The sequence below is a fragment of the Psychroserpens sp. Hel_I_66 genome (genome assembly GCF_000799465.1).
Taxonomy (GTDB): Bacteria; Bacteroidota; Bacteroidia; order Flavobacteriales; family Flavobacteriaceae; genus Psychroserpens.
In genome coordinates this window covers 2,829,214-2,944,556 of sequence record NZ_JUGU01000001.1, presented here as the reverse complement: position 1 = coordinate 2,944,556, position 115,343 = coordinate 2,829,214, and the positions used below count along the sequence as shown (strand labels likewise).

The 115,343-nt window shown below is 33.3% G+C and carries 102 protein-coding genes and 2 tRNA genes (1 of these 104 running past the window's edge); 62 read left to right on the top strand and 42 right to left on the bottom strand.

Annotated elements, in window-relative coordinates; translation table 11 throughout:
- Nucleotides 1–1,118: the 5' portion of a glutamine--tRNA ligase/YqeY domain fusion protein gene (locus GQ40_RS13060; protein ID WP_047549204.1), read on the bottom strand. Its footprint begins 883 nt before the window's first position; only the first 1,118 of its 2,001 coding nucleotides appear in the window; its start codon is at nucleotides 1,116–1,118; its stop codon lies off the left edge, out of view.
- Nucleotides 1,119–1,185: 67 nt separating this feature from the next.
- On the opposite strand from GQ40_RS13060, the gene folB reads away from it, so the two are divergent.
- Both folB and GQ40_RS13050 read left to right on the top strand, forming a co-directional pair.
- On the top strand, nucleotides 1,186–1,548 hold the full coding sequence (folB, locus tag GQ40_RS13055) for a dihydroneopterin aldolase (protein WP_047549200.1): 363 nt from the start codon (nucleotides 1,186–1,188) through the stop codon (nucleotides 1,546–1,548).
- 80 nt (nucleotides 1,549–1,628) lie between these two features.
- Nucleotides 1,629–1,699 (top strand) — tRNA-Cys (locus GQ40_RS13050).
- A 232-nt stretch (nucleotides 1,700–1,931) separates the two neighbouring features.
- Here GQ40_RS13050 and GQ40_RS13045 read toward each other — a convergent pair.
- From GQ40_RS13045 to GQ40_RS13025, 5 genes are all read right to left on the bottom strand, one after another.
- On the bottom strand, nucleotides 1,932–2,282 hold the full coding sequence (locus GQ40_RS13045; RefSeq protein ID WP_047549197.1) for a hypothetical protein: 351 nt from the start codon (nucleotides 2,280–2,282) through the stop codon (nucleotides 1,932–1,934).
- Between the two features lie 10 nt (nucleotides 2,283–2,292).
- Complete coding sequence (locus GQ40_RS13040; protein WP_047549194.1) at nucleotides 2,293–2,967, bottom strand: LysE family translocator; 675 nt, start codon at nucleotides 2,965–2,967, stop codon at nucleotides 2,293–2,295.
- Nucleotides 2,968–3,040: 73 nt separating this feature from the next.
- Nucleotides 3,041–3,712 (bottom strand): head GIN domain-containing protein, encoded by a 672-nt coding sequence (locus GQ40_RS13035; protein WP_047549192.1) that lies wholly within the window; start codon nucleotides 3,710–3,712, stop codon nucleotides 3,041–3,043.
- Between the two features lie 125 nt (nucleotides 3,713–3,837).
- Nucleotides 3,838–4,131 carry a YbjQ family protein gene (locus GQ40_RS13030; RefSeq protein ID WP_047549190.1) on the bottom strand — a complete coding sequence of 98 codons (294 nt, stop codon included), beginning with the start codon at nucleotides 4,129–4,131 and terminating at the stop codon, nucleotides 3,838–3,840.
- 142 nt (nucleotides 4,132–4,273) lie between these two features.
- Nucleotides 4,274–6,514, bottom strand: a complete 2,241-nt coding sequence (locus tag GQ40_RS13025) for a ribonuclease R family protein (protein ID WP_047549187.1) — start codon at nucleotides 6,512–6,514, stop codon at nucleotides 4,274–4,276.
- A gap of 799 nt (nucleotides 6,515–7,313) precedes the next feature.
- On the opposite strand from GQ40_RS13025, the gene rpiB reads away from it, so the two are divergent.
- From rpiB to GQ40_RS13005, 4 genes are all read left to right on the top strand, one after another.
- Nucleotides 7,314–7,748 (top strand): ribose 5-phosphate isomerase B, encoded by a 435-nt coding sequence (gene rpiB / locus GQ40_RS13020; RefSeq protein WP_047549184.1) that lies wholly within the window; start codon nucleotides 7,314–7,316, stop codon nucleotides 7,746–7,748.
- A gap of 23 nt (nucleotides 7,749–7,771) precedes the next feature.
- Nucleotides 7,772–8,689, top strand: coding sequence for a cation diffusion facilitator family transporter (locus tag GQ40_RS13015; protein ID WP_047549181.1), 918 nt, complete (start codon nucleotides 7,772–7,774; stop codon nucleotides 8,687–8,689).
- Nucleotides 8,690–8,796: 107 nt separating this feature from the next.
- On the top strand, nucleotides 8,797–9,561 hold the full coding sequence (locus tag GQ40_RS13010; RefSeq protein WP_047549178.1) for an SDR family NAD(P)-dependent oxidoreductase: 765 nt from the start codon (nucleotides 8,797–8,799) through the stop codon (nucleotides 9,559–9,561).
- A gap of 72 nt (nucleotides 9,562–9,633) precedes the next feature.
- Nucleotides 9,634–10,074 carry a GNAT family N-acetyltransferase gene (locus GQ40_RS13005; RefSeq protein ID WP_047549175.1) on the top strand — a complete coding sequence of 147 codons (441 nt, stop codon included), beginning with the start codon at nucleotides 9,634–9,636 and terminating at the stop codon, nucleotides 10,072–10,074.
- On the opposite strand, the gene GQ40_RS13000 is transcribed toward GQ40_RS13005, so the two are convergent.
- From GQ40_RS13000 to GQ40_RS12970, 7 genes are all read right to left on the bottom strand, one after another.
- A complete protein-coding gene (locus GQ40_RS13000) occupies nucleotides 10,071–10,934 on the bottom strand; it encodes an OmpA family protein (protein ID WP_047549172.1) in 864 nt (287 codons plus the stop codon). The genes GQ40_RS13005 and GQ40_RS13000 overlap by 4 nt on opposite strands.
- Before the next feature lie 68 nt (nucleotides 10,935–11,002).
- Entirely contained in the window at nucleotides 11,003–12,640 is a 1,638-nt protein-coding gene (locus tag GQ40_RS12995) for a S41 family peptidase (protein WP_047549169.1), read from the bottom strand.
- Between the two features lie 13 nt (nucleotides 12,641–12,653).
- Nucleotides 12,654–13,031 (bottom strand): ribonuclease P protein component, encoded by a 378-nt coding sequence (gene rnpA, locus GQ40_RS12990; protein ID WP_047549166.1) that lies wholly within the window; start codon nucleotides 13,029–13,031, stop codon nucleotides 12,654–12,656.
- Nucleotides 13,032–13,841, bottom strand: coding sequence for a S24 family peptidase (locus GQ40_RS12985; protein WP_047549162.1), 810 nt, complete (start codon nucleotides 13,839–13,841; stop codon nucleotides 13,032–13,034).
- 215 nt (nucleotides 13,842–14,056) lie between these two features.
- Nucleotides 14,057–15,931, bottom strand: a complete 1,875-nt coding sequence (locus GQ40_RS12980) for a M1 family metallopeptidase (protein ID WP_047549158.1) — start codon at nucleotides 15,929–15,931, stop codon at nucleotides 14,057–14,059.
- A 19-nt stretch (nucleotides 15,932–15,950) separates the two neighbouring features.
- Nucleotides 15,951–17,564, bottom strand: coding sequence for a S8 family peptidase (locus GQ40_RS12975; RefSeq protein ID WP_047549156.1), 1,614 nt, complete (start codon nucleotides 17,562–17,564; stop codon nucleotides 15,951–15,953).
- A gap of 7 nt (nucleotides 17,565–17,571) precedes the next feature.
- On the bottom strand, nucleotides 17,572–18,432 hold the full coding sequence (locus tag GQ40_RS12970) for an MBL fold metallo-hydrolase (protein ID WP_047549153.1): 861 nt from the start codon (nucleotides 18,430–18,432) through the stop codon (nucleotides 17,572–17,574).
- A 139-nt stretch (nucleotides 18,433–18,571) separates the two neighbouring features.
- Between GQ40_RS12970 and GQ40_RS12965 the strand changes: the two genes are divergently transcribed.
- From GQ40_RS12965 to GQ40_RS12955, 3 genes are all read left to right on the top strand, one after another.
- Complete coding sequence (locus GQ40_RS12965) at nucleotides 18,572–18,925, top strand: DUF202 domain-containing protein (protein ID WP_231565576.1); 354 nt, start codon at nucleotides 18,572–18,574, stop codon at nucleotides 18,923–18,925.
- Nucleotides 18,926–19,210: 285 nt separating this feature from the next.
- The gene (locus tag GQ40_RS12960; protein ID WP_047549151.1) at nucleotides 19,211–21,142 is read left to right on the top strand and encodes a cation:proton antiporter; all 1,932 of its coding nucleotides are present in this window, start codon (nucleotides 19,211–19,213) and stop codon (nucleotides 21,140–21,142) included.
- 193 nt (nucleotides 21,143–21,335) lie between these two features.
- On the top strand, nucleotides 21,336–22,529 hold the full coding sequence (locus GQ40_RS12955; protein WP_052184257.1) for a cation:proton antiporter: 1,194 nt from the start codon (nucleotides 21,336–21,338) through the stop codon (nucleotides 22,527–22,529).
- 119 nt (nucleotides 22,530–22,648) lie between these two features.
- Here GQ40_RS12955 and lepA read toward each other — a convergent pair whose 3' ends face one another.
- The gene (gene lepA / locus GQ40_RS12950; RefSeq protein ID WP_047549140.1) at nucleotides 22,649–24,445 is read right to left on the bottom strand and encodes a translation elongation factor 4; all 1,797 of its coding nucleotides are present in this window, start codon (nucleotides 24,443–24,445) and stop codon (nucleotides 22,649–22,651) included.
- Between the two features lie 155 nt (nucleotides 24,446–24,600).
- On the opposite strand from lepA, the gene GQ40_RS12945 reads away from it, so the two are divergent.
- Nucleotides 24,601–27,018 carry a TonB-dependent receptor domain-containing protein gene (locus tag GQ40_RS12945; RefSeq protein WP_047549137.1) on the top strand — a complete coding sequence of 806 codons (2,418 nt, stop codon included), beginning with the start codon at nucleotides 24,601–24,603 and terminating at the stop codon, nucleotides 27,016–27,018.
- 77 nt (nucleotides 27,019–27,095) lie between these two features.
- Here the strand turns inward: GQ40_RS12945 and GQ40_RS12940 are convergent, their stop codons facing one another.
- A complete protein-coding gene (locus GQ40_RS12940; protein ID WP_047549134.1) occupies nucleotides 27,096–28,211 on the bottom strand; it encodes a TolB family protein in 1,116 nt (371 codons plus the stop codon).
- Between the two features lie 39 nt (nucleotides 28,212–28,250).
- Here GQ40_RS12940 and GQ40_RS12935 point away from each other — a divergent pair, with 39 nt between their 5' ends.
- Nucleotides 28,251–29,513: a M28 family peptidase gene (locus GQ40_RS12935; RefSeq protein ID WP_047549130.1), complete on the top strand. Its 1,263-nt coding sequence runs from the start codon at nucleotides 28,251–28,253 to the stop codon at nucleotides 29,511–29,513.
- Entirely contained in the window at nucleotides 29,500–29,892 is a 393-nt protein-coding gene (locus GQ40_RS12930) for a DUF4345 domain-containing protein (RefSeq protein ID WP_047549128.1), read from the top strand. The genes GQ40_RS12935 and GQ40_RS12930 overlap by 14 nt, the downstream gene beginning before the upstream one ends.
- Here GQ40_RS12930 and GQ40_RS12925 read toward each other — a convergent pair.
- From GQ40_RS12925 to GQ40_RS12905, 4 genes are all read right to left on the bottom strand, one after another.
- Entirely contained in the window at nucleotides 29,876–30,082 is a 207-nt protein-coding gene (locus tag GQ40_RS12925; protein ID WP_047549125.1) for a hypothetical protein, read from the bottom strand. The two genes, GQ40_RS12930 and GQ40_RS12925, sit on opposite strands and share 17 nt — an antisense overlap.
- A gap of 193 nt (nucleotides 30,083–30,275) precedes the next feature.
- Nucleotides 30,276–31,673 (bottom strand): radical SAM protein, encoded by a 1,398-nt coding sequence (locus tag GQ40_RS12915; RefSeq protein ID WP_047549119.1) that lies wholly within the window; start codon nucleotides 31,671–31,673, stop codon nucleotides 30,276–30,278.
- Nucleotides 31,663–32,406 carry a prolipoprotein diacylglyceryl transferase gene (locus GQ40_RS12910; protein WP_047551945.1) on the bottom strand — a complete coding sequence of 248 codons (744 nt, stop codon included), beginning with the start codon at nucleotides 32,404–32,406 and terminating at the stop codon, nucleotides 31,663–31,665. The genes GQ40_RS12915 and GQ40_RS12910 overlap by 11 nt, the downstream gene beginning before the upstream one ends.
- A gap of 154 nt (nucleotides 32,407–32,560) precedes the next feature.
- Nucleotides 32,561–32,929 (bottom strand): hypothetical protein, encoded by a 369-nt coding sequence (locus tag GQ40_RS12905; protein WP_047549118.1) that lies wholly within the window; start codon nucleotides 32,927–32,929, stop codon nucleotides 32,561–32,563.
- 95 nt (nucleotides 32,930–33,024) lie between these two features.
- On the opposite strand from GQ40_RS12905, the gene GQ40_RS12900 reads away from it, so the two are divergent.
- Together GQ40_RS12900 and dusB are read left to right on the top strand one after the other, a co-directional pair.
- Nucleotides 33,025–33,711, top strand: coding sequence for a hypothetical protein (locus GQ40_RS12900; RefSeq protein ID WP_047549115.1), 687 nt, complete (start codon nucleotides 33,025–33,027; stop codon nucleotides 33,709–33,711).
- A 113-nt stretch (nucleotides 33,712–33,824) separates the two neighbouring features.
- Entirely contained in the window at nucleotides 33,825–34,817 is a 993-nt protein-coding gene (gene dusB / locus GQ40_RS12895; protein ID WP_047549112.1) for a tRNA dihydrouridine synthase DusB, read from the top strand.
- A gap of 60 nt (nucleotides 34,818–34,877) precedes the next feature.
- On the opposite strand, the gene GQ40_RS12890 is transcribed toward dusB, so the two are convergent.
- Nucleotides 34,878–36,080 carry an ABC transporter permease gene (locus GQ40_RS12890; RefSeq protein WP_047549109.1) on the bottom strand — a complete coding sequence of 401 codons (1,203 nt, stop codon included), beginning with the start codon at nucleotides 36,078–36,080 and terminating at the stop codon, nucleotides 34,878–34,880.
- Nucleotides 36,081–36,479 (bottom strand): 30S ribosome-binding factor RbfA, encoded by a 399-nt coding sequence (gene rbfA / locus GQ40_RS12885; RefSeq protein ID WP_047549106.1) that lies wholly within the window; start codon nucleotides 36,477–36,479, stop codon nucleotides 36,081–36,083.
- A 182-nt stretch (nucleotides 36,480–36,661) separates the two neighbouring features.
- Between rbfA and mce the strand changes: the two genes are divergently transcribed.
- The 20 genes from mce (at nucleotide 36,662) to GQ40_RS12785 (ending at nucleotide 60,821) form a co-directional block, all read left to right on the top strand.
- Complete coding sequence (gene mce, locus GQ40_RS12880; protein WP_047549103.1) at nucleotides 36,662–37,066, top strand: methylmalonyl-CoA epimerase; 405 nt, start codon at nucleotides 36,662–36,664, stop codon at nucleotides 37,064–37,066.
- Nucleotides 37,067–37,152: 86 nt separating this feature from the next.
- Nucleotides 37,153–37,226, top strand: a tRNA-Ile gene (locus tag GQ40_RS12875).
- Between the two features lie 165 nt (nucleotides 37,227–37,391).
- Nucleotides 37,392–38,240: a Swt1 family HEPN domain-containing protein gene (locus GQ40_RS17240; protein ID WP_052184256.1), complete on the top strand. Its 849-nt coding sequence runs from the start codon at nucleotides 37,392–37,394 to the stop codon at nucleotides 38,238–38,240.
- Nucleotides 38,241–38,258: 18 nt separating this feature from the next.
- Nucleotides 38,259–39,251, top strand: coding sequence for a helix-turn-helix transcriptional regulator (locus GQ40_RS12865; protein ID WP_047549100.1), 993 nt, complete (start codon nucleotides 38,259–38,261; stop codon nucleotides 39,249–39,251).
- Between the two features lie 60 nt (nucleotides 39,252–39,311).
- The gene (locus GQ40_RS12860; RefSeq protein WP_047549097.1) at nucleotides 39,312–41,804 is read left to right on the top strand and encodes an N-6 DNA methylase; all 2,493 of its coding nucleotides are present in this window, start codon (nucleotides 39,312–39,314) and stop codon (nucleotides 41,802–41,804) included.
- The gene (locus tag GQ40_RS12855) at nucleotides 41,805–42,986 is read left to right on the top strand and encodes a hypothetical protein (protein WP_047549094.1); all 1,182 of its coding nucleotides are present in this window, start codon (nucleotides 41,805–41,807) and stop codon (nucleotides 42,984–42,986) included. It begins immediately after the preceding gene.
- A gap of 66 nt (nucleotides 42,987–43,052) precedes the next feature.
- Nucleotides 43,053–44,330 (top strand): DUF2130 domain-containing protein, encoded by a 1,278-nt coding sequence (locus GQ40_RS12850; RefSeq protein ID WP_047549090.1) that lies wholly within the window; start codon nucleotides 43,053–43,055, stop codon nucleotides 44,328–44,330.
- A 39-nt stretch (nucleotides 44,331–44,369) separates the two neighbouring features.
- A complete protein-coding gene (locus GQ40_RS12845) occupies nucleotides 44,370–45,956 on the top strand; it encodes a class I SAM-dependent DNA methyltransferase (RefSeq protein WP_047549086.1) in 1,587 nt (528 codons plus the stop codon).
- Nucleotides 45,956–47,119, top strand: coding sequence for a restriction endonuclease subunit S (locus GQ40_RS17475; RefSeq protein ID WP_081990216.1), 1,164 nt, complete (start codon nucleotides 45,956–45,958; stop codon nucleotides 47,117–47,119). The genes GQ40_RS12845 and GQ40_RS17475 overlap by 1 nt, the downstream gene beginning before the upstream one ends.
- Before the next feature lie 8 nt (nucleotides 47,120–47,127).
- On the top strand, nucleotides 47,128–47,460 hold the full coding sequence (locus GQ40_RS12835) for a hypothetical protein (protein WP_047549083.1): 333 nt from the start codon (nucleotides 47,128–47,130) through the stop codon (nucleotides 47,458–47,460).
- 20 nt (nucleotides 47,461–47,480) lie between these two features.
- Complete coding sequence (locus GQ40_RS12830; protein WP_047549081.1) at nucleotides 47,481–50,261, top strand: hypothetical protein; 2,781 nt, start codon at nucleotides 47,481–47,483, stop codon at nucleotides 50,259–50,261.
- Nucleotides 50,262–50,347: 86 nt separating this feature from the next.
- A complete protein-coding gene (locus GQ40_RS12825; protein ID WP_052184255.1) occupies nucleotides 50,348–51,073 on the top strand; it encodes an EcsC family protein in 726 nt (241 codons plus the stop codon).
- Complete coding sequence (locus GQ40_RS12820) at nucleotides 51,070–51,771, top strand: hypothetical protein (protein WP_052184254.1); 702 nt, start codon at nucleotides 51,070–51,072, stop codon at nucleotides 51,769–51,771. The genes GQ40_RS12825 and GQ40_RS12820 overlap by 4 nt, the downstream gene beginning before the upstream one ends.
- A complete protein-coding gene (locus tag GQ40_RS12815) occupies nucleotides 51,761–52,366 on the top strand; it encodes a hypothetical protein (protein WP_047549078.1) in 606 nt (201 codons plus the stop codon). The genes GQ40_RS12820 and GQ40_RS12815 overlap by 11 nt, the downstream gene beginning before the upstream one ends.
- Complete coding sequence (locus GQ40_RS12810; protein WP_047549076.1) at nucleotides 52,363–52,893, top strand: hypothetical protein; 531 nt, start codon at nucleotides 52,363–52,365, stop codon at nucleotides 52,891–52,893. Before GQ40_RS12815 ends, GQ40_RS12810 begins: the two co-directional genes overlap by 4 nt.
- Nucleotides 52,894–52,933: 40 nt before the next feature.
- Nucleotides 52,934–56,389: a DEAD/DEAH box helicase family protein gene (locus tag GQ40_RS12805; RefSeq protein ID WP_231565575.1), complete on the top strand. Its 3,456-nt coding sequence runs from the start codon at nucleotides 52,934–52,936 to the stop codon at nucleotides 56,387–56,389.
- A 96-nt stretch (nucleotides 56,390–56,485) separates the two neighbouring features.
- Nucleotides 56,486–58,249, top strand: coding sequence for a hypothetical protein (locus tag GQ40_RS12800; protein ID WP_047549071.1), 1,764 nt, complete (start codon nucleotides 56,486–56,488; stop codon nucleotides 58,247–58,249).
- A gap of 345 nt (nucleotides 58,250–58,594) precedes the next feature.
- Nucleotides 58,595–58,825, top strand: a complete 231-nt coding sequence (locus GQ40_RS12795; RefSeq protein WP_047549069.1) for a DUF2188 domain-containing protein — start codon at nucleotides 58,595–58,597, stop codon at nucleotides 58,823–58,825.
- Nucleotides 58,826–58,828: 3 nt separating this feature from the next.
- Nucleotides 58,829–59,902 carry a hypothetical protein gene (locus GQ40_RS12790; protein ID WP_047549066.1) on the top strand — a complete coding sequence of 358 codons (1,074 nt, stop codon included), beginning with the start codon at nucleotides 58,829–58,831 and terminating at the stop codon, nucleotides 59,900–59,902.
- A complete protein-coding gene (locus GQ40_RS12785; protein ID WP_231565574.1) occupies nucleotides 59,880–60,821 on the top strand; it encodes an STING domain-containing protein in 942 nt (313 codons plus the stop codon). Before GQ40_RS12790 ends, GQ40_RS12785 begins: the two co-directional genes overlap by 23 nt.
- A gap of 25 nt (nucleotides 60,822–60,846) precedes the next feature.
- Here the strand turns inward: GQ40_RS12785 and GQ40_RS12780 are convergent, their stop codons facing one another.
- The 6 genes from GQ40_RS12780 to GQ40_RS12755 all read right to left on the bottom strand — a co-directional run bounded on the left by GQ40_RS12780 (nucleotide 60,847) and on the right by GQ40_RS12755 (nucleotide 65,235).
- A complete protein-coding gene (locus GQ40_RS12780) occupies nucleotides 60,847–61,278 on the bottom strand; it encodes a hypothetical protein (protein ID WP_047549060.1) in 432 nt (143 codons plus the stop codon).
- Nucleotides 61,279–61,337: 59 nt separating this feature from the next.
- A complete protein-coding gene (locus GQ40_RS12775) occupies nucleotides 61,338–62,072 on the bottom strand; it encodes a hypothetical protein (RefSeq protein ID WP_156115586.1) in 735 nt (244 codons plus the stop codon).
- A gap of 10 nt (nucleotides 62,073–62,082) precedes the next feature.
- On the bottom strand, nucleotides 62,083–62,754 hold the full coding sequence (locus tag GQ40_RS17235; RefSeq protein ID WP_052184253.1) for a hypothetical protein: 672 nt from the start codon (nucleotides 62,752–62,754) through the stop codon (nucleotides 62,083–62,085).
- A 1-nt stretch (nucleotide 62,755) separates the two neighbouring features.
- Nucleotides 62,756–63,040 (bottom strand): helix-turn-helix domain-containing protein, encoded by a 285-nt coding sequence (locus tag GQ40_RS12765; protein ID WP_047549052.1) that lies wholly within the window; start codon nucleotides 63,038–63,040, stop codon nucleotides 62,756–62,758.
- Nucleotides 63,041–63,136: 96 nt separating this feature from the next.
- Nucleotides 63,137–63,919 (bottom strand): hypothetical protein, encoded by a 783-nt coding sequence (locus GQ40_RS12760; RefSeq protein ID WP_047549050.1) that lies wholly within the window; start codon nucleotides 63,917–63,919, stop codon nucleotides 63,137–63,139.
- 20 nt (nucleotides 63,920–63,939) lie between these two features.
- Nucleotides 63,940–65,235 (bottom strand): tyrosine-type recombinase/integrase, encoded by a 1,296-nt coding sequence (locus GQ40_RS12755; protein ID WP_047549047.1) that lies wholly within the window; start codon nucleotides 65,233–65,235, stop codon nucleotides 63,940–63,942.
- 353 nt (nucleotides 65,236–65,588) lie between these two features.
- On the opposite strand from GQ40_RS12755, the gene GQ40_RS12750 reads away from it, so the two are divergent.
- The 5 genes from GQ40_RS12750 (at nucleotide 65,589) to GQ40_RS12730 (ending at nucleotide 71,767) form a co-directional block, all read left to right on the top strand.
- Nucleotides 65,589–66,443: an EcsC family protein gene (locus GQ40_RS12750; protein WP_052184252.1), complete on the top strand. Its 855-nt coding sequence runs from the start codon at nucleotides 65,589–65,591 to the stop codon at nucleotides 66,441–66,443.
- Nucleotides 66,444–66,633: 190 nt separating this feature from the next.
- The gene (locus GQ40_RS12745; RefSeq protein WP_047549041.1) at nucleotides 66,634–67,377 is read left to right on the top strand and encodes an SH3 domain-containing protein; all 744 of its coding nucleotides are present in this window, start codon (nucleotides 66,634–66,636) and stop codon (nucleotides 67,375–67,377) included.
- 145 nt (nucleotides 67,378–67,522) lie between these two features.
- On the top strand, nucleotides 67,523–70,555 hold the full coding sequence (locus tag GQ40_RS12740) for a two-component regulator propeller domain-containing protein (RefSeq protein WP_047549037.1): 3,033 nt from the start codon (nucleotides 67,523–67,525) through the stop codon (nucleotides 70,553–70,555).
- Between the two features lie 2 nt (nucleotides 70,556–70,557).
- Entirely contained in the window at nucleotides 70,558–71,307 is a 750-nt protein-coding gene (locus GQ40_RS12735; protein ID WP_047549034.1) for a LytR/AlgR family response regulator transcription factor, read from the top strand.
- 259 nt (nucleotides 71,308–71,566) lie between these two features.
- Nucleotides 71,567–71,767, top strand: a complete 201-nt coding sequence (locus GQ40_RS12730) for a hypothetical protein (RefSeq protein WP_047551933.1) — start codon at nucleotides 71,567–71,569, stop codon at nucleotides 71,765–71,767.
- Nucleotides 71,768–71,775: 8 nt separating this feature from the next.
- On the opposite strand, the gene GQ40_RS12725 is transcribed toward GQ40_RS12730, so the two are convergent.
- Nucleotides 71,776–72,366 carry a riboflavin synthase gene (locus GQ40_RS12725; RefSeq protein WP_047549030.1) on the bottom strand — a complete coding sequence of 197 codons (591 nt, stop codon included), beginning with the start codon at nucleotides 72,364–72,366 and terminating at the stop codon, nucleotides 71,776–71,778.
- Nucleotides 72,367–72,426: 60 nt separating this feature from the next.
- On the opposite strand from GQ40_RS12725, the gene pdxA reads away from it, so the two are divergent.
- From pdxA to accC, 6 genes are all read left to right on the top strand, one after another.
- Nucleotides 72,427–73,488 carry a 4-hydroxythreonine-4-phosphate dehydrogenase PdxA gene (pdxA, locus tag GQ40_RS12720; protein WP_047549027.1) on the top strand — a complete coding sequence of 354 codons (1,062 nt, stop codon included), beginning with the start codon at nucleotides 72,427–72,429 and terminating at the stop codon, nucleotides 73,486–73,488.
- Nucleotides 73,489–73,579: 91 nt separating this feature from the next.
- The gene (locus tag GQ40_RS12715; RefSeq protein WP_047549024.1) at nucleotides 73,580–74,122 is read left to right on the top strand and encodes a YceD family protein; all 543 of its coding nucleotides are present in this window, start codon (nucleotides 73,580–73,582) and stop codon (nucleotides 74,120–74,122) included.
- A gap of 8 nt (nucleotides 74,123–74,130) precedes the next feature.
- Nucleotides 74,131–74,334: a 50S ribosomal protein L32 gene (gene rpmF, locus GQ40_RS12710; protein ID WP_047549022.1), complete on the top strand. Its 204-nt coding sequence runs from the start codon at nucleotides 74,131–74,133 to the stop codon at nucleotides 74,332–74,334.
- Nucleotides 74,335–74,511: 177 nt separating this feature from the next.
- A complete protein-coding gene (locus tag GQ40_RS12705) occupies nucleotides 74,512–75,507 on the top strand; it encodes a beta-ketoacyl-ACP synthase III (protein WP_047549020.1) in 996 nt (331 codons plus the stop codon).
- 37 nt (nucleotides 75,508–75,544) lie between these two features.
- A complete protein-coding gene (accB, locus tag GQ40_RS12700) occupies nucleotides 75,545–76,030 on the top strand; it encodes an acetyl-CoA carboxylase biotin carboxyl carrier protein (RefSeq protein ID WP_047549017.1) in 486 nt (161 codons plus the stop codon).
- A 91-nt stretch (nucleotides 76,031–76,121) separates the two neighbouring features.
- Nucleotides 76,122–77,471, top strand: coding sequence for an acetyl-CoA carboxylase biotin carboxylase subunit (gene accC, locus GQ40_RS12695; RefSeq protein ID WP_047549014.1), 1,350 nt, complete (start codon nucleotides 76,122–76,124; stop codon nucleotides 77,469–77,471).
- Nucleotides 77,472–77,502: 31 nt separating this feature from the next.
- Here accC and GQ40_RS12690 read toward each other — a convergent pair whose 3' ends face one another.
- A complete protein-coding gene (locus tag GQ40_RS12690; RefSeq protein WP_047549011.1) occupies nucleotides 77,503–77,997 on the bottom strand; it encodes a hypothetical protein in 495 nt (164 codons plus the stop codon).
- Nucleotides 77,998–78,114: 117 nt separating this feature from the next.
- Between GQ40_RS12690 and GQ40_RS12685 the strand changes: the two genes are divergently transcribed.
- The 13 genes from GQ40_RS12685 (at nucleotide 78,115) to GQ40_RS12620 (ending at nucleotide 92,055) form a co-directional block, all read left to right on the top strand.
- A complete protein-coding gene (locus GQ40_RS12685; RefSeq protein ID WP_047549009.1) occupies nucleotides 78,115–80,829 on the top strand; it encodes a reprolysin-like metallopeptidase in 2,715 nt (904 codons plus the stop codon).
- Between the two features lie 833 nt (nucleotides 80,830–81,662).
- Nucleotides 81,663–82,775 (top strand): NAD(P)/FAD-dependent oxidoreductase, encoded by a 1,113-nt coding sequence (locus tag GQ40_RS12675; RefSeq protein WP_047549003.1) that lies wholly within the window; start codon nucleotides 81,663–81,665, stop codon nucleotides 82,773–82,775.
- 118 nt (nucleotides 82,776–82,893) lie between these two features.
- Nucleotides 82,894–83,601 (top strand): monofunctional biosynthetic peptidoglycan transglycosylase, encoded by a 708-nt coding sequence (mtgA, locus tag GQ40_RS12670; RefSeq protein ID WP_047549001.1) that lies wholly within the window; start codon nucleotides 82,894–82,896, stop codon nucleotides 83,599–83,601.
- Nucleotides 83,585–84,046, top strand: coding sequence for a 3-oxoacyl-ACP synthase (locus tag GQ40_RS12665; RefSeq protein WP_047548997.1), 462 nt, complete (start codon nucleotides 83,585–83,587; stop codon nucleotides 84,044–84,046). The genes mtgA and GQ40_RS12665 overlap by 17 nt, the downstream gene beginning before the upstream one ends.
- Before the next feature lie 55 nt (nucleotides 84,047–84,101).
- Entirely contained in the window at nucleotides 84,102–85,241 is a 1,140-nt protein-coding gene (locus GQ40_RS12660; RefSeq protein WP_047548994.1) for an NAD(P)/FAD-dependent oxidoreductase, read from the top strand.
- On the top strand, nucleotides 85,238–85,951 hold the full coding sequence (locus GQ40_RS12655; RefSeq protein ID WP_047548991.1) for a methyltransferase domain-containing protein: 714 nt from the start codon (nucleotides 85,238–85,240) through the stop codon (nucleotides 85,949–85,951). Before GQ40_RS12660 ends, GQ40_RS12655 begins: the two co-directional genes overlap by 4 nt.
- A 1-nt stretch (nucleotide 85,952) precedes the next feature.
- A complete protein-coding gene (locus GQ40_RS12650) occupies nucleotides 85,953–87,005 on the top strand; it encodes a type III polyketide synthase (RefSeq protein ID WP_047548987.1) in 1,053 nt (350 codons plus the stop codon).
- Nucleotides 87,006–87,059: 54 nt separating this feature from the next.
- The gene (locus tag GQ40_RS12645; protein WP_047548984.1) at nucleotides 87,060–87,857 is read left to right on the top strand and encodes an SDR family oxidoreductase; all 798 of its coding nucleotides are present in this window, start codon (nucleotides 87,060–87,062) and stop codon (nucleotides 87,855–87,857) included.
- A gap of 114 nt (nucleotides 87,858–87,971) precedes the next feature.
- On the top strand, nucleotides 87,972–88,409 hold the full coding sequence (locus tag GQ40_RS12640; RefSeq protein ID WP_047548981.1) for a 3-hydroxyacyl-ACP dehydratase FabZ family protein: 438 nt from the start codon (nucleotides 87,972–87,974) through the stop codon (nucleotides 88,407–88,409).
- Nucleotides 88,406–89,680 carry a beta-ketoacyl-[acyl-carrier-protein] synthase family protein gene (locus tag GQ40_RS12635; protein ID WP_081990214.1) on the top strand — a complete coding sequence of 425 codons (1,275 nt, stop codon included), beginning with the start codon at nucleotides 88,406–88,408 and terminating at the stop codon, nucleotides 89,678–89,680. The genes GQ40_RS12640 and GQ40_RS12635 overlap by 4 nt, the downstream gene beginning before the upstream one ends.
- 77 nt (nucleotides 89,681–89,757) lie before the next feature.
- Nucleotides 89,758–90,012, top strand: coding sequence for an acyl carrier protein (locus GQ40_RS12630; RefSeq protein ID WP_047548975.1), 255 nt, complete (start codon nucleotides 89,758–89,760; stop codon nucleotides 90,010–90,012).
- Complete coding sequence (locus GQ40_RS17230; RefSeq protein WP_052184251.1) at nucleotides 90,009–90,575, top strand: 4'-phosphopantetheinyl transferase superfamily protein; 567 nt, start codon at nucleotides 90,009–90,011, stop codon at nucleotides 90,573–90,575. The genes GQ40_RS12630 and GQ40_RS17230 overlap by 4 nt, the downstream gene beginning before the upstream one ends.
- Nucleotides 90,576–90,612: 37 nt before the next feature.
- Entirely contained in the window at nucleotides 90,613–92,055 is a 1,443-nt protein-coding gene (locus GQ40_RS12620) for a TlpA family protein disulfide reductase (RefSeq protein WP_156115584.1), read from the top strand.
- Nucleotides 92,056–92,114: 59 nt separating this feature from the next.
- On the opposite strand, the gene GQ40_RS12615 is transcribed toward GQ40_RS12620, so the two are convergent.
- The 12 genes from GQ40_RS12615 to GQ40_RS12555 form a co-directional block, all read right to left on the bottom strand.
- Nucleotides 92,115–93,515, bottom strand: coding sequence for an RtcB family protein (locus GQ40_RS12615; protein WP_047548969.1), 1,401 nt, complete (start codon nucleotides 93,513–93,515; stop codon nucleotides 92,115–92,117).
- 155 nt (nucleotides 93,516–93,670) lie between these two features.
- Nucleotides 93,671–94,225 carry a tetratricopeptide repeat protein gene (locus GQ40_RS12610; protein WP_052184250.1) on the bottom strand — a complete coding sequence of 185 codons (555 nt, stop codon included), beginning with the start codon at nucleotides 94,223–94,225 and terminating at the stop codon, nucleotides 93,671–93,673.
- A 12-nt stretch (nucleotides 94,226–94,237) separates the two neighbouring features.
- Nucleotides 94,238–94,912, bottom strand: coding sequence for a hypothetical protein (locus tag GQ40_RS12605; RefSeq protein WP_047548966.1), 675 nt, complete (start codon nucleotides 94,910–94,912; stop codon nucleotides 94,238–94,240).
- Between the two features lie 578 nt (nucleotides 94,913–95,490).
- Nucleotides 95,491–96,402: an ABC transporter ATP-binding protein gene (locus GQ40_RS12595; protein WP_047548959.1), complete on the bottom strand. Its 912-nt coding sequence runs from the start codon at nucleotides 96,400–96,402 to the stop codon at nucleotides 95,491–95,493.
- A gap of 69 nt (nucleotides 96,403–96,471) precedes the next feature.
- Nucleotides 96,472–98,640 (bottom strand): prolyl oligopeptidase family serine peptidase, encoded by a 2,169-nt coding sequence (locus tag GQ40_RS12590; RefSeq protein ID WP_047548956.1) that lies wholly within the window; start codon nucleotides 98,638–98,640, stop codon nucleotides 96,472–96,474.
- 92 nt (nucleotides 98,641–98,732) lie between these two features.
- A complete protein-coding gene (locus tag GQ40_RS12585; RefSeq protein ID WP_047548953.1) occupies nucleotides 98,733–101,144 on the bottom strand; it encodes an FG-GAP-like repeat-containing protein in 2,412 nt (803 codons plus the stop codon).
- 88 nt (nucleotides 101,145–101,232) lie between these two features.
- Complete coding sequence (locus GQ40_RS12580) at nucleotides 101,233–103,254, bottom strand: FG-GAP-like repeat-containing protein (protein ID WP_052184249.1); 2,022 nt, start codon at nucleotides 103,252–103,254, stop codon at nucleotides 101,233–101,235.
- A gap of 18 nt (nucleotides 103,255–103,272) precedes the next feature.
- On the bottom strand, nucleotides 103,273–104,640 hold the full coding sequence (locus GQ40_RS12575) for an Ig-like domain-containing protein (protein ID WP_047548950.1): 1,368 nt from the start codon (nucleotides 104,638–104,640) through the stop codon (nucleotides 103,273–103,275).
- 213 nt (nucleotides 104,641–104,853) lie between these two features.
- Nucleotides 104,854–105,843: an aspartate-semialdehyde dehydrogenase gene (locus tag GQ40_RS12570; protein ID WP_047548947.1), complete on the bottom strand. Its 990-nt coding sequence runs from the start codon at nucleotides 105,841–105,843 to the stop codon at nucleotides 104,854–104,856.
- Between the two features lie 201 nt (nucleotides 105,844–106,044).
- Nucleotides 106,045–106,449, bottom strand: a complete 405-nt coding sequence (mscL, locus tag GQ40_RS12565; protein ID WP_047548944.1) for a large conductance mechanosensitive channel protein MscL — start codon at nucleotides 106,447–106,449, stop codon at nucleotides 106,045–106,047.
- 82 nt (nucleotides 106,450–106,531) lie between these two features.
- Nucleotides 106,532–107,638 (bottom strand): alanine racemase, encoded by a 1,107-nt coding sequence (alr, locus tag GQ40_RS12560; protein WP_047548941.1) that lies wholly within the window; start codon nucleotides 107,636–107,638, stop codon nucleotides 106,532–106,534.
- Nucleotides 107,631–108,278, bottom strand: coding sequence for a thymidine kinase (locus GQ40_RS12555; protein WP_047548938.1), 648 nt, complete (start codon nucleotides 108,276–108,278; stop codon nucleotides 107,631–107,633). The genes alr and GQ40_RS12555 overlap by 8 nt, the downstream gene beginning before the upstream one ends.
- Before the next feature lie 103 nt (nucleotides 108,279–108,381).
- On the opposite strand from GQ40_RS12555, the gene GQ40_RS12550 reads away from it, so the two are divergent.
- Nucleotides 108,382–109,116, top strand: a complete 735-nt coding sequence (locus GQ40_RS12550; protein WP_047548935.1) for a hypothetical protein — start codon at nucleotides 108,382–108,384, stop codon at nucleotides 109,114–109,116.
- 35 nt (nucleotides 109,117–109,151) lie between these two features.
- On the opposite strand, the gene GQ40_RS12545 is transcribed toward GQ40_RS12550, so the two are convergent.
- Entirely contained in the window at nucleotides 109,152–112,547 is a 3,396-nt protein-coding gene (locus GQ40_RS12545) for a T9SS C-terminal target domain-containing protein (protein WP_047548933.1), read from the bottom strand.
- A gap of 93 nt (nucleotides 112,548–112,640) precedes the next feature.
- Here GQ40_RS12545 and rsmI point away from each other — a divergent pair, with 93 nt between their 5' ends.
- From rsmI to GQ40_RS12530, 3 genes are all read left to right on the top strand, one after another.
- Entirely contained in the window at nucleotides 112,641–113,312 is a 672-nt protein-coding gene (gene rsmI / locus GQ40_RS12540) for a 16S rRNA (cytidine(1402)-2'-O)-methyltransferase (protein WP_047548930.1), read from the top strand.
- An 81-nt stretch (nucleotides 113,313–113,393) separates the two neighbouring features.
- The gene (locus GQ40_RS12535) at nucleotides 113,394–114,755 is read left to right on the top strand and encodes a dihydrolipoyl dehydrogenase family protein (protein WP_047548928.1); all 1,362 of its coding nucleotides are present in this window, start codon (nucleotides 113,394–113,396) and stop codon (nucleotides 114,753–114,755) included.
- Nucleotide 114,756: 1 nt separating this feature from the next.
- The gene (locus tag GQ40_RS12530) at nucleotides 114,757–115,326 is read left to right on the top strand and encodes a uracil-DNA glycosylase family protein (RefSeq protein WP_047548925.1); all 570 of its coding nucleotides are present in this window, start codon (nucleotides 114,757–114,759) and stop codon (nucleotides 115,324–115,326) included.
- Nucleotides 115,327–115,343 lie beyond the last annotated feature (17 nt).

Here is a 115,343-nt window from a genome sequence, read left to right as displayed (position 1 = left end):
TCTGCCTCTAACCACTCTACCTTGTCGTCTGGGTAATTGGTGATTACTACTTTTACCGGGTTTAAAACAGCCATTACCCTTGGTGCAGCATAATTTAAATCCTCACGAATACAAAATTCTAAAAGTGCCACATCTATTACGTTTTCACGTTTGGCTACTCCCACTTTTTCTATAAAAGTTCTAATGGAATTTGGTGTATAACCACGACGTCTCAACCCAGAAATTGTTGGCATTCTGGGATCATCCCAACCGGAAACAACGCCATCTTCTACCAATTTGAGCAATTTACGTTTGCTCATAATCGTATAGCTCAAGTTTAAACGTGCAAATTCACGCTGTTTTGGAAGCATTGGGAGTTCTTCTTTTGCATAGCCATATACATGCTCCTTAAACCAATCGTAAAGCTCTCTGTGAGGCTTAAATTCAAGTGAACATAGACTGTGAGAGATTTGTTCTATATAGTCACTTTCACCATGCGTCCAATCGTACATTGGGTAGATACACCAATCATCACCTGTTCTGTGATGGTGCTTTTTTAAAACCCTATACATGATTGGATCACGCATCAACATATTTGGGTGCTGCATATCAATTTTTGCTCGTAGAATATGTGAACCTTCTTCAAATTCTCCATTTTTCATTCTTCGGAAAAGGTCTAAATTCTCTTCTACGCTCCTATTACGATAAGGACCATCAACTCCTGGTTGGGTTGGTGTACCTTTTTGCTCTGCCATAGCTACACTGGATTGTGAATCCACGTATGCATAACCGTCTTTGATCAATTGTTCTGCCCAATCGTAAAGCGTTTGAAAATAATCTGAAGAATACAACTCATTTGCCCATTCATAACCCAGCCATTCAATATCACGCTTAATAGCATCTACATATTCTTGCTCTTCTTTTGCTGGATTGGTATCATCAAAACGTAGATTTACAGGAGCATTGTATTTTTCTCCCAGACTAAAACTAATACCAATTGCCTTTGTGTGACCAATGTGTAAATAACCATTAGGCTCAGGTGGAAAACGGAAGCGTAGGTCATCTTTTGACAACCCGTTTTTTAAATCTTCTTCTATGATATACTCTATAAAGTTGAGCGATTTTGTTTCTTCAGACATATTTTTAAAAATATGAGGCAAAGTTATTAAATATTTGCGTCATATATTTGTTTTAAAATAGAACGTTTTGGGAATAATTAAAGTAGAAAATATACGTGTTTTTGCGCATCATGGTTGCTTAAAAGAGGAAACCAAAATAGGAAGTGATTATCGTGTGGACATAGAGGTAAAGGCAGATTTAAAAATTTCAGCTCAAACAGATGAACTCAACGATACTGTGGATTATGTGTTGCTAAATAAAATTGCAAAAGAGGAAATGAAAAAACCCTCAAAACTTCTGGAAACCGTTGCAAAACGTATGTTGACACGAATCTTTTCCGAAGAAAAATTGGTAACAAAAGCTACGGTTAGCGTTAGTAAATTAAATCCACCAATAGGTGGAGATGTAGAAAGTGTAACGATAAAAATGACCGAAAGACGAAAAAAGTAAGGGTTTGTCTTGTTAAACGGTAATTTTTTATAAATTTGCGTTCTCGCTAGAAATACCGAGAACCTTTTAAAATTATAAAGGGTGTCGTGGCCGAGTGGCTAGGCTTTGGTCTGCAACACCAACTACAGCGGTTCGAATCCGCTCGACACCTCTTCAAAGAGTTACTTTTTTAAGTAGCTCTTTTTTTTTATCAAATTTTAAGAAAATTTGTATTAAGAATGATAGCGGTTTAAAAACTATAATCAATAACTCAGAGGAATCTTTAACGCTTGTTAAAGGTTTTTTATTTTTAAATGTTGTTTAAATTTTACAGAGATTACGAATCAAGTGCGGTATGGCAGACGTGCAATTTTTTTACAAGATTCCTGTTTTGACAGTAATTCTTAATTAAACCATACTGCATAACGTTGTCTCCTCAACTCTAAAGCAAGAGTCTCTTCCATTTTTAGAGCTTCTGCTCTAGTTGCGATTGGATTGATGTGGTTATACAAACTTGGTCTTAAATAATTACCATATTTTTCAACAATATTTGCTGAAATCTTATAGCCTTTTTTATTGCGATGCCCAGTTTTATGTTGTAGAAAGCGCTCTTTTGGTGTTTTACTGGTCATGCCAACATAGAGACATTCTAAAATACCATTAAATTGAGGGTTTGCGTCTCTAAATTTTCTGTTTTCAGTATAAACTCGTTTTGATAATTCTACGACGTAAATGCGGTATTCGGTTTTTGCCATCGAGATATTTTTATAAACGATGTTCTATTTCATCTTGAAGTCTTTCAGCTCCTTTTGGAAAAATACCTCTTATCAATAGCAATACTCCAAAACCTAATATAACCAGTGAAACGATTTTTTTGGTTTTAAAAATAAGTCGTGGTGTGAGTTTACTTCTTAAACGTTTTGCAGCAGCTATTTTAAGTAAATCAATTAAAAAATATACAACGAGTATGGTAATTACAAAAGTATACAATCCTTGTTTGGTTTCAGTAATAGTGTTGCCTGCAGCAATAAATATAAGCCAACCAATGAGAACTCCAATGTTCACAAAGTTTAGAAAAAATCCTTTAAAAAAAAGCTTACCATATTCATTTTTTTTAATTTGAACTTTATGGTATTCTTTAACAATAGACCGAAAAGATTTAGAGGTCTTTATAAATGAAATAACACCATAAACCACTAATATGACACCTCCAAAAATGAGAAAATTAGGGTCATCCTCAATTTTATCTATAAGGTTATTGGTACTATAAAGTGCTAGAACAATAAAAATTATATCAGCAAAAATAACTCCTAAATCAAATATTAAAGCACTTTTAAATCCTTTGGTAGCACCAGTCTCAAGCAACACGAAAAATACTGGACCTATCGTGAATGCGAGAAATATTCCAAAAGGAATTGCTGCTAATATATCATCAAACATAGTTTAGGAAATAGCTTTCCTACAAAGCTAATAAAAAAAAGACGCTAACTCAACTACAATTAGCATTGCATTTCTACATACGTTTAATTGTACCTCCTAAAGTGGTTTTTTCTTTTACGTGTTCTGGATTTCCGTAGATTTTAATATCACCTCCAGCGGTAATTCTAGCATCGACCGTTTTTGACGCATTAACATCTGCCTCTCCAGCTGCTTTGATATTGACCGCTGTATTCTTGGTCTCAAATGCTTTGCCCTCATAAATACCTCCAGTATTAAGTGTAATCTTTTGAGAAATTGCTTTACCTCTAGTTTCTACGATACCTCCTGTGACTGCTCTAATATCTACTTGATCTACATCTAAACCTATTTTTAAATGTGCACCTTCTTGAGCCTTAAGTTGTATTTGGTTTTGCTCAATAAGTTCGTTGGATGTGATAAAAGCACCTTCGTTACCATCAATAATATCAAGCTGTTTGTAATAAACCGAAACAAATGTGCGGTCACCGTTAAATATTTTATCAAATTTCATACGGATTTTTAGCTTCCCGTCTTTATTTACAACCTCAACATCTTGTATGTCATCTCCCGTAATTTCAACCTTTGCCTCGTTTGACTTAATGAGATTGACTGCTATTAAATCGTAGACCTTAATTTCATTAAAATCGGCAACATCCTTTTCTTTAGGGTTTTGTGCTGTTAAAATTGAAGTTACAAAAAGTAGTGCGAGTGTATAAAAAGTTTTCATCTTATTCCGTTTTAATGTATTTACGTTTGATTCCTGTAGTAAAGATGAAAAGAAAGGTAAATTGTTACAGTTTTAAGTAAGTAAATTGTACTTATATAAAATTACTTGAGCAAGAAACATAGTTTTTAAGCAACACTAACAGCGGTTCCTGTTACCGAAACAAAAAAATAAGATCCAGCCTCGGTTTCAATATCTACAGTAATACCTACCACTGCATTTGCTTTAAGTTGGCTTGCATGCGCTTGCATTTTTTGAAAAGCCTTTTCTTTTGCCTGGCTCATTAAATCATCCATCATGCTTAAGTTCTTTTCTGTCTTGAACGAGAATTTTGTTTTCAATTCTGCAGATGTTCCTGATACAATCCCTTTGTATTCAACTATCTTAAATCCTTCGATGGAATTTGTGGTGGTTAAAATCATGTCTAATTTTTTTTATATGAGTACTCTTTTCTTCGGAAATGTTACAACTAAAAAAGAAGTGCTACTAAATTAAATATTCTCTTTTGAATATCTAATATAATAGCACAATTGTTCAATTTATCATATTTCTGAAGTAAAAAAATTACTCCTCAATATGTTTACCTATCAATGTGAAATCTAAATGTTTTTTCACTAAATCGGTGTCTTTTACCTTAACAACGACTTCATCACCAAGTTGGTACATGGTTTTTGAATTTTTGCCAATTAATGCATAATGATCTTCGTCAAACTGGTAATGGTCATCTTTCATATCGCGAACGCTTACCATACCTTCACATTTATTCTCGATGATCTCTACGTAAATTCCCCAATCTGTCACACCAGAAATCACACCAACAAAATTCTCGTTTTTATGATCTTCCATAAAACGAATTTGCATGTATTTGATGGAATCTCTTTCGGCTTTAGTAGCTAGATTTTCCATGTTACTGGAATGGTTACATTTTTCTTCGTAGACTTCTTCACTTAAAGATTTTCCTCCATCAAGATAATGCTGCAACAAGCGATGCGCCATTACATCTGGATAACGACGAATTGGTGAGGTAAAATGACTGTAATAGTCAAATGCCAAACCGTAATGACCAATATTATCTGTAGAATATTCTGCCTTACTCATTGTGCGAATGGTTAAGGTATCTACGAGGTTTTGCTCTTTCTTACCGTTAACATCCTTTAAAAGATTATTTAATGAATTGGAGACACTTTTTCTATCTTTAAAATTGAGTTTATAACCAAAACGCCCAACTACGTTTTGCAATGCAGCAAGTTTTTCGTCACTTGGTTCATCGTGTACACGATATACAAAAGTTTTCTTTTGTTTACCAACAAACTCTCCTACTTTTTTGTTTGCTAAAAGCATAAATTCCTCTATTAACTTATTAGCATCTTTACTGGTTTTAAAGTAGACTCCTACTGGATTTGCTTCTTGGTCTAAATTAAATTTTACCTCAACTTTATCAAAAGAAATCGCTCCTTGGTTCATGCGTTTTCGACGCATGATCTTAGCCAACTCATCAAGTTTCAAAGTGGCTTGGGCAACTGCTTGTGTGGTTTTATATTCTTTTTCTGTAAGAGAAACTTCCGAAGGAATAGTTAAATCTATTTTATCTGGGTTGTTTAAAATATCTGCTCTGTTTAGTCCCAGATTATTTTCAATAATGGCTTGTGCTTCTTCGTAAGCAAAACGAGCATCAGAATAGGTTACCGTTCTACCAAACCATTGGTCTTTTATCTCTGCTTTTTCATTCATTTTAAATACTGCAGAAAACGTATATTTTTCTTCATTTGGACGTAATGAACATGCTCCATTTGAGAGAATCTCTGGCAACATTGGTACGACTCTATCTACTAAATATACAGATGTTGCACGCTCGTAAGCTTCATCATCTAAAATAGTTCCTTCCTGTAAATAGTGCGAAACGTCTGCAATATGAATCCCTATTTCAAACAAACCATCGTCCAAAACCTTAAAGGATAAGGCGTCATCAAAATCTTTGGCATCTTTTGGATCTATGGTAAAGGTTAAATCTTTACGCATATCACGACGTTTTGCTATTTCTTCGGGTTTAATTTCTAAATCTATTTTATTAGCAAAATCCTCAACCTCTTGAGGGAATTCTAATGGTAACCCATATTCTGCTAAAATAGCATGGATTTCGGTGTTGTGTTCTCCTGGTTTTCCAAGAACTTTTAAAACTTTACCAGAAGGAGAGTCGGCTTTTTCTGGCCATTCTTCTAGAGATACTAATACTTTGTCACCATCTTCTGCTTTATTGATTTTATTGATTGGCACAAAAATATCTGTGTACATTTTATTACCATCAACTACTACAAAGGCGAAATTCTTTTTCTGGTGGATCTGGATCACACCAACGTATTCACTTTTTGCGCGTTTAATAATGTTGGTGACTTCACCTTCTAGTTTACCTTTTTTTCTACGTTTGTACGCATAAAACTCAACTTCATCACCATGAAGGGCTTTGTTCATGTTATTTGAGGCGATATAAACATCGTCTTCAAAATCATCGCTAATAATATATCCAGCACCTCTAGATGCCATATCTACGCGACCTAAGTGATATTCGGTATTAACTATGGCTTTAAATTTACCACGTTCTATTTCTTCAATCTCTTGCTTAGCTTTGAGCTCTTGAAGTTTTTTTATAATTTGATTTCTACTACTGGCATCATTAACACCAATTTTAGCAGCTATTTGTTTATAATTAAAGGTTGAATTTCTATCTTTTTTTAAAATACTTAGAATTGTATTTGTTAAGTTGGAAATCTTGTTGTTTGAAGGTTTCCTGTGTTTCTTTTTACTCATTTAATTTGTAATCATTTCATTTCCCAAAAGTGTTGGGAATTCTTTATTGTTCAACTTAATATAGGAGGAGAGAAGCTATTAAGTTTATGCAAATCTACGGTTTAATTTTTTAATGGTGTTTCTATAGGGTTAAATTATTGAAAAAGAGCTGTTAAATTGTTATTTACAATAATTCTCATTTTAAACAAAAATAATAATTTCCACACTTATCAACATATATATACATATCATCATTTTTCTTTTAAAATTTAAAAAATAAAATGGTGGTTATTATAGTCTGTTAATAGTGGCTATAACTTTTTAAAGGTTTGCTTTGATAAGTGACTTATGAGAAGTACTTAATATTTAGTTAACATTAACTTTACGTTTAAAACATTGATTTATAATCAAATTTATAACGCTATTAACAGCTGTTCATAACCTATGTTGACAACTCAAACTTAATAAGTATTTTAGATTTTTGTGTTAGTATGTTATCAAATCAATGCTAATAACTTCATCGCAAAAAAGGGCTAACTTTTTTGGATATGACCATCTTCATTTTGATTGGAAAATTTACTGGATATTCCTAATTTTAGTTTTAAAGACTTGTGAACAGTTATTAACAAGTAATGAATAGAAAAGGCAAGGGATGTTAACACAGCTTATTTCCGAAGAAAAGAACGTTAATACCAAACCTATTAATTTTGAATAACTATGTGGTTTATCCCTCGGTTTTGTTATGAGCAATTATTAACTTTGAGGTTATAAACAACTGTTGATTTCCATTTTCACGGAAACTAATTTAAAATTCAAATTGATGACAATTTCAATAGGTAACGATCACGCAGGAACCGAGTATAAACAAGCTATTCTAGCGCATTTAAAAGCTAAAGGTTATACTGTTAATAACTACGGAACAAATACAGATGACAGTGTTGACTACCCAGATTTTGTGCATCCGGTAGCGACAGATGTGTCTAATAAAAAGGTTGATTTCGGAATTTTAATCTGCGGAAGTGCCAACGGTGTCGCAATCACTGCCAACAAACATCAACACGTTAGAGCTGGTATTTGCTGGATCAAGGAAATTACAGAACTCACAAGACAACATAATAATGCAAACATTTGTTGTATTCCTGCAAGATTCACAGCATTACAACAAGCCATCCAAATAGTTGATACATTTTTAAATACTGAATTTGAAGGTGGTCGTCACCAAAAACGTGTGGATAAAATTCCTATTTCACACTAGATTTTAGTTTAAATTAGATTTTAATGGGTCATTCACATTCGCATAGCCATTCGCATTCTCATGGCGATCTAAGAGGTAGAAATCTTATCATCTCTATTCTTTTAAACATTGTAATCACAGTAGCTCAAGTTATTGGCGGATTACTTTCTGGCAGTTTATCTCTGTTAAGTGATGCACTCCATAATTTTAGTGATGTGATATCACTTATTGTAAGTTATATTGCAAATAGACTTTCTAAACAAGAGGCTTCTCTTAAAAAAACATTTGGCTATAAACGTGCAGAAATTTTAGCTGCATTTATTAATGCAGCTACGCTTATTATTGTTGCCATTTTATTGATTGTAGAAGCGGTAGAGCGTTTTCAGAATCCTCAAGAAATTGAATCTGACCTTGTGATTTGGCTATCGTTCATAGCTATTTTAGGTAATGGTTTTAGTGTGCTATTACTCAAAAAAGACAGTAAGTCCAACATGAACATGAAAAGCGCATATCTGCATTTATTAACAGATATGATGGCTAGTGTAGCAGTCTTGATAGGAGGTTTAGTGATGAAATATTATCAATTATTTTGGGTAGATAGTGCTCTTACATTAGCGATTGCTCTATATCTTATTTTTATGGGTTACGATTTATTGAAAAATTCATTTAAGGTATTGATGTTATTTACGCCAGATGAAATTCCAATTAAGGATATCGTTATGGAGATCCAGCAAATAGAAGCCATAAAAAATGTGCATCACGTACATATTTGGCAATTAAATGAAGAAGAAATTCATTTTGAGGCGCATATAGATTTTGAAGTGGATATTAACTTATCACAATTTGATGTTATTCTACATGAAATAGAAGAACTGGTGTTTCATAACTTCGGAATAAATCACGTGAACATCCAACCAGAATTTGGTAAATGCGATGTTAAGGATGTCATTGTTCAAGACTAAATACAATTACTGTAATCCTTAATTAGAAATCTATTTTTATTAAAATTTTGATTTTTTGCGTCAATACTGACTTGTGTATTAAGTTATATTGACTAAAAAATTTTAAAATGGAAAGATTCAAAAATAAAGTTGCCATTATTACAGGTGGTTCAGGGAGTATTGGTTTTAATACAGCTAAGCAGTTGGCAAAAGAAGGTGCAAAAATTCTTTTGGTAGATATAGATGAGGATGCTCTAAAAGAAAAAGTAGAGACAGCAAAAAGTAATGATTTAGAAATGTCGTATGCTGTTGCAGATGTTACAAAAAGTAAAGATGTAGAACAGTATGTAGAAACTTGCATAGAACGCTATAAAAAAATTGACATATTTTTCAATAATGCTGGTATAGAAGGAGTTGTTAAGCCAATCCAGGAATATCCAGAAGAGGAGTTTGATAAAGTAATCGCGGTAAATGTTAAAGGCGTTTATCTTGGTATGAAATATGTTATTCCAAAAATTGAAGATGGCGGTAGTATTGTAATTAGTTCTTCGGTAGCAGGATTACAGGGTACTGCGGGAATGATTGGATATATAACCAGTAAGCATGCCACCATAGGGATTATGAGAACTGCAGCATTAGAATTAGGTAAGCGTAAGGTTAGAGTAAATACTATTAATCCTGGTGTTGTAGATAATCGTATGATGCGCTCATTAGAAGACGGTCTTAATCCTGGTCACGGTGATGATGTTAAAGAAAACTTTGAAAAACAAATTCCGTTAGGCAGATATGCAAAACCGGAAGATATAACTCAAATGGCCTGCTTTCTATTTAGTGATGATGCCAGTTATTGTCATGGTAGCGTATTTGTAGTTGATGGTGGTATGCAAGCGTAATCAATAAAGACGTTTTTTACATAATTTTAGATATTTAATTTTTTTACTTTTACAACACTATTAAAACTAATAATGACGATAGAAGTAAAAACATTTGATGAGTTAAATACTAAGGAACTCTATGATCTTCTTCAATTAAGAAGTGAAGTCTTTGTTGTTGAACAAGATTGTGTTTATCAAGATATTGATGGCAAAGATCAAAAAGCATTGCACGTTATCGGTTTTAAAAATGAAAATGTAGTTGCTTATACAAGAATTTTTAAACCTGGTGATTATTTTGAATATGCGAGTATTGGTAGAGTAGTGGTGAGCCAAAAAGAACGTAAACACAAATATGGTTATGATATTATGAAAGCTTCCGTAGAAGCTATAAAAACCAATTATAATGTAACAGTCATCAAAATTTCTGCACAAACGTATTTAAAACGGTTTTATAATAATCTAGAATTTTTTGAAGTAGGAGAGGAGTACCTTGAAGATGGTATCCCACACATTGGGATGGTTAGAGATTAATTGTTATCTCTAATTGTAGTTTCACCCACGTAAGTGATTAAAATTTCCACACGACGATCCAATTTTGGTTCGCCACCTAACGGAAATTTTCTACGCATACCAACATATTTCATCCGCCTTTTATTAACACCTTTTTTAGCTAAATAATCGTATATAAATTTTGCCCTGGCAACAGAAAGATTACGTTTTTTAGTTTGACGATCAATAGCATCTCTACTATTTTGTGTACAGCAAACATGACCTTGTATTGTGAAATATAGATCTTTACGCTCTACAAGTATATCTGCAATTTCTTTAAGCGTTGCTTTAGATTCTGGTAATAGTTTGCTGTAACCTGTTTTGAACAAAATATTATTAAGTTCAAATTTATCACCTGCTTTGAGTTCTCCTTTTAGAATTTCTTTGGCTTCTCGCTGTTTTGCTTCCGCAACTTCTGGAGTATCCTTTGGTTTTGGTGGAAAAACAGAAGATACTATAATTTCGACTTTTCGGTTTAATCCTCTTATTTTGCTTACGTCATCTTCTTTTATCAATTTTAGTAAGATTTTACCTTTCCCGTCTACATTTGTAATAACGGACTCGTCAAACTCGTTATTAGAAAAAATAGTTTTTATAGAATTAGCTCTTTCCTGAGATAGATTTAAGTTATAAGTATCACTCCCACGGTCATCAGTAAAACCGTAAATAGATATTTTTGCAATGTCCATACCTTCAATCTCAGAAAGAAAAATCAACAACCTATTATGCTCTGTAGGAGGTACTTCAAATTTATCGGTCTCAAAATAGACTTCATGAGTCATCTCCTTTTGAGCAATCAAAAGTTGGGTGAATAGTAGTGTTATTAGTAGTAGATTTTTCATATTAGGTGTTGACAACAAAAAATTAAATATAGATTTTTTTGATGTTTTCGTCAAATTTAATATCAATATCAATCTAAATATCCTAAATAATTAGATGGATTTGTAAGTATTTCTACTCCTTTCTGAATTTCGAAATTGTTTGCTACGTAATATTTATAAAGACCTTCTCTATAGAAATAGCGTTTTACAATTTCATCAGATAGTAAAGATAGTAATTGCGTTTTGTTATCATCTATAGCTTTGCTTTTATAAGTATTTAGTGACGAAATCAGGTTAGAATAATCATCATTAATTTCAGTATTTAATTCTTCTTCTTTAGCAACGATAAGTGCATTTGCAAATGCTTTTTCGGTTTTGGTTTCGAAGCTAAAATTATTTGCCTTTAAGAAATTCTTAAAGCTGTTAAATTCTGCATCTCTAAGCTCAAATTTCATAATATCATCTGGAGCAGGATGGTTATAGTAATATTCCGTAGCATATTTAAAAATTAGGTTATCCTCTAAAATTGCTTTGGTTATTGGGCTTAACACAGTTGCATCTAATTCTAGGTCTGGTTGTACACCTCCACCATCATAAACGGTTCTTCCTTTTTTTGTTTTAAAGGCATTGTAATTTTCTTGTTTGGTACGGGTTGCTTTTCCGTTTTCATCACGATTCCAGTAATCAAGCGCTTGTATACAACGACCAGAAGGGGTGTAGTATCTAGAAATAGTAATTTTCATTTGGGTACCGTAGGTTAATTTTTTTGGACGCTGTACGAGACCTTTTCCAAAACTACGAGCCCCAATAACCACTGCTCTATCCAAATCCTGCAATGCACCAGATACAATCTCACTGGCAGATGCACTTGATCCATCAATTAATACAACTAAAGGAATTTCGGTATCAATCGGTTCTTTAGAGGTGTAATAGGTTTTATTGTATTTTTCTACTTTAGATTTTGTTGTAACGACCAATTGATTTTTTGGCACAAAAATATTGGTCACATTTACCGCTTCTCTTAACAATCCGCCAGGATTTCCACGTAGATCGAGAATCAGTTTTTTTGCTCCTTGGTTTTTAAGATCACGAAGCGCTGTTATGGTTTCTGATGATGTTTTCTCGTTAAATTTCCGAAGAACAATATATCCAATGTTTTCATTAATCATCGAGTAGTGTGGTACTGCGTGAATATCTACTGCTTCACGTTGTATCGTTGCATTTTGCGTTTTTCCCTGTCTAACATACGTGACCTCAACACTGGTTCCTGCACCACCTTGAAGTAGATTTCCTGCATCATCCTTAAAATCTGCAACTGTTACGTTATCTACTTTTATAATCTCGTCACCAGCTTTTAATCCCGCTTTATCTGCAGCATAATCTTTGTATGGCTCTATAATGACCAAACGATCTTTAAGAGTCAAGACATTAGCACCAATACCAGTATAATCTCCAGCATTATTGATTCTTGCAGATTCTACATCCTGTTCATTATAATAATTTGTGTAAGGGTCAAGATCCTCTAACATACTTTTTATTGCAGTATCCATCAAATCTCCAGGATTGGTCTCATCAACATAATTCATGTTGAGTTCTTTAAAAAGCGTTGTGAAAATCTCTATTTGTTTAGCAATTTCAAAAAAATCGCTTTTAAAAGCAGATCCGCTAATAAAAATGGTCAATGCGAAAACCGGAATTAAAACACGTTTTTGTAGTAATCTTTTCATTTGAAAATATCGTTTATATAGCAGACACTTTTTTGGAAAATGCCTCTAACAGTTGTTTCATTTTTTTTTCTACGGAAGCAAAATCCGTTCCATCTTTACCAATGTACAAAATCATTAACGCATAACAAGGCGAAATGTTGTTAAAATACTCAGCTTTATTTAGACGATAAGCTTCTCTTAATAAGCGTTTGATACGATTTCTATCAACAGCTTTTTTGAAATTACGCTTACTTACAGAAACGCCCGTTTTAAATTGTGTACCATCCTCAAAATTAGATTCTAAATATACCATGCGTAATGGATAGGCACTAACCGATTTCCCTTCGGAAAACAGCTGTTCTATCAACTTCTGGCTTTTGAGTTTTTCTTTTTTGGAGTAAGAAAACGACATCTAATTATTAGAGTTTTTGGATACAAATTGCTTAAGATTAACAATTTGACTTTCTAGCTCGTGAAGCCTATCGTAAACATCGTCAGGTTCTGGCATTTGTTTAGAGGCGAACATCTTAACGTACCAGATTTCCATAATATCTTCTGCGTTTATGGTAAAGGTTGGATAGTTTCCGTCTTTATTATCGCTCTTTAAGATGAGCTTGCCTTGCTCTTCAATACGGTTAATGACTCGTTTTAAAACGACACCATCATTCTTACTAATGATGATATAAACGCGACCATTTTTAATATCCTTAAAATCTTCTACATAACGACCAAAAACCATATCACCATCAAAAAATGTACGCACCATAGAGTTGCCTTGTACTTCAAAACATCTAAAAGTGCCATTGGTTAATTGAGGCATATGAAATGCAGGTAGGGTTTCAATAAACTCTGCATCACCATAACCATTTAAATATCCAGCTCTTGCTTTTGCGGGTACGTAAACCACATTTTCTTCACCTTCTGATGTTGTGGAAATCACCTTGGGCATTCCAGAATATGTTTGAATTGATGAGGTATCGCTTTTTAGCATTGCAGGACTTTTTCCGAAGAGATAATCAGGGTTAATCTCAAATTCATTTATAATCGCAGAAAGCACATCGTAGCCAGGTTTTGTTTTTTTGCGAGAACCATCTTGCTGTGGTCTTCCGTTAACGATACTGTCTATGGTAGTTCCCGTAACACCTATTCGTTTTGAAAACGCATAATTATTAAGATTAAAATGGTTAATAATGGCGGTGATTTTCTCGTCAATTGATTCCATAATATTAAAAGATAATAACAAACTTTTTTAGTAAAAAGCAATGTTATTTATTTACTCGCTAAGATACTTAAATTAGTGAAAAATCAAACATTTGTGAGGTTTTATAAGTTATAATTGGCGTTTCGAAAACTCAATTATGATCTTTGAAGATGTCCTTAAATAAAAAAAGCTACAGGTTTTAAACTGTAGCTTTTTTTATTTAACGTGATATGATATTAGTTTGCCATTTTAGGATACATATTATCATCCTGCTTCACATCTGCCATCATTCCTGTTGGATCAATCTGAACAGATTGTACAGCTTTAGACGTTTCTAGACTATAGGTTGGATATGCCCAAGCCCAATCATCTTTTACAGTCGCTGAAGTTGCCTTTGCACCGCGCATCATACGTAATGGAATATAAAAATCTTCGGTAGAACCATCTGTATAAGTCACAGTTAAATCTATTGGCATAGGCATTGCACCTAAACGCTTTAAAGTTATGGTATTACCCTCAACAGATTTTACAGCATAATCAATAGTATTTGTGGTTTGTCCAAAATCCATCAAGTACCAATCCAGTTCCATACCAGAAATACGCTCTGCAGTTCTCACAAAATCCATTGGTTTAGGATGTTTAAATGACCATTCTTCAAAATATTTTTTTATTGTTTTTTTCAAATTATCCTCACCAATAATATAACCTAATTGAGAGATGAAAACAGAACCTTTGCTATATGCAGAAATCCCGTACGCCTGATTAATATTATAGCGATCTGCATGCGTGGTCAACGGTTGCTCAACACCAGAATTTGCCAAATAAGAATACCCACGATAAGAACCGCTTAATGGGTTATCTTTTTTATTATCCATGATCTCATTCATTGCCAAATCAGAAATATAACTTGTAAAGCCTTCGTCCATCCACTCGTGCTTAGCTTCATTGGTTGCCAATAAAAATTGGAACCAAGTATGTGCCATTTCGTGAGCAGTCACTCCAACCAAACTCCCATAACTACGTTTCCCTGTTATGAGTGTTGACATTGCATATTCCATTCCGCCATCACCACCTTGAATCACAGAGTATTGGTCATAAGGATATTTACCAATGTGCTCACTAAAATACTGCATCAACTCCACAGTTTTAGGTTGCATTTTTTTCCAGTTTTCTAAATTCTCTTTAGGTAAATCTTTTTTATACAAGAAGTGAAGCATCGGTCCTTTTGGAACTTGCATCGTGTCATGAATATAATCTTTATCTGCAGCCCAGGTAAAATCGTGCACGTTTGGCGCCACAAAATGCCAAGTATTGGTTTTACCTTTATTACGTTTTACTTTGTCTTCGGAAATGTAACCGTAACCAATTTCATCTGCATTTTGCAAATTACCGGTACCTCCAAGAATATAATCTTTGTCAATAGTGATTTTTACATCAAAATTTCCCCAAACACCGTAAAACTCGCGTGCTATGTAAGGATCTGCGTGCCAACCTTCGTCATCATACTCTGCTAATTTTGGGTACCATTGTGTCATAGAAAGTGCAACACCTTCCGCATTGTTACGTCCAGAACGACGAATTTGTACTGGCACTTGGCCAGTAAACTCCATATCAAACTCAACGGTGTCGCCAGCTTCAATTGGTGAATCCAAATCAACAATCATCACAGTACCTTCAATCTCATAATTTAAAGTTTTACCCTCAAGTTTTAGAGATTTTACTTTGATAAAACCGATCTCGTCATCTTTTAATTTTGAGATACGACTTTCGTAAATAGGCTTTTCTTTAGTGCCCAGATTATTGGTCATTCTACCATCTGGATCTTGGATACTTTGTAAACGTGCATCCATTTCACTATTGGGCTGAAAGGCATTAAAATACAAATGATAATACACACGATTTAGGTCATCGGGAGAGTTATTGGTGTATTCAATATTTTGTTTCCCCGTAAATTGATAGGTCTTGACGTCCATATCAATCTCCATGGTATAATCAGCTTGTTGTTGCCAATAATGGTCTGTTTTATATTCTATTTTAGCGTCTTGTGCATTTATTTCCGAAGAAAAAAATGTGATACACAACACTACTATTATACTTAATCTAAGTTTCATAAATATCTGTTCTTCGGAATTATTTTGCCATTTGGGATGCCATAATTAAGGCGTTGTATGCGTTCACTATTCTTCCAGATTTTGAAATCTCGGTAAGTGATTTTGCTTGTTTATCTGCACCAACGGTAACTTTAGCTTTGATAGGCAAACCAGAATCCATTATAATTTTCTTAACCTGTGAAGCAGTCAAACTAGGGTATTGCGAACGAATGAGCGCTGCAACTCCTGCAACATTTGGTGCTGCCATTGAGGTACCACTATTGAGCTCGTAAGTGTTATTTGGCATGGTAGAATAGATGTCACTACCTGGAGCAAAAACGTCAACATTTACTTTTCCGAAGTTAGAAAAAGAAGACACCATATTTGAGCCATAGCTCTCGGTTAGTGCACCAACGGTAATCACATTGTCTGAAACTTCTGGTCCCGTGCCAACTGCATCATTTGGGAAGTTTGGTTTAACGTCGATATCTTCACTGTCATTTCCTGCAGCATGTACAAAAAGCACATCTTTTTCCGCAGCATATTTTAATGCATCTCTTACCCACTCACTATGTGGTGAGAAGGATTTACCAAAACTTGCGTTAATTACTTTTGCGCCATTATCAGCAGCATAACGAATTGCCAATGCAACGTCTTTATCGTACTCATCACCATTTGGAGTTGAGCGAATTGCCATAATTTGAACATTGTTGGCAACACCGTTCATGCCTTTGTTATTGTTACGTTCTGCAGCGATAATTCCAGAAACGTGCGTCCCGTGACTCTCGGTTAATTTTGAAGGTCTTGGATTATTGTTACCGTAACCTGGAGAATCGTTTAAATCATTTGGATCATCTCCCGTAGTACGACCTTTCAAGTCTTTATTTAGGTTCACATTGAGACGTTCTGTAATACTATCCAATCCATCTTTTAATTCTTTTTTCGCTTTTGACATGGACTCTAGATCATTGCCATACACAAATTGAGCTACTTGCACTGCTTGGGCTAATTTCTCATCCTCACTTTTTATGGCAAGAACCTCACTTTTTGTATAATCTGATTTACCAAAATGAGCGGTTAAAATCTCATCTGCAGTATTGATTTGTTGAAGGATTTGCTCATACTGTGTTTTGTAGCCTGTATATTTTTGGTATTCACTATTGTATAGTGCTTCAGCCTCTGCGTATCTTGGATTACTTGTATCACCAGAAACAAGGAGTCTAACGTACTCTAGTTGCTCGTCGTAACCGTCTCCAACGAAGTTCCAACCGTGGATATCATCAACATAACCGTTATTATCGTCGTCTTTTCCGTTATTTGGGATTTCATCACTGTTGGTCCAGATCACACCATCTAAATCCTCGTGGTCGATATCTGTACCACTATCAATTACAGCAACGATTACTGTCTTTCCTTTTTTGTTTTTTACGATTTCATCATAAGCCTTATTAACACTCATACCGGGAATAGTGTCTTTTGCTAAATCTAAATGAGACCACATGTTCTTTTGAGTCTCAGTAAGTGGCGCCTCTTTAATTGGAGATGTATCAATATTCTCAATTGGTGTAGACAGCACACCTGTTGTTGATCCACAACCAAATAATAGGGTTGATAAGAATAATGTGTATAAAAATGGTTTAAAAATGTACTTCATAATCTTTTTAGTTAAAAATATCTTTTGTTGTAAATGTTTCTTTTAGTCGCACACCTTTTTCGGTATGTTTTACGGTTATAATTTCATTGTGAGCATCATGTTCTAAAAACAGATAGTAATCGTTGTCTGCTGCCATATTTAAAAATCGCTCTTTTTCATCCAGAGTCAATAAAGGTCTTGTGTCATAACCCATCACAAATGGTAATGGTAAATGACCAACGGTTGGTAATAAATCTGCCATGAAACATATTGTTTTACCTTTGTAGTTGATCATTGGGATCATTTGCTTATCGGTATGGCCATTGGCAAAAAAGATGTCAAATCCCAATTGAGAATCTTTTAAAATATCTTTCTGCGGAAGGTTGGTAAATTTTAACTGACCACTCTCTTGCATTGGCAAGATATTCTCTTTTAAAAATGATGCTTTTTCTCTATTATTTGGTTTGGTTGCCCATTCCCAGTGATTTTGATTACTCCAAAAATGAGCATTTTTAAAAGCGGTTTCGTAACCTGTTTTGTCTTTGTTCCATTGTACGCTTCCACCACAATGGTCAAAATGGAGATGGGTCATGAACACATCTGTAATGTCATCACGATGAAAACCGTGAACTTTTAATGAGTTGTCAATGGTATCATTTCCCCAAAGATGATAGTACCCAAAAAACTTATCACTTTGCTTGTTTCCCATTCCTGTATCAATTAAAATAAGCTTTTCACCATCTTGGATGAGTAAACAGCGTGCAGCAATATCAATCATATTATAGGCATCTGCAGGGTTAGTGCGTGTCCACAAAGATTTTGGAACGACGCCAAACATAGCACCACCATCCAATTTAAAATTACCAGCGTTTATAGGGTATAATTGCATCTAAGAAAATAATTGACATGCAAATTACTAAAAGCAATAAACATTACTTGAGTTTACCTATAATTATTGAGGGATTTTTAACATTTTTTGGATGTCATTGATGGATTTATTCTATTTTTATAAGTGAAAACTGATAATAATGAAAAGTACGCCTAAAATTAAAAAAATGAAATTGCTGCGGTTTGGAAGAGATTTCCAGCCAGATGAGCAGGTCATATTAAGGGATTATCTGGCCATTGAGAGAACACGTTTGGCAAATGAGAGAACATTATTATCATATATAAGGTCTTCGCTTTATCTTTTATTGGCGGGCATTGCTTTTTTTCAGCTTAAAGAGTTTTCAAACTTTAAGTATCTGGCTTTTTTATCATTGATTTTTAGTGGGATTTTCTTCTTTATAGGTATTTATAGATTTACGCTTTTAAAAAAGAGCCTAAAGAGAGTGTATTATAGTTCCGAAGAAAAAATCAAAAAACCATCAAAAAAAGATTAAGGGAATTTCTGCAATTATAGATTTCACTTGTTTTATATGTTTTTTGATATTGGCAGATTTAGGAAGCGATTTATCAACATCAATGCTCACATAAACATTTTGTTCTTTGATTTCTTCGACGAAAGTCTTTTTTGATTTTAGGTTTGGAGAAAACGCAACACAATTACCTATGGTTTGATAAAACTTATCTGTTAAAAGCTATAAAAATCAATTTTGACCGTAAGTTAGTTTTTTTTAGTCTTTATAATAGTTTCTATTATCTTTATCTTTTTCAAAATTAAATATATGTTAGAATTAGCAGGAATAATTATATTGGGAATACTGGCACAATGGGTTGCATGGAAATTTAAAATTCCAGCAATTTTACCTCTCATACTTATAGGGCTCTTTGTAGGTCCCATTTCTACTTTAATTTCTGAAGATGGAAAACAATGGATACAACCAATTTGGAATCAGGATAAGGGATTTTTTCCTGGAGAAAGTCTTTTTTACTTTGTATCTCTCGCTATTGGGATTATTTTATTTGAAGGAGGCTTAACCTTAAAATTGGGAGAAATAAAAAAGGTAGGCGGAGTGATAGGTAAACTTATTAGTTTAGGATCGATTGTCACGTTCTTTGGCTGTGGTGTTTCAGCTTATTATATTTTTGGATTAAGCTGGGAAATTTCATTCCTGTTCGCTGCCTTGATTATAGTTACAGGACCTACGGTAATTACACCAATCTTACGAAACATACCACTTAAAAAAGATGTTTCGGCGGTACTAAAATGGGAAGGTATACTTATTGATCCAATTGGAGCGCTCGTTGCTGTATTGGTTTTTGGTTTCATTACTGTTAATGGTCCAACTGGACTAGAAAATGTTGCTTTAGAAGAAGGAGCCGGACATGGCGCTAGTGGTGGATATACAAAACATGCGCTACTTGAATTTGGAAAAATCGCTGTGATAGGATTTGCATTTGGTCTTGCAGGAGGTTTTGCATTGTATCAAGCTGTAAAACGAAAAGTTATTCCGCACTATTTATTAAATGTAGGATCATTATCGCTCGTGCTCTTAATATTTGTATTAAGTGATTTATTTGCGCATGAATCTGGACTTCTTGCTGTTGTTGTTATGGGAATGTACTTGGGAAATAGTGATTTACCAAACTTAAAAGAACTACTGTATTTTAAAGAGTCTCTAAGTGTTCTTTTAATTTCAATACTCTTTATTTTATTAGCTGCCAATATTAGCTTAGACGATTTATTATTGGTCGCAAATTATAAAACCGCCATTTTATTTGCCTTAATTATTTTTGTGATAAGGCCAATTGGTGTATTTCTTAGTACAATAGGGTCTAGTTTAAAAACAAATGAAAAAATCTTCATAAGCTGGGTTGGTCCACGCGGTATTGTTGCTGCAGGTATTGCTTCCCTTTTTGGGACAAAACTGGTAGAAATGGGTGTTGAAGATGCAGAGTTTATAACGCCATTGGTATTTAGTGTTGTACTTGTAACCGTATTGCTAAATGCAACTACAGCGAGACTTGTAGCAAAATTGGTAGGTGTATTCCTAAAAGAATCTGAAGGCGTCATGATAGTAGGTGGATCTCGAGTTTCTAGGCTCATTGCAAGTTATTTGCAAAAAAATAATCGCCATGTTGTTTTAGTAGATAGTAACAGAACTAATATCGAGAAAGCTTTAGATCTAGGCCTTGATGCGATTGTGGCTAATATTTACAGTGATGACCTTACCGAGAATATAGAATTGAATGATGTGGGATACTTGTTAGCCATGACCGGTAACGATGAAATTAACAGGCAAGCAATGTCTAGGTTTGGGAAACAGTTTGGAGAGAATGGAACATTTAGATTAATGACTTCGGAAGAATTACTAAAGAAAAACACCTTAAAAACAGAAGAGGTATTCAGCAATACCCATGATTATATTCGATTTACTGAAGTAGCTCGAGATTACCCTTCCATACAGGAAATAGCAATAGATAGTGAATCTAAATTTAAAAAGATCCTACAAATGATTCGTGATAATAAAGATGCTATCCCGTTATTTATTAAAGACGACCAAGGACATATAGAGTTACTGGATACCTTGACAGAATTCAACATAGAGCCAGGCTCCTTAATTGCTTATTTGGGTAAACCTATAGATTTTGAAGATGTTGTTATTGCAACTAATGACGATGGTCAACTCCCAAAAGCCGAAAATACAGATGTTTAGATAATAGCTCAGTTGAGATTGCCTTTGTTAATTTGGCTTTTGCAAAGCATGATTTAGTTGCCTGCATGATTATTTTAATTACAACAAATTGATTTCGCTTGTTATTTAAGATCATTCGTTTTCAAACAAATATCAATAACTAATGAACAGTTACTTCGTTATTTTATTTTGCATAGGATTGTGCTTATTAATTATGGCCTATTTACCTGTCGCTAGTAAAAAAGTGAAGATTGGCTATACCATCCCGTTATTGATTTTAGGTATAATATTATTTCTCTTTGATGCACCGCTTCCTTGGCCAGATCCAATATGGCCTGCAAAAGAAACCAAAATTTTTACAGAGATTATTGTCATAATCAGTTTAATGACTGCTGGTCTCAAAATAGGTTTTATATATAGCAGGAAAGACTGGAAAAAACCATTCTTGCTCATAGGTGTAACTATGCCTTTGTTTATGGCTGCTATATTTATTATTTCTTTTTACGTTTTACATATTTCAGGACCGTTGTCATTGCTATTGGCAGCTGTTTTGGCGCCAACAGATCCTGTTTTGGCATCTGAACTTCAACTGAAGGATTACAACCAAATTAAGGGAGAGAAAGGCGGTTTGCGTTTTACTCTTACTGCGGAAGCTGGAATCAATGATGGTTTGGCTTTTCCATTTGTGTTTTTGGCAATTCTTTGGTCGCAAGCATCCTCTTTTGGTCAGATAGATTTTTGGGAATGGTTTTCTTATTATCTCTTCTATAAAATAGCTGTTGGCATTTTAATAGGTGTAATTATAGGTTATCTGTTTAGCCTATCTCTCAATTATTTTAAGAAATCCCACAAAAAGGATATTTTAAATGGTTTTACTGGTGTAGCGCTCACATTGTTTTCTTACGGAATTTGTGAACTCGCTCATGGTTATGGATTTATCGCAGTCTTTTTATGTGGCTTGTTTGCCCAGTTTCACAATAGAAAAGGAAATACTACGGAAGAATACCCAAATAGTACAACCATTCATTTTGTTGAGGAAATTGAACGATTGCTCATGGTTTTATGGACGATATTCTTTGGAGGTTCAATTATGGCAGGTATCTTGAATTTTACAGATTGGAAAGGGATTGTTTTCAGTTTATCTCTTGTTTTGCTATGGCGTCCACTTTTTGGTTTTCTTGCCTTGTATTTTACAAATTTTAAAATGAAGAAAAAATTTGCTGTCGGATTTTTTGGGATTCGAGGTATTGGGTCAATATTCTATTTAAGCTATGCTATTGCAGAGGGCGCATTTAAAGAGTATGAAGTTCTCTATGGGATAATTGCTTATACCATATTATTTAGCGTCATTTTTCACGGGTTGACAAGTCACCACGTTATATCTTATTTTAACAAACAGGAGGACTAATTACGCTTTTGTTTAAATAGCTTTATACCGCTTAGCGAATTAATTTCCGAAGAAAAAAATCCTATCCAAAAAGTTGTTTTTGTTTGTAAGGAGAGATGACCTGGATGGCAATAGTTAATCTAATCATTCAATTTCAATACAGCCATAAAAGCTTGTTGAGGTATTTCTACATTACCAACTTGGCGCATACGCTTTTTACCTTTTTTCTGCTTTTCTAATAATTTACGCTTACGGGAAATATCTCCACCATAACATTTTGCTGTCACATCTTTACGTAACGCTTTAATGGTTTCTCTTGAAATAATTTTTGCACCAATAGCTGCTTGAATTGGGATATCAAATTGTTGCCTCGGGATTAATTCTTTCAATTTTTCGCACATTTTCTTACCGATATTGTGCGCATTATCTGCATGAATTAAAGCAGAAAGTGCATCTACTGTTTGGGCGTTTAATAAAATATCTAAACGTACCAATTTTGAAACCTTCATCCCTATAGGAGAATAATCAAAAGAGGCATAACCTTTAGAAACGGTTTTAAGACGATCATAAAAATCAAAAACAATTTCTGCAAGAGGCATTTCAAAAGTCAACTCAACACGCTCTGGCGTTAAATACGTTTGATTTAAAATCATACCACGTTTCTCTATACATAGAGACATCACATTGCCCACAAAATCTGCTTTTGTAATTATGGTCGCCTTAATATAGGGTTCCTCTACGCGATTAATTGTTGTTGGTTCTGGTAAATCTGATGGATTATTTACAACAAAGGCTTCATCTGGATTTTTGTTTGTATAGGCATTATATGACACATTGGGAACCGTAGTAATCACTGTCATATCAAACTCGCGCTCTAGGCGTTCTTGAATGATTTCCATATGGAGCATTCCCAAGAATCCGCAACGAAAACCAAATCCTAAAGCTGCAGAGCTTTCTGGTTGAAACACCAAAGAGGCATCGTTTAATTGTAATTTTTCCATAGAGCTACGAAGTTCTTCGTAATCCTCTGTATCTACAGGGTAAATTCCAGCAAAAACCATTGGTTTTACATCCTCAAAACCTTCAACAATATTAGTTGTTGGGTTTGCAAAATCTGTTATGGTATCTCCTACCTTTACTTCTTTGGCAGTTTTTATACCTGTAATTAAGTAACCTACATCTCCAGCTTTTACACTTTTCTTGGCAACTTGAGTTAATTTTAAAGTACCAACTTCATCGGCATAATATTCTTTATCTGTGGCGACAAACTTGATTTTTTGACCTTTTTTAATTTCGCCATTAAACACTCTAAAATAAGTTTCAATACCTCTAAACGTATTATAGACCGAATCAAAAATTAAGGCTTGTAATGGAGCATCCACACTTCCTTTAGGAGCGGGAACGCGCTCAATAATTGCTTTTAATATATTTTCTATTCCAAAACCAGTTTTTCCGCTCGCGTGTATAACTTCACTTGGATCACAACCTAAAAGCTCAACAATATCGTCGGTAACTTCTTCAGGGTTTGCACTTGGTAAATCCACTTTATTAAGCACGGGAATAATCTCCAAATCATTTTCTAGAGCCAGATATAAGTTTGAAATAGTTTGCGCTTGGATGCTTTGTGCAGCATCAACAATCAATAAGGCACCTTCACAGGCAGCAATAGATCGAGACACTTCATAAGAAAAATCAACGTGGCCAGGAGTATCAATAAGATTGAGCACGTAATCTTCGCCTTCAAATGTATAATCCATTTGAATTGCGTGTGATTTAATTGTAATTCCACGCTCGCGCTCCAAATCCATACTATCCAATAGTTGATCTTGTTTTTCACGAGCGGTTACAGTACCTGTAAAATCCAATAAGCGATCTGCCAATGTACTTTTACCGTGATCAATATGTGCAATAATGCAAAAATTTCTTATGTTCTTCATAAACGCCTAATTCGTCTCCTAAATGATTTGCAAATATAATCGAATTATTGCGCATATAATATTAATAATGTTTACAAAAAGGTTTAACCCTACGTAAAAACCGTAATTCTATTTCAAAAATTGATGTTATATTGCACTATTAAACCCAATACAATTTGAGACTCCTACGTTTTCTCTCTTTATTTCTGCTATGCTCGTTTTCGCTTTATGGTCAAGACTTCTCTATTTCTGGTAAGGTATTGGATGTTGATAAGAGTATAATTGAGTTTGCAACCGTCATTATTTACAGTGAAGATGAAAGTGAGGTTTTAAAAGGCACATCAACAGATGATAAAGGTTTTTTTATTATTGATAATCTCGAAACCAACCCGTACATACTTAAAATAAGCTTTATTGGTTATAAAACCTACGAACAAAAAATTGTACTCACGGGAAGTTTGGATTTAAAAATAATCACGTTACAGGATGATGTTGAAAGCTTGGGAGAAGTGACTATAAATGCAAAAAAACCAATTTTGACAAGAGAGGCAGACCGGTTAGTTTTTAACATAGAAAATACTGCTTTGGTAGAGGGCAATATGCTTCAGGTTTTAAAAAGTACGCCTGGTGTTTTGGTTTTGGGAGATGAGATAACCGTTAAAAATTCTAATCCAACAGTTTATATTAACGATAGAAAAATAAATTTATCTTCGGAAGATCTAAACCAATTATTAGAAGGTTCTTCAGCAAATACGATTAAGTCTATTGAGGTAATCACAAACCCTTCAGCAAAATATGATGCAGAAAGTGGCGTGGTATTAAACATCATAATGAGCAAAAATTTAATTGCTGGTTACAGAGGCAGCATCTATTCAAATTATACGCAAGGTGTGTTCCCGAGATATGATGTTGGGACGAGCAATTTTTTTAAAAACGAGACTATTAGTTTTAATGTAAACTATAACTATTCTAAAGATAAAATAAATAGGGATGCTGATGATACCGTAAATTATTTGACCAATTCAAATACCATTGACCAAAGCTGGCGCTCACTTACCAATAGAAATACGTGGTCTGAAACTCATAATCTCAACGCAAATTTTGATTATTTTATTGATGACAGTAATACATTAAGTGTGTCTTCAAATGCGCTCTACCTTCCTTATTTTAAATATAAGATTAACAATAACACTATTATTACAGACGAAAATTCAGATTTTATATCACGCTTTACAGCAGATAATTTATCACGAGATAACAAGTATAATCTAGGGTTTGATCTTAATTTTACACACAATTTATCTAAAGGAAGTTTAGCGTTCAACTCGCATTTCACAACCTATAATTACGAAAGAAATCAAAGTGTCTTAAGTAATTTTTTTGATATTAATAATGAGTTTCAAAGCGCTTCTGCTTTTAATACAAATGCCAATCAAGAAACTAAAATATTTACTGCAAAATTAGATTATGCTTTGCCATTAACAGATCACTCAGAGTTTGAGGCTGGCATAAAAACATCAAGTATCAAAACAGAAAGCGGTATTACACAATTTGATGTCAATCTTGTTTCGGGTGATGAAACGATAGACCCATTAAATTCTGATGCTTTTGATTATGACGAACGCATTTTAGCTGCCTATGCAAATTACACCTTAAATAAAGATAAATATAGTATCAATGCAGGATTGAGAGTCGAGCAAACAGATATTGAAGGTGTATCGGCATCTTTAACCCAAATCAATACACAGGATTATTTAGAATGGTTTCCAAATGCGAGTTTCCAATATAACATTAACGATAAATACAATATATACGTTAATTACAAACGCAGTATCGCGCGTCCTGGTTATGCAGATTTGAATCCGTTTCGCTTTTTTTTAAATGAAAACTATGTGATTTCGGGTAATCCAAATTTAGTTCCAATATTTACAGACCATTCCGTCATAGGAACCTCTTTACTTGATGGCTTATTTAGCATAGAAGCTTATTATAAGAACTATGATGGCGCAATTTCTGAAATTCCAAGACAAAATAACGACACCAATATCATTGAATACATTAGCGTCAATTTTGACAAAACGGTTGAATTTGGATTTGACTTTCTAACCTATTTTAATGTCACAGATCGGTGGTCATTATATGCGGTAACATCGTTTTATAATATCGAAGAAGAAACTAATTTTGGTAATGGTTTTGTAAAAAAAGACCAATGGTCTAATTATTCTGTTCTTCAAAATGATTGGTCAATGCTAAAAGACCAAAGTCTCAACGCAACATTTACGCTCATTTGGGTTGGTAAAAACCTACAAGGCTTTCAAACTATAGAAAACCGTCTATTCTCAGAATTGGCTATATCTAAAACCGTTTTCAAAAAAAAGGGTATAATATCATTATCTTTTAGTGATTTGTTTAATATGCAAGACCCAGAAATTGGTACAAGATATCAAGATCAATTTAGCAACAGTATTCGTGACGAAGACAATCGTTATATTAAATTAGGGTTTCGATATAAATTTGGAAATACACGTTTAGAGTCTAATCAACGTACTATTACAACAGACGAGCGCGATCGTTTAAATAAAGAAAACAATTAATTTTTTTTCTTCGGAAATATGCCTGTCGAGAAAGTCAGTCTTTTAAATAAAGAGATTTCTGCCTTTGCAGAAATTTGTTAATCCTGCCACTCTGCAATAAACAAATTCGTATCACGTCCACCACCATTATTTCTATTAGAGGAGAACGCTAAATGCTTACCATCATTTGAGAATACAGGAAATGCATCAAATGTTTCACCATGCGTCACACGCTCTAGATTTTTCCCATCAAGATCAATTAAATATAAATTAAACGGAAATCCACGCTCAGCTTCAAAATTAGAAGAGAACAATACTTTCTCTCCCGAAGGATGAAAAAACGGGCTCCAATTCGCATTCCCTAAATCGGTTAGTTGACGCAAATCGCTACCATCTGCATTACAAATGTATAACTCCATTTCGGTTGGTTCAACTAAACCTTCAGCCAATAAATCTTTGTATTCTTTAATGTCGCGTTCTGTTTTTGGACGTGATGATCTAAAAATCAGTTTTGTTCCATCGGGAGAAAAGAAAGCACCACCATCATAACCTAATTCGTTCGTGATTTGCTTCACATCACTACCATCAATATTCATAGTATATAATTCTAAATCACCACTTCTGGTTGAAGTAAATACAATTTTATCACCTTTTGGAGACACTGTTGGTTCTGCATCATAACCCACTTCATTAGTTAATTGTTTAACGATATTACCTTCTAAATCTGCCACAAAAATATCGTAGCTGTCGTAGATTGGCCAGATGTATTTTCCATTTTTACGTAGAGGCGTGTCTGGACATTCGTCTTGTTTTAAATGTGTAGATGCGTAAATAATGTGCTTGTTGTCTGGTAAAAAGTAAGCGCAGGTCGTACGACCTTTTCCTGTACTTAACATTGGAGGCGCAATACTATCTGTAAACGTTTCATTAGCATTCATCAAAAACATTTGGTCGCAACCTACATCCCAATTAGCGTTGTTAGATTGAAACACCAATTGTTTATCATCAAAACTCCAATAAGCCTCTGCATTATCACCACCAAAAGTCACTTGACGAATCGCCTTAAAATGTTTTTCTTCAGGATAAATCAGGGAGTCTTTTCCAGCTTGCAAAACTTCAGTTTGCTCTACTTTTTTTTCTTCGGAATTGGTTTTCGGTTCGTTTTTACAACTTAGGAATGAGATTGTTATTAGTGCTGCAACTATATATTTCATCTGCTAATTAATGATTAAATTTGTGCAAAATTAAGATATATGCGTTTCAATTACCTCATTATTGTACTTTTTTTGACAGTTTTAACCGCCTGCAAGTCAAATTCCGAAGAAAACATAAAAGTAACCACTATCAAAGAAGATGTGGCTTTTTTAGCAGATGACAAACTCGAGGGTCGCCAAACTGGAACTGACGGAGAGCTTGCTGCAGCAGCTTATATTGCCAAACGTTTTAAAGATTTAGGTTTACAAGGAAAAGGAACCGATGGGTATATGCAGGCGTTTTCATTTAAACCAAAAACAGATCCTCATCAAGAAGTAAATTACACGGTTAAAGATGGTGATAGTACCATAACAGGAACTAATGTGGTTGGCTTTTTAGATAACAAAGCAGAAAATACTATTATTATTGGCGCACATTACGACCATTTAGGTTTTGGAGCTGAAGGTTCTCTGTATCGGGGAGATAAAAAAGAAATTCACAATGGGGCAGATGATAACGCAAGCGGTGTTGCGGTTTTACTCAATTTAGCTGAAAAATTAAAATCTGCAAATACAGGTAACAACTATTTGTTTATGGCCTTTTCTGGTGAGGAAATGGGATTATTAGGGTCAAATTATTTTACAAAAAACCCTACGTTAGATTTAAGCAGAGCAAATTATATGCTCAATATGGATATGGTTGGTCGTTTAAAACAGGATAGTACTTTAGCTGTTTACGGTGTTGGTACCTCTCCAATTTTGAAGCAAGTGGTAAAGGCCAACAATTCTAAATTTAAGATTATTGAAAACGAGTCTGGTGTTGGACCAAGTGACCACACATCGTTTTATAATAGTGACATCCCAGTATTGCACTTTTTCACGGGTCAGCATGAAGATTATCACAAACCAGGTGATGATACTGAGAAGTTGAATTATGAAGGTATGGAAACCATCTCCAATTATATTTTTGATATTATTTCAGATTTGGATGATAATGGGAAGTTGCCTTTTAGAAAAACAAAAAACGAAAGCGAAGATGTACCAAGATTTAAGGTTGGTTTAGGCGTCATTCCAGATTATCTATTTGATGGAAAAGGAATGCGTATTGATGGTATTAGTGAAGATAAACCTGCCCAAAAAGCAGGACTTGAAAAAGGAGATATCGTTGTAAAACTTGGCGATAGTTTGGTGACCGATATGATGAGTTATATGAGAGCGTTATCTAGTTTTGATATAGGAGATAAAACCAAAGTGACTGTGAAACGTGGTGATGCTGAGGTTGAAAAGATATTGAGTTTTAGATTTGAAAATGCTAAAAACTAAGAAAGACATCATTAACAAAATACACCTCATTATTTCAGTGTGTATTGTTGTGCCTGTGTCGTTTGTATATGGTTTTAACCCCGAATTAAGTTTTGATATGTTTCTCGAAACCATTGACGAACACAATTTCTACAAAGCGATTATGGGTTTGTATCTAGGGTTTTCTTCGTTGTGGGTTTTAGGTATTTTTAAATCACACTATCTCAAAACAGCATTAATTACCAATATGATTTTTATGCTAGGATTGGGTTTTGGAAGAGTGCTGAGTATTGCGCTTGATGGGATCCCAACTTTTGGATATATCTTCGGAACAGTTGCAGAACTCTTTTTAGGTTTCTACGGGCTTTGGGTTTTAAACAGACTTAAAAGCCACCAATAAGGGCTCCACAAATACCAAGACTAATAATTGTATAAACCACAGCGATGATAAAAAGTACTTTAGCTGCTGTCTTGTTTTTTTTGTAAACAGCTGCACCAATTAAGGTCAATAAAATTCCAGGACCAAGCATGATGGCGATAATCATGATAAGGAGTCCGTCAAGATTTCCAGGTTCTATTATTAAACTCATATATACAATATTCCGCAATACCCTAAACTAATTAAAATATATACCACAGTTAAAATTCCTATTATTTTTGCTGTTTTTGGTTTTCTACGACTTAAATATAAGGCAATTATAATTCCTATTAACGGAACACCAAATACAATAAATAAAAGAAATAATATTGTAGAACCATCAATATGTGTGAAAACCAAAATTCTCATAACTTAATCTCATGTCTGAGTTCTTCCAATCGCGCTTTTTTGTCATCGCGATAAAACAAGTTCATCGTTTCAAAAGGAATGATTTTATTATCCTTATCCACAATGTGCACACATGATTTTTTAATTGCTCTCACATCAAAATTATAAGTATCAATAAACTGCATAATAATGATGCGAAACAAATTATCATAACCCAACTCTGGCGCATCAATATGTGGTAAGCAACACATAATAGACTTTAAGTTCTCTTCTGCTTTTTCTACGGAATTTCCTGTACTAAACAGCTCAATCATTTTACCATGAAGTTGTTCATCTTGCTCATAAATTATAGTATTCTTGCTGTTATCCAGTAAATCATTTGGATTGATATAGCGCGTTAACGGAAACACTTCACCATTCAACTTCAGAGCATAACCCATCACTAAAGCATCAGGATTACAAGGCACAGGCAGTAAATCATCTCCATTAAAAATAGTAGTTTGTTCCATGATTTTCCTGCGGACTTCTGTCAAGGTCATGCGATCGGTTTCCGGATTAAAATTTTCTAAACGACCTGCTATTTGTGTTGGCTGAAATGTGACACCTCGAATACATTTCTGTTTTAAGGCATAATCGATAATTTTTCCTATTTCGCCATCATTTAATCCTTTTTGAAGTGTAACCACTAAAGTTGTAGATAGATTTAATTTGTTGAGGTTATCCAGCGCTTGTTTTCTTATATCATTTAAATCGGCTCCTCGCAATTCCCGAAGCACAGAATTTTCAAACGAATCAAACTGAAGATACACCTCAAAATCTGGAGTATAAGTTTTTAGTTTTTCCGCAAAAGCGAAATCCTTAGCAATCTTAATTCCGTTAGTATTGAGCATTAAATGACGAATGGGCAGTGATTTTGCATAATCCATAATTTCCCAAAACTGAGGATGAATCGTGGGTTCGCCTCCAGAAATTTGAACCACATCTGGTTCCTTTTCATTTCTTACAATCGTATCGAGCATTGCCTTCACTTCATCAAGTGTTCGATGGCGACCATAAGTTGGTGAAGAGCCAGCATAACAGGTTGGGCAGGTCAAATTACAACGGTCTGTCACTTCGATAACCGTTAAGCAAGAATGTTGCTCGTGGTCTGGACACAGTCCGCAATCGTAAGGACAACCGTAATCTGTTTTTGTGTTAAACGTATAAGGTGTTTCGCTTGGTTTATTGTAGTTTCTTATGTTTTTATAATACTCAATATCATCTGCAATCAAAACCTTAGAATTACCATGTTCGTTGCAACGTTTAAGCATGTAAACGTTTCCATTTTCAAATACGATTTTGGCGTCAACGCGTCGTAAACATTCTGGGCATAAGCTTAACGTAAAATCGTAATAGGTATATTTTCTAACTGGCATGTTTTAGTTTTTGATAGATGAACGGACTGTAATACAACCAACAAATTACACATAAAAGTTGAATTGTGCTCAACCCAAGGATATGAAAAACATTCGGTTTTATAAATTCTATAAAGAATCTAAACCCGAAATAAGTAAGCATAAAAATCTTAAAAAGCTCACCATTTTTTAAAATGTCACGTTTCCGAAGTAATTGTAAACCAATACATAAAATAACTAGAAAAATGAGTTCATAGAGCGAGGTTGGATGTCGCAGGAGACCATCTCCTAAATCCATCCCAAATATGGAGTTGGTTGGATTTCCGTAGGTAAATTCATTAATGCCAGAGAGAAAGCAACCAACGCGACCAATAAAAATGCCCAAAATGATTGGGAACACAAACAAATCTCCCGAAGATGATTGCTCGCCAATGATTTTCTTGGCAAGTTCCACACCAAGCAATCCGCCAAACAATCCACCCATTATCGTTTTTGTGTTGAGCAGTTGAATGATATTTGCTTGAGAAAAATCAACCAGAGGGTTTTCGAGAATTCCAATTAAACGTGAGCCAATCAAAGCACCTAAAGCTGCGCCAAGAATGATAGATAGTCGATTTCCAGAAGTGATATGATCTTCACTTTTGCGACGTAAAATTACATAATATCTAAAGGCAATGAAAAATGCCAAGTACTCTAAAATGAGGTGAATGTTTAGAGTGATTCCGAAGAGTTCTGGTTGGAAGGGGATTTGCAAAATCCTAGTTTTTAAATTTAAAAGAGTCAATAATAACCAACGCATTATTTATATAATCTTCATAAATATCTGTTCTAACTCTATATCGTAATTCGTAAATACTTTCATTTTTCTTAAAATAAAAACTGATTTCTTTCATAGCTCTATAATCACGCTATTTCTCTATTTCAAGAATTATAGCTGCCCCATTTTTTGTATCTATTGTTTTTTGTTGAAAGTGCGTTTCACCAATGGATTGAGTTGCTTGTTCTTTTTTGTCTTCAATAAAATCATTTATACTTTTATCAATATAATTTTTATGATCTAGTTTGTATATGGTGAGTATATTATCAAACATGTTCTTATCTTGTTTAAGATATGATTTTGGAGAAAATGCTAAAAAACCATGATCATCATGTGCTTCCCATTCTCTCGGGTATTGAATTGAGAAATCATGGTTTTGATAAGATTTAACCTTTTCAGTATGAGATGAACCACAGTTTAAAATAAAAAGAAAACTAAATGCAAGAAAGAGTTTTTTCATAAACACTAATGTATACATTTTATGTTCTTTAAAAACGGATAATTGTAAGAAAAATTCTAGATTTGTCAATTATTAAAAGATCAAAAACTCTAACTATGAAAAAATTAAAATTTATTACCGTTTTATGCTTATCCATTATCCTGTCAGCTTGTAGCGATGATGATTCTTCAAATCCAAGTCCTGATATCAACCAAGATGACTATGTTTACTTTATTTCGGGTAAAGTAAATGGAGAACCATTTGTTTATGGCCAATTAGCATCTTCAACTGTTGCAGATTATTACTTATCCCTTTCGGGAAATTCAATTACAACCACATGTGCCTATTATCCAGATACTGGTGGGTTAAACTATTCAATTGGCGTGTATCCAGACTTTGATACCGAAAATAGACCTAGTATGTATTTTGATTTTATTCGCTTTTATTTATGTGGATCAGATGAGGATGCTTCACAAGCATTTAATGATGCTTTTCCTGTAAGTTCTTATGACTATGCAATTAGTGATAATGTTGTTTCTGGATCAACTGGAGATGTAAGTGCTCATTTCAAATTTGATTCTACAAGTGAAACATCGTATTCAACTTTAGGTGGAGATCAAGCAGGCAGTAATTTTCAAATCACGAGCTCTATAGAAGATAATATTATTTTTGGTGCGCAGACCCTACAAATACAACAATTGTTAGAAGGTAATTTTTCAATGAAATTATATAATGTAGATGATCCTAGCGATGTTATTGAAATCACAGAGGGCCAATTTAAATTGCCGATGCCTTTTGATTAATTCCTTTAAGAATTTTTGTTAACAATAAAATTTTAGACCAATTAGCCTTTACTTATGTAGAGGCTTTTTTATGCTGAATAAAAATCCCTAATTTTGCCCAAAATAAAACGAGTTTGATAAAAATAGGCGATATAGAACTTCCAGATTTCCCGTTGTTGTTGGCACCAATGGAAGATGTTAGCGACCCACCGTTTCGAGCATTGTGCAAGGAGCAAGGTGCAGATGTCGTTTATACCGAGTTTATCTCGAGTGAAGGCCTAATTCGTGACGCAGCAAAAAGCGTCATGAAACTAGATATCTACGAAAAAGAACGACCTGTTGGCATCCAGATTTTTGGAGCCAATATGGAGAGTATGTTACAAACCATTGATATTGTTGAGCGTTCAAATCCAGATATTATTGATATCAATTTTGGTTGCCCAGTAAAAAAAGTGGTGAGCAAAGGTGCAGGAGCAGGAATTCTAAAAGATGTTTGCTTAATGGAAAGTCTTACTGCGGAAATGGTAAAACGAACCAACCTGCCTGTTACCGTAAAAACCCGTCTAGGCTGGGATCACGATTCCATAAAGATTGTTGAAGTAGCTGAGCGACTGCAAGACGTAGGCTGTGCTGCCATTTCAATTCATGGTAGAACACGAGCACAAATGTATAAAGGTCAAGCCGACTGGAAGCCTATCGCAGCAGTGAAAAATAACCCTAGAATGCACATTCCAGTATTTGGAAATGGCGATGTCGACACACCAGAGAAAGCTGCGATCATGAGAGATAGCTTTGGATTGGATGGCTGTATGATTGGTCGAGCAACGATAGGGAACCCATGGTTTTTTAAACAGGTAAAGCATTTTTTTGAAACAGGAGAACATTTAGGGTCTATCTCAATGGCAGACCGTGTGGATGCAGCAAGACGCCATCTTCAAATGTCCATAGATTGGAAAGGAGAAAAACTGGGCGTTTTTGAAACCAGACGCCATTATACCAACTACTTTAAAGGGATTCCTAATTTTAAAGAGCATCGCATGAAAATGGTTACAAGCGATGATTCTAAAGATGTCTTTGCAGCTTTTGATGAGGTTTTAGAGTTGTTTGGTGATTATCGGTTTTCCTGATCTTGTGGAGTTGTTTATGAATTAATTTACTGTCTACTTGACTGAGTACTGCATACTAAATTACCCCTTAACCAAATCCCGGGTAATTCTCTGTGAAGCTAATTTAGAAGCCAAAATACCCAAAACGAAAATAGTAATGATCACGAGCAAGAAATTAATTGCTTTAATCTCGACTGGATATGGTAATGAAGGTGTTAGCATAATAAGTTCAAATTGCTTTTGAAGAAACACAATTACAAACCCAAGAAACAGTCCAATACCACCTGAGAGTATTGTCATCAAACTGCCTTGTAAAAAGAAAATTCGTCTAATAGTCTTTGTTGTTGTGCCTAAATTGAAAAGCGTGTTTAAGGACGCTTTTTTATCAAGAATCATCATTATAAGTGCACCGATCACATTAAATAGTGCAATGATTATGACAAGAGTAAAAATGAGGTAAACTGCAACATTTTCGGTATTGAGCATTTTGTAAAGTGCGTCATTGAGCTGAGACCTGTTTTTTATCTCAACTCTTTTTCCAAATATTGATTTTAACGCTTCGGAAATTTCAACTTCATTAGCAGAGTCGTCCAGTTTAAATTCAACAGAAGATATTTGATTGTCATTGTAGTTAAGCAAATAACGGGCAGTCTGTATGGTTGCAAAAATGTATTCATTATTTAATTCTTGGTTGATATCAAAAACACCAACATTATAAGCTTTAACAGAATTAAACGCTCCTTTTACAGAGGTGATTTGTCCTTTTCCGGGTTTTGGGACATAGATTTTTTGATTTCTAGTAAGATCAAGCACTCCGTAGGATAACTTGTTAGAAATGCCACCACCAGAAACAATTTGATTGGTATTGTTCTCGAGCCAATTTCCGTAGTAAATCATGGTATCAATTGAGGTTACTTTTAGAAAATTCTCATCAACACCTTTCATGGTAACTATTTGACGTTTATTGTCAAATTCGAGAATAACACGCTCTTCAATGGTCTTGGAGTAGCTTTTAATTCCGTTGATCTTTATGAGTTTTAGTGAGTCTTCCGAAGTGATCTTAAACGATTTTCCTTCCGCAGGAAATACTTTTAAATCGGGATCTACAAAAGATGAAAATTCTAAACTAAAAGTCTTTAATCCTGCAAAACCAGAAAGTACAATAAAGAGTGCAGCAGCAGCGATCACGGTGCCCGAAGCTGCAATGATGGTCATGATGTTTATAGAGTTGTTGCTGCTTTTAGAAAACAGATAGCGTTTTGCGATGTACAGGGCAACATTCACTTATTTCTTTTTTCGTTTTGCTAAAAGATCGGCTTGTTTGATTGGGTCTTCTTCTCTTTTTAGAGACTTTTCAATTCCGTCAATATATTCAAGGGAATCGTCAATAAAAAATTCAAGATTTGGCATACGACGTAATTGATTTCTAGTACGTTGTGCCATTTCGTGGCGAATTAGTGGTGTGTTTGATCGAATACCTTCAATAAGTTCTTTTCCCTTTCCGTTTGGGAAAACGCTGAGGTACACTTTGGCTACGGAGAGATCTGTGGTGACGTTCACTTTACTTATCGAAATGATAACGCCTCGCATCCCACCATCGGTCGCTGCTTTTTGTAATATATCTGCGAGATCCTGTTGTAAAACTCCGCCAATTTTTTTCTGTCTTTGTGTTAATTCTTCCATTGCATTGTATTTAAGTCATTTTCAATCGTTCATCATAGTTCTAATATAACGACTTTTATCAAATATGAAACCACCATTTGGTTTCCGACTGCAAAAATAGGCGATAATTAAGGATTATGTTATTTTTGGATATCAAATATTAACAAGATTTCCGTTTTCACGGAAACTGAAACAAGTTTCAGATGGAAAAAATAGAACACATTGGTATTGCGGTAAAAGATATTGAGGCTTCAAATGTGCTGTTTTCTGCTCTCTTCGGAAAAAAACATTATAAAACTGAAGCAGTAGAAAGTGAAGGGGTGATCACTTCTTTTTTTAAGACAGGTCCCAACAAAATCGAGTTATTGCAGGCGACGAATGCTGATAGCCCGATTGCAAAATTTATTGAAAAAAAGGGTGAGGGCATTCACCACATTGCTTTTGCGGTAGAAGATATCGAGAAAGAAATTGAACGATTAAAAGGGGAAGGGTTTAAGATGATACATGAAAAACCTAAAAAAGGAGCAGATAATAAGCTCATCGCTTTTTTGCACCCAAAGTCAACAAATGGCGTTTTGATTGAACTTTGTCAAGATATTGAAGTGTAAAATGGCTTAAATTTCTTGTAGAGTTTTAAAATATGTAGTAATATTGCACACTCTTTTAAAGAGAACTATTGATATGCGTATCAATAGGTCCCATAGCTCAGCTGGTTAGAGCATTTGACTCATAATCAAAGGGTCCTTGGTTCGAGCCCAAGTGGGACCACAAATTAAATCCGTAAACAGCTTATAAACAGGCTTTTACGGATTTTTTGCTTTTATGAAGTAACAACATAAGGGGCAACCTAATGCGCTTTAATAAGAATTGTTCTTTAGTTTTACTAATACTATCTCAAACCTTATATTTGAAAGTATCAAACTCTCTAAATTTATGAAGATAGGCGCATTAGTAAAGGCTTACATTCCAAAAATACTTGAATACTGTAAAAATGTAGATCATAAAGAGTTAGAAAAACTAATGGATAAGGAGTATTCCAATAAAACTTTTGGAATTAATTTTCCTTTTTGCTCTGATGTTATAATTACCTTGTTAGATTCAAAAAGATATTGGAAAGATAAATATATATTAAACTCGAAAGCTATAAGAGTATCTAGTCAATGGAATATTAATCACAAAACTAAGTTCTTAAATTATTTACTGTTACATAATTTGATTTCTGAGATTGAGTATAAAGAATTAGATCTTTCTGTTGAGCATAGTCATAGTAAATCACAATCTCTAGAAATTTCTAAATTAGAAATTTATAATAAAGAAATCTTTACAGGGAGTTTAAATAGTTATTTCGAAGAATCACTGGTAAGTCAAGCAAACTTTATGAGTATTCAGTATCAGAAGTTTTATTGTTTAGAGCGTTCTATCAGAGAACTCGTAAAAGAAGTAATGATAAATAGCTATAACGATAATTGGTGGAATAAAGTTGACTTTAAGGTAAGAGATAATGTCAAAAACAATTTAGAATATGAGCTTGATACCTCTCACACCAAGAGATCAGAGCATAAAATAGATTATTCAACTTTTGGTGATTTAAGGAAAATTATTAATTCACAATGGGAAATTTTTAAACCAAAATTTAATAGAAGTCTTAAATCTGTTAATGAGGTAATGATAGATTTGAATAGATTGAGAGTCCCTATTGCTCATTGTACACCTCTTGCTGATAAAGAAATTAAAAGGTTAGACATTAGAATTGATGATTGGTATGACCTGTTGGATATATAGTTATTAAATTCTAAAAATATGGCAAATAGCAAACATGCACATTTGAGGTATAATATATTAGATTATTGCTTTAGAAATAAATCTTTTGGTTTTGATGAATTATTAAAAGTTGTAAATGAGGGAATAGCTGAATTATATCCAGGAGAGGGAATATCCACAAGAACGTTAAGAGAAGACATTAAAATTTTTAGAGATAAAGAAAATGGATTTGCTGCACCATTACCAGAAAAAATTAGAACTTTAAAATATACAGATCCTAATTTTACAATAGCTAAACGACCACTTTTAGAGTATGAACAATACTTAATAGATGCTGCTCAACAACTCTTATCTAGATTTGAGAACCATCCAAAGTATAATAAATTGGCAGAAGCCTTAATTAAGTTTCAAGATGAAGAAGAACAAGAAAATGATGCTAAACAAATCTTATTTTACGATCATAACGAAGAATACAAAGGTATAAAACACCTAAAACCATTATATCTAGCTATTAAGAAAAAGGAAACTTTGAAGATATTTTATAAAAGCTTTAAAGATAAGGAACCATTGGTTTTTGAATTTCATCCACATATTTTAAAACAATACAATAGAAGATGGTTTGTCTTTGGATATAATAAAACAGTTGAAAGGTGGCAACACATTATTCCATTAGATGAAAGACTCATTAGTTTTGAAACACTTGAAGATGTCAATTATTTAGATTCAGAGAAAGATTGGAAATTTTTTTTTAGAACTATGGTAGGTGTAACGAGAATAAACGAAAATGTAGAGCGCGTAGTTTTACGTTTCCATAATGGTAGAGAAGACTATTTTAAGACAAAACCATTTCATCCTGACTTTGATTTTCATGAAGAGAATCCTAATCAAGTATTTTTTGATACCTTAATAAATAAAGAACTAGTTCAGCAAATTTTATCTTATGGTAAAGATATAGAAGTTATAGAGCCAGACGTTTTATTACAGGAAATGAGAGAACATACAAAAGCAATGCAACAATTTTACGAAACATAACTATGCAGTTACTTTGCATAATAAATTCTTTTATTTGCAGAGTTGAATTTATAAAAGTTTATGAGAGAAGATAATTATAGAGATAATGAACAAGTAATATTGATTACCGAACTACTTTGGAAATCAATGAATATTCTTCGTGGAGTTCTACCTGTAGAACAGCATCATGTATTCCTTTTTCTTTTGTCAGCTTATTACGATGATATAATTGTTAAAGAATTTACAAATGTAGAAGTTGATTATGAGGACTTATTTTATGCCTTAGAGAATGACTATAGATACCGCGAACTTTCTGTTATTTATATTCCATTACTTAAAAGTATTCCAGAATGGCCATTAACTCATTTAATTGAAGAGTTTGGTAAATTCGAGAAAGAAATTCCTGAATTTTTATTTAACAAAGTTTTTGATAATCTTCTGTTTAAGCTAGCAAGTAATCAAGGAAAATATTCTGGAGAATTTTTACTTCCTAATGAGGTAAGTAGCTTAGTTATGCAATTAGTAGATATTCCTAATAGGGCTAAAGTCTTTAATCCATTTGCTGGATTAGCTTCATTTGCAACGCATCTTAGTATTGCAGAAAGTTACTATGGTCAAGAAATTGTTAATTCTACTTGGGCATTAGGAATGTTAAGACTGCTTCGGTTAGAAAAATCTAACAATATTAATATTGATTTTAGAGTTGAAGATTCAATAAATAATTGGCCAGATTTTAACAATTTTGATTTAGTAATATCTAATCCACCATTTAATTATAAAATTGATTCTCATTTAGCTCATGATTTCGGACAACGAAGAATGACAGCTGAAACTTATATTCTAAAAAAAGGGCTAGAATCAATAAATTTTGATGGTAAAGTGGTGTCTGTTCTATCTCAAGGTATTTTGTACAAAGCAGGTGAGGAAGGAAGACTTCGTCAAAGTTTAGTTAATCAAGGGTTAATAGATACTATAATATCGTTACCAGGAGGTTTGCTTGAACATACAAGTTTAGCTATTTGTATAATGGTTTTAACACGAAAGAGTAATGCAAATAAAACCATTCGATTGGTGGATGCGTCTACATTTGTTAAGGACTTTGGGAGAAGAAATAAAAGATTAGAAGTAGGAAGGTTGTTGACTTATATTAATTTGAACAAAGATAAAGATTATGTTCGTGACATACCAATTAATGAGGTTATTGATAATGATTATAATCTCACAGTCGAGAGATATTTTTTAGAAGTATATGATGGTAAACAGCTTAATCAATTTTTAATACCTATTAGTGGAAGTCGTGATTTAGGTCAGGAAAAAGGTTATTTGATTCGTACCAGTAATCTTTCAGACAATGAATTAGATTACGAACTAAACATTAATGATTTAGAAAAGAGAAAATTATCATCTGTAACTAGAAGGATCGCGACTACTGCTATATTGTTATCTACTAGATGGAAATCACTAAAACCTACTCTATTCAAATTTACTGGTACCCCTATTTTTATAGGACCAGAAATATTAGCTTTTGAAGTGAATGAGAACTATATTGATATTCATTATTTAATTAATGAATTGAAGTCAGAGTATGTCAATAAGCAATTGTCTGCCTACCAAACTACAGGGATTGTACCGTTTGTAAAAAGAATAGATCTTTTAAAGATAAAAGTACAAATGCCTTCTTTGCAAGAGCAGCAAGCAAAAGTTAGCGGTATTATTGAATATTCATCTAGACTTAAAAAACTAGAAGAAGAAAAAGAAAAACTTCTCAGCGGTATTAGGCAGGAGGAAACCGAGAGTTCTACATCATTTAGTCATGTTTTAGGAAAACCTTTATTAAATATAGGCTCTTCCTTAGATATAATTCAAAATGCTTTAGATGCAATGGATTCTGATTGGAGAGAAATATCGTTAAGTGAACGAAAAGAATTTACTATGTCAGATGCATTTCAATCGATTTTTAAAAATGTTAAATATATACAACAGTTAGCTGATCAAAACACTTCTGTTGTAAGTGTATCTAAATTTGAATTAACAGAAATTCGTTTCCTTAAATTTTTGTCCAATTTCACAAAACAAGAAAAGCAGAGTTTAAATCACAACATTGAGCTTAACCTTGATATTCATGAAGATATACAAGAATTAATGAAAGGTCAAGTAGTCATTAAAGGAAATGAACAAAAACTTAGAATAGTTTTATTAAACTTAATAGATAACGCTAATAATCATGCCTTTATTGAAAAAGAGAAGGAATATAAAATTAATATTGAAATTTTACCATTTTCAGAAAATGAAAAAGACGCATTGTCTTTAAATTATGAGTTAGATGTAAGAAAGTCTTATGTCGAGATAAAGGTTTCAAATACCGGAATACCATTCCCAAATGATTTTACTCTAAGTGATTATGTGCGTAAAAATTTTGCAGTTGGTAAAAATGGTAATCAAGGTTTGGGAGGATATGAGGTAAATGAGATACTTAAAGTACATAATCAAGGTAAAAAAGCACTTAACATAATGACACAAGATGAAAATCAAGAATTTAGTTCAACCGTTTCATTTATAATACCTGTAATTTAAATGACAAAAATATATAACATACTTTGGGTGGATGATGAGCATGATCATCCTGAAATGGAGCCTTTCATAATACAGGCGGAAGCTAGAGGTATTATACTTATTGGTTATAGTAATTTTAAAGAAGGTTTTGAAGCCTTACAGAGGAATTTAAATTATTATGATGGTGTTCTACTAGATGCTTTATTTTTTTTCGATGAAAGCTCAACAACACCCAATAAAAAAGGACTAGGAGCTTCTATAGGGAAGTTAAATGAATTAAAAGGAAAAAAGGTTTTCCCGCACTTTGTACTCTCTGGACAATCTAGTTTTACAGATGAGCAAAATGATATTTTGGAAGCAAATGATTTAAGATGTTACAACAAAAAGGAGCCAGAAGATGTCAAGGAATTACTAGAAACAATAAAGTCTGAGGCCGACATTCAAACAGACCTTCAAATAAAGCACGAAAATCAATCACTATTTGAGGTGTTGAAAGATTACCCAGATTCAGCAAGAGATACGTTTATATCAATATTTAAAGGTCTTAAAGGTTTTGATAATCAATTTGATGACCAATTATATTTTACGCAATTAAGAATAATCCTTGAGACTATTTTTAGAAGGGCAAATGCTTTTGGATTATTACACGATAAATGCGTACAGGTAAGTGGAGGAAAAGTTAATTTATATGAATCTTATTTGTTTCTCTCTGGCCTAGATACTAATCACTTCAAAGTGAATTGTTCATTTACACACTTCCCTAAATTAATTGCAAATAATGTTAAAACAATAATTCATACAACAGGCGCTGCATCTCATACTTCTGTTGTTGATATTACTGAAAATATACATATTCAAGCATATCGCAAAGGTGTAAATACGACTTATTTATTGTATTCATTAGCATTGCAATTGATGGATGTGTTAATTTGGTTCGATGGATACAGTAAAACAAACAGCGATATAGCTAAAAATAAGTCTTATTGGCAGGATTTAGAATACGATGCAGAGGGTAATAAGTTTGAAATATCAGAAATCGAAAGAGTAGCACCTAATGGTTGGGCTTCAGTTCTGTTAAATAACAAAACAAAAAGCATAAGTGTTTACAAAGGAGACGTAGCTAACCTGAACTTAAGTGCTGGCGATAAAATTAAGTTTACAATTAAAGATTCGTCTCAAGCTCAAAATATAACCAAGCTTTAAAACTATGCAATCACTACGCACACTCCTTACATATATTCGTAGTGTTATTAATCAAAATCCAAAAAAATGAGTGAGAATACTAGTGTAAAATGCCCAAATTGCAAAGAAGTTTTTAAAGTAGATGATTCTGTTTATACTGACATCGTAAAGCAAGTGCGCGATGAGCAATTTCAAGACGAATTAAATAATCGCTTAGAAACCGCTAATAAAGAAAAGCAAACAGCCCTTCAATTAAAAGAGTCTGAACTAAAAAACACGTTTCAGCAAGAACTGGCTCATAAACAACGTGAAATAGATGAACTAAAATTCAAAAGTAAATCAGAATTAGTTGATGAGGTCTCAAAAAAAGAAAGGCAGATTCAAGAGTTGCAATCTAAAATTGATAAAGCAGAAACTGAAAAAAAATTAGAACTTCAAAATGCGGTAAATGAGCTTGAAAAGCAAAAGAATCAATTGGTCAATGATGTTAAACTCAAAGAAGCTGAAAAAGAAAACCTAGAAAAATCTTTAAAAGAGGATTTTAGACGAGAATTAGATCACGTTGCTAAAGACTTAAAATTAAAGGACGAAGAAATAGAGCGCTTAAAAGATTACAAGCAAAAACTATCTACTAAAATGATAGGTGAAACTCTAGAACAGCATTGTGAAACAGAGTTTAACAAGTTAAGAGCAACTGCTTTTAAAAACGCTTATTTTGAAAAAGATAATAATGCTGCAAATGGTACAAAAGGCGATTATATTTATAAAGAACAAGATCAAAATGGTAATGAAATCATTTCGATTATGTTCGAAATGAAGAATGAAAACGATAACACGTCAACCAAAAAGAAAAATGAAAATTTCTTTACCAAATTAGACAAAGACCGTAGGGATAAAGGTTGTGAATATGCGATATTAGTGTCGTTATTAGAAGCAGATAATGAACTCTACAACACGGGTATTGTAGATGTGTCTTACAAATATGAAAAAATGTATGTTGTACGACCTCAGTTTTTTATCCCTATAATTACCTTGCTTCGAAATGCAGGAATGAAGTCTTTGGAATATAAAACAGAATTAAGTGTTATTAAAAATCAAAATTTAGATATTACTAATTTTGAAGACAAGATTGAAGATTTCAAAATAGGATTTGCGCGTAATTATGACTTAGCAAGTCGTCAGTTTGGAGATGCTATAAAGGAAATAGATAAAACCATGACACATCTTCAAAAAACTAAAGATGCTTTATTATCTTCGGTCAATAATTTGCGTTTAGCAAATAATAAAGCAGAGGATTTAACCATTAAAAAACTAACACATGGTAATCCTACAATGAAACAGAAATTTGATGATTTAAAAAATTAAATTACCAAAACTTAATAATAAAACAACCCATTCCTAACCATGATCACAGGAGAACTTAAAAGTAAAATTGATAAAATCTGGAACGATTTCTGGACAGGCGGAATCTCTAACCCATTAACCGTAATAGAACAGTTTACCTATTTAATATTTATCAAACAACTAGATGATAAACAAATCGTAAACGAGAAAAAAGCCAACCTGTTAGGTGTGCCAACAGAAAACCCAATTTATACTGAAGCACAACGACCATTACGTTGGTCTAGTTTTAAGGAAAAAGATCCTGAAACTATGTTTGATCTATTTACAAGACCACAAGCAGCATTAGGAGATCTTACCGTTTTCGATTTTATGAAAGGTATTGGTAAGCAAGGTGGAGTTTTTGCACAATACATGAAAGGTGCTATTTTTATGATACAATCGCCTAAATTACTAGATAAAGTAGTACAACAAATAGACACTTTAGAGCTAGATAATAAAGATGCAAAAGGCGATTTATACGAGTATATGCTTTCTAAAATAGCAGAAGCAGGTACAAACGGACAATTTAGAACACCACGACACATTATACGCATGATGGTGGAGCTAACGCAACCTAAGCAAGACGATATTATTTGCGACCCATCTTGTGGTACAGCTGGTTTTTTAGTAAGCGCTGGCGAGTATATACAAAGCAGACATTTAGACTGGTTTAATAACGCCACGTTTAGAGAGCATTTTCATAACAATATGTTTAATGGTATTGAGTTTGATCCTACCATGCTACGTATTGGTGCCATGAATATGCAATTACACGGTTTAGATAACCCAACCTTAATAGGTAAAGATGCACTTAGTGAAGCCAATGCAGATATAGAAAATGCCTATTCCTTAATACTAGCTAATCCTCCATTTAAAGGCAGTTTAGATTATGACGAGGTAGAGAGCAGCCTACTTAAAACTACAAAAACCAAAAAAACCGAGCTACTATTTTTAAGCCTCATGTTACGTATGCTTAAAGTTGGTGGTCGTGCAGCAGTAATTGTACCAGATGGTGTATTATTTGGTAGTAGTACAGCACACAAAAGCATACGTAAAGAGCTGGTAGAAAATCAACAATTACAAGCAGTAATTAGTATGCCTAGTGGTGTTTTTAAACCTTACGCAGGAGTTAGTACAGCCATTTTGTTTTTTACAAAAACCAATTCTGGAGGTACAGATAAGGTGTGGTTTTACGATATGAAAGCCGATGGTTTAAGTTTAGACGATAAACGTAACCTACTAGTAGCCGAAGACGCCTTAGAGCAATGCTTTACAGAGCCAGAAAACATAGTAAAAGAGGTAACAGGTAAATGCGACATTGCACAAATACTTCTAGACGCTAGTGTCATAATGAACTCTACGGTCACTTCGAGCGCAGACGAAAGGTCTAAAATGGAAGCGCAATATCAGGACAAAACCAAACCAAGTTTTTTAATACCAAAAGCAGATATTGCAGCTAACGATTACGACTTGTCTATAAACCGATACAAAGAAATTGTATACGAAGAAATAGAATACGATGCACCAGAAACCATTTTAGCAGATATTAAAGCTTTAGATAAACAAAGAACAAATGCGATGTTGAATCTTGAAAAGATGATGAAGTAATGGAGAAGGTCAAATTACCTTCTATTTGTGAAATCATTATGGGACAATCTCCAAAAGGCGATAGCTATAATAGCAATAAAGAAGGGTATCCATTATTAAATGGAGCAGCAGATTATAAAGGTCAAAATTTTAACCCTAAAAAATTCACTACAAAACCCACAAAATTAACCGAAAAAGGCGATGTTATTTTTGGGATTAGAGCAACAATTGGAAATTTTGCTTTTGCAGATAAACAATTCTGCATTGGGCGAGGTATTGCAGCATTGAGAGTTAATGAAGATAAAGCTGAAAAGAATTATATTATTAGAATTGTAAAGAATGAATTAAGTAAAATTATTCATAGAGCAGCAGGTTCTACTATAAAAGGCATCAAAAAAGAGGATTTAACTGAAATGTTAATTAACCTACCACCATTACCAACCCAAAAAAAAATAGCTTCCATTTTAGACGAAGCAGATACACTACGCCAACTAAACAAACAACTTATTACAAAATACGATGCCTTAACACAAAGCTTGTTTTTAGAGATGTTTGGAGATCCTGTTGCTAATCCTATGGGTTGGGAGAAGGTTGAATTAAACGAAGTTACTAATAAGATTGGTAGTGGTTCTACACCTAGAGGCGGAAAAGAATCTTACAGAGAACATGGTATATCGTTAATTCGGAGTTTGAATATTTATGATAATAAATTTAAGTATGAAAAACTAGCTCACATAAGTGATGAGCAAGCTGAAAAACTTAAGAATGTAATTGTTGAAGAAAATGATGTGTTATTCAATATTACAGGAGCTTCAATATGCAGAAGCACTATTGTGCCTAAAGATGTTTTGCCTGCAAGAGTAAATCAACATGTATCTATTCTTAGACCTAAAAAAGGTAAATTAAATCCTTTATTCTTAAGTCATTTCTTGATTTCTGAAAACGTTAAGAATAAACTTTTAGGAGTTGGTTTAGGAGGAGGAGCAGTTATGCAAGCTATAACAAAACAACAACTAATTGCTTTGGAGGTTTTGATTCCACCAATAAACCTTCAAAACCAATTTGCAGAACGTGTAGCAGTGATAGAGCAACAAAAAGCACAAGCACAACAAAGCTTACAAAAAAGTGAAGACTTGTTTAATAGTTTGTTACAAAATGCTTTTAAAGGGGAGTTGGTAAAGTAAAATAAAACATGAGTAAAAGAGGTTCTAGAAGTAGTAAATTTATTGGTGGTAAAAGTTGGAGTACTTCGAGTTTTAGACAATCTATAAAAAAAGGAAAATCTGGTTTAAAAAAAGAAAAAAGGAAGAGTAAAGAGTTTGAGGCAGTTAGAGAAGTGTTTAAATTAGAAACAACTAGTCCAAGTTATATAAAATATCATAACGAATACTTAAATATTGCTAATAAGCAAATAAGAAAAAGAGTTATAGATAATTTACTAAATATTGAAGATAGAATGAAACAAGATGGTAGGGCGTTCACCATAGAAACCTACTTTAACTTTCAATATCATCTTAGAGAATAAAATGTAAACAAAACTAAATAATGCGTGTATCTAAATTACTTACAGAATTAAATATCTCTTATAAGAGATTAATTAGGTATAATAATTTTTTAGATACACCCATTACAAGCCCAAATCAAGAGTTAGACGAGAATACATACTTACAAATTATTGCATTATACAATAACAAAGAAGTACAAGACCAATTAGATGATATAACAGTAAATGAGCAAATTGAAGCATACAATGGGTACTTAGGGAAAGACTCTTGTAAGTTTATTGGTAAAATTAAATGGTACTATAACAAAGCTAATGGTGGTGAATATGGTTTTGCAGAACATAATAAACTGGGAGATATTCATTTTCGTGGTAATGCAGTAAAAGGAATAAATCCACACAACTTAAGCGAGAATGAACTAGTTATATTTAATATTACCAAGCAGAGTTTTATAGATAGAGATAGAATACGTGCAATTAGTCTATATCCATTAGATTTTGAAACAGATATATCTTTTTTAATTTATTTTGGTGCTATAAAACAACAAGCAAAGTTTTTAGATCAAGCACTAACTATTATAAATAACGAAGATTTTAGGCTAGACAATTCTAATAAACTTCAAATAGAAAACGTATTTAATAGCTACTTTAATGCTTTAAACCTAAATATAAATCAAGTTACTGGTATTCTAAATATTGCGCCTAAACTTAAAATTAATGTAAGTGAAAGGCAGTTTGAAATTATTAATAAAAACTTTGATGCCAACCAGAAGTTTCAACTTTTTCTGGACTCAAATTATTTACTTCCATTTGAAGAAATAGAAGCAACTTTAGTAGAATATATTTATAATAACCCTCTAAATAGTAATAGTGTTTTAAATAAACTAGACACTGTAGGTATAAACACTGTTTTAGAGCAAATATTTAATAAAGTAATAGCAAACCCAGAAACAGAAAACCTTCTAGCAATTTTTACATTACTTAAAAACCATAATTATAATATTGATTATAATAAGTTGAAACCCAAACAAATCACAGAATTATGGTTTAAAAATAGTTTTAATGTATTTCCTCTAGATGCAGTGTATAATTATTTGTGTGAGTTACAAAAAGAACTAAATAATACGCATCAAGAGCGTGATAGTAAAATAAAAGCCGAGATTTATAAAATCTTCAATAAAAGCTCTAGAGAAGAAAAGGTAAATCTATTTTCAAAAACGCATTATCAACAGGATCAGATAAAAGATGTTGAAGGATTTGACTTGGTTAAATTCTATTTAGACTATACAGAAGATGAAGTTTTAAAACAATCTTTTCTAGATACAATATATAACAAAGCTTCAGATTTTATTAAGCTGCATTTGTTTCTATCTAATTATACCAATACTATAGATTATAATAACGCTGTATTATACACAGGTATTTTATCATCTTATAATCAAAAACGCTTTTTCAAAAAAGTATTGATGCTTATTGAAACCAATGTATTGCACTTAACGTTTGAAGATTTAAATAAAATAACCACTTTTAATTATGTAGATAATGAATATGCAAAAGAAATTGATGGCGTAGGTTTAGATTTTACATTAAGCATCATCCTTAAAATTGCATCAGATTTAAGCAATAATGAAATAACTTCTAGAAATACAATTTTTGACATTATTGCAAATCAAATTAAAACACCACAAGACCTATTAGTGATTGATGGTTTTTTTAGTAAATGTACAGGTAGAACTATTGCTAAAGAGTATACTGTAAAGAAAGAAGAAGAAACAGAACCAAGTTATTATAAAGATAAAACAGATAAAACACCAAGATTTGCAAGATTTTGTGATGGTAGAAAAGCAATAGATGTAACTACAAACCAACCTGCTTTATCAAGAAGAGAACAAATGGAATTTTGGTGGTGCGAAAATACACCTTGTTTTGAAACATGCAGAAAGCCTGTAACTTCCGGTGATTGGGAAAATTACACACTGCAAGATGTTTTAAGAATATTAGAAATAGAGTATAGCGATAAGCAGTACGAAATAGTATTAAGTGTTGTTAATCGTGTAAACAGGTTTTTAGAGCATTTAAAATGTATAAATTGCTCTAATATTCTTAGACCAAATGGAAGAGCTAATTATGGGTTCTATGGTGTTAGTTTGTTTTCTTGCACCAACAAAGACTGTGAAAAACCTAATAAAAATGTGTATTTATCACATTGCTTAAATGGGCAATGTGAAGATTTAATAGATAGCAGAGAAACAGTAAAATGTAGACCGTCAATTTTAGAAAATCCAGATAATTGTGGCTGGTATATTTGTAATAACTGTTATGCTTGTTGTGATTCTGAAAAATTAAATGCAAGAAAAAGTAGAATTGAAAGTGTAGGTCAAAATTATTTATGTCATACAGAAGGGCATAGAAATTTAGGAATTATATGCTGTACAGAATGTGGAACAGAAACTAATAGAAGATTTTTTAATTCAGAATTATACATACGTCAACTAGAATGGTTTAAAAGTAAGATAGCTACAGAAAGTATAGTAGATAGTAATAAACGTCATGACGGAAAATGGTGGTTTCGATGGTATAAAGGAAACTTAACTTATGAAAAATTTTATAATGCTTTAGAGTCTCTTAAAAAAAATGGATTTCAAGTACCAAATATAGACTCTGGAGATGACATTCAATTTGTTGCAGAACCTCTTAATGATATTTATGTTTTTGGGTGTCCAAATTGTAATCATGTAATCGATTTGTCAGATCGAGAACTATTTGATTATTCAAGACAAAAAGCAATTAAACAATTTCATACAGCAATCTTTCCTAACTTTTAAGTATTGATGTCTAATGTGTAAAGATTTAATTAAACATACAATTCTACAAGAAGATTTAGAAGCAATAAAAAAATGCTAAAGCTACCATGAATTATATAGGTTGGACGATGCGTAACGTTAATAAAATAGGTAGTAAAATGAAGTCTGGAGCGACTTTAATTCCAGATAAAGTTATAAATAAACTACAAAAAACCATGCACTCTATATTGTTAGGAGTTATTAAAGCAAACCTTTTAACTATAAAAAAAAATAAAAAATTAAGTAAACCTTCTAATAAAGCATATAAAGCTATAGTAACAGGCACAGGTGCTTTAAGTGGTTTTTTTGGTTCTGCAACTGGAATAGGAACTGCAATATTCACTTCAGAACCAACAGTAACTACTAAATTTTTAATGCGAACAATAATGGATCTTGCACGTAGTGAAGGAGAAGATATTTATTCTGTAGAAGGTCAAATGACATGTCTTGAAGTCTTTGCTCCGGGAGGAGAATCTAAAGAAGATGATGGTTTAGAGACTAGCTATTATACCACAAGAGTTGCTTTAAGTTCTGCATTACAAAATGTAACCGCTCAAGGTATAAATAGCTTTATTTCAAAAATTGTAACTAGATGGGGCATACAGGTTACAGAAAAATTTGTAATAACTGCTGTTCCTATTTTAGGTGCAGTTGGAGGAGGAACTATTAATTATATTTTTGTAAACCATTTTCAAAATATGGCAACTGCACATTTTACTATAAAAAGATTAGAGAGAAAATTTGATATAACCAATATTCAAGAAGTTTTTAATAATATAAAAGTAAGTATATGATATCTTATTTTACAAGTGGGTTTGGTAATTTAAATAAGTGCGAAGATAGTTGTACTGCTGGTGTATTTGATATATTAAAGTATTTACCAGCAGATCTTTTTTGGCAAATTTTAAAAAGCAGCTTATTACTTGATACTTTACCAAGTGTAGCAGGAAATATACAGCAAATAGAGTTTTGGCCTAAATGGTCTGTTAAAGATATTGAAGAAATTAGTAATGCTAATTACATAGAACCAGATGTTTTTATAAACTTCATAGATTTTGATGTTATTATAGAAGCTAAGCGTTACGACGAGAAACAACAAAACTCTAAACAACACAGAGATCAATTGGTAGCTTATTTTAATGAGTTTAGTGATAACGAGACAAAAGAAGTGTATTATATTTTATTGGGTGGATTGCATTTAGAAGACGTTAGAAAAGAAATTACTATAATAGCTGGGTTTTTAAACGAAAGAACAGTAAAGTTATCTACAATAAAATGGAGTAGTTTATTAAGTACAATAGCATCGCTTAAAAAAACAATAGAAAGACAAGGTTTACAACATCAAAAACCAATACTCTTACTTTTAGAAGATGTTATAAATGTGCTTGCTATTCATGGCTACCATAAAAAAAAATGGTTGTCAAAAATGCCTAAGCATACAATTAATCAAACGCAAATAATCAATTTTAAATACAAGACAAATGCCAAATAATCCTTTATTAGAAGTTAGAAAAGCGTATAGGCTATTATTTGATTATCAATCTAGAATACTAGATTTAATGAAGTTTATTGGTCAGACTTATGCAATTCCATTTGTAAAAGGACATCCTAAATTTAGTGGAAGAGGTAGTAATAAATTAGATAATTGGTCTTGGGATTGGTTATACATGTATTATTATGCATTCCATTTTAATAATACTTCTGTAATAGATAAAAAGATGTATTTGTCGGTTTATTTATTAAATGATTCTGGCTTTTTTGAAATAAATTATGAAAAAGCAGAAGCTAATGATAAAAAAGTTGGGCATTTGGAAGTCGACCAATTTAAAGATGTAGAAAACTCTAAAACAAAATTAATTTTTGTTGCAGGACAAAACGAATGGAATTGGTGGAATGAAGTTAAACATTATAGTAAAGAGTTTATATTAAATACACAAGGTCAAGCAAAAAACAGTAATATGGTTTGGAAAGGCTATTATTTAGACTTGTTTTTTACTGAAGAAGATGCCTTAATACAGTTAAAAGATTTTAGTAAGTATTGTAATAATAATGGTATTGATATTACTATTAAAGATGGATTTCAATGAAAAAAAAAATATTTATTAATTCAGAAATCTGGTCATTAACTATTGGTGGCGCTTTTCAAAGGGCTAATGTGTACAAACAAAATGTACTAGAAAAGGATAAAAAAGAGTTTAAGTCCAAGCTTAAAGGCTATATAGATGATACTTTCATATCTAGTTATAAACAAGGGAATGTCTGTGATGCTATTCATATAGAAAACATTGAAAGCATACAGAAATACACAGCTAATTTTGATAAACTATTAACCAATGGGCAATTTAATTTTGGTGTAAGCCAGAAGCTTTTAAACCTATATCTTAAATATTTATGGTGTTTAGATATAATACTAGAACCACCACATTTTCCTGTAGATAGAATTGTTCAGCAAAAACTAAAGTCCAAACCAATTAAAGCTTGGACTAAAATTGAAACTTCAAAAGAGTATATGTCTATTATTAATTTTGCAAAAACTAAAATCAATCCCAATGATAAAATTTATACTTCTTTGGCTATTATAGAATTAAACTTATTTAGCAGGCGTAATGATTAATATTTAATATTTTTAACTATTAATCACCTACCTAATTATTATGAGCAATTTCGAATTTCTAAAAAAAGACTTTCCGCAACTGTATGCAGAAGCTAAAATCGCAGAACAAATTACTTTTGCTGTGCCTAAATTAGCAGCAGTGTCTTGTCGTTCTTTTTTAGAATTAGGCTTAAATTGGTTGTATGATAACGATGTAGAATTTACAAAACCTTACGATACTAAATTAGCTGCTTTATTATTTCACTATGACTTTAAAAGTAGTATTAAGCCAACGTTATTTCATAATTTAGACCTTGTAAGACGTTTTGGTAATGATGGTGCTCATGGTAATTTTGTTACTCAAAAAAAGGCGTTACATGCATTAAAATCTATCTTTAGTTTTGGTGTGTATTTAGTTAAATATTATGGTGAAGATTTAATAGAGACACCTATTTTTAGTGAAAATAATTTACCACAAGGTATTGGTGTTAGTTCTAAGAATGTAAAAGCAGAAATTGATGAAAAGGTTAAAGCTTCAGAAAAACAACTAGAAGCCTTAAAAGCAGAACAAGAAAAATCACTTGCATTACAAAAGGAAAACGAATTGCTTAAAAAACAATTCCAATTACAACAAACCCAATTACTAGAGCGTAAAGAAGAACGTCAAAAAGTAGTTATTCCAGAAAAAGACATTCCGCAATTAACACCAGAGCATGAAACGCGTCAATTATATATAGATGAGTTATTAAAAGAAGCGGGTTGGAAAAATCTAAAACAAAATACAGATTTAGAGTTTCCAGTTATAGGTATGCCTTTAAGTACAAATCCTTCTGGAAAAGGTTTTGCAGATTATGTATTATGGGGAAATGACGGTTTACCATTAGCGGTTATAGAAGCAAAACAGTCTTTATACAGTGCCACAAAAGGAAAGCATCAAGCTAAACTATATGCGGACTGTTTGGAGCAAATGACAGGACAAAGACCTGTAATATTTTACTCTAATGGGTTTGATACTTATATATGGGATGATACGTTTTATACAGAGCGTTTAATTTATGGTTTCTATACAAAGGAAGAATTAGCCTACTTGATAGAACAACGTAAGACGCGTAAAAATTTATCTGAGTTTAAAGTTAATTTAGATATAGCAGGATATAAAAGACCTTACCAATTAGAAGCTATAAAGCGTGTAGGAGAAGCTTTAATGGTAAAAACAGATAAAGGCTTAGTTGGTAAAAACAGAGAAGCTTTATTAGTAATGGCTACAGGAAGCGGTAAAACAAGAACTTCTGCAGCTATTGTAGATATGCTAACTAAATGTCATTGGGCAAAACGTATCTTGTTTTTAGCAGATAGAAACGCTTTAGTCACTCAGGCTAAAAATGCATTTAAAGAGCATTTACCTAATTTATCAACCATAGACCTAACTAAAGAAAAAGAAGACACAGGAACTCGTGTAGTATTCTCTACCTACCCAACTATTCTTAATAAAATAGATAAAGTTAGATCTAATGAAGAACGTTTTTATGGTATTGGTCATTTTGATGTGATTATTATTGATGAAGCACACAGGTCTGTGTATCAAAAATATGGAGCTATATTCGATTATTTTGATGCTATTTTAATAGGATTAACAGCAACCCCAAAAAAAGACATTCATCATAATACGTATGGGTTATTTGGTATAGAGGATGATAACCCAACCTTTGTTTATGAGTTAGATCAAGCTGTAAAAGATGGACATCTAAATCCTCCTAAAGGCATTAGTGTGCCTTTAAAGTTTATGCGAGAAGGAGTTAAATACAATGATTTATCCGAAAAAGATAAGGAAAAGTATGAAGAAAAATTTGGCGTACCAGAACTAGAAGATGAGGTTTTAGAAAGTTTAGGTATTTCATCAAGTCAAATGAACTCCTATTTATTTAATACTAAAACAGTAGACATGGTATTAGATTACTTGTTTACCCATGGACTAAAAGTAAATGGAGGAGATAAGCTAGGTAAAACCATCATTTTTGCTAAAAACCATAATCATGCAGTATTTATTCAAGAACGTTTCAATAAAAACTATCCACAATTTAAAGGAAGTTTTTTAGAGGTTATAGATAATTATGCATCAAAAGCGCAAGATTTATTAGAACGTTTTTGTGATGATAAACAGGAACAAGATTCTCAAATTTCGGTTTCTGTAGATATGATGGATACAGGAGTTGATGCACCAAGAGTGGTAAACCTTGTATTTTTTAAACCAGTAAAATCTTTTGCTAAATATTGGCAAATGATTGGAAGAGGTACACGTTTAAGACCTAATCTTTTTGGTCCAGGAAAGGATAAAACAGAGTTTATAATTTTTGACTTTTGTGGCAATTTTGAATATTTTGAAGAATATCCTGAAGGAGCAAAAACAAGTGTTTCTAAAGGTTTATCACAACTAATTTACGAAACCATGTTGCATATTGTACAAGTTATAAGGAATAAAACAGAAGCAACAAAAGAGGAAGATGAATTTGCAGAAGACCTAGTTAATAAATTACATAAAAGTATTGATACTTTAGATGAAAAACGTTTTGAAGTTAAAAAAGAACTTCGTCATGTTAAGTATTTTAAAATTAAATCTAATTGGGATAATATCTCATTAACGGATGAAACTACTTTATGCGATAAATTATTTGGATTATCTAGTTATAGTGTAACAGATGATGGGGTTGCAAAGCGGTTTGATTTATTAGCCTATAAATTACAGTTGGCTTTATTAAATGATGCTAAATCGCAAGAAAGATTTATTTCTATTATTTACAATGTAGGTGTACAGCTGCATAAAAAAAGAAATATTCCAGCGGTTTCAAATAAATTAGGAGTTATAAATAAAATTAGAGATTTATCTTTTTGGTCTAACATCAATATCCAAACTGTAGAAGAGGTTAGAGCTGAGGTTCGAGAATTAGTTAAATTTCTTGAAAAAGAAAGCTTAGGACCTGTTTATACAGATTTTACAGATGTTCTAAACCATGATAAAGTAGAAGAAAAAGATATTTTAAAGGGATATACTAAACTACAGAGTTATAAAGATCGTGTGGAAAGCTTTATTCGTAAAAATAAATCACACTTAGTCATTGATAAGCTACATAAAAACATACCTATTACAAATAAAGAATTAGAGCTTTTAGAACAATTTTTAATTAATGAATCTCTAGGATCCAAAGAAGTATACAAAAATGAGTACGGAGAATTACCTTTAGGTAAATTTGTAAGAAGTATTGTAGGTTTAGACTTAGATGTGGTAAATGGATTGTTTTCAGATTATATTCAAAAAGAAAACTTAAATCCACAACAAATTACTTTCATACAAACTTTAATTAATTTTTTAAATGTGAACGGTACTTTAGATAAATCACTACTAATAAAACCACCGTTTACAGAAAATCATGACGAAGGTATTTTTGGTTTGTTTAAAGATGAAGGGGAAGTGAGGCATATTATATCATTAATAGATACTGTAAATAACAATGCAGGTTAATTTTTAGATTTTAAAAAGTTTTACGCTTATAAACTATGCAATTACTTCGCATAGTTAGGGCGTAGTATTGCAGTATTAATCTTAAATACTGTTCGTATGACTGCCTATCAAAACTTTTGGGACGCTGAGATAGAAACGCTTCTTCAGCAATTAGACGCACCACAATCTCTAGAAGAGAATATCGTGGACACCTTAAACAATTCGAGAAGAACCGGAATCTTCCCTAATCAAATTATTAATGCACTTCGTATAGGTTTGTCTTTAAAAGAAGGCAATCAGAATATGGCATTTGTAGCATCTATGCAAAGTGGGAAGTCTGGAACGGTATATTTTCTATGCAATTATGTATTACCTGCAATAGGTTTAATTAAAGAATACGAATCCATCCTATTTGTAACGAGTATGCGTGATACAGATTTATACAATCAGAATTGTCGTGTATTACAACGTGAATATTACGATTGTGTAACAGGTGATATGAAACCTTCGGTATTAAAAGTAATGAAAATGAGTGATTTCTTTAATCATCCAAATCCTCATAAAGTCGTAAACGAATTTGATGTGCAGTTAATTGTTCGTGACGAGGACCAATATGGTTCTGGAGTAGAATCTTCATTTGAGTTAGCCTTTTTTGCAGAGCTTCGTTACCGTATGCCAGATATCAAATTACTTGCTGTAAGTGCTACACCTTATGACATTTTGGATGCACAATTTACAGGAGCAACAGATGTAGATGTAATAGTTGGTGTACGTCCACCAGAATATTATGGTATTTCTGAAATGTTAGCTGATGGTGTTATTGAAGATATTCCAAAAGGATTTAGACCAATACAAGCTCAAGACGTAAATGGAGAATCTGTATATTCAATTCACCCAAAAACCGAAGAATATGTAAATCATCTAATGACTTTTGAAAATGGTTTAGGTATAATAAGAGAATCAAATACTACTAGGGCAATTGGGCTAAGAAGATTACTAAAAGACCAGTATAAAAAGCAATGTATCACTATCGTAATCGGTTCAGATGCAGCTTGTGATTTTAGTATTAATGAAGGAATTAAGGAAATCTCTGATTTAATTTTAAAAAGAGGGCAACGTGTTGTTCTTATAATAGTTCAGGCTTTAACTGCTGGGAAAGATTTAGGTATCATTAAAGAAAAAGTACGTTTCGGTATTGAGCCAAGAGATAGACAGCTGGCAAACGGTGCGCAAGGTATAACAGGTCGTTTTTGTGGCTATCATAACAATCGTGATTTTAAATTGATGGCTAGTAGAAGTCTATTAGAGCATTATGCACAGTTTGAACAAGATTGGGAGATTTTTGCAGACGAAGACTGGCGTAATGATTTATTCAATAGTAATGTTAGAGGATTGAGTACGCATTCAAAGTTTGTAAAAACTCAGTCTGAAGGAGCATTTACACCTATTGAGCATATTGAAGCCCTTACTTATGATCAATTGCTAACTGAAGCAGGGCGAGAAAGTTTATCATTTATTGATGATGAGGCATATCACCGTTTACTAGATTATTTTGAGTCAACGTTTTACAATGTTTCAACAAAAGGAACGCGTTTCAAGCAAAAGGGTGTTACTGTGCGTATTGCTTCTGGTTATAACCAAGCAAGTAACCGTGTGTATCGCAACTGGAGTTGTGATCTTGAAGATGACTTCGGAAACATCTTCTTTAAAAAGCATCCCTACAATTATGGTATTCTAATCAGCAATTATCCTATAGATGATGAGCGCAATATTTTAGGATTTACTGGTATTAAAATTCTTAAATCAGGGAAGCAAGAATGGCGTGGCCAAGAAACTAATGTGCAAAATAATTCTATGTACGGAAATAATGATGCAGCTTAACAGCAATTCTGTCAGTGAGTTACATGTGCATTCGTCGAGATAAAATTACAGTTCAACTAAAAAGTGATGAGAATAAGAGATCCGTAATGACAGCTTGTCAATTTAAGAAAGTCTTAACAGTTTGGAACGATGGTTGCAAAATTTATAAGCATAAAAAAAGTCCCAACATTCGACCGGAAGGACTTTTAAAATAGTAAGTGAGTAGTATAACGTAAAGGATACTACTTCATATTTTGTGGCGCAAATATAGTGTCTTACTTCCAACCTACAAAATATCCTTATTTCCTTTCGCGGTTTAGGTCTATCGTCTGTAAACGTTAACCATTTAATTAATTCAGAATACAAATGGAAAATTTTCATTTAGTACACGATAATGGCGTGTACAAACTTAAGAAAGAGAATGCGCAGCGCGCTTCTAAAGTTATTGATGCTAATAAGCCAGAGGCTATAAAGGCAGCGAGAGATTTTATTCAAAATCAAGGTGGAGGTTCCCTTAAAATCCACAAAAACGATGGTGGTTTTCAGGAAGAGAGAACATATCCAAGAGCTAATGACCCAAAACAATCAAAAGGATAGATTATGGCAAGGAATTATGATGAATTAGTAAGAAGGGTTAAGGCTAGATATAATCCAGCAGAAATTGACGAAACAACACTTTTAAATGAATCACTTAGGGTGGAATTAAAAGCTTTGTCAGGCTCTAAAGTTATGGAATACATTAAGCGATCTATGCAAGGTGTTGAGCCAGCATATACACAGAATACTATTGTTGCAGGCGATAAAGTCAAAACACATCTTAAAAACAATAATCCCAATTTGGATTATGAATATCAGGGTTCTGTAATGAGTAATACTCATATAAAGGGTTATAGTGATATCGATATTATACAAATATGCAATCTGTTTTACGGTCATGATTCAAGAACTAGGTTTACTGAAGAATATAGAAAAGACAATCTTACAGAAGCACAACGATGGGCATTACTTGAGGTAATAAATGGTTCCATCTATGTAGGTGACGCTAATCAAGATTTAAGAAAAATGCGGTTAGAAGCAGAGAAAGTGTTGTCAAGCATTTATAATGTTGTTGATCTTTCCAAAAACAAGTCTATTGAAGTAATTCTGACTAACCCTAAACGTAAAGTTGATGTCGTAACTGCTTCCTGGTATAAATCAGTGAATGCTGCAAAATCTGGTGACAAAACCGAAAAAGGGATTAGTGTCTACGATAAATCTAAAAATGAAAGGTTACCAGTAGATTTTCCATTTTTAAAAATTAAAATGCTAAACGAGAAAGACAAAACCGTCAACGGTCGATTAAAGAAAATGATTCGGTTTTTAAAAACTATTAAGGCTGATTCAGATATCAAAATCGACATTAGTAGTTTTGATATTTCATCGGTATGTTACAATATAAATTTTCTTTCATACTATGACAAACCTTATTATGAACTTGTATATGTTTTACAGGTAGAGTTAGACCATCTTGTGGAGGATGAGTTTTACCGTAATAATATAAAATCCATAGATGGCACCGAATACATTTTTAGAGATAAATCTGAAAAACATGGTCAACTTTCATTACTCTTAAATGAGATAAATTCTATTAGGAAAGACTTAGTAGATAATAATGCAATTACACGTTTCTTATAATATGAAAAAGCGATTATTTATAGGTAGTTCTAGTGAAGAGTTAGGTACAGCAAAATTAGTTAAATCAGTTCTAGAAAAAGATTTTGACGTAGTCATATGGAATGAATCTATTTGGGACAAGTCTATATTTAAGATTAATAATAATTTTCTATCTGATTTACTCACGGCTACTTTAAAATTTGATTTTGGGATCTTAATTGGCACACCAGATGATAAATTAGAGTATAGAGGTGAGGAGAAATTATCAGCTCGTGATAATGTGTTGTTTGAATTAGGTTTATTTACAGGGCGTTTAGGTTTGGAAAAATGTGCTTTTTTGATTGAAGAATCGGTTAAAGTACCATCCGATTTAGGAGGGATTACTTTGGCGATATTTAACAATAGAACATTAGCCGACAAAATTAATTGTATTAAACAAATGTTTCTTAACGCTGGTAATATAGAACTTAACTTTTTTCCATCCAGTACTTTAGCTCACGCCTATTATGAGAATTTTGTGAAGTATGTTTGTGAACATTATGTAAAAAATAATGGTTTTATTTATAAAGGAACTAACTATTCTGATTGCAAATTAAAGATAATCATTCCATATAAATTACCGAATGATTTAAACTTAGCTTTTAAAAGAATTCAAAATGAGATTGGTGTAGATAAACTTTCATTTAGCGCTAATGGGAGACCGCGTAATGTCTATGTTGATGCTCAAGTGATAGATGGTAAATTAATACTTTTAGATTTCCCAACAACACTTACCGGTATTGATTATGCTATATCAAATCATCTTCCGAAAGATTTCAAGAACCAGACTAAGGACTATAATTTAATTATAGAGCGAGAACTTAATAAATTTATTGAAACTTTGAATAAAATTCTAGTCAAGAATGATTTTGAAAGATTTGTAGACATTAGTAGGATTTAAATTAAATAGGTCGCTATATAGCGACCTATTTTTTTATAGTTAAAAGGGTTTTTAAGGAGAGAATATCTTTCTTTAGACTTTCAATATCACCTTTTGTAGCAGGTAAAGTATTTGGCGCTAAAACTTTTTTTAATCCATAAATTGAGGCATCAGCGATTAGTGTTCCAGCTGCCGAATTTTTTATACCAGATGTGTTCAATCCTGACAAATTTTTATTTTTTTCCAAGAGATCAATTTTATCTTCTAATTTTGTGATTTGTTGACTAATTAAATTCTCCGAATTTATGCCAGTCATTTCACTCAACTCTTTAACTTTTTTATAGTGACCTGACACATATTGATAGTCATTTCTCTTATAACTTGCTTTTGTTTTACAACTTGTTGTGCAGTAAACATGATTACTCCTTCTTGCTTCAAATAATTGATAACAATGTTTACAGTTTTTTGTTTTTTTCATGGCTATTTGATCGTTTATGATTGATTTATACGTTAAATAAGGTTTTATTTAACCTTTTTCTATATTCTGAAACTTTTTCCTTTAAACTCAATTATGTTGAACATTTCGAACAACCTATCAAATATTCGGTCTCCATAACGTAATCCTAATGCTTCCAAAGTTTCTTCAGCGCATTGATTTACGTTTGAATAATTGCATGAGGCAAATGTTCTCAAATTATTTGCATACCGCTCTGCTAATATTTCACCCGTAACATCAATTAGACCGTAGTTTGAAGCTACTCGTTCAGAACTAATATCATCTATAAATAATAGCTTTCTATTTTTTTCTTCAAAAAATTCTTTTTTATCCATTGGAGTAACGCAGGACTCATAACATGTAATAAGTTCTTTAGAGTTATAGCATTTAAATCTAAACGATGGAATATTTTTAAAAACAGCTTCGAATACCTTAAAATAATCGGTTTTGCCAAGTCCGTAACCTCCAATTATTAAAAGCCCTTTATCGAAGCTTGGTTTAGAAATGTCATTTCTCAAGTTTTCACATTCAAAAAAGTTTGAATCTTTTAGAAAATAATAAAATAAAGGTTTTAAGTTCTGAATTACAGTCTCATTTATGATTAGCTCTTTTCTGTGAATCATTTTAAATGATCTTAAAAATTGGTTCCACAAAGTTTTCTTACTTATAGTATTGTTTTGCAACTCAGATTTCTGGGGTAATTGATTCTCTTTATATTCTTTTGCTGTTAATGATTGAATTAAATCATAACATATTGAAGTTTTATTTTGTCTCATTGCTATTGGATTATCTGTTTTTTATTAATGTTGATTTTACTTTTGAAGCAGGAGTTTGTTTTTTTTCATTTAATTCCCATTTTTCAAGTCGTGTTTCAATCTCGAAAAATTCTTGGCTTTCAAAACGCATTCTGTTTTCATTGACATTTAATTCGCTCCAATAGTTAAAAAAGGAATTTAAAATTTTAGTTTTAAAATTAGTGTGACCAAAAACCTTATCTCTAAATATCTTTTTTCTGTTTTTTATTAATTTATTATTAGTATTAGTTGTTGTTAGTTGATTGTTATTTGTTTGCGAATTGATTGTGATTGGTTTGCTATTTTGTTTGTCATTTGGTTTGTTAATATGTGTGTCATTTGTAGTCGAATTGACAATAAAATCTGCAAATTTTGGAATCTTTACTTTTGTATAAGTGGTTGTTGTTTCTACAGATACAGCATTGGTTGAAATTAACTTAGAAAATGCGGTTCTTACTTTACTAACAGTAAGCCCTGTTTCAACTGCAAGTTTTTCATAAGATGTGATAAATTCGCCCTGATTTACAGTTATTCCTTGCCAACGTTTTTGACTATAATTAATCTTAAGTAGACAATGGATAAAAAGCCGACACGTATTTACGTCTGTATACCATTCCCATTCCATTATTTCGCGATGTAGCATTATAAAACCAGTGTTTACCATACTATTCTTGTTTAATAAGTTTCGCAAATATGTCGCTCTTACGATAATATACGCGATTTCCTAAACGATAACTTGGCAATATCCCATTCTTTCTCCAGTTCCAAAGTGCTTGTTTACTGCATTTCAAAAACGCTATTGTTTCTTCAACTGTAAGAAGTTCTTCTTCGTCCTTTTTAGGAGAGAATTTATTAGCAAATTCCTTAAACTTAATATCTAATCTATTTGAAAAACTGTCTGTGAGCCCTTCTACATTAAATGGGTAGACATATAAAGGTTTTGATTCCATGTTAACTTATTTGAAATTGATTGTTCCAAATTTAGTTTATAGGATTTTTTTAAATGATTAAATTCAAGCCCTTAGGGTATCTATGAGTTTCGAAACTCATAGCTCATCACTTCTTTTAGGCAGCGTAAATCCATGATTGTTAAAATGTTTTTGGATTTCAATATGTTTATAGGTATTAGGGTTAAGATATCCTCTTAAAGAGTCAACAGAATTATGGTCTTTCATGTGGAAAGTAGTAAGAACATCTTTGGCAAGTTGAGTGAAGTTTACTGTGCCATTTGATTTAAGTGGAGGATCAACATAACCCTTTTGCACTAGAGCTGAAATTATATATCCAAGTTGAGCTGGGCCTGCGATCCATTTTAAGGGCGCAATAATTTTGTTTTCTTCAATAGCAGTTATTTCTTCAAAAAAGTTTTTTACAATAACTATTCTTCGTGAGATTTGGTTTTTATTTCTGTGGAATGCAACTAAATGGTAAAAATGAAAAAGTTCATACTCGTAATGTTTGATGACTCCTTCTGTTTCAATAAAACCATCCTCCAAAGCCATTTGATTGTAATATTGACCTCCTGTCATTGATAATCGTGCATTTTCAATAATATCATATAATATTGGGATAACTTCATTTTCTAAAACACCTAAAAAATCATCAGGCGATTTGCAATTGTTGTACTGAAAAACAATAAAATCATTTAGGTTATTAATGGGAACATTAAAAAGTATTTCTTTGATGAAGTATCTTAAATAGAAATCTTCTTCTAGTTTAGGCTCATAATAGTCATAATTCTTGAGGCTGCACTCAGGAGTTACTTCGTTGTTCTTTTTTCGTAGCGAATAGCTTTTTTCATCGATGGCGAATGCTTCTTTATAATTCATATATCTTTAGTTTCTACTAGTTAATTATTAAAAAATGCTGAATCAGCGATTTTTACAGCTCTTTCTTGTGGAGTGACTTTTATATAATTATAAAATTCTCGTTCTGTGGTGTGTCCGCTCAATGCCATGATGTCAATAACTGGCATTTTTGACAAGTAAGCGTTAGTACAAAAACTGCGACGAGCAGTATGTGTTCCAATCAATTTGTACTTAGGAATCATTTTTTCATCAACTAAACCTCCTTTAGTGATTTTGGTTAGTACAAGTTCATTTATTTTCGTTTTTCTACCGATCAATTTTAGGAGTTTATTAATTACCTGTTCAGACATTTTTGGCGGTAGATCGTTATTATATCTTGTTTTCATGATTTCCTTGATTCTAGGATGAATTGGGATATAAACGGTTTTATTTGTTTTTCTCTGATTAATCTCAAAAACATCACTACCATCAAAATTTTTAATCTGATTTTTTTTCATACCATTATAATCAGAAACTCTTTGGCCGGTGTAATAACCAATTAAAAAAATATCTCTGGCTTTCTCCCACTCTGGACTCGATTTTAAATCAAGTTCATAAATTGCTTCAATTTCGGTTGCGGTTAAATAAATTGAAGTTGACTTTTCAGAAATTCTTTTAAAACCTCTATGTTTAAATTTTAAGTTATGGTTGACACCATCTTCAGTAGCTCTGTTTAAAAGAGCTATTAAATTTTTTATATGCTTACCTATGGTGTTTATTGAAAATTTTTTGTTTTCCAAGTAACTTATAAAAGCATAATAAAAATCCATATCAAATTTGTCAAAGTCTAACCCATAATTCTTTGTCTTGTTAAACTCTTTTAAATGTTTTATAGCTTGTTTGTATGCCCTAACGGTCGTAGGATTTAATTTTATGCCATTTGTTGTGATGAGATTTTTTTCAAATGAATCAGTAAAGTTTTCAGCATATTGAAAGAAGGTAATTTTTTCTTGCGTTTTTTGAGTATGCCTTCCAAGTATATTATCATAAATAGATTTAAGCACCTTCTTGTTTGTTCTATCCAATTCATCTAAATTAGAAACTGATTTAATAAAATTTAATTCTATCTCCTTTAGTTTATTGTTAACTTCTTCTCGATTATTGATTGTTGATATGGCTCGTATTCGTTGATTTGAAGAATCCCAGTTTTTTACGAATGTTTTATAGCCTGTTGAATATTTTAGTCGGTTTCCTCTGCCGAAACTATAATCAAACACTATAGGTGTTTCTTTCTTTGATTTGATGTCTTTAAGTCTAAACTTGACAGTTCCTGATGTTGAATGAATTGAATCTTTCATTTTTTTTCTCTATTAAAAAGGTACAACAATAGGGGCAACATTATGTTGAATCGTTGTTATTTCAAATATAAGTATTTTCTACATAGCATTTGTTAAACCTTATAAAATAAGGTGTTTTATATAATATCTTATAAATTGAAGTAACATAGAATAAAGCTAAAATAGGTCCAAGTGGGACCACATAATTGAACCCTTCTTTTTGGAAGGGTTTTTTGATTTAAAAAAACTAACTTAGTACAGACGTTTTCAAATTATAATTTAAGTAGAGTAGCATTCTGTAACAATATTACATGATGAACGACGAATACTATTAATAGACGAATACTATTAATACATGTCATTTTATAATAAACTTGAAGTTAACCACAAATCCCATATCTCCAGAAGATTTACAGGCTTTAAAAGAAGCAAAGTCTAATATGCTTAATATAAGCTGGACCATGCGTAACGTTAATAAAATTGGAGATACGGTTGATACTGGTCTCAATTTTGTCCCAGAAAAATTTGTACTTAAATTACAAAATATTACAAAATCTGCACTTTTAAAAGTCATAAAAGCTAATTTATTGACGATTCAAAAAAATAAAACTTTTAAAAAACCATCAAAAACAACTTACAAAGCTATTGTCACGAGTACTGGAGCGCTTAGTGGGTTTTTTGGAGCTACAACAGGTTTTGGTACTGCTATTTTTGCTTCAGAATTAACCCTTACCACTAAATTTTTAATGCGAACGATTATGGATATCGCTCGCAGTGAAGGAGAAGATATTTATACGTTAGAAGGTCAAATGGCATGTCTGCAAGTGTTTGCTCTTGGTGGAGAATCTAAGGATGATGATGATTTGGAAATGAGCTATTACACAACGCGTATTGCCATTAACTCTGCTTTAAACAATGTATCTACATCTGGTGTAAAACTAGGATTGGATGCTTTAGTAAAAGGAGCAGGAACTCTAGGCTCTGGCGCGTTAAGTAATTTTGTTTCTAAAATTGCAACTAGATTAAGTCTATTAATTAGCGAGAAATTTTTGGCTCAGGCTCTACCTGTCGTTGGAGCCATTGGCGGTGGAGGCCTAAATTATGTTTTTGTAAATCATTTTCAAAAAATGGCCACAGCTCACTTTACTATAAGACGATTAGAAAGAACGTATGGTGAGGCTCAAATAAAACTAGCTTATGAGAAGATGCACATCTCAAATCAATCGTAAAACAGAAACCGTATTAGCATAATTTATAGATATTAACGTTATTTTCATTCCTTAAAATACAAATCTTAGACGAATTCTAAACCCTTGCTTACGAATTCTAGAAGCACCCAAATTTTACTTAAGTCTCAATATATCTTTGGAGTATGAAACACCAAACAGGTGATAAGTATAAACCCAAAAACAAAATATTATGAGAACTTTAAAGAACACCAAAACAGAAAACAAAACACAAACAAGAGTTTCCAAATTGTTTCAAGCTGTAATGATTTTAGCAATGCTTTTTATGGCGTCACATATTTACGCTCAAGACAAAGAAGTAGAATTTGATGTCTACACAACATCTGCTACAAAAGCAACACAATATTTACTTGCAGATGATGTCGCGTTGAGAGACTGTGCCTCTGTACAATGCGAAAAATTAACCACAATAAATATTGGAACTCGAGTAAGGTTATTGGCAAAAAGCGAAATTCCACAAACCATAAATGGCGTAACCAGTAGATTTTATAAAATTAAAATGGGACCACAAATTGGATGGATTTGGGGCGGACTCATCTCTCAAAAAACAATGGTCAGTCAAATAAATCCCGAAATTAAATTCCTGTTTGGCGAAGCAGGAGTTGATTACAAGGGCTACAAGCGCTTTCAACTTAGAGCTGTAAAGAATGGAGTGGAAATAGATAGAATCTTTGTAAAGTCTGAAGCTTTAAACCACAATTTGGTGAGCATCGTTAATAAAAAAGACAATACCTATGGTACAGACGTCATCACACTCTTTAATCCAGATAGTGAGAGCTGTGATGTCACTACCAGTAACTCATACATTGTATTTAAGAACGATAAATTAATGCAAACCTCAACTTTGGTAGCCTTAGAAAAGGTACAAATGGAACAATATAATTATGCAGTATCCTGCGAATTTGAAAACAAATAGTTAGTTAATTGTTGTTAGTGATGTTTTTAGCGCTGTATCCAAGTCGTGGTGCAGCGCTTTTTTCAGTATTAATAAAATTAGCAATACTACAAGTATCAATAAATGCGTTCAAAATTGTAAGTTGCAATGGCAAACAAAATCTAATTTGAAATCCAAATCAACATATAAACTGCTGCTTTTTTTCTTCGGTATTTTCTTCGGAAATCAACCCGCAATCAATGCCCAAAACAAGCAACTGCAAGCCTTGACCCTTGAAGACGGTTTGCCACAATCTCAGGTTTATGCGATAGACCAAGATAAAAAAGGGTATGTATGGATTGGTACTCAAGGTGGTGGTTTGGCAAGATTTGATGGAGAAAACTTCAAAGTATTCAATGAAAATAGTGGATTGGTTTCTAATTATGTAAATGCTATTTCAACACAAAACGACACCTTGTTTATAGGTACAAAACTTGGTCTTTCAGTAAAAATTAAAAACACTTTTATAAATACCCAAACTCCAGAAATCAATAGAATTTATCGTTATGAAAATCAAATTTATATACTTACAAATAAGGGTGTTTACTTGGTTAATGAAGATTTAAATGTTACTAAAATCAATGTTCATATTGAATTGGACAATAATCAAATCAATGACCTTTTATTTTTTGAAGATCATTTTTGGTTAGCCTCACAAAACGGACTTTGGAAAATTAAATCACTTTTAAACCCACCCAAAAATACCGAGAAACTAGAAAATGGAGACTTTAAATCTATTGTTGGTTTTGAGGAAAAAATAGTAGCGTCAACGTTTAACGATGGCACTATTATATTTGAGTCAAAAGATTTTGACAATCAAATTTTAATTAGAGAACCACTAAGAATCAATAATTCAACCCTAATAAAAGATCAAATCTGGATAGCTACACAACACGATGGGATTTCTGTTATTGACACAAAAACACTTTTTGAATCTATTGCCCTCAATACCTCAAATGGTCTTTCGGTACCTGGTGTAAAACAAATTTTTGAAGACAAACAAGGTAATATTTGGATTGCCACATCTGGAGGTGGATTGTACAAATATTTTCAAAACAGTTTCAAACATTTTAATACTGAAACTGGCCTTAACGGAAATCGTATTTACGCAGTGCATGCGGTCAACAGCAAAGTATGGATTTCAAATTCTGAAGCTGGCTTAATTAGAATTGATGATTTTGGCGTTAATGATATTGAAATTCCAGAAGCATTTTCCGAGGTAAAAATAAAAACCATAACCTCAGATAATGATGGGAATATTTGGGCAGGATCAGATGGGAGAGGATTATTGTTCAAGGGAAAAACGATCGTAGACTCCGTTGCAGTAGATACCTTAAAAAATACGATCACAAAAATACCTTTAGAGGTTGAAAAAACTAAAGTTTTAAGTACCGAAACTGGTTTTCCGTTTGATTGGATCAGGAGTGTACATGCGCAGAACGATACCATTTGGGCTGCTACCTATTCTAGCGGAATTGTAGAATTTGCATATAATCCTTCCAACGATAGTTTGAGGGTTTATAATACCTACAGCACTGCACAAGGTATTGAGGATTTGTACATTAAACAGATGGTTAGAGATAACAAAAACCGCTTTTGGTACGCGACACAAAACGGACATTTAGGCTATTTAAAAAATGGTAAAATCACGCATTTAGGTAACATATTAAATCAAAATGTCGCCATCAATTCTATAATTTTTAAAAATAACACATTGTATTTAGGCACCGCAGGTAAAGGGATTTGGTGGTCAAATGACGAGAATTTCGGCTCGTTTAAAAAACTTAAAGGAGCAAAAAACAGTGCTTCTCAAAATATATACCAGCTCATTTTTGATGACCAAGATTACCTTTGGGTAGGTACAGAACGTGGCGTTGATAAGCTAGAACTTGATAAAGAAAATGTGATTAAAGATGCTTTTTTCTTCGGAAGAAATGACGGATTTTTGGGAATTGAAACCTGTTTAAATGCAGTAGATAAAGATAAAAACGGGCATTTATGGTTTGGAGCACTCTATGGTTTGACAGAATATCAACCAACAGAAACAAATCAAGAAACCGAAAAACCCACTCTTTTTCTAGAAGATGTAAAGGTAGAATTTAAAAGTATAGATTCTTTAGATTTCTCAATTTGGACAAACTCTAATAAGATTTTAAAGTTAAATCCAGACCAAAGGCAAATGAGTTTTACCTTTAAAACTGTAGACATAGACCATCCCAATGGTGTAGAATATCGCTATAAATTAAACAGTAATAACTGGAGCCCTTGGTCTAAAGCAAATACTCAGGATTTGCCAGAACTTAATTTTGGCGGTCATGATTTTTTTGTACAGTCTAGAAACCATAGATGGATAGAGAGTGAACCACTTCGGTTTTCTTTTTTTATAGAAAGTCCTTTACACAAAAAAATATGGTTTCAAGGGTTACTGATTGCTGTGGCTGTTTTAGTGCTTGCTCTTTTAGTTTATCAATACATCAAACGGTTAAAACGAAATAATTCCGAAGAGAAAAAGAGGCTAGAACTAGAAAACCATTTATTGACCCTAGAACAAAAGGCGTTGCGTTTGCAAATGAATCCGCATTTTATTTTTAATGTACTCAATGGTATAAAAGCGATGGCTCCAACAAAACCAGAGAAAATGAATGAAACGGTAAATAGTTTTGCAACTTTACTTCGAGAAACGTTGGTTAATTCTAGAAAGGATGCCATAAATTTAGATCAAGAAATAAAAACGTTACGTCATTATATAGAAGTAGAAAAATTAATGGCAGAAAAACCATTTGAATATAATATTGATTTAAAATTAGATCTGGATCCCGAAGAAATATTAATCCCACCAATGCTCATACAGCCTTTTGTTGAAAATGCTATTAGGCATGGTATATTGAAAGGACCAAGAAATGGAGAGTTATATATATTGTTTGAAAATACTAAAGATATTCTAAAGGTCACTATTAGTGATAATGGTGTTGGTATCTTTAGCTCTCAACAACAAAAACCCAAAACAGATCATCAATCTATGGCATTAACCGTTACAAAAGAACGCTTGGAATCTATATCTGGTAAAAACGCCTTAGAAATAAAGGAAATAGAATTAAAAGATGGCAATATTGGTGGCACGACCATTGTATTTAAAATCCCATTAGAAACAGATTATTAGTTATGTTGACAGCAATTATAGTAGAAGATATGAAAGATGCAATGGAGCTTTTAAGAAGCGACATTGAATCCCATCATCCTGACATAAAAATTATAAATACAGCTCAAAGTGTGGTAGAGGCAGCAAAAGTACTTCGGAAGGTGCAGCCAGATATTCTATTTCTAGACATCATGTTGGGAGATGGCACTGGATTTGATGTCTTGGAGATTTTTCCTGATTTAAAGTCGAAAATCATTTTTGTAACCGCAAGTGACGAGTATGCTATAAAAGCTTTTAAGTTTGCTGCGATTGACTATGTGCTAAAACCATATGCAAAAGAAGAGCTAAAAGATGCAATTGAAAGAGCAAAAGAACAACTACAACCCAACCAAGAAAGATTAAATATTTTAAAGGAAACATTAGCTGCTCCAGAGAAAAAACCAGATAAGATTTCACTGCATACGCTTGATAAAATAATTATAGTGAATTTGGATGATATTATTCGTTGTGAGTCTGATAGTAACAACACTATGTTTCATTTAAATGATGGAAAAAAAGTATTTGTGACCAAGACCTTAAAATATTTTGCAGATATGCTTAAACCTTATGGTTTTTTGAGAATCCACCAAAGTCATCTTATAAATATACAATGTATTAGTGCGTTTATAAAAACAGATGGTGGTTACCTAATGCTCAAAAATGGAGAGAATGTTCCTGTTTCTGTTAGGAAAAAAGCAAAAGTTATCGATATTCTCGACCAAATGCATCGTTAATTTTATATTTATATATAAAACCCTAATCACATTTATATCGTATGTGTAACAAACCTAATGAACATCGTAACAAGGATTTAATATTGAAATTATATTGTTTTTACGCAATATTTCTTAAAAAAGTATATATTTGATTTTAATAAAAATTTGACGCAAATCGGGCAAATACGTGCATTTTGTCGAATATTTTTGCCTTTTATGGATGTTTTTTCGTTATTATATTTTGTTGAGACCTTTTTTTTTATACATTTACGCCACAATGAGAATACAAAACAAGAAATTCCTAACCTCAACCTTATTTGTATTAATAAGTTTTGTGTGTTTGGCTCAAGATGGTACTCCGCCACCTCCAATGCCTCCTCCTCCTCCAGGTTTACCTATTGATGGGTTTACTACTTTTGCCTTGGTTGTTGGTGCTTACTTCGGAATAAAGAAAACCATTCAAAATTCTAAAGACTAATTTTAAACTTATAGTCTATTTTGATATAGCTTTTGTATATATTTTCCTAAAACATCAAATTCTAGATTTATTTTAGATCCTTTTTGAAGGCTCTTAAAATTTGTGTGCTCATACGTATAGGGAATAATTGCTACACTAAATTTGTTTTTTTCTGAATTTACCACCGTTAAACTTACGCCATTAACAGTTATAGACCCTTTTTCAATAGTTACATTTCCGAAGGTATCATCATAATCAAAAGTATATGACCAACTTCCGTTTTCTTCTTTAACACTTTGGCAAAATCCAATTTGATCGACATGTCCCTGTACAATGTGTCCATCTAAACGATCACCAAGTTTCATGGCACGTTCTAGGTTTACAATGTCTCCAACCATTAAATCTCCAATATTTGTTTTGTCGATGGTTTCCTTAATTGCAGTAACAGTGTAGGTGTCATTATTGATGGAAACGACAGTTAGGCAAATTCCATTGTGCGCAACACTTTGGTCTATTTTTAATTCTTGGGTTATAGCGCTCTTAATAGTTAAATGAAGGTTGCCCTGATCTCTATCAAGTTTTGTAACAATCCCTAAATCTTCAATGATGCCTGTAAACATAGTGTCGAATAATTGGTTAAATTTGCAAATACAAAATTACGTACAATAGAAAACATCTTAATGGAAAAAGACAAAAAAATAAAGCTTGGTATTTCAATTGGAGATTTAAATGGTATTGGATCGGAAATCATAATTAAAACTTTCGAGGATAATAGAATGATGGAGTTTTGTACTCCAGTAATTTTTGCATCTATCAAAACCATGTCTTTTTTTAAAAAGCATTTTAGCAGTGCTATTAATTTTCATGGAATAAATCAACTAGACCAAATTATTGATGGTAAAATTAATGTGTTGAATGTTTGGAAAGATCATGTCAATATTAATTTTGGAGAAGAAGATCTTAAAATAGGAGAATACTCAGTAAAATCTTTAGAAGCTGCTGCTGAAGCCTTGAAAAATGGAAATATTGATGTTTTGGTAACAGCACCAATTCATAAACATAACATACAATCAGAACGTTTCAAATTTCCTGGGCATACCAACTATTTAGCTGAAAAATTAGGAGGAAAAAGTCTTATGTTTATGGTGACAGACTCCCTAAAGGTTGGGTTGCTTACAGACCACGTTCCCGTTAAGGATGTACCAAGCAAGATTACTAAACAACTTATTATAGAAAAAATTGATACCGTTTATAAATCATTAATAGAAGATTTTAGGGTTAGAACACCAAAAATTGCGGTGTTAGGTATTAATCCTCATGCAGGAGATAATGGCGTTATTGGAGAAGAGGACGATAATATTTTAAGACCAACGTTACAGGAAATTAAAGAGAAAGGAAAGATGGTTTATGGGCCTTACTCTGCAGATAGCTTTTTTGGGTCAAAGAATTATAAAAATTTCGATGCCATTATTGCATCGTATCATGATCAAGGCTTGATACCTTTTAAAACAATTGCTTTTGGTCATGGTGTTAATTATACTGCGGGATTAAGTAAAGTAAGGACTTCACCAGATCATGGTACAGCATTTGAGATTGCAGGTAAAGGAGAAGCAGATCATGGTTCATTTAAAGAGGCAGTTTTTAAAGCTATTGAGATTTATAATAATAGGGAGGAATATAAAGAGTATTCAAAAAACCCTTTAAAGAAAGCCCCTAAACGAGCTGAAAAATCTCCGCGCTAACAGCTTTAACAAGTTGTCAACATTTTTTGTTTATAACCATAGGTTAATTAATTAAAATTTATATATTTGCAGGCTCAAAATGAATGCGATGATGAAGCCCTTAAAGGAATTTACGATACCATTTATTGGTCTCAAAGTAGGAAAGCACCATTTTGATTATCAGATTGATAAAAAGTTCTTTGAACATTTTGAGTATGATGATTTTAATGATGTAGACGTAAAAACAGAGTTGGTTTTTGAAAAAAAAACAACTTTACTTGAATTATTTTTTGAAATTTCAGGTAGTGTAAACGTTAATTGTGATCTTACAAACGAGCCTTACGATCAATTTGTTGATGGTGAATTTAAGCTGGTTGTAAAATTTGGTGAAGAATATAATGATGAGTTTGAAGATATTTTAATTTTGCCACACGGTGAATACGAAATCAATGTAGCACAATACATCTATGAGTTAATCATTTTATCAATGCCAGCAAAAAGAATACATCCAGGCGTTGAAGATGGTACATTAGATTCAGACATACTTGAAAAATTAGAAGAGTTAAGCCCAAAAAGTTTGGGCGAAAAAGAAGAAACATCAGAGGAAATTGATCCTCGTTGGAATACATTAAAAAAACTATTAACGGATAAATAACATATAAAATGGCACATCCTAAAAGAAAAATTTCTAAAACAAGAAGAGATAAAAGAAGAACACATTATAAAGCATCTGTTCCTACTATAGCTACTTGTCCTACAACAGGAGAAGCACACCTTTTTCATAGAGCACATTGGCATGAAGGTAAATTGTACTATAGAGGTCAAGTGTTAATTGACAACTCAGAAAAAGAGGAAAATCTAGCATAAGTATTATGCATGCATATAATAAAACGCTCATTAATGAGCGTTTTTTTTATGTTTAATTTTTCAAACTCTAAAAAAACCTTAATTTGCACTATAATCGTTGAAAAATTAGTAAATTCATTAAAAAATTACTGTTTTTTCACAGTTTTAGTCTCTTTTTGAAACTATTAAAAGTTTAGTATGAGTAAAATCACAGCTGCAATTACAGCTATTGGTGCATATGTGCCAGATTACGTGTTAACTAATAAGATTTTAGAAACTATGGTCGATACCAATGACGAATGGATTACCACTCGTACAGGTATTAAAGAGCGTAGAATTTTAAAAGATGAAGGCAAGGGAACATCCTATTTAGCAATAAAAGCTGCTCAAAACCTTATTGATAAAAAAGGAATTGACCCAAAGGATATAGAATTAGTAATCGTTGCAACAGCAACACCAGACATGAAAGCTGCCTCAACCGCAGCTTTTACTGCAACTAAGATTGGGGCAACGAATGCCTTTTCTTTTGATCTTGAAGCTGCTTGCTCAAGTTTTCTCTTCGGAATGTCGGTTGCCTCTAGTTATATAGAATCAGGCAAATACAAAAATGTTTTGCTCATTGGAGCAGATAAAAACTCATCTTTTATCAATTATGAAGATAGAGCTACATGTATTATTTTTGGTGATGGAGCTGGAGCTGTTTTATTTCAGCCAAATCATGAAGGTTTAGGACTTCAAGATGAATTATTGAGAAGCAATGGCGAAGGACGAGATTTTCTTCAGGCAACCTATGGTGGATCATCTTATCCAATAAATGAAGACACATATAAAGAAGGTAAGCATTATATTTTTCAAGAAGGAAAAACGGTATTTAAAAATGCAGTTTTCAATATGGCAGATGTGACAGAACGCATCATGAAGCAAAATAATCTTACAAATGACGATATTTCTTGGCTAGCACCACATCAAGCCAATAAGAGGATTATTGAAGCTACAGCAAATAGAGTGAACTTAGTGCCAGAGAAAGTAATGATGAATATTCATAAATACGGAAATACAACTTCGGCAACATTACCTCTACTATTGCACGATTACGAATCACAACTCAAAAAAGACGATAAAATAATATTCGCAGCCTTTGGAGGCGGATTTACTTGGGGCTCAATTTATTTAAAGTGGGCTTATAATTCATAACCAACTTTTAACTAACTAATTAAAATGACTAATAATTATGGATATTAAAGAAATTCAAAACTTAATCAAATTTGTAGCCAAATCTGGCGCAAGTGAGGTTAAATTAGAAATGGATGATGTTAAAATCACCATTAGAACAGGTTCAGAAGACAAAGGTGATTCCACGACTTATGTTCAGCAAATACCAATGAACCAGCCAGTTGCACAAGCTATGCCAGCAATACCAGCTACTCCAGCTTCCACATCTGCTCCAGAAGCACCAGCAGCAACTGAAGATTCAAAATACATTACAATCAAATCACCAATAATAGGAACATTTTATCGCAAGCCATCTCCAGACAAGCCAGTATTTGTTGAGGTAGGAACATCAATAGGAGAAGGAGACGTATTATGTGTTATTGAGGCAATGAAATTATTTAACGAAATCGAATCTGAAGTATCAGGAAAAATCGTTAAAATTTTAGTTGATGATTCATCTCCAGTAGAATTTGATCAACCTCTATTTTTAGTTGATCCATCATAATATTAAGTTTAAAGTTTAATGTTTGAATGCAGAAGCAATAGTGCTGAAACAGATAAACACCAAAAACCATAAACTCTTAAACTAAAACACTATGTTTAAAAAAATATTAGTAGCCAATAGAGGAGAAATAGCACTACGTGTTATTAGGACCTGTAAAGAAATGGGCATTAAAACTGTTGCGGTCTATTCTACTGCAGATGCAGATAGCTTACACGTTAAGTTTGCAGATGAAGCAGTTTGTATTGGACCACCAGCAAGTAGCGAGTCATATTTAAAAATATCAAATATAATAGCAGCAGCAGAAATTACTAATGCAGATGCTATTCATCCAGGTTATGGATTCTTATCAGAAAATGCAAGGTTTTCAAAAATTTGTGGTGAGCATGACATCAAATTTATAGGTGCTTCACCAGAAATGATTGATAGAATGGGAGACAAAGCCAATGCAAAAGCAACTATGCTTGCAGCAGGAGTGCCTTGTGTTCCAGGAAGTGAGGGTATCATTAAAGATTTTGAAGACTGTAAAAAAGTAGCTCTTGAAACCGGTTACCCTGTTATGCTAAAAGCTTCAGCTGGAGGTGGCGGAAAAGGGATGCGAGCTGTTTGGAAAGAAGAAGATCTTCTAAACGCATGGGAATCTGCAAGAACAGAATCTAAGGCAGCCTTTGGAAATGATGATATGTATATGGAAAAACTCATCGAAGAGCCAAGACATATTGAGATACAAATTGTAGGGGATTCCACAGGTAAAGCTTGCCATTTATCAGAAAGAGATTGCTCAATTCAAAGACGTCATCAAAAATTGACCGAAGAAGTACCATCTCCATTTATGACCAAGGCACTTCGTGAAAAAATGGGAAAAGCAGCAGTAAAGGCAGCTGAATATATTAGTTACGAAGGAGCAGGAACAGTAGAGTTCTTGGTAGACAAACATCGTAATTTCTACTTTATGGAAATGAATACACGTATCCAAGTAGAACACCCAATTACTGAGCAAGTTATTGATTTTGACTTGATAAGAGAGCAAATTCTTGTAGCTGCGGGAGTTCCAATTTCAGGAAAAAACTATTTACCACAACTACATTCTATAGAATGTCGTATTAATGCAGAAGATCCTTTTAACGACTTTAGACCGTCACCAGGACGTATTACAACATTACATGCCCCAGGAGGTCACGGAGTTCGTTTAGACACGCATGTTTATGCAGGTTATTCAATTCCGCCAAACTATGATTCTATGATTGCAAAGTTGATAACCACTGCCCAAACCCGGGAAGAGGCAATCAACAAAATGAAACGTGCTTTAGATGAATTTGTAATAGAAGGTATAAAAACAACAATACCATTTCATAGACAATTGATGGATCATCCAGACTATTTAGCAGGAAATTATACCACTAAATTTATGGAAGATTTTAAAATACAACCCATACAAGAGTAATAAAGAGCGACTTAATTTTAAGTCGCTTTTTTTATAATTTGAATGTTCTGTCAAATGAGTTTATTACCTGCGGAACTTCAGTGATTGTAAAATCAAAAATTATTTGATACGTGCTATCAGTAAGTTTTGATAAATTCAAATGACCTATATTTATCGGAAATGTGCCTGTTTGGCCTCTACAGAAGCAAACTCTAGAAAATCCAGCTTTTACCGATGATAGATCTTTATTTTTTAGATTTATGGAAGAAAGACCTTCTTCAAATTCTAAATATACAACTTCAGAATAATGATCATCTTCCACATCTGTAATTGTATTTTTATTGTAACTGAATTTTAAAACGATCTTATTTCCATCAATTAATTCGGGATAACTATTTCCAAATTCATCCGTTTTAATGTTGAAAACTTTATCTTTTAAAACTTCCAAAGTACAAGTGCCTTCACTTGGGCATATTGATGAGGATTCAGATAAATTTTCAGTATCAGTTATCTTCTTATTAGCATTACATGCTATCATGATGCCCATAATTATAATTACTATCAAACTTTTCATATAACAAATATATACTATTTTAACTTTCAATATTTTGTAGGTTAAGAATCTCAATGTACATTTATGACATTGATAAATTAAATAAAAGAAATGAAAAAAAATTACCTAAAAATTACTATTGTAATAGTAGCAATGATTTTTTGCTCAACAGCAAGTTTTGCTCAACAAGGAAAATCCTTTTGGATAAAGTCAACTAAAACTCAAGCCTCAAAAGGAGAACTTGCTTTAAGAAAATCACAACCTGCAAAAGCAGATTTTTATGAATTAGACATTGAAGGTCTAAAAGAAACATTAGAATTAGCTCCAAATAGAAAAACATTTCAAGGACAATCTAATGTGATTGTACAATTTCCAGTTATGGATGGTAATTTGGAGTCTTTCAGAATAAAAGAAGCTCCAATTATGGAGGAGTCTCTCCAAGTTCAATTCCCTGACATGAAAAGTTATGTTGGTCAAAGTATAGAAAATCCAGTAAACGTAATTCGATTTAGTGTTACACCAAAAGGTGTTAACACAATGACATTCACAGATTCTGGAACGTATTTTATTGATCCATATACGGAAAGTAATAATTTTTATATTTCTTATTCTAAGTCAAGTTTGACAAATAATTCAGATGAATGGGTTTGTGACTATGTTGACGAATTGGAGGAAAATGCAGACAGAGAATCAGGTCCGAGTTTAAATAGAAATGCTAATGATGGATTTTTACGTGAATTTAGGTTAGCACTAGCATGTACTGTAGAATATTCTACATTTCATGGTGGGACATTGCCAGGAGTGATGACTGCTATGGTTAACACAATGACTAGAGTTAATGGTGTTTATGAAAGAGAATTATCTATTACCATGATTATGGTTCCCAATACAAGCATCATTTTTTTAGGCCCAAGTGTCACTAGTGATCCATATACAAATGATGATGGGTTTGCCATGTTAACAGAAAATCAAACCACAATTAATACAAATATAGGAACTGGAAATTATGATATTGGCCATGTGTTTAGCACTGGAGGAGGTGGTGTCGCTGCTTTAAATTCGCCATGTACAACTGTTAAAGCACGTGGAGTTACTGGTTTAGCAACGCCAATTGGAGATGCTTTTGATGTTGATTATGTTTGTCATGAGATGGGACATCAATATGGTGGTCCGCACACATTTAATGGTAACGCTCCAGGTTCTAGTTGTCTTACACAAAGAACAGCATCTAATGCTTATGAGCCAGGTAGTGGCTCTACAATAATGGCTTATGCAGGTATCTGTCCGCCACAAAATGTACAAAATAATAGTGACGACTATTTTCATCAAAAAAGTTTAGATGAAATTTTCGACAACATAACTAATGGGAATAGTCAATGTGCCAATCTTATAGCAACCGGGAATGCTGCTCCAACATCTAATGCAGGAGGAGATTTTATCATTCCAATTTCAACTCCTTATAAATTAACTGGCTCTGGTAGCGATGATGGAGGTGAAGCAAGTTTAACATATACATGGGAACAATATGATTTAGGCCCAACAGGTGCGCCAACAGAAACAACAGTGCAAGGTCCAATCGTGAGATCATATAAAGGGACAAACAATCCATCAAGATATATACCACGGTTAGCAGATTTAGTGAATTCAGGTGGTTCTACAACTTGGGAGAAATTAGCTTCAGTAAATAGAAATCTAAATTTCAGATTGACAGTTAGGGACAATGATATAGATGGTGGTCAAACAGCAGTTGATGCGATGTTGGCTACGGTTACAACAGCAGCAGGTCCTTTTATAGTGACTTCTCAAAACAGTTCTGGAGTTTCTTGGGTATCAGGAACTACCGAAACTATTACTTGGGATGTTGCAGGAACAACAGGTAGTGGAGTTAACACAGCTAATGTAAATATTTTATTATCAATAGATGGAGGATTAACCTATGACACTGTTTTGGCATCTAATGTTCCAAACGATGGGAGTCAGGACATCACAGTACCTTTTGGATTAGCTTCAGGCTCTTGTAGAGTAATGGTAGAAGGCGCAGGAAATATTTTCTTCAATATTAATTCTACAGATTTTGCTTTAAATGCAACAGTGACAACAGTTTGTAATACTTACACTACTGGTCCAATATCAACAAATATACCAGATGGTGGTGGTGCAAATGTTCAAGGAACACCAGTATTTATTCCGGTTACTGTTTCCGAAACTACACCAATTACAGATATTAGAGTTAGTGTAGACGTACAACATAGTTATATAGGTGATTTGATCATGCAACTGCAAGCACCAAGTGGTGGAGGTTTTGCAAATATTTGGGCAAGAAGCTGTAACTCAGCCCAATTTCAAGATATAAACGTTACGTTTAAGGATGGATCACCTGCAATTGTATGTGCTTCACCAACTATTGGTACCTACGCTCCTGCGAATCCAATGACGGGATTTACTGGTAATAATCCATCAGGGACTTGGAACTTAGTATTTGTGGATTTCTTTAATGGAGATACAGGAACCGTGAATGAGTGGTCAATAGAACTCTGTACAACTACAACAGTTTTAGGAGTAGAAGAGCCTAGTTTAGAAAACTCTTTATCGGTTTTTCCTAACCCAAACAATGGAGAGTTCAATATCAAGTTTAACGCAAATTCAAATAATGTTGACGTACAAGTATTTGATGTTAGAGGACGATCAGTATTTAATACAACTTTTGATAATGTGTCAGGAGAATTTAATGAATCAATTAATTTAGGTAAAGTTAACTCTGGGATTTATCTGCTCAATATCAATGACGGTGGAAATGTCGTAACCAAAAAACTTGTTGTAGAATAAATTTTTTAAAAAGACAATACAAAAAAACTCCGAAAGCAAATTCGGAGTTTTTTTATATCATAAATTGAATTTTTTAAGAAAATAAATGTTTGGCTGTTACCCTTTTTCGCTGAAACAGCTCCAAAGCGTCAGGCTCTCGTGGCTCGCTCTCTGCGAGGAGCTCAAACAAACCACTCCATCCTTAACAGAAATCGATAGTTATTTATATATTTAAGAGATAAAACAATACTGAAATATGCTAAAAAAGAAAGAATCACTTTTTATCTTTTTTTTATTTTTATTGCTCTTTCCCACTTATGCGATTCTAAATAATGCGCTGATTTTTATATTAGATCTATTATTTACAAATGGAGATGTATCAAATATTTTTACATATAATTATACAGGTAACTTAGTAGGCTGTTTAGTTCATGCCCAATTAATAAAATTAAATCAGATACATAATTTTTCTATTATTAATGGTATTATATTGGTTTCTTTTTTAATATCATTAAGCTGTTGGTCAATGTTAGTTATAAAGCTTTTTAAAATAACTACGTATCTCAAATGGATTTTAATATTCTTTTTTTCTCTGTTCTTGTATACAAGTCTTCAGTTTATCTCATTTATTATTTTTAACTATAATAATCTAGATCTATACTATTTTAAAGAAAACTATGTGATAACTATATTGAGTATAATTATAGTAGTTCTAGCAATACATTTATTTTTGAAACGCTTTAATAAAAAAGAAAAAATACAGATGCTAATCTTTGTTGTTCCAGGATCATTTATTAGCGCAATACTTTGGCTTGAATATTTAGGTCCGGTTTTAATGCCAATATAATTCTAATATGAATCTATCCTACTGGGAAATAAAATCTTGGCTCACCAAAATAGATTACACTATAGTTGGTAGCGGAATCGTTGGTCTAAACTGTGCCTTAAAATTGAAAAAAAGGTTTCCAAAAGCCAATATACTCATCTTGGAAAAAGGCATATTACCTCAAGGCGCAAGTACCAAAAACGCAGGTTTTGCATGTTTTGGAAGTCTTAGCGAAATTATTGATGATCTCAATTCTCATAGTGAAGAAGAAGTCTTCAATCTCGTAAAAAAACGTATCGATGGGCTCCAATTAATGCGTGAAACTCTAGGCGATAAAAACATAGATTATAAGCAATATGGAGGATATGAATTATTCTCAAAAACCGATAATTTATTAGCAACATGCCAAGAAAAAAAGGATACTGTCAACAGGTTGTTAAAACCATTATTTAAAGATCATGTTTTTAGCTTTCAACCTAATAGCTTTGGCTTTGAGCAGTGTAATGAAATTTTAGGTTTCAATAAATTTGAAGGTCAAATTGATACTGGTAAAATGATGGTATCGCTCACAAATTTAGTATTGAGCGCAGATATAAAAATTTTGAACAGTATTACAGTCGAGTCTTTTTCCGAAGAAAAAAATTCAGTAAAAATAAAAACCAATCAATTTGAGTTTTCATCAAAAAAGCTTCTCATTGCTACAAATGGCTTTGCTTCAAGTTTAGATATTCCTGAAGTAAAACCAGCAAGAGCCCAAGTATTAATTACGAAACCTATAGATAATTTAAAGATAAAAGGGACGTTCCATTTAGATCAAGGGTATTATTATTTTAGAAATATCGACAATAGAATTTTGTTTGGTGGTGGACGAAATTTAGATTTTAAGGCAGAAGAAACCATTGAGTTCAACCAAACCGAATTAATACAAAAAAAACTCGAAGACATTTTAAAAACGACTATTCTACCAAATACTACTTTTGAAATTGAACATCGCTGGAGTGGAATTATGGGAGTTGGAAGTCAAAAAAAACCAATCGTCAAACAATTATCTAATAATGTATTTTGCGGAGTTCGTCTTGGTGGAATGGGAGTTGCCATTGGGAGTTTGATTGGAAAAGAATTAGCAGATTTAATTCCTTAACAAATTAAAAGGATAGAGTAGATTGGTTGTTGAGTGCATTAGTAGTATAAAACCTTTTGGTCTTTATTTAAAACTAAAATCTCAATGCTTAGATTTGCATAACAGTTCCGCTTAACACATGAAATTTATAAAACGCCTTTTCAAATTTATATTCAAGACCATTTTATGTTTGTTTGTGTTTTCAATAGTGATTGTTTTTGTGTTTAAATGGGTGCCAGTACCGATTACACCGTTAATGGTTATTAAAAATATTGAGCAAACCGATGACAGCAAAAAAGGATGGGAACATGATTGGGTGCCAATTGAAGAAATTTCAAATAATCTACAATTAGCAGTAATCTGTAGCGAAGACCAAAATTTTTTGAATCACCACGGTTTTGACGTAGAAGCAATTGAAAAAGCATACGAAAACAACAAAAAAGGAAAACGCTTAAAAGGCGCAAGTTCGATAAGTCAGCAAACTGCAAAAAATGTATTTCTTTGGCCACAGCGCAGTTGGTTACGTAAAGGTTTAGAGACATATTTTACTTTTTTAATTGAATTAATTTGGAGCAAAGAACGCATCATGGAAGTCTATCTCAACAGTATAGAAATGGGACCAGGTATTTATGGAGCTGAAGCTGCATCTCAATATTGGTTTAAAAAATCGGCTGCTAAGTTATCTAAATACGAAGCTGCAGCTATTGCTTCAATTTTACCAAACCCTATACGATACAGAGCAAATCCAGCGACGTCTTACATTGAAAGTAGAAAAGCATGGATTACAAAACAAATGAATTATTTCGGACCATTAAATTATTCCACAAGTGATGAAAAAGCGAAATAACATCAAACAGGAACTGTATGACCAGTGTTCATCATTTATCGCTAACAGGTTCCAAACGATTCAAAATACAATTAACGAAATTCAAGAATCATTAACTTCAGAAACAAAAAGTTCCGCAGGAGATAAACACGAGACGGGTCGTGCGATGCTGCAATTAGAACGCGAGAAAGCAGGAACTCAATTAGCAGAAATTGAAAAAACAAGGCAAATATTATCAAAGATAGCGATCTCTAATTCTTCGGAAATCGTCGGTCTCGGAAGTATCGTCTACACCACAAAAGCCAATTATTTTATAGCAGTAAGCGCTGGAGAACTTTTAGTAGAAACTAATAAATTTTATGCTATTTCTGCAAATACACCAATCTCACAATTAATCTTGGGAAAAAAAGCTGGTGATGAGGTACAATTTAGGGATGAGGTTTTTAAAATTTTAGAGGTTATCTAAACGCATTCTAAATCAATTTCGGCTTATCTTTAAAAAAAAGATTGAAAACTAGAAATTGAATACAAACCAAATACATTTTGATGTTATTGTTATAGGTGGTGGATTGGCAGGATTGTCTTGCGCAATTCATTTATCTAAAAACAACTTGAGTATTTTGGTTATTGAAAAAAACGAGTATCCAAAACATAAGGTTTGTGGTGAATATATTTCAAATGAAGTCTTGCCATATTTAGATTTTTTAGAGATTAACGTCTTTAAATTAGGAGCGAAAAAGATTGATAAGTTTCAACTATCAACCACCAATGGTCAATTAATTTCAGCAGATTTACCTTTGGGAGGGTTCGGTATAAGCAGGTTTTGTTTGGATCATGAAATGGCAAAAAAAGCGATTTACAATGGTGCTAAACTGCTTCAGGACGCGGTTGAGGATGTTCAGTTTTATGAGGATCAATTTTCCGTAGAAACCAAAAACAATAATACATTTACGTCAAAAATAGTAATTGGAGCTTTTGGGAAACGCTCAAATTTGGATGTGAGGCTTGATAGGCAATTCATCAAAACCAAATCTCCTTATTTAGCGGTCAAAACCCACGTAAAAGGCAACTTCCCTAATGATGTTGTTGCGCTCCATAATTTTGAAGGTGGCTATTGTGGAGTTTCAAAAGTAGAGAATGACAATATCAATTTGTGCTACATCACCAATTTTAAATCGTTTAAAAACCATAAGGATATTGAAGAGTTTCAAGAGAAAGTCGTGTATAAGAACCCGCATTTAAAGGCTGTTTTTAAAAACACCACTTCTTTTTTTGAACAGCCATTAACCATAAGTCAAATCTCGTTTGAAGACAAAAAACCTATTGAAAACCATATCATTATGTGTGGCGACACAGCTGCGTTGATTCATCCCTTATGTGGCAATGGCATGAGTATGGCGATTAGAAGTGCACAAATAGCGTCCCATTTGATTTTGCGGTACTTTTCTTCGGAAATTCCTAACAGAAAAATTCTCGAAAAGCAGTATCTTAGAGAATGGAACAAAGCCTTTAAATCCCGACTAAAAACAGGACATTTGGTGGCTAACTTGTTTAGTCAACATAGAATTTCCGAAGTGATTATGAAAGGTCTCAAGTTCTTTCCAGGTGTTTTGCCTCATATTATTAAACGAACACACGGTAAATTAATGGAAGCAAAATGAGTTTATTAGTGAGTACAAAATATAGAAGCGAGGAAGAGGAAATCATGGATGATCTGGATTATAACGGTCCAATCCTTCATGACGCTTTAGATAAACTGGCAAAAATCAATCAGTGGTTAGGAGGCAACCAAGTCACCATAAACGGACTTAAAAAAGCGCTCAAAAACTGTGATAAAAGCAAACCAATAACCATCATAGATTTAGGTTGTGGTGGTGGAGATATCTTGCGGGAAGTGTCGCGATTTGGGAAACAAAACGGTTATCATTTTAATTTAATTGGTATTGATGCAAACGCGCACACCGTAAATTATGCAGCCTCACTATCGACAGATTATGACAATATTGAATTTAAGGCGATCGATATTTTCTCTTCGGAATTTGAACAGCTAAATTACGATTTGGTGTTAACCACGTTATTTCTGCACCATTTTAAAGAGGAAGAATTAGTAACGTTTTTACGACCAGTCTTAGAAAAAGCAAAATTGGGAATCGTCGTTAATGATTTACACAGGCACAAACTAGCCTATTATTTATTTAAGCTATTGTGCACAACCATAAAAAATAAAACCATAGTTGAAGACGGATTAACATCTGTTTTGAGAGGTTTTAAAAAAGAGGAATTAGTAGAGATATCAAACCAAATTAATGCAAATTATCAATTGCGTTGGAAATGGGCTTTCCGTTTTCAATGGATTTTGGAGCAAAAATAATATGAGCGTAAAAATAACAGCAGTAGCAAAACAACTCCCAAAATATACCAGAGAAACAAAGGATATTATCCCGTTTTTGAATATTTGGTTAGATGGTCAAGAAGACCGTTTCAAGCGAAAGGTCATCAAGCTTTTTGAAAACGCAGGTGTCGATAGACGTTATTCCATTATGGATGCTGAAGAAGTATTTACCAACACCTCTTTTGAAGAAAAGAATAATATTTATGCACGTGAAGTCATTAAATTGGCTGAGCAATCGTTGGTAAAAGCATTGGACAAAGCAAAGCTAAAACCAACCGATATTGATTACATTATCACTGTAAGTTGCACAGGTATTATGATTCCATCAGTTGATGCATATTTGATTAACAACTTGAATATGAAACAGGATATCGTGAGACTTCCCGTGACCGAAATGGGTTGTGCTGCAGGCGTTTCGGGAATTATATATGCTAAGAATTTTCTAAAAGCAAACCCAAATAAACGTGCAGCAGTGATTGCTGTAGAATCACCAACCGCAACATTTCAGCTTGATGATTATTCAATGGTGAACATTGTGAGTGCTGCTATTTTTGGTGATGGTGCTTCCAGTGTCATTTTATCGTCCTATGAAAATGAAGAAGGTCCGAAAATTATCGATGAGGCCATGTATCATTTTTATGATGCAGAAACAATGATGGGTTTTAAATTGGTAAATACAGGATTGCAAATGATATTGGATAAGGCTGTACCAGAAACGATTTCAGAGCATTTTCCAAAGATCGTACATCCTTTTTTAGAACGAAACGGAATTAAAATAGAAGATGTCGACCATTTAATTTTTCATCCTGGCGGGAAAAAAATAGTACAAACCGTTGAAGAATTATTTGGCACATTGGGAAAAAACATAGACGACACGAAAGAGGTTTTAAAACTCTACGGAAACATGAGCAGCGCAACGGTGCTTTATGTTTTAGAACGTTTTATGGATAAGAATTTACCCAAAGGAGATCGCGGATTAATGCTCAGTTTTGGTCCAGGGTTTTCAGCACAACGCATATTATTAGAATGGTGACAAAACCATTTTGTCATGCTGAACTTGTTTTAGCATCTCATAAACTAAATAGAAATGACAACAGATTTTCAACATAAAAACTATTGGGCGCTAATCCTTGGAGGCTCATCTGGATTAGGTTTAGCGACAGCAAAAAAACTAGCCAAACACGGTATGAATATTTGCATCATTCATAGAAACTCAAGAGCGCAAGAAGATGACATCAATTCAGAATTTGATAGTATAAAAGCAGAAGGCATCAAGTTTGTATCCTATAATGTCGATGCGTTCAAATCTGAAAAACGTGATGAGATCATTTCAGAATTAAAAGAACTATTTACTTCGGAAGATAAAATAAGAACACTGGTTCACAGTGTCGCCAAAGGGAATTTAAAACCGATGATTTCCGAAGAAAAACCAACCTTAAAAAACGACGATTTTAATCTCACCATAAATGCCATGGCGATTAGTTTATACGATTGGACACAAGCTATTTTTGAATCCGAATTGTTTGCAAAAGACGCCAGAATTATCAGTTTTACCAGCGAAGGCAATACCAAAGCTTGGCAAAATTACGCAGCAGTTTCTGCAGCAAAAGTCACTTTAGAAGCCATTACCAGAAACATTGCTTTAGAGTTTGCGCCTTTTGGTATTAGAGCAAATTGCATCCAAGCAGGTGTAACAGATACTGCATCCTTACGAATGATTCCTGGTAGTGATCAAATAAAAGCACATAGCCTAAAACGCAATCCGTTTAAAAAATTAACGCAGCCCGAAGATGTCGCAAACGCGGTTTATTTATTATCAAAAGATGAAGCGAGTTGGATCAACGGTTGCGTGATTCCTGTAGATGGTGGTGAGCATATTAGTTAACAATTCCTGCGAAGGCAGGAATCTCAAACTAGGAGAAGATAATTTTAGTGAAACACGAATTCAAAAATATTGTCATTCCTGCGAAGGCAGGAATCCACTTATTCAAAACAAAATATGACTAGTAAAGACATCATAAATGTATTACCATATCAAGAACCTTTTCTGTTCGTTGACGACATAACAACAATGTCTTCGGAAGGAATAACAGGCCATTACACCTTCAAAAAAGAAGCCTATTTTTACAAAGGACACTTTAAAAACAACCCAATAACACCTGGTGTTATATTAACCGAATGTATGGCGCAAATTGGACTTGTATGTTTTGGAATTTTTCTTCTGAAAGATGAGCTTTCAGAAAACAATCAACCACAAATTGCATTAACATCTAGCCAAGTGGATTTCTTTTTACCAGTTTTTCCAGGAGAGAAAGTGACCGTAGTTTCAGAAAAAGAAGTGTTTCGTTTTAATAAGTTGAAATGTAATGTCAAGTTGTTAAATTCAAAAGCAGAACTTGTATGTCGTGGGAAAATTTCAGGAATGCTAGCATCATGAAAAACAGAGTAGTAATAACAGGGTTAGGAGTTGTAGCACCAAACGGTGTAGGACTTGATGCGTTTTCAAAAGCGATTAAAAAAGGAGAATCTGGAATCACATTCCATCAGCAATTGGCAGATCTTAATTTTTCCTGCTGCATTGGTGGAATTCCACAAATTTCCGAAGAAAAAAAACTCGAATATTTAACACCTTTACAATTGCGTGGTTTTAATAGTTCTGGGATTTTATATGGCTGCATGGCTGGAATTGATGCCTGGAAAGACGCTGGATTTTTAGTAGACGACACTAGTGATTTAGATTTTGATAGCGGAACTATTTTCGGAACAGGAACCTCTGGAGTAGAAAAATTTAGAGAAGCCATTTATAAACTCGACGAGGGCGAAGTCAAACGACTTGGCAGCACAGTTGTCGTACAAACCATGGCTAGTGGGATCAGTGCGTTTCTTGGCGGTATCCTTGGGTTGGGCAATCAAGTGACTACAAATTCTTCGGCATGTACCACAGGGACTGAAGCCATTTTAATGGGTTATGAACGCATCAAAAATAATCAGGCAAAACGAATGCTCGTTGGCAGCTGTAGTGACGATGGACCTTATATTTGGGGAGGTTTTGATGCGATGCGAGTGATGACTTACAAGTATAATGAAATTCCAGAAAAAGGCTCAAGACCAATGAGTGAAAGTGCTTCTGGTTTTGTGCCTGGAGCTGGAGCTGGAGCTTTGGTTTTGGAATCCTTGGAAAGTGCATTACAAAGAAATGCAACAATTTACGCTGAGGTTTTAGGCGGAAACATCAACTCTGGAGGTCAAAGAAATGGCGGAACAATGACAGCTCCAAATGCAGAAGCTGTGCAACGCTGTATCAAGGACGCGATTAAAAATGCAAATATTTCTGCGGAAGACATTGATACCATAAATGGACATTTAACCGCAACATCAAAAGATAGTCTGGAAGTTGAGAATTGGACAAAAGCCTTAAACAGAAAAGGCGACGATTTCCCGTATATCAACTCCTTAAAATCTATGGTTGGTCATTGTTTGGCAGCTGCAGGAAGTATAGAGTCTGTAGCAACGGTTTTACAATTAAATGAACAATTTGTCTTCCCAAATATCAATTGTGAGGATGTGCATCCTGAGATTTCTGCGCTGATTTCCGAAGAAAAAATAATTACAAAATCATTAAAAACTGAACTAAATATTGCTGCAAAAGCGAGTTTTGGTTTTGGTGATGTTAACGGTTGTGTTATCTTTAAAAGGTATAAAGAATAACTAACATCTCTCGACTACGCTCGAAGTGACAAAAAAATTGTTTAATTAATAAGATTCCCACTTTCGTGGGAAATGCTATGACAAAAGAAGAATTAATTGCTAAACTTAAAACCATTGTTCAACCTTATATTCAGGATGAAGAGGCGTTCAAAAATCTTAATGAAGACACCGATTTTATAAATGATTTAAAGATAAATTCTGCTAATTTGGTAGATGTTATTTTAGACGTTGAAGACGAATTTGATATTAGAATCGAAAATGATGATATGGAGAAAATGACATCTGTAAAAGCTGCCATGGAGATTGTAAACGAAAAGCTAGCTGCAAAATGATAGGCAATGACATTGTCGATTTAAAATACAGTCCCTCTAATTGGAAGCGTCCTCGATTTTTAGATAAAGTCTTCACCAAGAATGAGCGATCACTTATTTTATCTTCGGAAAATGAACACCAAACAATTTGGTTACTTTGGAGCATGAAAGAGGCTGCTTATAAGGTTCATGTGCAGCAATTTGGCGAGCGTTTTTTTAACCCTAAACGGTTGGTGTGTGAGCTCATTTCCGAAAAAAATGGATTGGTGAAAATTGAGGACAACATATATTTTACAACCTCTATAATTACTGGAGATTACTTGCACACGATTGCAAAACTTGATAAAAACAAAACGAGTCTAAGTTCAATTTTTTACATTGAAATAGTGTCGCACGATGTTCAAAGTAATGCACTTAAAAAAGCGTTATTAAAATCTGTTTCTAAAACTGAGCAACTACCAATTAAAGATTTAGAGATTAAAAAAACGGTTAATGGAATACCAGAATTATTTTATGAGGGTTATAAACTAACACTCTCTGTTTCGTTAACCCATTGCGGGCGATTTTCTGGGTTTGCTTATTAGAGAAATAACTATCTTAAAAATTATTATAAAGAAATCCATGAGAAACTTATTTGCTATACTATTATTGACAATTGTGCTTGTGAGTTGTCAAAAAAAAGAAACTTCAAAGTTAACATCTATTACTTTAGAAGCAAGTGTGGATTCTTTGGACAGTCCAATATTTTTTAGACCAATTAATGGTATTGACGTTTGGGATAAAAACATGGATAGCTTAGAGCTCATCAAAGATAGTATCTATTATGGGGAATTTAATGTTAAGGCTCCAGAGTATGTTAGGTTTATTTTAGACAAAAAAAGATTCAAAATGTTTTTGTTACCTAATCAAAATTATAAGATTACTCTTAAAGATGGAGGTATTTTGTTTTTTGGTGATAATGCAAAAGGCCAGCAGCTGTACAATGAATTTAAAAGAACTCCTACGGGATCCTTTTCATTTTTAAATGATTTTGATAAAGATACCACTGTGGTATCAGTAAAAAATCATGTATCTGATTTAAAAGACAAAGAGATTTCCCAAATCGATAAACTTTTAAAACAAAAAGAGATTGATGAAGAATTTTATCAATTATTAAACACAGATATCGATTATTATTATGCCAACGCAATAGTGAGTTTGGCAGATTATAGAAGGGGTCAAGTTTCGAAAGAATACAAGCAGAGTTTTGAAAATTTAATGGATTCCATAAGTAAAACATATAGTTATTCAGTAAAACATAAACCTCAAAATTGGACAGATTATGTCATGGAAAGTAAAATTTATCCTGAGATTCAAAGTCAATACTCGCAAGAACAACGTCAAGAATTTTATGCAAAAGATAGTCTTCATCCAATTTATATGAACATAATACAAAACCTAATTGAAGAACCTTTTAGAGAAGATCTCCTTGCAAATTATATCCTAAATAGTTCTAAGCAAACCAATTATGAACAGAGTCTGGTAAGTGTTTTTAATGAATTTAAAACAGATTATCCTAACAGTGAGTTCATCCAATATCTCGAAAATGATATCGATTTAATTAGAGCGTATCAAGAAAAAGTTAAAAGCGATCTGCCATCAAGCGTGACTTTTGTGGAAGGCGAAAACATCAATAGTTTAGAAGATTTACTTAAAGAGTTTAAAGGACAAAAGTTGTACATAGATGTTTGGGCTACTTGGTGCGGACCATGTAAAAAAGAGTTTTCTAATAATCACATGATTGCAGATATTTTGTATGAGAAGGGCTATAAAAAATTATTTATTTCATTGGATCGAAAAGAAGAAAAGGACAAATGGGTTGAGTTGATTAAATATTATGATTTATCTGGTTATCACCATTTAGCAAATCAGGAGTTTTATAAAGATTTTGAAAAAGAGCACTCACGAATTCAAAATGGTATTACCATTCCACAATATTTAATTGTTGATGAAAATGGGAGTGTTGTTACGAATGATGCCCCAAGACCTGGAGCTCCAGGTGAAGTCTTGAAACTATTGAGATAGAGATTTTTTTTACATAAAAAGCAGACCAACCTAAGTCAGCCCACTTTTTTTTTCTAAACCTATTTTCCCCTTTTAGAGTTTCTTTTTTTCTCTCTTTTAATTTTCCAAGGCGCATTTTTCTGCCAGTCTCCTGCCATAATGCAACCATAAGGCATCACTTCATCAATGACAGTACCTAAACCAAATTCATCCATTTGTGCTCTAAGTGCTTGTGCATTTTTATAAGCCGAAGGTAACTCGGTAATATCAATTTCCTTTGAGAAAAAACGCGCATCAATGCCTTTAGTTTCTTCTTTAAAGATTTGCATGATTGTTCCTGTTTTGCTTTTTCTATGTTGTGTTCTACTCACATTTCTACCAGCACCATGAGGTGCAAAACCTAAATTGGTTTTGGTCGTAGAACCTTCAACAATCAATACAGGTTCGCTCATATTTAAAGGAATCAATCTTGGACCAGTAATATCTGGCATAAACTTAGCATCTAAAGGCGTTGCACCTTTGGCGTGGTAGAATAAATCACCATCCTTAAAGACGAAATTATGCTCGTTCCAGTATCGGTTTTCAATGGCAATTTCTAAATTTTGGGCTACAGCATCATGCAATACTTCATGATTTTTCTTTGTCCAATCTCTTATGATTTGCAACGCGTCCCAATACGACTGACCTTCTTCTGTATCAAAAGGAATCCAAGCGTTTTGCTTTTTGGTTTCAGGAGACAATTCTTTTCTAAAACGTTCGGCGATTTTCATTCCTTTAGTATACAACTTTGCTCCAGGACCTCTAGACCCATGATGTGTGACCATCATTGTGTTTCCTGTTTTTTTAGACGTTCCAACAAATAAAAAATGGTTACCGTCACCTTGCGTTCCCAAATGTGATCTTGCGATTTGAATCATTTGTCCGTCATTTAAAAGAAAATTAGATTCAAAAGCATCTAATAATTCCTTCGGAAATCTAAACTGTGTATTTCTATCACGTCCACCTGGACCAAAGTGCGTACTCGCATGTGCAGCATCTAAAATGTCTTTTGGGTCTGTTTTACCAAAATCGCTTAACATCACCGAACAGCAAATATCTGCACTATGCATTCCTGGATGAATGGCGTTTTTTGCAACCGCAACACCACCAACAGGAATGGTTCCATCTGGACCTGCTGGACAAGCATCTGGCATTATGGCTCCATCAACCAATGTTGGTGTTTTCATTAAGGTTTGCATGGAGTTGATCACCTTAGCAACATTGTCTTCCTCTAGTTCATTTTCAGCTTTAATATTTATAGAAAAAGCAACTGGTTTTGCGTGTAATGCTATTGGATCTGGTGATTTAAATTGATCTAAATACGTGTTCATAGCTTCACCTTCTAATTCATATTTATTGATATGTGCAATGGCATCTTTCATCCATTTTCCTTGTCTAAAACCTAAGGCTTTTAAATCGTGTCCTGTGATTTTTGTTTTCATGTTTTCTGTATTTTTTATTAAGCTCCACCAATTCCCTCGATTGGTGGAGCACTACTACCAAAGTTTAAAAAACTAAACTTCTTTATGATTACACTGCAAATATTTAACCCTATTGCGCAATCTTTTTGCGTAGTAAAATATATTCTTATTTTTTTCTATTTATGCTTCCTTTTTTTCTTCTTTTTAGATTTGGAAGACTTCTTTTTCTTTGGTTTTTCTAGCGCTATTTTTTTCTTAATGCGTTTTTCTTCATCATGCATAAAGTCGAAATATCCATCATTATAGCAATGTTTCTTAGCTTGTTTCAAAAGTTTTAAGCTTCTTTTGTATCTGCTTTTTACTTCTTCGATATAAGATGAGAGCCAAAGCATATGGGCTATGTCAATTTCTTTTATTGTCAAAGCAAATTCGAGAAGTTTTTCCGCTCGATCAATGGCTTTGTTCCAAATGAGATATTTGATATAAACACCAAATACATCTTTGTTTTTTGGATCTATTGAAATTACTTTATCAAAACATTCAAACGCTTCATCAAACATTCCTAACTGAGATGCGTAAACATCTCCTAGCAATAGTAAAGCTGAACAATGATTTTCGTCATAAGACAAAGCGTAATTTAATGATTCACATACTTCGTCCCAATCGCTAAAAATTCCGCAAGATGCACCTCTAGCTTTTAAATAGTAGGTGTCTGCAACTGTTAATCCCATGGTTGTTTTATTTTAAAATTTGTCATTAATGACATCATCGATTGGTGTTTTTTTCAAATCATTAAGACGTCTTTTTTCTTTTAATTTTATTTGTTTGTATTCCTTAAAATTCCAATGGTTTTTCCATCTATAAAACGCTTCATTTATGTTATAATAGCCTGGTCTTTTGAGTTGATTTTCTATAAACGCTTTTTCACTAATTAGACATGGATCAATACGTTTTTGATGTGTATTATATGCTCTTGTAAATTTAATTTTATAAGCTCCTTTCGGGATTTTTAAATAAAATCTAATTCTCAATTTTCGTCTTTCGGTATAATACTGAAATGGAACACATAGACTTTTAGCTTTATCACTCAATCGGTTATATTGCTTTTTACTTAATGTTGGAATATCATTGTAAATGAGATACTGTGACGTTTTATGTTGCCATTGAAAATCAGCTTTTTCTTTAGTTCTTGCCCAAACGAATTTTTCAATTTTATCGTAAACTTCAAGAATGTATTTTTGATTTTTATACAGTTCAATTTTATGAGTAATTACAATTTCTTTATACCATCCGTGTCTTATAGGACGTTCTAGTTTTATAAAACCTAATTCGCGTTCTAAATCCCAAATTTCCCACTGTCTTTCCAACAAATGACGAACTTCTTTTTCTCGTTGTTTTTTAATATTTACTGGTTTCATTAGACATTTTTAAATTTTAATGTTGTCTTTGAGCAGATTCCAGTGAGTACTCCCAATCGCTAGAATCCTTATTGAAATAAATAGATGTGTTTCATATGTTTTTAAATAATTAATGTTTTGCGATATATCTCGCCAAGTTCAAATGCTGAACTTAATTTTCTAACTCTTGTGGAAATTGTTTTAGCAGGTTTGCTTATGACTGAAAACAAAAAATCCGAAACAGTGTTTTACTTGCTTCGGATCTTTCATTTATAATTTTGAAAAGTTTATCTAACGATAATCACGAAGCATCACAAAAGGCAGTATTCCTTTTGGATCGTTTTGATATGTTACAAATAAACTCATGGTTTCTAATTTTTAATTCAACTTCTATTTTGGTTGAAATGCGTTGCAAAGATTTACATTTATTTTTGACTTTTCAAAATTTATTTTTTGTTTTCTTGAAAATTGGAGCACATAATACGAAGTATTATAATTTTTTGAAAAAAGCAAATTTTAATTATAAAATTGTGGTTTTCTATTGAAAACTAAGTTCATAAATATCAATTTGACCGTTTTCGTTTATGCTTTAAATGTAATTATTCTGTAATTTCGAGATAGATAATTTCGTTTTTTTTAAGTTGAAAACGATTTTCAAAATACACCTTTTCTCCATCCAAATCGGCTTCAATTAAATAATAATTTCCCTTAAAATAGTTTGAAATTACTTTTGCTTTTAAATTTGATTTTTTGACTACTTTGAGTTTGTTCGCATAAATTATTTTATGATCAATCACATTAAACTCCCCAAAAAATGATGCAATTAATGGAGTTTCAGGATTGTTATATAGGTTTTCGGGTGAATCGTTTGCTTCAATTTGTTGGTTGTTTAAAACTAAAATGCAGTCTGCAAAGCCAAGCACATCATCCTTATCATGGGTAGCAACAATACAAGTTATGTTTTTATTCTTGAGATATTTAAAAACCTTTCTTCTCAATGATTGTTTTTGAAAATTATCTATATGGCTAAAAGGTTCGTCTAGCAAAATAATTTCTGGTTGTTTTGCTAAAGCTCTTGCTAAGGCTACACGTTGTTTTTGTCCGCCAGAGAGTGTTTTGACTTTTATTTTAGCAAACTCGGTAAGTTCTACGACTTCCAATAATTCGGCAGTGCGCTCTTTTTTTTCTTTCGGAAAGAAATTAGAGAGAAATTCGCCAATATTTTCTTCCACCGAAATAAAGGGCATCAAATCAAATTCTTGCGCCACATATTTCATAAACTCGTAACCAACTACGAGATTGTATTTTGGACCAAGGATCTCGGTGTCTTTCCAGTGGATATTTCCGAAGTTAAGATCATACTTACCATATAGCAGTTTGAGGAGTGTACTCTTACCAGAACCACTTCCTCCAATAATCGCAACATTTTCACCTTGCTCTACGGTAAAGTTGAGGTCTTTTAAAACTGCTTTTTTTTGGTAAGAAAAGCTTAGATTTTTTACGTTTAGCATATTATAAATATAAAAGACCTACAAGGTTTTGGAAACCTTGCAGGTCTTAAATTTAAATTTTTTTTAAAATTATCCTTTTACTTTCTCTTTCGTTTTACTAGGCAATACGTCAAATCCCATATTGTAAAGGGTAAATCCAAAAATATCTGCATATTGCTCGATAGTTTTAGTGACTGGAGTTCCTGCGCCATGGCCAGCATCTGTCTCGATACGGATTAGGGTTGGATTATTACCGGTTTGCTTGTCTTGTAATTCCGCAGCAAATTTAAAACTGTGGGCTGGCACTACACGATCATCGTGATCTCCTGTTGTTACCATGGTTGCAGGATATGATACCCCTTCTTTGACATTGTGAACTGGTGAGTATCCTTTAAGATAATCAAACATTTCTTTATTATCATCTGCGGTGCCATAGTCATAAGCCCAACCAGCTCCTGCTGTAAAAGTGTGGTAACGTAACATATCTAAAACTCCAACTGCTGGTAAAGCCACCTTCATTAAATCTGGACGTTGAGTCATTGTTGCGCCTACTAATAAACCTCCATTTGAGCCACCTCTAATGGCAAGATAATCTGAAGATGTATAGTTTTCAGCAATTAGATATTCTGCAGCTGCGATGAAATCGTCAAATACATTTTGCTTTTTTAATTGTGTTCCTGCATCATGCCAAGCTTTTCCGTACTCTCCACCACCACGAAGGTTAGGTACTGCATAAATACCACCTTGCTCCATCCAAACAGCATTTGCGATGCTAAATGAAGGTGTTAAGCTAATGTTGAACCCTCCATAACCATAAAGAATGGTTGGGTTTTTCCCGTTGAGTTTCAATCCTTTTCTGTGGGTGATGATCATAGGTATTTTTGTACCATCTTTAGAATTGTAAAATACTTGCTTGCTTTCGTAGTCTTCTGGATTAAAATCAATCTCTGGTTTTACGAAAACTTCCGAAGTACCATTTTTAATATCATATTTATAAATACTTCCTGGCGTTACATAATTTGTAAACGAGTAATATAGTACATCATCTTCTTTTTTAGCGCCAAAGCCACCAGCACTTCCAACTCCTGGCAATTCCACTTCTCTCACTAATTTACCGTCGTAATCATATTGCATGACTTTTGAGACTGCATCAACCATATATTCTGTGAAGAAATAACCACCACCTGTTGATGGGCTTAAAACATTTTTCGTTTCTGGAATAAAATCTGTCCAATTCTCAGGACTTGGATTTGCTGCATCTACAGTAACAATCTTTTTATTTGGAGCGTTGAGGTTTGTAACCAGAAACAGTTTGCTGCCTTCATTTTCTATTACATAAGTATCACTATCTGTATTATCTAAAATGGTAATAAGTTTGCTGTTTGGCTGAGACAGGTCTTTCATAAAAAGCTTATTTCCAGAGGTTGATGTACTGGCTGAAATAAACAGATATTTGTCATCTTCGGAAACTGAGCCACCAATGTATCTATGTTTTTCTTGAGGCGTTCCTCCAAAAATCAATTGATCTTCTTTTTGAGGCGTTCCTAATTTATGGTAGTACACTTTATGTTGATCTGTTTTTGCAGAAAGTTCGCTTCCTTTTGGTTTGTCGTAACTAGAATAGTAGAATCCTTTGTTTTTGTACCATGACATACCGCTAAACTTGATATCGATTAATGTATCTTCTACAATGTCTTTTGTTTCGGTATTCATAATTAGAATTTTTCTCCAATCACTTCCTCCTTCGGAAATTGCATACGCGAGGGTTTTGCCATCTTTTGAAAAACTTGCGCCTCCAAGGGAGATTGTGCCTTCGTCACTAAATGTGTTAGGATCTAAGAAAACTTCGGCAGTTTCAGGATCTTCACCAGTTTTATAACGGTAAATGACATATTGATTTTGGAGTCCGTCATTTTTATAAAAATAGGTATAGTCACCTTCAATGAATGGTGAGCCTACTTTTTCGTAGTTCCATAATTTAGACAAACGGTCTTTAAGTTCTTCGCGATATGGGATGTTATCTAAATATCCGTAAGTAGATTCATTTTGAGCTTTTACCCAAGACATTGTTTCTTCACTTCTATCGTCTTCTAGCCAGCGATATGGATCTTTTACTTCTGTTCCGAAGTAATTTGTAATGGTGTCAACTTTTTTAGTTTCGGGATAATTAACCACAATGTCTTTTTTTTGTTCTTTAGCTTCTTGTTTACATGAAGTAAACGCGATAATAGCCACTATTAGTAATGAAATTTTTTTCATTTTGATTAGGTCTTTGATTAGAATTATAAAAATAATGAAAAAAGCCTCTACAAATGAATGTAGAGGCTTTTTTAATATTAAGTTAAGAATTATTATTGCTTGATAAACTTTTGACTTTTAATTGTCGTTCCAGAAACTATTCTTAAAATATAATTCCCTGTATTTAAACTAGATACGTCAATTGTGTTTTGGGTTAGTTTTGAATTTAGAATTCGTTTACCGTTAATATCGAAAATGGTGTAAATGGCGTTTTCTAAACCATTAATTGATGAAATATTTAATATATCTTTTGTTGGGTTTGGATAGATTACCAAGTCATTTACAATAGAATTCTCTAATGTGAGCGTGGCTCCCTCAACAACTTCAAGTGGCGCATTTATGGCTGGATCATTAATGATATCAATAACGCCAGAAGGCCAGTAAATGATTATTTGATCGATTTCTGTTAGAGTACCAATCCCAAAATGAGTGTTTAGTGTACTCATATATTCAAACCCTTCACCACTTCGTACGTCTCTAATTTGTGTGCCATTGGCTGTATGAAGTTCTACTCTTGCGCCAATACCATCAATATTACTTGCTACGCCAACGGTATTTATTGTAATCCAGTTATTATCTGTAGTTAAGTTCCAATAGATGTTCCCGTTATAATACGCATCTAAAAAACCATCATTGTTTAAATCTCCTATGGACCCATTTTTATAATTTAATTGATTTCCATCGGCATCTTCGAAGGTAAGATCTCCTTTTCCGTAGAGAATAGTTCCATTACATATAATATCAATGTAACCGTCATTATCAATATCGTGGCTAATGTTTTCATGGCCTGTAGGCGCTGTTATGCCAGCTCCTGCTGTGACATCTGTAAATGTACTGTTACCATTATTTCTAAGTAGTTTATGTGCTCCTGAACTTGCTCCAACAAATAAATCCATATCACCATCATTATCATAATCTGCCCACGACGATGACCACGTTTGCATAGGATCATCTAATCCCAATGTAGCTGCATTTTCAAAGAAGGTACCGTCTCCATTATTGGTTAACATATTGTTTTTTCTTCTATCAACACTACCACCGCATTTAGCAATAAACATGTCTAAATCTCTATCGTTATCATAGTCAATCCATATTGAGCCATAATTACCTCCAGAAGGAAAATCTCCTAAATTAACAGGGGCTCCAGGTGTTACGCTAGATTGGTAAAACGTTAAATTTCCTGACCCATCGTTTATAAAATAAACATTAGGAGCAACATCATGGCAAACAAAGGCATCTAGATTACCATCATTATTAATATCAGCAAAGTTTGATCTTTGTGAGAATACATATTCTGAGGTCGATTGTTGCGTAAATCCTGTGCCAGAATTATTAGATTTCATAAAAGTTACACCACTTCCAGCAGCATAAAGTAAATCGGTTTTACCATTTCTATCAAAATCTGCAGCAGCCATACTCCATCCTGGAAGAAAATTTGCATTAGGCGTTGGTACATTAACTTCATTAAACCCTCCAGTGCTTAATTGATAATGAATGTTTACACTAGAAGAAGAAGCAGACACGATATCATCTAGATGATCTCCATCCATGTCAACTACTGTTAGGTCATAACCTCCTATTGATATTGGTTGAATTGAAAAATTTACACGCGAATCAACTAAAGTTGTAAACGTTATTGGTCCAACCCAATTACTATAATCTGAACCACCACAAAAACCTCTTACATATATTTCATAAGATGTCGAAGCGTTTAATGATGATAGTGGATAAGGATTGTTTGTTGAGGTAGAAACACCAGAACCAGATGGAACACCAGCTCCAAGACTTTGAACAGCGATTTCCCAATTTGTTTCTGTGCTACCTGCTTGCCAGTAGATATCAGCAGAATTTGTATTAATGTTTGATACACTTAAATTAGTAATGTTTGGGCAAGAGGGAGGTGTTTGAGAACTTATTGTAGGTGATTGAAAACAAAAACCATATCCCCAAACATCATTATCATCGTAAGAAATGCGATACTTAAAATTACTCAATTGATTAGCGTTAAAAGATGATATATCAAGCGGAGAAGATAAAAACTCTTCGTAACTGCCAGAGCAAAAATTGTTAGTTGGAGGATTTTCAGTACCTGTTAATTCAGTTCCCCAATTGACCCATAAGTTCGAATCGGCATCCCAATAGTGTACTATTAGAATTTCACCAAAATCACGGAAAACATAACTTGATCCAACATATATCCAAGTTTCATTCCCGTTAAAGGCAGCAGTTAAATCAATAACTGGAGATTCTGCAGCGATATCATCTGCGTGACCGTTTTGGGCATCATCGTCATCGTACGCAAAGTTAGAATCTATTCTTGGATCTGCTTCAAATACATCTGTACTTGTTAAATAATCTCCTGTTACTGTCCAATTTGTATTTGGCCAGTTCGCAGGTTGATTTAAAATTTGCGAAAAACCAAGAAAAGCACTAAACAAAAAAAGTGTGAAAGTAATTTTTTTCATAGTTAGAATAATTAATGGTGCTAAATTTAATAAAAAAGTCTCTAAATTATTGATTTAGAGACTTTATATTAAAATTTTTGTTGACTTTTTAATTCTTTATGAATTTTTGACTTTTTATAGATTTGTTTGATACTATTCTTAATATGTAATTACCAGGTGATAATTTTGAAACATCTATAGTTGTATTTTTAAGTTTAGAGTTCATAACACGTTTACCTGAAATATCAAAAACTGTATAAAGCGTATTGTCATTTAAATCTAAGCCATTTATATTTAAAACCTCTTTAACAGGATTAGGAAATACAATCAACTCATTAGTTAAAGAATTTTCCAAACTTAAGGTGTCACCTTCAATTACCTCTAATGCTCCATTGATAGAGGGATTATTAATAGTATCAATGATACCAGAAGGCCAATAGATGACAATACTGCTAATTGTTGCGTCAGTTCCTATGCCAACATGTGTATTTAACGAATTCATATATCTAAAACCATCACCACTCTTTACATCTCTTATTTTAACACCAGATGGCGTATGAACCTCAACACGAGCACCAATGCCATTTAGATTACTTACAGTACCTATGGTATGAATTTTTATCCAGTTATTATTGCTTTCAGCATTATTAAAATGTATAGCTCCTGAATTAAAAGAATCAATATATCCATCATTATTTAAATCTCCATAAGAGCCAGTACCCGGAAATGTATCTTTATAAACAGTGAATGTCATGTCACCGTTATTATATAAAACGTTACCTCCAGAAACTAAATCTAAATGACCATCATTATCAAAATCAAAAGTTACTGTTTCTGTTGAGGTATCTGTTAAAAAACTAATACCAGATCCTGTTGTTACATCTACGAAAACGCCATTATCGTTTCTCATTAATTTGTGAGATCCAGTACTTGCGCCAATAAAAACATCCATATCACCATCACTATCAAAATCACCCCAAGCTGCAGACCACGTTTGCATAGGGTCTGCTAAACCAATGGCAGCGGCATTTTCAATATAGTTTCCATTTCCATCGTTTGTATACATAACATTTGTACGACGAGCTAATTCTCCTCCACATTTGGCAATGAACAAATCTAAATCTCTGTCATTGTCATAATCAATCCATATGGATCCATAATCTCCACCAGAAGAATAATTACCTAGTTCGTAAGGAGCAGTAGGGTCATTAGATTGATAAAAAGTTAGATTCCCACTACCATCATTTAAGTAATAAACATTTGGTGCTTGATCATGACAAACAAATGCATCTAGATTACCATCATTGTCAATATCCACAAAGTTCGAACGTTGTGAAAACACATATTCAGAACCTGAAATTTCTGTAAAACCTGTACCACTACTATTCGCTTTCATGAAGGTAACACCGTTACCACCACCATATAATAAATCTGTATAGCCATTGCCATCATAATCTGCTGCAGCTAAACTCCAAGTTGGTAAATAATCAGCTGTAGTTGTTGTGATATTTTTAGTTGTAAAACCACCGCTAACATTCTGTTCTCTAATATTAACATTTGTTGGAGATATTGTCACTAAATCATCAAGGAAATCTCCATTCATATCAACAACAGCTAATCTATAATTTCCAGAAGTTCCAGACGATTGTGTGTCAAAAGTAACAGGAGCAGGAGGAAGAGGAATAAAATCAACAGCCTCTAAGCAGAAAGCTACATCAGAATTTGTTGAAAAATCAAAAATTTGAATAATAAGTTCGTCGTTTATTTCCCAACCGCCTATGCTTTCTGAAGCAAACGTATTTGTACAAGCAAATTCTATTGTTCCCGTAGAATCCCAAACCACGATACCTGGATCGCCTGGAATTTCCGAAGAAAAAAACAGTCCAGTTGTTGTAGCTGTCCATGTAAAGAATTGGTCGTTACCAGAGAGTGTACAAGATCCTTGAACACCACTATCGGTAGTTCCATCCGTAGAAAAAGGTAAGTTAAAGGTTGGTGTTTCACAGCCTGTACCTTCTGGAGAAGGAGTGATTGGTATTGCACCACTTATGTTATCATTAGCAGGTTGCCCAAACGATGTTGAGCAAAATGCTAGAAATAAAACTGAACATACAAGTAATCTTAATTTCATAATCATAGTAATTATTTTTTATTGACAATCTCCAGTAAGAGAATTTATCCATTCTTCAATAAGTCTAACACCCTCTTCGTGTTTAAGGGTTCTACCCAACAAAGGCATTCTATTTTGTTCTTCAATTGAAGAGACTCTAAATCTTAATACTGAAGCCTCTATATTATTTGGCACAACGATATGCGTAGTGCCTTCAATTTGAGTATCTGGAGGAACACAAACTCCTTTATTGGTGTCATCTTCATTATCATTAAAAGCAAAGCGCATAGGTCTATATTCACAATAACTTTCTTCGGAATGGCAATGCGCACAATTAATATCCAAATAAGAGCGCAACCTTAGGTTTAAGTCAAGAGTTTCATCTTCCCAGTCTACTGTAGATACTATTGATGTTGGCAAATTATTTTCTAAATAACCAAAATCTATCCATTTTTGAAGCTGATTTGTTGTGCCTTCTGCATAGTTTAAATCTCTATTAAGATTCTGCGGTTTTGGTCCTATTGGTACAGGAGTTCCAAATTTATTATGGCATGCAAAACATTCATTTCTTGAGGGAATGCGGTAGTTCACATTATTTGTAATTCCATCTTCAATCCATTGTATATTGGTAACACTACCAGAGTTTGTAAACGTAGCTTCGCTTTGTTCATCATCCCAAACATATTTTGCAAAATCCCAACCTTCCGCAGTCATATACATTAATCGTGTTTCTATAATACGAGTGGTATTGGATGGCTGTACATTATCGTAATAAAAGTTTTTAATAAGTACAGAGCCTAAAGGGAAATCTAAGGGTGTAAAATCACTGTTGTAACTCGCTTTACTCCCATCTGGCATCCAAACAAATCTTTTTTTATGGGCATAGTCTGTAAATAACGTAGAATTCAAATCATAAGGTATAACACCATGTGTAGGATTTAAATCTTTCATTTCACCAGAGAAAAAATTGTATTCTGAAAGTGTATTATAAGGAATTTCATCTAAATCAAAACTTACTATAGAAACAGGTGTAACCGTTATATTCACAGTTGCTGAACCACAATTCTCGTTACTATCACATATAGTATATATAAAAGAATCATTTCCCGAAAAATCTGTGTTTGGCGTATATTTTACAACGTCGTCAAAAGGATTATCGGGTGTGTTATTAATATCTAAAACTTCAGTAGTACCATTTTGAGCATTTGAAGGAATTAAAGAACCATTATTTGGAACATCAATATCATTTGAAAGTACATCAATAGTGATTGAGCTATTTTGTGATACCTCCACAACATCTATATTAGCCTCGATGGTTACAGGTACATAGTTATCGTCATCACTACAGGATATAAACCCAATGAATAACGAAAATATGCTAAAGAATTTAAGATAATTTTTTAACATTTATAGCAAAATTTGGATGGTAAATATAATTACAAACCTTCTAGGTAAACAATTAATTAGTTGTAATACACTTTTTATCAGTCAACAAGAAAGATTTGACCATAAAGAAAAAGGATTTCTAGAGTATAGATAATCATCTGTAATTAATAAACACATATTGTCTCTAAAACCCTAATGCAATTTCTTTAAAAACGTATTAAAAATAACAGGATTTTAAATTAATTTATTGGCAACTAAATATTCAGCAATTTGAATGGTGTTCGTAGCAGCTCCTTTTCTCAAATTATCACTAACTATCCATAAATTAAGTGTGTTTGGCTGAGAGCCATCACGACGAATCCTTCCAACGAAAACATCATCCTTCCCATTTGCATATATTGGCATTGGGTAGGTATTCACATCAATATTATCTTGCACAACAATCCCAGGAGACTGGCTTAAAATATGTCTTACTTCAGTAAGGTCAAAATCATTTTGAAACTCTACGTTTACTGCTTCGCTATGCCCTCCAGCAGTAGGGATTCTAACAGCTGTAGCTGTCACAGCAATCGTACGATCATCCAATATTTTCTGGGTTTCCCTCACCAATTTCATTTCCTCTTTTGTGTACCCGTTATCTTCAAAAACATCACAGTGCGGAATCGCATTTTGATGAATAGGATATGGGTAGGCCATCTCGCCTTTTATGCCAGCCATTTCGTTTTCAAGCTGTTTAACAGCCTTAACACCAGTACCAGTTATAGATTGGTAGGTTGAAACAACAATACGTTTTATTTTATATTTTTTATGAAGAGGAGCAAGCGCAACAACCATTTGTATTGTTGAGCAATTTGGATTTGCAATAATTTTATCTTCGGAAGTTAATGCGTTCGCATTAATTTCAGGAACCACCAATTTTTTAGAGTGGTCCATTCTCCATGCCGATGAGTTATCAATCACTGTAATGCCAGCTTCAGCAAATTTTGGAGCCCATTCCATAGACGTGTTTCCGCCTGCAGAAAACAAAGCCACATCAGGTTTCATGTCAATAGCTTGTTGCATTCCCACAACCTTATAATCAGTTCCCTTAAAGGAAATCAACTTACCAATAGATCGCTCTGAAGCGACAGGAATTAATTCGGAAACAGGAAAATCACGTTCTGCAAGAACTTTAAGCATTACTTCGCCAACAAGACCTGTGGCACCAACTACAGCTACTTTCATAAGTAAAAAATTTGAGGGATAAAATTATTGTTTTTATTAGATTAAACCGTTTTAGTAATCCATTTTTTTTGTTAAAAAAACACATTTTAAAATGAAGTTTATGATTTTGAAATTCAATTTTTTAAGAATTCAATAAAAAAAACCGCCTCCATTAGAAGCGGTTTAAGTTATTAAAATATGTAATGTAGCGGTAAGCTATAATTATTGCTTTTTCAATTCGTCTCTTATTTCCTTTAATATATCAAGCTCACTTGGTCCTTTAGGAGCAGGCTCTGGAGCTGGTTCTTTAGTTTTATTGTAAGCCTTTACAATCATAAACAATACAAACCCAACAATTATAAGGTTGATTATCGCGGTAACCCATTTACCATACATGATTGCATTTTCTGGCTTAGTAATAGAACCATCTGCGCCAACAATTGCTGGAGATAATACGTATTTCATATCAGAAAAATCGATTCCTCCCGTGAACATACCAACGATTGGCATCATAATGTCGCTTACAAAACCATTTACTACCATTCCAACTGCGCTTGCAAGAATAACAGCTACTGCTAAATCAATGACATTTTTTGTCATGATAAAATTCTTAAACTCTTTAAACATAATTCTTAATTTATAGTTAGATAATTAATTAGAATGACGAATGTAATAAAAATTCTAAAATGTTAACAGAACCGTAATGACTTTATTCTAATATTACGCGTTTAACACGTTGGGAAATAGCAGTAATGATTTCATAAGAAATGGTGTTCGCAGATTTTGCAAAAGCAGATGCATCTGTTTCTTTTCCGAAGATAACAACCTCATCGCCTTCTTTGCAATCAATATCTGTGACGTTTACCATAATCATGTCCATGCACACGTTGCCAATAATTGGAGCAGGTTTGTTATTTATGGTAACAAATCCCTTTTGATTACCGTATTGTCTTCCAATCCCATCGGCATGTCCAATTGGGATTGTCGCGGTTTTTTTTAGGTTATCGCTTTTATATGCTCTATTATAACCTACACTTTCTCCTTTTTCAATAGTATGAATTTGGGAAACTACAGATTTTAACGTTGCCATTGGAAGAAGATTTTTGTTCTCTTTTTCAGAATTTCCAAAACCATACAAGCCTATTCCTGTTCGTACCATGTCTAAATGCGCATCGGTATAATTTAAAATTCCAGACGTATTTGCCAGGTGCAGCATAGGTTGATAACCAATAGCTTTAGTGAACCTTTTTGAAATGTTCTTAAAACTATCTATTTGATTTTTTGTAAATGCAGTATCGTCTAAGTTTTCACTTTCAGCCAAATGTGAAAAAATAGACTTCACTCGTATACTAGACGATCTTGAAGTTATTGAGACAATAGCATCTATGTCACTTTCTCGAAACCCTAGACGATTCAGTCCCGTATTAAATTTAATATGGACGGGATAGTTTTTTTGTTTTTCTTCGGAAGCTATCGCAATAAACTCATTTAAAATTTTAGCACTATATAAGCTAGGTTCTAAACAGTTCTCAATTAGCATTTTAAAATTGACAGCTTGTGGATGCAATACTAAAATAGGTACAATAACACCAGCATTTCTAAGCGCTACACCTTCACTAACGTAAGCTACAGCAAAATAGTCAACTTCTAAATCTTGTAAAAAAACAGCAATGGTATTGGCATCACTACCATAAGCGAATGCTTTAACAACTGCTAAAATTTTTGTATCACTTTTTAATTTTGATTTGATGTACTCGAAGTTATGCTTGAGTGCTTTTAAATCAATTTCTAGAATGGTCTCCTTTGCTCTAGGCATTTGACTTACTGTCTTTGTTAGAAACCTCTTCTGCATCGTTTACTTTCATATTTCGCACTTTGTCGCGCACCATCGCTTTATAGTATGCAGCTCTACTTAATGGCTCGTACTCATTGACCTCACCAAGCAAAACGAGCGCATCACTTGTTGATTTTCTATAACTATATTGTGCTAGATTTCCAGTTCTGGTGCAAATGGCATGTACTTTTGTAACATACTCTGCAGTTGCCATTAGGTTGGGCATTGGCCCAAATGGGTTTCCTTTAAAATCCATATCTAAACCAGCGACTATTACTCTAATACCTTTATTGGCTAAGTCATTACAAACCCTAACAATTTCATCATCAAAAAATTGAGCTTCATCAATACCAACAACATCACAACCATCTGCCAATATTGGAATATTTGCAGCTGCTGGAACTGGTGTTGATCTAATTTCATTTGCATCATGTGACACCACCATATCTTCATCATAGCGAACATCAACAGCAGGCTTAAAGATTTCTACTTTTTGCCTTGCAAATTTAGCGCGTTTGAGCCTACGAATCAATTCTTCGGTTTTGCCAGAAAACATTGAGCCACAAATGACTTCAATCCATCCAAATTGTTCTTTATGATTTACTGTATTTTCGAGAAACATTTTGTAATTTTAACACTAAAACAAACCAAAAGTTCGTTTTGTATAAAGGTGACGTAAATTTATTAAAAAACAAAAACCTAATAAGCAATAAAAAATAAAAGTTATGAAGAAGAAGTTGGAGGCAGATTTGATAAGCATTGCACATAGAATTTTAAAACTCAAAGGCAAAGAAGATGTGGTAAAATTGCATGCCGAAGCTCGTGAATTATATGAAAAACTGTCTGTACTAAAATTTGCTAATGATAATTTTGAAGGTGATCTACCAACTATAGGAAATGACTCGTCATTTTTTGACATGTTAGATACCGCTTTTAATAATAAGGTTAGTGATAATTTAGAAGTCAATGATAGGATTTATGTAGATCTAGATGAAAAGGAGGATGACCATATTTACGAACCAGTAATGGAGAAAATAAAAGATATGGTTGCCCAAATGCCTCAAGAATCACAACAAGTTGATGACATGGTAGAAATTGCAGTGACCAAAAAAGAGGTTTCTAAAAATCATCTCGAAGATATTACTGCAGGTTTTGAGGATATCCCAATTTTTGAACCTGTTGATCAAGCCAATGAAAATTTTAGAAAATCTTTAAATGATAAACTTAAAAATGGCGGTCTTAACATAGGTCTCAATGATAAGTTGGCATTTATAAAACATTTATTCAATGGTAGAATTGAGGAGTATGAACGTGTTTTATCTCAATTAAATACGACGAGTTCTTATAAAGAAGCTTCACATCTTATCACAGATGTGGTAAAGCCAGATTATAATAATTGGATAGGTAAAGAAGAATTTGAAGAACGCTTTTTAGACATTATAGAGCGTAAATTCAATTAGTTTTAAAATATTCTTTTCTTCGGAAAATTGAATACTCAATAATTCAAGTACACCCAACCAAAAATTGGTTTTTGTCCATTGTTTAAATCTAAAATATAAAAGTAATTACCCACAGGAAGTATCGTTGAAATTTCAGGCAAACCAATATTTGGTCTTCCGTCCCAATCATTTTCATAATTACGTCGCTCATAAATTTGGGTACCATATCTGTTATAGATTTTTATAAGATTATCAACATACTCATCTATGCATTCTATAAAAAATGTGTCATTTAAACCATCTCCATTAGGCGAAAGACCATCAGGGATAAAGAGGCATACATCTACAAAAACTTCTGCGCTATCCATATTATTAGTATCGTCCCTATCTGGTTCATTTACTTGATTAAGTAAAGCGACATTCACCAACTCATTTCCAGATATAATTTGGGCAACTATAGTTAACGTTGCAGATTGATTTGGATCTAAGGTTTCTACAGACCAAATAAAGTTCGTATCGTCAAAAAAACCTTCAGTTGTTGTTGCAGAAATAAAGTTCATACCATTAGGAAACTCGTCTAGTATTTCAATACTAGTGGCCTGAGTGGTTCCCAAATTTGAGATTGTAATTTGAAAAGTAACCTGTTCTCCAATAGAGACTTCTTGAGGATTCACGGTTTTTAAAACCTCAATATCCACATTTGAAGGATCATCTAAAACGGTAAGTGTTGCATTTGTTTGTGAAGTATCAATATTGTTTTGTGCATCAAAATTTGTGGTATCGTTGAGGTAAACTCCGGGAGTATTTGAGGTGACTACTACACTAAAAGAACAAAAAGACACACCTTCGGGAAGCACCAAATTGTCAACACCAACAAAATTATCTCCAGCATTTCCTAAAAAGGTTGTACTACAGCCATTTTGTTCAACCCATTCTGGTGGTGATACCAGCGATATTTCCGAAGGAAAAATATCTGTAAACGAAATATTATTTTGAGATGGACTATTTGGTAAATTTTGAATTGTAAAGGTTAACGTACTTTGCTCGCCTATTGTAATTGTTGTTGGATCATAGCTTTTAGATAGAATTGGAGCCACGATTTGCACATTACTAATAGAGGTATTGGTCTCGGGAGATATTTCCCTATTATCATTTTCATTGGGTGTTGCAACAGCAATATTGTTATAGGCACCTCCAAAACTAGGTGCAGTTACGGGAATTCTAATTCTAATGGTTGAGGCAGCTTCCATGTTATCAATTGTTCCCGTAACTACATTTGAAACAATATCAAGATTGGTAATGCAGGTTGCGCTCCCATTGGTGACTTCACAAGTTGGAGTTCCATTAATCGTAAATACGTCGTTTACAGTATTTTCAAAATCAATATTAATGGCATTTGAGCTTGTTTCACTGTTGGTGATATCAATAATCCAGTCAAAATCTTGGTTGACATTAACTTGCGTAAATTCAGGAAATGTTTGAACAACCAAATCCACACATGGCGCAAAAAAAGTGGCAACTTGTGCCAAATTATCATTAAAATTATTATCTGTATTACTGTTGGCATTTCCAACACTTACTGCATTAAAAACAGGGATAGCGTCAACAGAGCAATCAGTATCCCACAATACTGTTAGTTGAAAAGTAACAGAGCTCATTGCTGGCAAACTCCAATTATCTTCAGGTAAAATTTCCCAAAAAATATCGGGTTCTCCGCTTTGGGGCACGCCATCAAATTCAATACCTATATTGGTATTTTGAATTTCAAGACAATTGGCAGATCCTGTTGTTGAAACACAGTTTACAGAGACTAATGTGCCTGTAAATGGGATTAGTCCAGGACCTGGAATATATTCTTGAAGTTCAATAAACGTATCTACTTCACTTGGATTGGTTACAGTAATTTCATAAGTAATTTCCCCCAATTGAGTTGGATTATCTTCTGAGCCACCATTAGGTAGTTCTGGACTAATTTGTGTTTTTGTGACATTTAAATTCACAACTTCACATGCAGAGGTTGGTGGTAATAACACATAATCATTTTGTGCACTATTTGCTAAATTGGAGTCTAGAATATCTGCCTCCAAAACATTTGTGCCACTTCTAATAAGTGCTTGATTATTATCTGTATTTATAGAACATTCGGGTTCAAGAAATCTGGCTATAGTTCTAATTGTTACCGTCGCGTCAACAGGCATTACAAATGCATCACTTACCCAAAAAATATCATTAATGGTAATATTTACATCGTCACATAAAATGGTTCCCGTTGTTCCAATACATTCAGCACTAAGGATTTCCCACTCAATGGATGGAGCTAAATTTTGAAGAAAGAAAGCAATATTTGCGTCTAAAGGTCCATTATTACATACTGTAGTCTCAAATGTTACCTCTTGGTTCCAATCCACAATTATAGTTGGATCGGGATCAATTTGAATGGTGTCAATACAAATGTCTGTAGTTTGGCAAAGTTCAGATTCTAAAAGATTAGTAACGATTGGACTTGAAAGACTATTTCCAGAGTTAATATGATTTATCCCTATCTCTACTCTGCTTTGTACATTTATTGGATTTAATTCTATAGCACAGGAAGGATCTAAATATTGATAAACGATTTCATAGGTTACAGCTCCACCAGCAGTATACACATGAGGTGTTGTAAAATTGAATATATCTACAGTTGCGCTAACCAATACAGGTGAACCAGAAATGCCATCAACATTTGGACATTCTGTACCGTTAGTTGCTTCAATGCATTCTACTGAAATTAGTTGAACATTTGGTCGACCAAAATTTAGAGACGTTAATAAGTTCAATTTGGTTTTCATGAATTCCACAGGAAAATCAATCTCACTATTATTGGTTATTGTAAATCTGTAAGTAACGGGAGAATTCCAAGAAGGAATTGGTGTACCAGCTGCAGGTGAAATTTGCGAATGGGTGACCGAAAAGTTGATATCAACATCAATAACATCAATTGAAATTAGGGATTGGTTATTACTTGTGTTCGTGTCTGTAGTTCCGTCAGGTGGAGAGATAATCGCATTTATTGCAATACCACCAACGGTTGAAGGTGCAGTGACTTCAATCTTAATTTCTACACTTGAGTCTGAGGGTAAACTGTTGACCGAACCCGTTAAAACATTAGATGCAGACAAATTAAAACCGCCAGCATCAGAGGCTCCACCTATATTATTTTGTGATGTGATACTCGTTAAGGCAAGGTTTTGTAAATCTTCATCCATTGTGATTTGAAATGTGGCATTGTTAACCGCATTACCAGAATTAATGATGGTCACTATATATTGAAAATCCTCAAAAATCTCTACTTGAGAAACATCCGTCCCACCTAGGCTTTGTGCTTGTGCCACAATTGATACATCTGTAGATTGTGCCTGTATTTGGAAACAAAGAATGAAGAAAAATAGAAAGCGGACTAATTTTACATTCATAGTGGTTTAGTTTTTTACAAGATGCCAGATATTGTTATTGGTTGCGTCAAAATATACGAAAACATTGTAAATTTGAAATGAAATTTCTTAAAAATGAGCAAACTATATATAGTTCCGACACCTATCGGAAATTTAAAAGACATGACATTTCGTGCTGTTGAAGTGTTAAAGGACGTCGATTTGATTTTAGCCGAAGATACTCGCACCTCCGGAAAATTATTGAAACATTACGAAATTGGAACACAAATGCAAAGCCACCACATGCACAATGAGCATAAAATGGTCGATAATTTGGTTCAAAAAATAAAAAGCGGAATGTCCATCGCACTCATAAGTGATGCAGGAACTCCTGCCATTTCCGATCCTGGATTTTTGTTGACTCGAGCCTGTGTAGAACATGATATTGAAGTAGATTGTTTGCCTGGAGCTACAGCTTTTGTTCCTGCACTGGTAAATTCTGGATTGCCAAATGATAAGTTTGTGTTTGAGGGATTTCTTCCGGTAAAAAAAGGAAGACAGACTCGTTTATTGCTGCTTTCCGAAGAAACAAGAACTATTATTTTTTATGAAAGTCCTCATAAGTTAATAAAGACACTTACTCATTTTTGTGAGTATTTTGGGGAGGAACGTCCAGTATCGGTATCGCGAGAACTTACTAAGCTATACGAAGAAACCATAAGAGGAACTGCAAAACAAGTATTAGAACATTACACCAATAAACCACCAAAAGGTGAGATTGTAGTTATTGTTGGAGGTAAGAAATAATAGTGTTTGAGCTAACTTTTAACTTTTTAAAAGTATCATACTAGTGTCAATTTGAGTAATTTTCTATTCTTAAATAAAATTATGGAAACGACACATTACGATGTATTTGTTATTGGAAGTGGTATTGCTGGACAAACTGTTGCAAAAGCCTGTATTGAAAAAGGTTTAAAAGTTGCGATTACAGATAAAAGAGAATTTGGAGGTACCTGTGCAATACGAGGTTGCGATCCCAAAAAAATAATGATGCAATTTGCAGATCTTTTGCAGCACACCAAACAACTTAAGGATTTAGGGGTTAAGAAAGTTCCAAAGATTAAGTGGAAAGCGGTGCAAAAATTCAAATCTTCATTTACAAATCCAGTTCCAAAATCTACTGAGAAGAATCTTTCAGAATTAGGAATTGATCTTTACCATCAATCTCCAAAATTTATTAGTGAAACAGAGATTATGGTTGAGGGCAAGAAAATTTCCGCAGATAAATTTGTCATCGCTACAGGTTATGTGCCCCGAACCTTAGAATTTGAAGGTGCAGAGTTTTTAAAGACAAGTGATGATATTTTGAACTTGAAAAAAATCCCAAAATCTGCAACGTTTATAGGTTCGGGATATGTTGGGATGGAGTTTGCTTACATGCTGTCCACAATGGGCTGCAAGGTCACGATATTAGAAGTTGGAGCTGAGGCTCTATCTCAGTTTGATTCGTTTTTGGTGGAAAAAGTTGTAAAAAGCCTAAAGCAAAATGGTGTAAAATTCAAGTTTAATGCCGAGACGATTTCAGTAAAAAAATTAAAGAAAAACCGTCGTATCACTTATAAACACAAGGGTAAAACTAAAACCATTAAATCGAGAATGGTGATTAATACATCTGGTCGCGTGCCTGCTATTGATTTATTAGACTTAGAAAAAGCGAATGTTACCGCAGATGGAGGCGGAGTTAAGGTCAACGATTTTTTACAGAGCACGAGCAATGAAAACGTATATGCCTGCGGTGATGTTTCTAGCAAATCACTGCCATTGACGCCACTTTCTGGATTGCAAGGTTATATTGTTGGTCTTAATATTTGCTTCGGAAACAAGAAAAAATTTGAAGATCCTCTAGTGCCTTCTATTGTATTTACTCACCCTAATTTATCAATGGTTGGTTACTCTGAAGAAGAGGCTAAAAACCGATACAAAAACATAAAGATTTTTAAAGGTGACGCTTCAAACTGGTACAATGCTGAAAAGGAAAATGCAGATGCCTATGCTTTTAAAATTATAGCCAACGAGCGTACCAATGAAATTGTGGGTGCACATTTGTTAAGTTCTCAAGCCAATGAAACGATAAATATCCTTGCCACTGCAATGAATAATAATATGACGGTTGATGCTTTTAAAAAAATGATTTTCACGTATCCATCATACACCAATGACTTAAAGAGCATGTTGAAAAACGACGATTAACATGCAGGATTTACTCCACGATATTAGACAGTGCAGCATTTGTGAACCACATTTACCTTTAGGTGCAAAACCTATTGTAGAAGCACATAAAGATTCAAAAATTGTTTTGCTAAGTCAAGCTCCAGGAAGAGTAGCCCACCAAAAAGGAATGGCATGGGACGATGCCAGCGGTAAGCGACTAAGGGATTGGTTGGGAGTAGATGAAGACACCTTTTATAATCCCAATAATTTCGCCATTATGCCCATGGGTTTCTGTTATCCCGGAAAAGGAAAAGGTGGAGATTTACCACCAAGACCAGAATGTGCTCCGACTTGGCACGATTTACTTTGGAAAGAACTTAAAAGCGTGGAATTGATAATTCTAATTGGAGCATATGCCCAAAAACAATACTTAAAAAAAGAGGCAAAACGCACATTAACCGAAACGGTTGCTAATTATGAATCTTATTTGCCTAAATATTTCCCATTACCGCATCCAAGTCCTAGAAATCGGTTTTGGCTGACTAAGAATCCCTGGTTTGAGGAGGAGGTTTTGGGAGAGTTGAAAATGAAAGTGAATACTGTTATTTAAAAAACCTCTCCATTTCT

Coding starts and splice junctions, on each gene's coding strand:
- GQ40_RS12965 (WP_231565576.1), top strand. CDS start 18,572: ATGAAAAGTACGCCTAAAATTAAAAAAATGAAATTGCTGCGGTTTGGA.
- GQ40_RS12650 (WP_047548987.1), top strand. CDS start 85,953: ATGAGCGTAAAAATAACAGCAGTAGCAAAACAACTCCCAAAATATACC.
- GQ40_RS12645 (WP_047548984.1), top strand. CDS start 87,060: ATGACAACAGATTTTCAACATAAAAACTATTGGGCGCTAATCCTTGGA.
- GQ40_RS12775 (WP_156115586.1), bottom strand. CDS start 62,072: ATGAGACAAAATAAAACTTCAATATGTTATGATTTAATTCAATCATTA.
- GQ40_RS12555 (WP_047548938.1), bottom strand. CDS start 108,278: ATGTTTCTCGAAAATACAGTAAATCATAAAGAACAATTTGGATGGATT.
- mce (WP_047549103.1), top strand. CDS start 36,662: ATGGAAAAAATAGAACACATTGGTATTGCGGTAAAAGATATTGAGGCT.
- GQ40_RS12760 (WP_047549050.1), bottom strand. CDS start 63,919: ATGAATTATAAAGAAGCATTCGCCATCGATGAAAAAAGCTATTCGCTA.
- GQ40_RS12550 (WP_047548935.1), top strand. CDS start 108,382: ATGAAGAAGAAGTTGGAGGCAGATTTGATAAGCATTGCACATAGAATT.
- GQ40_RS12820 (WP_052184254.1), top strand. CDS start 51,070: ATGATATCTTATTTTACAAGTGGGTTTGGTAATTTAAATAAGTGCGAA.
- GQ40_RS12545 (WP_047548933.1), bottom strand. CDS start 112,547: ATGAATGTAAAATTAGTCCGCTTTCTATTTTTCTTCATTCTTTGTTTC.
- GQ40_RS12705 (WP_047549020.1), top strand. CDS start 74,512: ATGAGTAAAATCACAGCTGCAATTACAGCTATTGGTGCATATGTGCCA.
- GQ40_RS12930 (WP_047549128.1), top strand. CDS start 29,500: ATGCTAAAAACTAAGAAAGACATCATTAACAAAATACACCTCATTATT.
- GQ40_RS12725 (WP_047549030.1), bottom strand. CDS start 72,366: ATGTTTACAGGCATCATTGAAGATTTAGGGATTGTTACAAAACTTGAT.
- GQ40_RS12805 (WP_231565575.1), top strand. CDS start 52,934: ATGAGCAATTTCGAATTTCTAAAAAAAGACTTTCCGCAACTGTATGCA.
- rpmF (WP_047549022.1), top strand. CDS start 74,131: ATGGCACATCCTAAAAGAAAAATTTCTAAAACAAGAAGAGATAAAAGA.
- GQ40_RS12985 (WP_047549162.1), bottom strand. CDS start 13,841: ATGGAATCAATTGACGAGAAAATCACCGCCATTATTAACCATTTTAAT.
- GQ40_RS12905 (WP_047549118.1), bottom strand. CDS start 32,929: ATGAAAAAACTCTTTCTTGCATTTAGTTTTCTTTTTATTTTAAACTGT.
- GQ40_RS12850 (WP_047549090.1), top strand. CDS start 43,053: ATGAGTGAGAATACTAGTGTAAAATGCCCAAATTGCAAAGAAGTTTTT.
- alr (WP_047548941.1), bottom strand. CDS start 107,638: ATGCCTAGAGCAAAGGAGACCATTCTAGAAATTGATTTAAAAGCACTC.
- GQ40_RS13035 (WP_047549192.1), bottom strand. CDS start 3,712: ATGAAAACTTTTTATACACTCGCACTACTTTTTGTAACTTCAATTTTA.
- GQ40_RS12865 (WP_047549100.1), top strand. CDS start 38,259: ATGGCAAATAGCAAACATGCACATTTGAGGTATAATATATTAGATTAT.
- GQ40_RS12730 (WP_047551933.1), top strand. CDS start 71,567: ATGAGAATACAAAACAAGAAATTCCTAACCTCAACCTTATTTGTATTA.
- GQ40_RS12975 (WP_047549156.1), bottom strand. CDS start 17,564: ATGAAGTACATTTTTAAACCATTTTTATACACATTATTCTTATCAACC.
- GQ40_RS12825 (WP_052184255.1), top strand. CDS start 50,348: ATGAATTATATAGGTTGGACGATGCGTAACGTTAATAAAATAGGTAGT.
- GQ40_RS12620 (WP_156115584.1), top strand. CDS start 90,613: ATGAGAAACTTATTTGCTATACTATTATTGACAATTGTGCTTGTGAGT.
- GQ40_RS12580 (WP_052184249.1), bottom strand. CDS start 103,254: ATGAAATTAAGATTACTTGTATGTTCAGTTTTATTTCTAGCATTTTGC.
- lepA (WP_047549140.1), bottom strand. CDS start 24,445: ATGAAGAACATAAGAAATTTTTGCATTATTGCACATATTGATCACGGT.
- GQ40_RS12955 (WP_052184257.1), top strand. CDS start 21,336: ATGGCCTATTTACCTGTCGCTAGTAAAAAAGTGAAGATTGGCTATACC.
- GQ40_RS12605 (WP_047548966.1), bottom strand. CDS start 94,912: ATGAAACCAGTAAATATTAAAAAACAACGAGAAAAAGAAGTTCGTCAT.
- GQ40_RS12755 (WP_047549047.1), bottom strand. CDS start 65,235: ATGAAAGATTCAATTCATTCAACATCAGGAACTGTCAAGTTTAGACTT.
- GQ40_RS12935 (WP_047549130.1), top strand. CDS start 28,251: ATGCGTTTCAATTACCTCATTATTGTACTTTTTTTGACAGTTTTAACC.
- GQ40_RS12585 (WP_047548953.1), bottom strand. CDS start 101,144: ATGAAAAAAATTACTTTCACACTTTTTTTGTTTAGTGCTTTTCTTGGT.
- GQ40_RS12665 (WP_047548997.1), top strand. CDS start 83,585: ATGAAAAAGCGAAATAACATCAAACAGGAACTGTATGACCAGTGTTCA.
- GQ40_RS12570 (WP_047548947.1), bottom strand. CDS start 105,843: ATGAAAGTAGCTGTAGTTGGTGCCACAGGTCTTGTTGGCGAAGTAATG.
- GQ40_RS12810 (WP_047549076.1), top strand. CDS start 52,363: ATGAAAAAAAAAATATTTATTAATTCAGAAATCTGGTCATTAACTATT.
- GQ40_RS12765 (WP_047549052.1), bottom strand. CDS start 63,040: ATGGAATCAAAACCTTTATATGTCTACCCATTTAATGTAGAAGGGCTC.
- GQ40_RS13015 (WP_047549181.1), top strand. CDS start 7,772: ATGGGTCATTCACATTCGCATAGCCATTCGCATTCTCATGGCGATCTA.
- GQ40_RS12790 (WP_047549066.1), top strand. CDS start 58,829: ATGGCAAGGAATTATGATGAATTAGTAAGAAGGGTTAAGGCTAGATAT.
- rsmI (WP_047548930.1), top strand. CDS start 112,641: ATGAGCAAACTATATATAGTTCCGACACCTATCGGAAATTTAAAAGAC.
- GQ40_RS12575 (WP_047548950.1), bottom strand. CDS start 104,640: ATGTTAAAAAATTATCTTAAATTCTTTAGCATATTTTCGTTATTCATT.
- GQ40_RS12830 (WP_047549081.1), top strand. CDS start 47,481: ATGCGTGTATCTAAATTACTTACAGAATTAAATATCTCTTATAAGAGA.
- GQ40_RS12655 (WP_047548991.1), top strand. CDS start 85,238: ATGAGTTTATTAGTGAGTACAAAATATAGAAGCGAGGAAGAGGAAATC.
- GQ40_RS17240 (WP_052184256.1), top strand. CDS start 37,392: ATGAAGATAGGCGCATTAGTAAAGGCTTACATTCCAAAAATACTTGAA.
- rbfA (WP_047549106.1), bottom strand. CDS start 36,479: ATGGAAGAATTAACACAAAGACAGAAAAAAATTGGCGGAGTTTTACAA.
- GQ40_RS12640 (WP_047548981.1), top strand. CDS start 87,972: ATGACTAGTAAAGACATCATAAATGTATTACCATATCAAGAACCTTTT.
- GQ40_RS17475 (WP_081990216.1), top strand. CDS start 45,956: ATGGAGAAGGTCAAATTACCTTCTATTTGTGAAATCATTATGGGACAA.
- GQ40_RS12675 (WP_047549003.1), top strand. CDS start 81,663: ATGAATCTATCCTACTGGGAAATAAAATCTTGGCTCACCAAAATAGAT.
- GQ40_RS12535 (WP_047548928.1), top strand. CDS start 113,394: ATGGAAACGACACATTACGATGTATTTGTTATTGGAAGTGGTATTGCT.
- GQ40_RS12530 (WP_047548925.1), top strand. CDS start 114,757: ATGCAGGATTTACTCCACGATATTAGACAGTGCAGCATTTGTGAACCA.
- GQ40_RS12595 (WP_047548959.1), bottom strand. CDS start 96,402: ATGCTAAACGTAAAAAATCTAAGCTTTTCTTACCAAAAAAAAGCAGTT.
- GQ40_RS12635 (WP_081990214.1), top strand. CDS start 88,406: ATGAAAAACAGAGTAGTAATAACAGGGTTAGGAGTTGTAGCACCAAAC.
- GQ40_RS12780 (WP_047549060.1), bottom strand. CDS start 61,278: ATGAAAAAAACAAAAAACTGTAAACATTGTTATCAATTATTTGAAGCA.
- GQ40_RS12745 (WP_047549041.1), top strand. CDS start 66,634: ATGAGAACTTTAAAGAACACCAAAACAGAAAACAAAACACAAACAAGA.
- accB (WP_047549017.1), top strand. CDS start 75,545: ATGGATATTAAAGAAATTCAAAACTTAATCAAATTTGTAGCCAAATCT.
- GQ40_RS13045 (WP_047549197.1), bottom strand. CDS start 2,282: ATGGCAAAAACCGAATACCGCATTTACGTCGTAGAATTATCAAAACGA.
- GQ40_RS12785 (WP_231565574.1), top strand. CDS start 59,880: ATGCAATTACACGTTTCTTATAATATGAAAAAGCGATTATTTATAGGT.
- pdxA (WP_047549027.1), top strand. CDS start 72,427: ATGGAAAAAGACAAAAAAATAAAGCTTGGTATTTCAATTGGAGATTTA.
- GQ40_RS12590 (WP_047548956.1), bottom strand. CDS start 98,640: ATGAAAAAAATTTCATTACTAATAGTGGCTATTATCGCGTTTACTTCA.
- GQ40_RS12855 (WP_047549094.1), top strand. CDS start 41,805: ATGACAAAAATATATAACATACTTTGGGTGGATGATGAGCATGATCAT.
- rnpA (WP_047549166.1), bottom strand. CDS start 13,031: ATGTCGTTTTCTTACTCCAAAAAAGAAAAACTCAAAAGCCAGAAGTTG.
- GQ40_RS12980 (WP_047549158.1), bottom strand. CDS start 15,931: ATGAAACTTAGATTAAGTATAATAGTAGTGTTGTGTATCACATTTTTT.
- GQ40_RS17230 (WP_052184251.1), top strand. CDS start 90,009: ATGATAGGCAATGACATTGTCGATTTAAAATACAGTCCCTCTAATTGG.
- GQ40_RS12815 (WP_047549078.1), top strand. CDS start 51,761: ATGCCAAATAATCCTTTATTAGAAGTTAGAAAAGCGTATAGGCTATTA.
- GQ40_RS12845 (WP_047549086.1), top strand. CDS start 44,370: ATGATCACAGGAGAACTTAAAAGTAAAATTGATAAAATCTGGAACGAT.
- GQ40_RS12800 (WP_047549071.1), top strand. CDS start 56,486: ATGACTGCCTATCAAAACTTTTGGGACGCTGAGATAGAAACGCTTCTT.
- GQ40_RS13040 (WP_047549194.1), bottom strand. CDS start 2,967: ATGTTTGATGATATATTAGCAGCAATTCCTTTTGGAATATTTCTCGCA.
- mscL (WP_047548944.1), bottom strand. CDS start 106,449: ATGTTTAAAGAGTTTAAGAATTTTATCATGACAAAAAATGTCATTGAT.
- GQ40_RS12735 (WP_047549034.1), top strand. CDS start 70,558: ATGTTGACAGCAATTATAGTAGAAGATATGAAAGATGCAATGGAGCTT.
- mtgA (WP_047549001.1), top strand. CDS start 82,894: ATGAAATTTATAAAACGCCTTTTCAAATTTATATTCAAGACCATTTTA.
- GQ40_RS17235 (WP_052184253.1), bottom strand. CDS start 62,754: ATGGTAAACACTGGTTTTATAATGCTACATCGCGAAATAATGGAATGG.
- GQ40_RS12690 (WP_047549011.1), bottom strand. CDS start 77,997: ATGGGCATCATGATAGCATGTAATGCTAATAAGAAGATAACTGATACT.
- rpiB (WP_047549184.1), top strand. CDS start 7,314: ATGACAATTTCAATAGGTAACGATCACGCAGGAACCGAGTATAAACAA.
- GQ40_RS12995 (WP_047549169.1), bottom strand. CDS start 12,640: ATGAAAAGATTACTACAAAAACGTGTTTTAATTCCGGTTTTCGCATTG.
- GQ40_RS12860 (WP_047549097.1), top strand. CDS start 39,312: ATGAGAGAAGATAATTATAGAGATAATGAACAAGTAATATTGATTACC.
- GQ40_RS12970 (WP_047549153.1), bottom strand. CDS start 18,432: ATGCAATTATACCCTATAAACGCTGGTAATTTTAAATTGGATGGTGGT.
- GQ40_RS12610 (WP_052184250.1), bottom strand. CDS start 94,225: ATGGGATTAACAGTTGCAGACACCTACTATTTAAAAGCTAGAGGTGCA.
- GQ40_RS12685 (WP_047549009.1), top strand. CDS start 78,115: ATGAAAAAAAATTACCTAAAAATTACTATTGTAATAGTAGCAATGATT.
- GQ40_RS13030 (WP_047549190.1), bottom strand. CDS start 4,131: ATGATTTTAACCACCACAAATTCCATCGAAGGATTTAAGATAGTTGAA.
- GQ40_RS12900 (WP_047549115.1), top strand. CDS start 33,025: ATGAAAAAATTAAAATTTATTACCGTTTTATGCTTATCCATTATCCTG.
- GQ40_RS12615 (WP_047548969.1), bottom strand. CDS start 93,515: ATGAAAACAAAAATCACAGGACACGATTTAAAAGCCTTAGGTTTTAGA.
- GQ40_RS12940 (WP_047549134.1), bottom strand. CDS start 28,211: ATGAAATATATAGTTGCAGCACTAATAACAATCTCATTCCTAAGTTGT.
- GQ40_RS13005 (WP_047549175.1), top strand. CDS start 9,634: ATGACGATAGAAGTAAAAACATTTGATGAGTTAAATACTAAGGAACTC.
- GQ40_RS13000 (WP_047549172.1), bottom strand. CDS start 10,934: ATGAAAAATCTACTACTAATAACACTACTATTCACCCAACTTTTGATT.
- GQ40_RS12835 (WP_047549083.1), top strand. CDS start 47,128: ATGAGTAAAAGAGGTTCTAGAAGTAGTAAATTTATTGGTGGTAAAAGT.
- GQ40_RS12630 (WP_047548975.1), top strand. CDS start 89,758: ATGACAAAAGAAGAATTAATTGCTAAACTTAAAACCATTGTTCAACCT.
- GQ40_RS13025 (WP_047549187.1), bottom strand. CDS start 6,514: ATGAGTAAAAAGAAACACAGGAAACCTTCAAACAACAAGATTTCCAAC.
- accC (WP_047549014.1), top strand. CDS start 76,122: ATGTTTAAAAAAATATTAGTAGCCAATAGAGGAGAAATAGCACTACGT.
- GQ40_RS13010 (WP_047549178.1), top strand. CDS start 8,797: ATGGAAAGATTCAAAAATAAAGTTGCCATTATTACAGGTGGTTCAGGG.
- GQ40_RS12715 (WP_047549024.1), top strand. CDS start 73,580: ATGAAGCCCTTAAAGGAATTTACGATACCATTTATTGGTCTCAAAGTA.
- GQ40_RS12915 (WP_047549119.1), bottom strand. CDS start 31,673: ATGCCAGTTAGAAAATATACCTATTACGATTTTACGTTAAGCTTATGC.
- GQ40_RS12925 (WP_047549125.1), bottom strand. CDS start 30,082: ATGAGTTTAATAATAGAACCTGGAAATCTTGACGGACTCCTTATCATG.
- GQ40_RS12960 (WP_047549151.1), top strand. CDS start 19,211: ATGTTAGAATTAGCAGGAATAATTATATTGGGAATACTGGCACAATGG.
- GQ40_RS12795 (WP_047549069.1), top strand. CDS start 58,595: ATGGAAAATTTTCATTTAGTACACGATAATGGCGTGTACAAACTTAAG.